This is a genomic window from Georgenia deserti (assembly GCF_042680605.1).
In the GTDB taxonomy this organism is placed as follows: domain Bacteria; phylum Actinomycetota; class Actinomycetes; order Actinomycetales; family Actinomycetaceae; genus Allobogoriella; species Allobogoriella deserti.
In genome coordinates this window covers 111,571-221,498 of record NZ_JBHUEE010000007.1, presented here as the reverse complement: position 1 = coordinate 221,498, position 109,928 = coordinate 111,571, and the positions used below count along the sequence as shown (strand labels likewise).

108 protein-coding genes and 2 pseudogenes (1 of these 110 running past the window's edge) are annotated in these 109,928 nt (G+C 71.2%); 45 read left to right on the top strand and 65 right to left on the bottom strand.

Translation table 11 applies throughout. The annotated features are described in order from the left end of the window. A protein-coding gene (locus ACFSE6_RS14045; protein ID WP_388008299.1) for a UDP-glucuronic acid decarboxylase family protein crosses the window boundary here: on the top strand, nt 1-139 show its 3' portion. The gene continues 848 nt to the left of window position 1, outside the view; 139 of the gene's 987 nt are visible here — the last part of the coding sequence; its start codon lies off the left edge, out of view; its stop codon occupies nt 137-139. 80 nt (nt 140-219) lie between these two features. Then, nucleotides 220-1,341 carry a DUF4185 domain-containing protein gene (locus ACFSE6_RS14040; protein WP_388008296.1) on the top strand — a complete coding sequence of 374 codons (1,122 nt, stop codon included), beginning with the start codon at nt 220-222 and terminating at the stop codon, nt 1,339-1,341. An 11-nt stretch (nt 1,342-1,352) separates the two neighbouring features. Here ACFSE6_RS14040 and ACFSE6_RS14035 read toward each other — a convergent pair whose 3' ends face one another. From ACFSE6_RS14035 to ACFSE6_RS13995, 9 genes are read right to left on the bottom strand one after another with little or no spacing between them, the layout of a single operon-like run. Further along, nucleotides 1,353-2,339 (bottom strand): glycosyltransferase family 9 protein, encoded by a 987-nt coding sequence (locus ACFSE6_RS14035; protein WP_388008293.1) that lies wholly within the window; start codon nt 2,337-2,339, stop codon nt 1,353-1,355. Continuing rightward, nucleotides 2,336-3,052 (bottom strand): SDR family oxidoreductase, encoded by a 717-nt coding sequence (locus tag ACFSE6_RS14030; RefSeq protein ID WP_388008290.1) that lies wholly within the window; start codon nt 3,050-3,052, stop codon nt 2,336-2,338. Before ACFSE6_RS14030 ends, ACFSE6_RS14035 begins: the two co-directional genes overlap by 4 nt. Then, nucleotides 3,049-4,569 (bottom strand): PfkB family carbohydrate kinase, encoded by a 1,521-nt coding sequence (locus ACFSE6_RS14025; RefSeq protein ID WP_388008287.1) that lies wholly within the window; start codon nt 4,567-4,569, stop codon nt 3,049-3,051. The genes ACFSE6_RS14030 and ACFSE6_RS14025 overlap by 4 nt, the downstream gene beginning before the upstream one ends. Then, complete coding sequence (locus ACFSE6_RS14020; RefSeq protein WP_388008284.1) at nt 4,566-5,279, bottom strand: D-sedoheptulose-7-phosphate isomerase; 714 nt, start codon at nt 5,277-5,279, stop codon at nt 4,566-4,568. The genes ACFSE6_RS14025 and ACFSE6_RS14020 overlap by 4 nt, the downstream gene beginning before the upstream one ends. After that, the gene (locus ACFSE6_RS14015) at nt 5,276-6,502 is read right to left on the bottom strand and encodes a glycosyltransferase (protein WP_388008281.1); all 1,227 of its coding nucleotides are present in this window, start codon (nt 6,500-6,502) and stop codon (nt 5,276-5,278) included. The genes ACFSE6_RS14020 and ACFSE6_RS14015 overlap by 4 nt, the downstream gene beginning before the upstream one ends. Continuing rightward, the gene (locus tag ACFSE6_RS14010; protein WP_465254160.1) at nt 6,499-7,455 is read right to left on the bottom strand and encodes a glycosyltransferase; all 957 of its coding nucleotides are present in this window, start codon (nt 7,453-7,455) and stop codon (nt 6,499-6,501) included. Before ACFSE6_RS14010 ends, ACFSE6_RS14015 begins: the two co-directional genes overlap by 4 nt. A gap of 5 nt (nt 7,456-7,460) precedes the next feature. Further along, entirely contained in the window at nt 7,461-8,483 is a 1,023-nt protein-coding gene (locus tag ACFSE6_RS14005) for a glycosyltransferase family 9 protein (RefSeq protein WP_388008275.1), read from the bottom strand. After that, nucleotides 8,480-10,051, bottom strand: a complete 1,572-nt coding sequence (locus ACFSE6_RS14000; protein ID WP_388008272.1) for an HAD-IIIA family hydrolase — start codon at nt 10,049-10,051, stop codon at nt 8,480-8,482. The genes ACFSE6_RS14005 and ACFSE6_RS14000 overlap by 4 nt, the downstream gene beginning before the upstream one ends. After that, complete coding sequence (locus ACFSE6_RS13995) at nt 10,048-11,724, bottom strand: carbamoyltransferase family protein (protein ID WP_388008269.1); 1,677 nt, start codon at nt 11,722-11,724, stop codon at nt 10,048-10,050. Before ACFSE6_RS13995 ends, ACFSE6_RS14000 begins: the two co-directional genes overlap by 4 nt. Before the next feature lie 235 nt (nt 11,725-11,959). Here ACFSE6_RS13995 and ACFSE6_RS13990 point away from each other — a divergent pair, with 235 nt between their 5' ends. Next, nucleotides 11,960-13,519 (top strand): alpha-amylase family glycosyl hydrolase, encoded by a 1,560-nt coding sequence (locus ACFSE6_RS13990; protein ID WP_388008266.1) that lies wholly within the window; start codon nt 11,960-11,962, stop codon nt 13,517-13,519. Nucleotides 13,520-13,812: 293 nt separating this feature from the next. On the opposite strand, the gene ACFSE6_RS13985 is transcribed toward ACFSE6_RS13990, so the two are convergent. Beyond that, nucleotides 13,813-14,463, bottom strand: a complete 651-nt coding sequence (locus ACFSE6_RS13985; protein WP_388008263.1) for an NAD(P)-dependent oxidoreductase — start codon at nt 14,461-14,463, stop codon at nt 13,813-13,815. Next, nucleotides 14,460-15,554, bottom strand: a complete 1,095-nt coding sequence (locus tag ACFSE6_RS13980) for an EamA family transporter (RefSeq protein WP_388008260.1) — start codon at nt 15,552-15,554, stop codon at nt 14,460-14,462. Before ACFSE6_RS13980 ends, ACFSE6_RS13985 begins: the two co-directional genes overlap by 4 nt. A gap of 80 nt (nt 15,555-15,634) precedes the next feature. Between ACFSE6_RS13980 and ACFSE6_RS13975 the strand changes: the two genes are divergently transcribed. Both ACFSE6_RS13975 and ACFSE6_RS13970 read left to right on the top strand, forming a co-directional pair. Beyond that, nucleotides 15,635-16,519 carry a LysR family transcriptional regulator gene (locus ACFSE6_RS13975; RefSeq protein ID WP_388008257.1) on the top strand — a complete coding sequence of 295 codons (885 nt, stop codon included), beginning with the start codon at nt 15,635-15,637 and terminating at the stop codon, nt 16,517-16,519. A gap of 141 nt (nt 16,520-16,660) precedes the next feature. Next, nucleotides 16,661-17,737, top strand: coding sequence for a LacI family DNA-binding transcriptional regulator (locus ACFSE6_RS13970; RefSeq protein ID WP_388008254.1), 1,077 nt, complete (start codon nt 16,661-16,663; stop codon nt 17,735-17,737). Between the two features lie 24 nt (nt 17,738-17,761). On the opposite strand, the gene ACFSE6_RS13965 is transcribed toward ACFSE6_RS13970, so the two are convergent. The 5 genes from ACFSE6_RS13965 to ACFSE6_RS13945 all read right to left on the bottom strand — a co-directional run bounded on the left by ACFSE6_RS13965 (nt 17,762) and on the right by ACFSE6_RS13945 (nt 25,235). Beyond that, complete coding sequence (locus ACFSE6_RS13965) at nt 17,762-20,860, bottom strand: glycoside hydrolase family 38 N-terminal domain-containing protein (RefSeq protein ID WP_388008251.1); 3,099 nt, start codon at nt 20,858-20,860, stop codon at nt 17,762-17,764. A 71-nt stretch (nt 20,861-20,931) separates the two neighbouring features. Next, a complete protein-coding gene (locus ACFSE6_RS13960; protein WP_388008248.1) occupies nt 20,932-21,738 on the bottom strand; it encodes a carbohydrate ABC transporter permease in 807 nt (268 codons plus the stop codon). A 14-nt stretch (nt 21,739-21,752) separates the two neighbouring features. Next, nucleotides 21,753-22,667, bottom strand: coding sequence for a carbohydrate ABC transporter permease (locus tag ACFSE6_RS13955; RefSeq protein WP_388008245.1), 915 nt, complete (start codon nt 22,665-22,667; stop codon nt 21,753-21,755). Further along, nucleotides 22,664-23,965 carry an ABC transporter substrate-binding protein gene (locus ACFSE6_RS13950; RefSeq protein WP_388008242.1) on the bottom strand — a complete coding sequence of 434 codons (1,302 nt, stop codon included), beginning with the start codon at nt 23,963-23,965 and terminating at the stop codon, nt 22,664-22,666. Before ACFSE6_RS13950 ends, ACFSE6_RS13955 begins: the two co-directional genes overlap by 4 nt. A gap of 301 nt (nt 23,966-24,266) precedes the next feature. Further along, entirely contained in the window at nt 24,267-25,235 is a 969-nt protein-coding gene (locus tag ACFSE6_RS13945) for an ROK family protein (RefSeq protein ID WP_388008239.1), read from the bottom strand. A gap of 206 nt (nt 25,236-25,441) precedes the next feature. Between ACFSE6_RS13945 and ACFSE6_RS13940 the strand changes: the two genes are divergently transcribed. The 4 genes from ACFSE6_RS13940 (at nt 25,442) to ACFSE6_RS13925 (ending at nt 30,254) form a co-directional block, all read left to right on the top strand. After that, complete coding sequence (locus ACFSE6_RS13940) at nt 25,442-27,214, top strand: class I mannose-6-phosphate isomerase (protein ID WP_388008236.1); 1,773 nt, start codon at nt 25,442-25,444, stop codon at nt 27,212-27,214. After that, on the top strand, nt 27,214-28,455 hold the full coding sequence (gene manA / locus ACFSE6_RS13935) for a mannose-6-phosphate isomerase, class I (RefSeq protein WP_388008233.1): 1,242 nt from the start codon (nt 27,214-27,216) through the stop codon (nt 28,453-28,455). Before ACFSE6_RS13940 ends, manA begins: the two co-directional genes overlap by 1 nt. Before the next feature lie 199 nt (nt 28,456-28,654). Beyond that, nucleotides 28,655-29,020 carry an STAS domain-containing protein gene (locus ACFSE6_RS13930; RefSeq protein WP_388008230.1) on the top strand — a complete coding sequence of 122 codons (366 nt, stop codon included), beginning with the start codon at nt 28,655-28,657 and terminating at the stop codon, nt 29,018-29,020. A gap of 28 nt (nt 29,021-29,048) precedes the next feature. Continuing rightward, complete coding sequence (locus ACFSE6_RS13925) at nt 29,049-30,254, top strand: PQQ-dependent sugar dehydrogenase (RefSeq protein WP_388008227.1); 1,206 nt, start codon at nt 29,049-29,051, stop codon at nt 30,252-30,254. A 58-nt stretch (nt 30,255-30,312) separates the two neighbouring features. Here the strand turns inward: ACFSE6_RS13925 and ACFSE6_RS13920 are convergent, their stop codons facing one another. Continuing rightward, nucleotides 30,313-31,344: a YihY/virulence factor BrkB family protein gene (locus ACFSE6_RS13920; protein ID WP_388008224.1), complete on the bottom strand. Its 1,032-nt coding sequence runs from the start codon at nt 31,342-31,344 to the stop codon at nt 30,313-30,315. 109 nt (nt 31,345-31,453) lie between these two features. On the opposite strand from ACFSE6_RS13920, the gene ACFSE6_RS13915 reads away from it, so the two are divergent. Next, on the top strand, nt 31,454-32,398 hold the full coding sequence (locus ACFSE6_RS13915) for a hypothetical protein (protein ID WP_388008221.1): 945 nt from the start codon (nt 31,454-31,456) through the stop codon (nt 32,396-32,398). A gap of 6 nt (nt 32,399-32,404) precedes the next feature. On the opposite strand, the gene ACFSE6_RS13910 is transcribed toward ACFSE6_RS13915, so the two are convergent. Together ACFSE6_RS13910 and ACFSE6_RS13905 are read right to left on the bottom strand one after the other, a co-directional pair. Continuing rightward, complete coding sequence (locus tag ACFSE6_RS13910; protein WP_388008218.1) at nt 32,405-32,758, bottom strand: nuclear transport factor 2 family protein; 354 nt, start codon at nt 32,756-32,758, stop codon at nt 32,405-32,407. Then, on the bottom strand, nt 32,755-34,770 hold the full coding sequence (locus ACFSE6_RS13905) for a thioredoxin domain-containing protein (RefSeq protein ID WP_388008215.1): 2,016 nt from the start codon (nt 34,768-34,770) through the stop codon (nt 32,755-32,757). Before ACFSE6_RS13905 ends, ACFSE6_RS13910 begins: the two co-directional genes overlap by 4 nt. A 206-nt stretch (nt 34,771-34,976) precedes the next feature. On the opposite strand from ACFSE6_RS13905, the gene ACFSE6_RS13900 reads away from it, so the two are divergent. Together ACFSE6_RS13900 and ACFSE6_RS13895 are read left to right on the top strand one after the other, a co-directional pair. Next, entirely contained in the window at nt 34,977-35,216 is a 240-nt protein-coding gene (locus tag ACFSE6_RS13900) for a hypothetical protein (RefSeq protein WP_388008212.1), read from the top strand. Next, nucleotides 35,213-35,617 carry a type II toxin-antitoxin system VapC family toxin gene (locus ACFSE6_RS13895; RefSeq protein WP_388008209.1) on the top strand — a complete coding sequence of 135 codons (405 nt, stop codon included), beginning with the start codon at nt 35,213-35,215 and terminating at the stop codon, nt 35,615-35,617. The genes ACFSE6_RS13900 and ACFSE6_RS13895 overlap by 4 nt, the downstream gene beginning before the upstream one ends. 494 nt (nt 35,618-36,111) lie before the next feature. Here ACFSE6_RS13895 and ACFSE6_RS13890 read toward each other — a convergent pair whose 3' ends face one another. The 4 genes from ACFSE6_RS13890 to ACFSE6_RS13875 all read right to left on the bottom strand — a co-directional run bounded on the left by ACFSE6_RS13890 (nt 36,112) and on the right by ACFSE6_RS13875 (nt 40,610). Next, nucleotides 36,112-37,161: a zinc-dependent alcohol dehydrogenase family protein gene (locus ACFSE6_RS13890; protein ID WP_388008206.1), complete on the bottom strand. Its 1,050-nt coding sequence runs from the start codon at nt 37,159-37,161 to the stop codon at nt 36,112-36,114. 148 nt (nt 37,162-37,309) lie between these two features. Beyond that, nucleotides 37,310-38,398: a citrate synthase 2 gene (locus tag ACFSE6_RS13885; RefSeq protein WP_388008203.1), complete on the bottom strand. Its 1,089-nt coding sequence runs from the start codon at nt 38,396-38,398 to the stop codon at nt 37,310-37,312. A 101-nt stretch (nt 38,399-38,499) separates the two neighbouring features. After that, the gene (locus ACFSE6_RS13880) at nt 38,500-39,705 is read right to left on the bottom strand and encodes a citrate/2-methylcitrate synthase (protein WP_388008200.1); all 1,206 of its coding nucleotides are present in this window, start codon (nt 39,703-39,705) and stop codon (nt 38,500-38,502) included. Between the two features lie 65 nt (nt 39,706-39,770). Beyond that, nucleotides 39,771-40,610: a class I SAM-dependent methyltransferase gene (locus ACFSE6_RS13875; protein WP_388008197.1), complete on the bottom strand. Its 840-nt coding sequence runs from the start codon at nt 40,608-40,610 to the stop codon at nt 39,771-39,773. Nucleotides 40,611-40,760: 150 nt separating this feature from the next. Here ACFSE6_RS13875 and ACFSE6_RS13870 point away from each other — a divergent pair, with 150 nt between their 5' ends. From ACFSE6_RS13870 to ACFSE6_RS13845, 6 genes are all read left to right on the top strand, one after another. Next, nucleotides 40,761-41,567, top strand: coding sequence for a DUF4129 domain-containing protein (locus ACFSE6_RS13870; protein ID WP_388008194.1), 807 nt, complete (start codon nt 40,761-40,763; stop codon nt 41,565-41,567). Then, nucleotides 41,564-42,064 (top strand): hypothetical protein, encoded by a 501-nt coding sequence (locus ACFSE6_RS13865; protein WP_388008191.1) that lies wholly within the window; start codon nt 41,564-41,566, stop codon nt 42,062-42,064. The genes ACFSE6_RS13870 and ACFSE6_RS13865 overlap by 4 nt, the downstream gene beginning before the upstream one ends. Beyond that, complete coding sequence (locus ACFSE6_RS13860) at nt 42,061-43,080, top strand: AAA family ATPase (protein WP_388008188.1); 1,020 nt, start codon at nt 42,061-42,063, stop codon at nt 43,078-43,080. The genes ACFSE6_RS13865 and ACFSE6_RS13860 overlap by 4 nt, the downstream gene beginning before the upstream one ends. Next, a complete protein-coding gene (locus ACFSE6_RS13855; RefSeq protein ID WP_388008186.1) occupies nt 43,077-44,423 on the top strand; it encodes a DUF58 domain-containing protein in 1,347 nt (448 codons plus the stop codon). The genes ACFSE6_RS13860 and ACFSE6_RS13855 overlap by 4 nt, the downstream gene beginning before the upstream one ends. Continuing rightward, complete coding sequence (locus ACFSE6_RS13850; RefSeq protein WP_388008183.1) at nt 44,420-44,968, top strand: hypothetical protein; 549 nt, start codon at nt 44,420-44,422, stop codon at nt 44,966-44,968. Before ACFSE6_RS13855 ends, ACFSE6_RS13850 begins: the two co-directional genes overlap by 4 nt. A 67-nt stretch (nt 44,969-45,035) precedes the next feature. Next, complete coding sequence (locus ACFSE6_RS13845; RefSeq protein WP_388008180.1) at nt 45,036-45,542, top strand: hypothetical protein; 507 nt, start codon at nt 45,036-45,038, stop codon at nt 45,540-45,542. A 43-nt stretch (nt 45,543-45,585) separates the two neighbouring features. Here ACFSE6_RS13845 and ACFSE6_RS13840 read toward each other — a convergent pair whose 3' ends face one another. Then, the gene (locus tag ACFSE6_RS13840; RefSeq protein WP_388008177.1) at nt 45,586-45,915 is read right to left on the bottom strand and encodes a nuclear transport factor 2-like protein; all 330 of its coding nucleotides are present in this window, start codon (nt 45,913-45,915) and stop codon (nt 45,586-45,588) included. 242 nt (nt 45,916-46,157) lie between these two features. Here ACFSE6_RS13840 and ACFSE6_RS13835 point away from each other — a divergent pair, with 242 nt between their 5' ends. Further along, nucleotides 46,158-46,517, top strand: coding sequence for a hypothetical protein (locus tag ACFSE6_RS13835; RefSeq protein ID WP_388008174.1), 360 nt, complete (start codon nt 46,158-46,160; stop codon nt 46,515-46,517). Nucleotides 46,518-46,607: 90 nt separating this feature from the next. Here ACFSE6_RS13835 and ACFSE6_RS13830 read toward each other — a convergent pair whose 3' ends face one another. Beyond that, a complete protein-coding gene (locus ACFSE6_RS13830) occupies nt 46,608-47,549 on the bottom strand; it encodes a DUF368 domain-containing protein (protein WP_388008171.1) in 942 nt (313 codons plus the stop codon). Between the two features lie 243 nt (nt 47,550-47,792). On the opposite strand from ACFSE6_RS13830, the gene ACFSE6_RS13825 reads away from it, so the two are divergent. Continuing rightward, complete coding sequence (locus tag ACFSE6_RS13825; protein ID WP_388008168.1) at nt 47,793-49,475, top strand: ABC-F family ATP-binding cassette domain-containing protein; 1,683 nt, start codon at nt 47,793-47,795, stop codon at nt 49,473-49,475. Here the strand turns inward: ACFSE6_RS13825 and ACFSE6_RS13820 are convergent. Next, a complete protein-coding gene (locus ACFSE6_RS13820) occupies nt 49,472-50,242 on the bottom strand; it encodes a DUF1353 domain-containing protein (RefSeq protein ID WP_388008165.1) in 771 nt (256 codons plus the stop codon). The genes ACFSE6_RS13825 and ACFSE6_RS13820 overlap by 4 nt on opposite strands. 69 nt (nt 50,243-50,311) lie before the next feature. On the opposite strand from ACFSE6_RS13820, the gene ACFSE6_RS13815 reads away from it, so the two are divergent. Continuing rightward, nucleotides 50,312-50,752, top strand: coding sequence for an SAM-dependent methyltransferase (locus ACFSE6_RS13815; protein WP_388008162.1), 441 nt, complete (start codon nt 50,312-50,314; stop codon nt 50,750-50,752). A gap of 44 nt (nt 50,753-50,796) precedes the next feature. On the opposite strand, the gene ACFSE6_RS13810 is transcribed toward ACFSE6_RS13815, so the two are convergent. Together ACFSE6_RS13810 and ACFSE6_RS13805 are read right to left on the bottom strand one after the other, a co-directional pair. Then, nucleotides 50,797-50,982: a hypothetical protein gene (locus ACFSE6_RS13810; RefSeq protein WP_388008159.1), complete on the bottom strand. Its 186-nt coding sequence runs from the start codon at nt 50,980-50,982 to the stop codon at nt 50,797-50,799. 247 nt (nt 50,983-51,229) lie between these two features. Continuing rightward, the gene (locus tag ACFSE6_RS13805; RefSeq protein WP_388008156.1) at nt 51,230-52,060 is read right to left on the bottom strand and encodes an aldo/keto reductase; all 831 of its coding nucleotides are present in this window, start codon (nt 52,058-52,060) and stop codon (nt 51,230-51,232) included. Between the two features lie 129 nt (nt 52,061-52,189). Here ACFSE6_RS13805 and ku point away from each other — a divergent pair, with 129 nt between their 5' ends. Next, nucleotides 52,190-53,182, top strand: a complete 993-nt coding sequence (gene ku / locus ACFSE6_RS13800) for a non-homologous end joining protein Ku (protein WP_388008153.1) — start codon at nt 52,190-52,192, stop codon at nt 53,180-53,182. Next, nucleotides 53,179-53,367 carry a hypothetical protein gene (locus tag ACFSE6_RS13795; protein ID WP_388008150.1) on the top strand — a complete coding sequence of 63 codons (189 nt, stop codon included), beginning with the start codon at nt 53,179-53,181 and terminating at the stop codon, nt 53,365-53,367. Before ku ends, ACFSE6_RS13795 begins: the two co-directional genes overlap by 4 nt. 49 nt (nt 53,368-53,416) lie before the next feature. Here ACFSE6_RS13795 and ACFSE6_RS13790 read toward each other — a convergent pair whose 3' ends face one another. Continuing rightward, the gene (locus ACFSE6_RS13790) at nt 53,417-54,286 is read right to left on the bottom strand and encodes a potassium channel family protein (RefSeq protein WP_388008147.1); all 870 of its coding nucleotides are present in this window, start codon (nt 54,284-54,286) and stop codon (nt 53,417-53,419) included. Between the two features lie 97 nt (nt 54,287-54,383). Here ACFSE6_RS13790 and ACFSE6_RS13785 point away from each other — a divergent pair, with 97 nt between their 5' ends. Further along, nucleotides 54,384-54,953, top strand: coding sequence for a DUF1697 domain-containing protein (locus ACFSE6_RS13785; protein ID WP_388008144.1), 570 nt, complete (start codon nt 54,384-54,386; stop codon nt 54,951-54,953). Between the two features lie 81 nt (nt 54,954-55,034). Here the strand turns inward: ACFSE6_RS13785 and ACFSE6_RS13780 are convergent, their stop codons facing one another. Continuing rightward, nucleotides 55,035-55,859, bottom strand: a complete 825-nt coding sequence (locus ACFSE6_RS13780) for an aldo/keto reductase (RefSeq protein ID WP_388008141.1) — start codon at nt 55,857-55,859, stop codon at nt 55,035-55,037. A gap of 282 nt (nt 55,860-56,141) precedes the next feature. On the opposite strand from ACFSE6_RS13780, the gene ACFSE6_RS13775 reads away from it, so the two are divergent. Together ACFSE6_RS13775 and ACFSE6_RS13770 are read left to right on the top strand one after the other, a co-directional pair. Further along, nucleotides 56,142-56,531 carry a YciI family protein gene (locus ACFSE6_RS13775; protein ID WP_388008138.1) on the top strand — a complete coding sequence of 130 codons (390 nt, stop codon included), beginning with the start codon at nt 56,142-56,144 and terminating at the stop codon, nt 56,529-56,531. A 5-nt stretch (nt 56,532-56,536) separates the two neighbouring features. Next, entirely contained in the window at nt 56,537-57,823 is a 1,287-nt protein-coding gene (locus tag ACFSE6_RS13770; protein WP_388008135.1) for an RNA polymerase sigma factor, read from the top strand. A gap of 18 nt (nt 57,824-57,841) precedes the next feature. Here the strand turns inward: ACFSE6_RS13770 and ACFSE6_RS13765 are convergent. The 7 genes and pseudogenes from ACFSE6_RS13765 to ACFSE6_RS13735 all read right to left on the bottom strand — a co-directional run. Next, nucleotides 57,842-57,958, bottom strand: a pseudogene (locus ACFSE6_RS13765) (RidA family protein); the annotation flags it as partial. Next, nucleotides 57,959-59,242, bottom strand: coding sequence for an acyltransferase family protein (locus ACFSE6_RS13760; protein ID WP_388008132.1), 1,284 nt, complete (start codon nt 59,240-59,242; stop codon nt 57,959-57,961). 182 nt (nt 59,243-59,424) lie between these two features. Then, complete coding sequence (locus tag ACFSE6_RS13755) at nt 59,425-60,126, bottom strand: response regulator (RefSeq protein WP_388008129.1); 702 nt, start codon at nt 60,124-60,126, stop codon at nt 59,425-59,427. Beyond that, on the bottom strand, nt 60,123-61,553 hold the full coding sequence (locus ACFSE6_RS13750) for a sensor histidine kinase (protein ID WP_388008126.1): 1,431 nt from the start codon (nt 61,551-61,553) through the stop codon (nt 60,123-60,125). Before ACFSE6_RS13750 ends, ACFSE6_RS13755 begins: the two co-directional genes overlap by 4 nt. 245 nt (nt 61,554-61,798) lie before the next feature. Then, nucleotides 61,799-63,466 carry an ABC transporter permease gene (locus tag ACFSE6_RS13745; RefSeq protein WP_388008123.1) on the bottom strand — a complete coding sequence of 556 codons (1,668 nt, stop codon included), beginning with the start codon at nt 63,464-63,466 and terminating at the stop codon, nt 61,799-61,801. Continuing rightward, complete coding sequence (locus tag ACFSE6_RS13740; RefSeq protein ID WP_388008120.1) at nt 63,463-64,404, bottom strand: ABC transporter ATP-binding protein; 942 nt, start codon at nt 64,402-64,404, stop codon at nt 63,463-63,465. The genes ACFSE6_RS13745 and ACFSE6_RS13740 overlap by 4 nt, the downstream gene beginning before the upstream one ends. Before the next feature lie 101 nt (nt 64,405-64,505). After that, a complete protein-coding gene (locus ACFSE6_RS13735; protein ID WP_388008117.1) occupies nt 64,506-65,171 on the bottom strand; it encodes a TetR/AcrR family transcriptional regulator in 666 nt (221 codons plus the stop codon). A 129-nt stretch (nt 65,172-65,300) separates the two neighbouring features. On the opposite strand from ACFSE6_RS13735, the gene ACFSE6_RS13730 reads away from it, so the two are divergent. Both ACFSE6_RS13730 and ACFSE6_RS13725 read left to right on the top strand, forming a co-directional pair. Next, complete coding sequence (locus ACFSE6_RS13730) at nt 65,301-66,065, top strand: YqjF family protein (RefSeq protein ID WP_388008114.1); 765 nt, start codon at nt 65,301-65,303, stop codon at nt 66,063-66,065. Then, on the top strand, nt 66,058-67,296 hold the full coding sequence (locus ACFSE6_RS13725) for an aminotransferase class I/II-fold pyridoxal phosphate-dependent enzyme (RefSeq protein WP_388008111.1): 1,239 nt from the start codon (nt 66,058-66,060) through the stop codon (nt 67,294-67,296). The genes ACFSE6_RS13730 and ACFSE6_RS13725 overlap by 8 nt, the downstream gene beginning before the upstream one ends. 3 nt (nt 67,297-67,299) lie before the next feature. Here the strand turns inward: ACFSE6_RS13725 and ACFSE6_RS13720 are convergent, their stop codons facing one another. Both ACFSE6_RS13720 and ACFSE6_RS13715 read right to left on the bottom strand, forming a co-directional pair. Continuing rightward, nucleotides 67,300-68,295 carry an ABC transporter ATP-binding protein gene (locus ACFSE6_RS13720; protein WP_388008108.1) on the bottom strand — a complete coding sequence of 332 codons (996 nt, stop codon included), beginning with the start codon at nt 68,293-68,295 and terminating at the stop codon, nt 67,300-67,302. A 142-nt stretch (nt 68,296-68,437) separates the two neighbouring features. Continuing rightward, on the bottom strand, nt 68,438-68,803 hold the full coding sequence (locus ACFSE6_RS13715) for a hypothetical protein (RefSeq protein WP_388008105.1): 366 nt from the start codon (nt 68,801-68,803) through the stop codon (nt 68,438-68,440). Between ACFSE6_RS13715 and ACFSE6_RS13710 the strand changes: the two genes are divergently transcribed. The 4 genes from ACFSE6_RS13710 (at nt 68,798) to ACFSE6_RS13695 (ending at nt 71,975) form a co-directional block, all read left to right on the top strand. Beyond that, on the top strand, nt 68,798-69,499 hold the full coding sequence (locus ACFSE6_RS13710; RefSeq protein WP_388008102.1) for a helix-turn-helix transcriptional regulator: 702 nt from the start codon (nt 68,798-68,800) through the stop codon (nt 69,497-69,499). The two genes, ACFSE6_RS13715 and ACFSE6_RS13710, sit on opposite strands and share 6 nt — an antisense overlap. 48 nt (nt 69,500-69,547) lie before the next feature. Next, nucleotides 69,548-70,195, top strand: a complete 648-nt coding sequence (locus ACFSE6_RS13705; protein WP_388008099.1) for an ABC transporter permease — start codon at nt 69,548-69,550, stop codon at nt 70,193-70,195. Beyond that, nucleotides 70,192-70,878, top strand: coding sequence for an ABC transporter permease (locus ACFSE6_RS13700; protein ID WP_388008096.1), 687 nt, complete (start codon nt 70,192-70,194; stop codon nt 70,876-70,878). Before ACFSE6_RS13705 ends, ACFSE6_RS13700 begins: the two co-directional genes overlap by 4 nt. Before the next feature lie 92 nt (nt 70,879-70,970). Continuing rightward, on the top strand, nt 70,971-71,975 hold the full coding sequence (locus ACFSE6_RS13695; RefSeq protein ID WP_388008093.1) for a glycine betaine ABC transporter substrate-binding protein: 1,005 nt from the start codon (nt 70,971-70,973) through the stop codon (nt 71,973-71,975). 24 nt (nt 71,976-71,999) lie between these two features. Here the strand turns inward: ACFSE6_RS13695 and ACFSE6_RS13690 are convergent, their stop codons facing one another. Further along, nucleotides 72,000-72,764 (bottom strand): TetR/AcrR family transcriptional regulator C-terminal domain-containing protein, encoded by a 765-nt coding sequence (locus ACFSE6_RS13690; protein WP_388008090.1) that lies wholly within the window; start codon nt 72,762-72,764, stop codon nt 72,000-72,002. An 88-nt stretch (nt 72,765-72,852) separates the two neighbouring features. Here ACFSE6_RS13690 and ACFSE6_RS13685 point away from each other — a divergent pair, with 88 nt between their 5' ends. Further along, on the top strand, nt 72,853-73,230 hold the full coding sequence (locus tag ACFSE6_RS13685) for a VOC family protein (protein WP_388008087.1): 378 nt from the start codon (nt 72,853-72,855) through the stop codon (nt 73,228-73,230). A gap of 160 nt (nt 73,231-73,390) precedes the next feature. Here ACFSE6_RS13685 and ACFSE6_RS13680 read toward each other — a convergent pair whose 3' ends face one another. After that, entirely contained in the window at nt 73,391-74,188 is a 798-nt protein-coding gene (locus tag ACFSE6_RS13680) for an ABC transporter permease (protein ID WP_388008084.1), read from the bottom strand. Beyond that, nucleotides 74,185-75,225: an ABC transporter ATP-binding protein gene (locus ACFSE6_RS13675; RefSeq protein ID WP_388008081.1), complete on the bottom strand. Its 1,041-nt coding sequence runs from the start codon at nt 75,223-75,225 to the stop codon at nt 74,185-74,187. Before ACFSE6_RS13675 ends, ACFSE6_RS13680 begins: the two co-directional genes overlap by 4 nt. Before the next feature lie 64 nt (nt 75,226-75,289). Between ACFSE6_RS13675 and ACFSE6_RS13670 the strand changes: the two genes are divergently transcribed. Beyond that, complete coding sequence (locus ACFSE6_RS13670) at nt 75,290-76,303, top strand: helix-turn-helix transcriptional regulator (protein ID WP_388008078.1); 1,014 nt, start codon at nt 75,290-75,292, stop codon at nt 76,301-76,303. On the opposite strand, the gene ACFSE6_RS13665 is transcribed toward ACFSE6_RS13670, so the two are convergent. The 3 genes from ACFSE6_RS13665 to ACFSE6_RS13655 all read right to left on the bottom strand — a co-directional run bounded on the left by ACFSE6_RS13665 (nt 76,258) and on the right by ACFSE6_RS13655 (nt 77,898). Continuing rightward, a complete protein-coding gene (locus ACFSE6_RS13665; protein ID WP_388008075.1) occupies nt 76,258-76,902 on the bottom strand; it encodes a protein-L-isoaspartate O-methyltransferase family protein in 645 nt (214 codons plus the stop codon). The genes ACFSE6_RS13670 and ACFSE6_RS13665 overlap by 46 nt on opposite strands. 70 nt (nt 76,903-76,972) lie before the next feature. After that, nucleotides 76,973-77,755: a hypothetical protein gene (locus ACFSE6_RS13660; RefSeq protein WP_388008072.1), complete on the bottom strand. Its 783-nt coding sequence runs from the start codon at nt 77,753-77,755 to the stop codon at nt 76,973-76,975. Next, entirely contained in the window at nt 77,752-77,898 is a 147-nt protein-coding gene (locus tag ACFSE6_RS13655; RefSeq protein ID WP_388008069.1) for a ribbon-helix-helix protein, CopG family, read from the bottom strand. Before ACFSE6_RS13655 ends, ACFSE6_RS13660 begins: the two co-directional genes overlap by 4 nt. Nucleotides 77,899-77,991: 93 nt before the next feature. Between ACFSE6_RS13655 and ACFSE6_RS13650 the strand changes: the two genes are divergently transcribed. The 3 genes from ACFSE6_RS13650 to ACFSE6_RS13640 all read left to right on the top strand — a co-directional run bounded on the left by ACFSE6_RS13650 (nt 77,992) and on the right by ACFSE6_RS13640 (nt 80,059). Continuing rightward, nucleotides 77,992-78,771 carry a 2,3-bisphosphoglycerate-dependent phosphoglycerate mutase gene (locus tag ACFSE6_RS13650; RefSeq protein ID WP_388008066.1) on the top strand — a complete coding sequence of 260 codons (780 nt, stop codon included), beginning with the start codon at nt 77,992-77,994 and terminating at the stop codon, nt 78,769-78,771. A gap of 49 nt (nt 78,772-78,820) precedes the next feature. Continuing rightward, the gene (locus ACFSE6_RS13645; RefSeq protein WP_388008063.1) at nt 78,821-79,327 is read left to right on the top strand and encodes a gluconokinase; all 507 of its coding nucleotides are present in this window, start codon (nt 78,821-78,823) and stop codon (nt 79,325-79,327) included. 63 nt (nt 79,328-79,390) lie between these two features. Beyond that, nucleotides 79,391-80,059 carry a histidine phosphatase family protein gene (locus ACFSE6_RS13640; RefSeq protein ID WP_388008060.1) on the top strand — a complete coding sequence of 223 codons (669 nt, stop codon included), beginning with the start codon at nt 79,391-79,393 and terminating at the stop codon, nt 80,057-80,059. 33 nt (nt 80,060-80,092) lie between these two features. Here ACFSE6_RS13640 and ACFSE6_RS13635 read toward each other — a convergent pair whose 3' ends face one another. Beyond that, the gene (locus ACFSE6_RS13635) at nt 80,093-81,034 is read right to left on the bottom strand and encodes a phosphoglycerate dehydrogenase (protein WP_388008057.1); all 942 of its coding nucleotides are present in this window, start codon (nt 81,032-81,034) and stop codon (nt 80,093-80,095) included. Nucleotides 81,035-81,220: 186 nt separating this feature from the next. On the opposite strand from ACFSE6_RS13635, the gene ACFSE6_RS13630 reads away from it, so the two are divergent. Continuing rightward, complete coding sequence (locus ACFSE6_RS13630) at nt 81,221-81,706, top strand: hypothetical protein (RefSeq protein ID WP_388008054.1); 486 nt, start codon at nt 81,221-81,223, stop codon at nt 81,704-81,706. Between the two features lie 12 nt (nt 81,707-81,718). Further along, the gene (locus ACFSE6_RS13625; protein WP_388008051.1) at nt 81,719-82,159 is read left to right on the top strand and encodes a DUF421 domain-containing protein; all 441 of its coding nucleotides are present in this window, start codon (nt 81,719-81,721) and stop codon (nt 82,157-82,159) included. Between the two features lie 21 nt (nt 82,160-82,180). Here the strand turns inward: ACFSE6_RS13625 and ACFSE6_RS13620 are convergent, their stop codons facing one another. The 4 genes from ACFSE6_RS13620 to ACFSE6_RS13605 all read right to left on the bottom strand — a co-directional run bounded on the left by ACFSE6_RS13620 (nt 82,181) and on the right by ACFSE6_RS13605 (nt 87,854). Beyond that, nucleotides 82,181-82,837 carry a copper resistance CopC family protein gene (locus ACFSE6_RS13620; RefSeq protein WP_388008048.1) on the bottom strand — a complete coding sequence of 219 codons (657 nt, stop codon included), beginning with the start codon at nt 82,835-82,837 and terminating at the stop codon, nt 82,181-82,183. A 137-nt stretch (nt 82,838-82,974) separates the two neighbouring features. Further along, nucleotides 82,975-84,417, bottom strand: a complete 1,443-nt coding sequence (locus tag ACFSE6_RS13615) for a DUF2079 domain-containing protein (protein WP_388008045.1) — start codon at nt 84,415-84,417, stop codon at nt 82,975-82,977. A 46-nt stretch (nt 84,418-84,463) separates the two neighbouring features. After that, nucleotides 84,464-87,166 carry a lysylphosphatidylglycerol synthase domain-containing protein gene (locus ACFSE6_RS13610; protein ID WP_388008042.1) on the bottom strand — a complete coding sequence of 901 codons (2,703 nt, stop codon included), beginning with the start codon at nt 87,164-87,166 and terminating at the stop codon, nt 84,464-84,466. Between the two features lie 52 nt (nt 87,167-87,218). Then, on the bottom strand, nt 87,219-87,854 hold the full coding sequence (locus ACFSE6_RS13605) for a CGNR zinc finger domain-containing protein (RefSeq protein WP_388008039.1): 636 nt from the start codon (nt 87,852-87,854) through the stop codon (nt 87,219-87,221). Nucleotides 87,855-88,092: 238 nt separating this feature from the next. On the opposite strand from ACFSE6_RS13605, the gene ACFSE6_RS13600 reads away from it, so the two are divergent. Next, entirely contained in the window at nt 88,093-89,013 is a 921-nt protein-coding gene (locus ACFSE6_RS13600; protein ID WP_388008036.1) for an EamA family transporter, read from the top strand. After that, a complete protein-coding gene (locus ACFSE6_RS13595; protein ID WP_388008033.1) occupies nt 89,006-89,866 on the top strand; it encodes an alpha/beta fold hydrolase in 861 nt (286 codons plus the stop codon). The genes ACFSE6_RS13600 and ACFSE6_RS13595 overlap by 8 nt, the downstream gene beginning before the upstream one ends. On the opposite strand, the gene ACFSE6_RS13590 is transcribed toward ACFSE6_RS13595, so the two are convergent. Then, nucleotides 89,818-90,270: a hypothetical protein gene (locus tag ACFSE6_RS13590; protein ID WP_388008030.1), complete on the bottom strand. Its 453-nt coding sequence runs from the start codon at nt 90,268-90,270 to the stop codon at nt 89,818-89,820. The genes ACFSE6_RS13595 and ACFSE6_RS13590 overlap by 49 nt on opposite strands. Nucleotides 90,271-90,305: 35 nt before the next feature. Between ACFSE6_RS13590 and ACFSE6_RS13585 the strand changes: the two genes are divergently transcribed. Together ACFSE6_RS13585 and ACFSE6_RS13580 are read left to right on the top strand one after the other, a co-directional pair. Continuing rightward, nucleotides 90,306-91,241, top strand: a complete 936-nt coding sequence (locus tag ACFSE6_RS13585; protein ID WP_388008027.1) for an NAD-dependent epimerase/dehydratase family protein — start codon at nt 90,306-90,308, stop codon at nt 91,239-91,241. Further along, nucleotides 91,234-92,166 (top strand): alpha/beta fold hydrolase, encoded by a 933-nt coding sequence (locus ACFSE6_RS13580; protein ID WP_388008024.1) that lies wholly within the window; start codon nt 91,234-91,236, stop codon nt 92,164-92,166. The genes ACFSE6_RS13585 and ACFSE6_RS13580 overlap by 8 nt, the downstream gene beginning before the upstream one ends. 97 nt (nt 92,167-92,263) lie before the next feature. On the opposite strand, the gene ACFSE6_RS13575 is transcribed toward ACFSE6_RS13580, so the two are convergent. The 3 genes from ACFSE6_RS13575 to ACFSE6_RS13565 all read right to left on the bottom strand — a co-directional run bounded on the left by ACFSE6_RS13575 (nt 92,264) and on the right by ACFSE6_RS13565 (nt 95,786). Next, a complete protein-coding gene (locus tag ACFSE6_RS13575; protein ID WP_388008021.1) occupies nt 92,264-93,049 on the bottom strand; it encodes a CPBP family intramembrane glutamic endopeptidase in 786 nt (261 codons plus the stop codon). Nucleotides 93,050-93,117: 68 nt separating this feature from the next. Then, nucleotides 93,118-94,041, bottom strand: coding sequence for a phosphoadenylyl-sulfate reductase (locus ACFSE6_RS13570; protein ID WP_465254158.1), 924 nt, complete (start codon nt 94,039-94,041; stop codon nt 93,118-93,120). Continuing rightward, complete coding sequence (locus ACFSE6_RS13565; RefSeq protein WP_388008018.1) at nt 94,038-95,786, bottom strand: nitrite/sulfite reductase; 1,749 nt, start codon at nt 95,784-95,786, stop codon at nt 94,038-94,040. The genes ACFSE6_RS13570 and ACFSE6_RS13565 overlap by 4 nt, the downstream gene beginning before the upstream one ends. A gap of 400 nt (nt 95,787-96,186) precedes the next feature. On the opposite strand from ACFSE6_RS13565, the pseudogene ACFSE6_RS13560 reads away from it, so the two are divergent. Beyond that, nucleotides 96,187-96,651 (top strand): annotated as a pseudogene (locus ACFSE6_RS13560) (HAD family hydrolase); the annotation flags it as partial. A gap of 166 nt (nt 96,652-96,817) precedes the next feature. Here ACFSE6_RS13560 and ACFSE6_RS13555 read toward each other — a convergent pair. From ACFSE6_RS13555 to ACFSE6_RS13515, 9 genes are all read right to left on the bottom strand, one after another. Continuing rightward, on the bottom strand, nt 96,818-98,128 hold the full coding sequence (locus ACFSE6_RS13555) for an alkaline phosphatase family protein (protein ID WP_388008015.1): 1,311 nt from the start codon (nt 98,126-98,128) through the stop codon (nt 96,818-96,820). Nucleotides 98,129-98,163: 35 nt separating this feature from the next. Then, nucleotides 98,164-98,880, bottom strand: a complete 717-nt coding sequence (locus tag ACFSE6_RS13550) for a glycerophosphodiester phosphodiesterase (protein WP_388008012.1) — start codon at nt 98,878-98,880, stop codon at nt 98,164-98,166. Beyond that, nucleotides 98,880-100,259: an extracellular solute-binding protein gene (locus ACFSE6_RS13545; RefSeq protein ID WP_388008009.1), complete on the bottom strand. Its 1,380-nt coding sequence runs from the start codon at nt 100,257-100,259 to the stop codon at nt 98,880-98,882. Before ACFSE6_RS13545 ends, ACFSE6_RS13550 begins: the two co-directional genes overlap by 1 nt. Nucleotides 100,260-100,338: 79 nt before the next feature. Continuing rightward, entirely contained in the window at nt 100,339-101,289 is a 951-nt protein-coding gene (locus tag ACFSE6_RS13540; RefSeq protein WP_388008006.1) for a carbohydrate ABC transporter permease, read from the bottom strand. Continuing rightward, entirely contained in the window at nt 101,286-102,257 is a 972-nt protein-coding gene (locus tag ACFSE6_RS13535) for a carbohydrate ABC transporter permease (RefSeq protein WP_388008003.1), read from the bottom strand. The genes ACFSE6_RS13540 and ACFSE6_RS13535 overlap by 4 nt, the downstream gene beginning before the upstream one ends. Nucleotides 102,258-102,461: 204 nt before the next feature. Then, a complete protein-coding gene (locus ACFSE6_RS13530) occupies nt 102,462-104,813 on the bottom strand; it encodes a heavy metal translocating P-type ATPase (RefSeq protein WP_388008000.1) in 2,352 nt (783 codons plus the stop codon). Nucleotides 104,814-104,878: 65 nt separating this feature from the next. Then, nucleotides 104,879-105,118 carry a heavy-metal-associated domain-containing protein gene (locus tag ACFSE6_RS13525; RefSeq protein WP_388007997.1) on the bottom strand — a complete coding sequence of 80 codons (240 nt, stop codon included), beginning with the start codon at nt 105,116-105,118 and terminating at the stop codon, nt 104,879-104,881. Between the two features lie 72 nt (nt 105,119-105,190). Then, nucleotides 105,191-105,472, bottom strand: coding sequence for a metal-sensitive transcriptional regulator (locus ACFSE6_RS13520; protein WP_388007994.1), 282 nt, complete (start codon nt 105,470-105,472; stop codon nt 105,191-105,193). 197 nt (nt 105,473-105,669) lie between these two features. Next, nucleotides 105,670-107,163, bottom strand: a complete 1,494-nt coding sequence (locus ACFSE6_RS13515; protein ID WP_388007991.1) for a hypothetical protein — start codon at nt 107,161-107,163, stop codon at nt 105,670-105,672. 153 nt (nt 107,164-107,316) lie between these two features. Here ACFSE6_RS13515 and ACFSE6_RS13510 point away from each other — a divergent pair, with 153 nt between their 5' ends. Then, nucleotides 107,317-108,240: a Ppx/GppA phosphatase family protein gene (locus ACFSE6_RS13510; RefSeq protein WP_388007988.1), complete on the top strand. Its 924-nt coding sequence runs from the start codon at nt 107,317-107,319 to the stop codon at nt 108,238-108,240. Between the two features lie 58 nt (nt 108,241-108,298). On the opposite strand, the gene ACFSE6_RS13505 is transcribed toward ACFSE6_RS13510, so the two are convergent. Together ACFSE6_RS13505 and ACFSE6_RS13500 are read right to left on the bottom strand one after the other, a co-directional pair. Then, nucleotides 108,299-108,946 carry a dihydrofolate reductase family protein gene (locus ACFSE6_RS13505; RefSeq protein WP_388007985.1) on the bottom strand — a complete coding sequence of 216 codons (648 nt, stop codon included), beginning with the start codon at nt 108,944-108,946 and terminating at the stop codon, nt 108,299-108,301. 156 nt (nt 108,947-109,102) lie between these two features. Then, a complete protein-coding gene (locus tag ACFSE6_RS13500) occupies nt 109,103-109,879 on the bottom strand; it encodes a Nif3-like dinuclear metal center hexameric protein (protein WP_388007982.1) in 777 nt (258 codons plus the stop codon). Nucleotides 109,880-109,928 lie beyond the last annotated feature (49 nt).

The following is a 109,928-nucleotide window of genomic DNA, read 5'->3' as shown; positions in this document are numbered from 1 at the left end:
GGTCCGTCGGCCGGACACCACCTTGGCTCGCGAGGTCCTCGGTTGGCATCCGGCGGTGCCGTGGCAGGACGGCCTGGCCCGGACCGTCGCCTGGTTCGAGGAGACGCTGCGCACGGCGGCCAGCCCGGCGCCCGCCTGAGCGCTCGCCGGACGGAACCCCTCGTCACGAGCGTGACAGTCTGCTAAACAGCACCTGTTATCGATTTCTGAGGGGGCGACATGAGCGACGACGCCGAACCGATCACCAGCGCTTCTTCTCTCGGCGGCCGCAGACCGCTCTCCCGGCGCGCCGTGCTGGGCGGCCTCGGCGTCATCGCCGCCGCGGGGGCCACGACGGCGTACGGCCCGGTCGAGGCGGCATCGGCGGCCCCGACGGTCACGAAGATCAAGAACCTCCTCGGAACCCAGACACCCGTGCAGTTCGGCATCGGCGCGACCGACCTCGGGGTGCCGGCACGGTGCCCGGACGGTCGGACGCTCTACGTCTTCGGCGACACCTGGGCTGACCACGTCGGTGGTAGCAACTGGCGCTCGCCGGTCGCGCTCTGGTCATCCACGACCGACCTCGCCGCCGGCGTGACCTTCGACGCCGCGGTGGGCGGCGAGGTCGCCCAGCAGCTGTGGTACTACCCGCACGACGAGTACTTCACGACGGTCATCCCGTCCGACGTCGTCACGATCGACGGCACCATGTACCTCCACGCCATCGTCAACGGACCCGAGTTCGGCATGGTGCGCTGGACGGAGGTGTGGCGCTCGGACGACTCGGGCGCCAGCTGGCAGCACACGGGCCTGAATCTCCCGGCCGACAAGGACGGTGGCCATTTCCAATGCCTCACCTGGGGCCGGGGCGACGACGGCTACGTCTACGCGTTCGGGACCGGCTTCCAACGCGACAAGGGCATCGTGCTGAACCGGATCCGGGAGACCGAGCTCGGCAACGCCGCCGCCTACGAGCCCTGGGTCTGGGACGGTACCCGCTGGCGTTGGGGCGCGCCGGACGAGCGTGCCGGCGTCATCCTCGATGGCGCCTGGGGCGAGATGTGCCTGCGCCCGGTCGATGGCGCGTGGCTGTTCACCGGCTTTAACGCGCGGGACTACCGCGTCGACGCGAAAATCCTCGCCACACCGACAGACAACCTGTACACGGCGCCGACCACGACCCTGATCCACGGCACACAGTGGGGCCAGGAGGACGACACACACGTCGCCCAGCTTTACGGCCCGTATATCATCCCCGGCTCCACCCTGTCGGACCTGCATCTGACCCTCAGCCAGTGGAACACCACGACGAACGAGGTGTACCACTCGATGCAGTTCCGGGTGCAGGGTCTTGCCTGACGGATCGAGGCTCAGCGCTCGGCCGGAGGTGAGGCCAGCTCAGCCGTCGCCGCGAGCACCTCGTCGACCGTGATCGCCGCCAGCGCCGGGTCGAGCTCCTCGGCGTGCGGGTCACCCGGGCCCTCACCGTGCCAGAGCACGGTGTGGCGGTCGTGGTCGATCGCGGGACCCCACCACTGCGGCGGCGTCGGCCCGAACAGCAGCACCGACGGCGTGCCGTAGGCGGTCGCGAGGTGCGCGACGCCGGTATCCCCGCACAGCACCAGTCGCGCCTTGGCGACCAGGGCAGCCAGGCCGGGGACGTCGAGCTCTCCGGCCAGCGAGCGCGCGCGGGGACAGGCGTCGGCGACCGCTTCACACAGGTCAGCCTCGGCGGCGGATCCGGTGACCACGACAGGCAGGCCGTCGCCGGTCAGTGCCCGGGCGACGGCACGCCACCGGTCCACCGGCCACCGGCGTGCTCCGGAGGCGGCGCCGGGATGAATGACGACGTCGTCGCCGCGTGGACCCGGCGGCTCGAGCCGCAGGTCCTGCGGTGAGCAGTGCCCGCCGACGGATCGCACCAGGCGGCACCACCGGTCGACCTCGTGCTCGTCCTGGCGCCACGGCGGTCCTTCGTGCCCGGCCCCGGCGCACCCGAAGGCCACGAGCCGTGCCGGGCGCGTGGCGTCGAGGAGCCGGTGGCTCTGCGGTCCGCGGCCGTGCAGGTTCACGGCCACATGCCCGCCGTCGCTCATGCCGCCCCCCGCCGGCGGCTCCAGACCGTGAACGGGCAGCACCGTGTCGACGACGCCAAGCTCGCGCAGCCAGTCGCCCGTCGCCCGCGGCGCGGCCAGGACCAGTCTCCCGTCGGGGAAGGCACGCCGGAGTCCGCGGAGCGCGGCGACGCCGGCCAGTGCGTCGCCGAGCCCGAGCGCCCGGAACGCCAGCACGTCGCCGGGACCGAGGAGCGGCGTGCCGGCAGCCCCTGTCGCGCCCGGCAGCACCGCAGGGTTCACGGCCAGGAGGGCTCGCCGGAGGCCATCACCAGCATCTCGCGGATCTCGCACCCGACCGGCTGGCGTAGCGCGGTGAGCACCGTTGCCGCGGTGTTGGCCGGGTCGTTCAGCTCCTGATCCGGCGCGGGCTTGAATCGCTCCTCGCGGTCGTCGAAGAACGCCGTGTCCATACCACCCGGCAGCAGGCAGGTCACCCCCACCCGGCCCGCGTACTCCACGGCGAGGGACTGGGTGAACCCCCGGATGCCGAACTTCGACGCCGCGTACGCCGTGGCCGCGTCCGCCCCCTTCAGGGCCAGCGTGGACGCGACGGTGACCACCGAGCCGTTGACCTTCTCGAGGTGGGGCAGGCACGCCCGTACCACCGCGACCGTGCCGAAGAGGTTCACCCGGACCACGCGTTCCCACGCCTCGTGCTCCACGGAGAGCAGTTCGCCGACCGCATCCGTTCCGGCGGCCGTCACCACCGCCGACGGCGGACCCACGCGGCCGGCCAGCTCTTCGACCGCCTCGAGAGCCGCCGCGCTGTCCGCGAGGTCCACGCGCACGTGCGCGGCGTCGGCCTGCGGGGCGGCGCGGTCCAGGACGGCGGGGGTACCGCCTGCCTCCTGCACGGCCTCGACCACTGCGGCACCGAGGCCGCTGGCGCCACCGGTGACGAACACCGTGCCGATCTCGCGTGGGGTGCGGGACTGCGGTGCGGATGCGCTCATGCCGTGCTCCTTCCGTCGCTGTGCACCCGGGCCAGGCCCGAGCGTTCGATGATCGAGGTCGTCGAGCGGCCGTCCACGTACGGCAGCACCACCACCCGCCCGCCGTGGTGGCGCACCACCTCGGACTCCGGCAACGGCGCGGTGCCGTAGTCACCGCCCTTGGCCCACACGTCCGGCTGGAGGCGGTCCAACATGGCGCGCGGATCGTCCTCGTCGAAGACGACGACGGCGTCCACGCAGTCCAGTGCGGCCAGCACCCGCGCGCGGTCCGCGGCGGGCACCACTGGACGCCCCGGCCCCTTGAGGCGCGTGACGGAGGCGTCCGAGTTCATCAGCACCACCAGGTGGTCACCGAGCCGGCGCGCGGCCTCGAGGGTGGCCACGTGGCCGGCGTGCACGAGGTCGAAGCAGCCACCGGTGGCCACCAGGGTGCCGCCGTCGGCGCGCAGACGTGCGGCCAGCCGCGTCAGGGCCTCGGGTTCGGCCGGCACGCCGTTGCCGATCACGGCCCGCGGGTCGCGTTCCGCGCTCGTCTCGCTCCCGTCGCGTGGCCCGCTGCCGGTGCGCACGGCGCTTGCGACATCTCCGACGTCGTCCGCATCGGTCGAGCGAGCACATCGACGGGCACGGAACCCGTCCGCGCCACCGGAGGCCACCCACGCGGACGCGTGCGCGACACCGCGCTCGACGGCGTCGGTCACTGTCGACCCACCGGCCAGGGCGACGGCGCAGCTCGCCGCCAGCGCATCACCGGCTCCGCACGGGTCGCCGCCGGCCTCGATAGCCGGGAAGAACACCGGCTCCTGACCGCTGCGTCCCAGATACGCCCCGTCGGACCCGGCGGTCACGCACACCGACTCGGCCTGCCAGCGCGTGACGAGATCGGCGGCGAGCACGTCCGGGGTCGCGGCGTCGTCGGGCGCGGTACTGCGGGCCTCGGCGACGTTCGGGGTCACCAGGCTCGCCGCGGGCACCGGCGCCCCGCCACGCGGGTGCGGGTCCCACAAGAGCCGCGAGCGCATCGCCGTTGCGGCGAGCAGCCGTCGCAACTCCTCGTCCCGCGTGACACCGGCACCGTAGTCGGAGACGAGGACGAGGTCGGCGGCGTCGAGCACCAGACGCACCTCGGACGGGTCGACCTGGCCCGGGCCGGCGGGTCCGCCGTCGTCCACCCGCACCAGGGACTGCCCGCCCGAACGGACCCGGGTCTTCGTCCGTGTCGGGCCCGTGTGCGGCAGACGCACCACGGTCATCGCCTCGCCCAGCCGTGCGGCCAGTCGGTCTCCTGCCTCGTCCGCGGCGATCGGCGCGACCAGGCTCACCCGTGCTCCGCGCTCGACGCACAGCAGCGCGGCGAGCCCTGCGCCGCCGGGAGACTCCCGCACGTCGGCGACGTCGACCACCGGCACCGGACCGTCCGGGCTCAGCCTGGTGGCGGACCCTTCGACGTCGCGGTCGAGGACGACGTCCCCGATGACGACGACGTGCGGACGGCGGGAGATCTGATCGCCGGTCATGTCGCGGTCCTTCCGTTCACCTGGGCCGGCCCGTTCACCTGGGCCGGCCCGTTCACCTGGGCCGGCCCGTTCACCTGGGCCGGCACCGCCGACGCGGCGGCCGCCGCCGGCCGCGGGCGCCGGGACACCAGGCCGTCCAGCTCGCCGAGCTCGGCGTCCACCGCGGCACACAGCGCGTGAACGACCACGAGGTGCATCTCCTGGATCGCCGCCGTCGAGGACGCGGCCACGCACAAGGTGTCGTGGCTGCGGGCCTGCAGCGGGTTGGGCCCCGGCCCGGTCATCGCCCACACGTGCAGACCGAGCTCGCGGCCTCGGTCGGCGGCGGCGAGCACGTTGGCGGACGCGCCGGAGGTGGACAGCAGGATGAGGACGTCGTCGCGGCGCCCGTGGGCCTCGACCTGTCGCGCGAACGCCTCATCGGGCCCGTAGTCGTTGACGATCGCCGTCAGCGCCGATGTCTCGGCGGAGAGGCAGATCGCGGAGTACGGCCGTCGTTCGGTGAGGAACCGGCCGACGAGTTCTCCGGTGAGGTGCTGGGCCTCCGCGGCGCTGCCGCCGTTGCCGGCCACGAGCAGCCTGCCGCCCGCGACGAGACGTTCGGCCAGCAACCGCGCCCAGCGCGAGACGGTGCCGGCGTCGGTGCACAGTCCCTCGAGCGCGCCGGTCAGCTCACGAGCGTGGTCCTCGAGCCACAGGGTGGTCGTCATGCCAGTGCCTCCTCGAGCGCGGTGCGGGTGACCTGGCGATAGGCCGCCAGCGTGCCGTCGGTGACGGCGTCCCAGGCGAAGCGCCGCAGCACACGGCGCCGTGCGTGCGCCCCCATCGCCCGCCGGCGGCCGGCATCGGCGAGCAACGGCGCGAGCGCGGCCGCAAGGGCGGCCGGGTCGCGCGGCGGGACGAGCCGGCCGGTGACGCCGTCGTCGACGCTGTCCAGCAGGCCGCCGACGGCGGAGCCGACCAGCGGCCGGCCGCAGGCGGCCGCCTCCAGCGGCACGATCCCGAACGGCTCGTACCACGGCGTGGTGACGACGACGTCGCTGCCTCGGATCAGCGCCGGCATGTCGGCGCGGTCCACCGCGCCGAGAAAGCGCACGCGGTCGATCACCCCCGCCCGCGCGGCCGCCTCGCGCAGCCGCCGGATCTCCGGGTCCTTCTCGAGCTGGGCCGCCGGCGGGCCGCCACCGATCACCAGTTCGGTGCCGGGCAGATCGGCGAGCGCGGCGACGACGGTGTCGATGCCCTTGCGGGGCACGAGGCGGCTGACGCTGAGCAGCCGGTGCGGTTGCGTGCGCGGGCCGGCCGGATCGTGCTCACCGGCCGCGGGGGCGTCGGTGAAGGTCTCGGCGTCGACGCCGCACGGCACGATGCGGGTGTGCTGCGTCGGGACGCCCATGGCCGCGAGCTCGTCGACCTCGTCGCGGCAGGTGGAGACGATGAGGTCCATGGTGCGACCGATCCGCCGCTCGGCCCGGACCCGCCCGGGTGGTGAGGTGTCGGCAGCACCCTGGTGGCGCCGTTTGACCGTGCCGAGCGCGTGGTAGGTGTGCACGGTGGGGACGGCGACGTGCCGGACCGCCTCGAGAGTAGCGAGGCCGGACATCCAGAAGTGGGAGTGGACCACATCCGGCGGACGGTTTCTCGTCCATTCGCCCGCCAGCCACCGCCCGAACTCCGGCATGTACGGCGGAAGGTCGTCCTTGGCGAGTGGCTGTCCCGGCCCGGCGGGGACGTGCACCACCGTGAAGCCGGCGTCGGTACGCACTCGCTCGTCCTGCCCCGTCTCGTCCCGTCGGGTGTAGACGACGACGTCGTGCCCGCGGCCGGCCAGCCGGGTCGCGAGCTCCGCGACGTAAACGTTCTGACCGCCCGCGTCGACCCCACCGAGTGCGGCCAGCGGGCTGGCGTGCTCGGAGACCATGGCGATCTTCATCGGACAACCTCCTCGAGCTGCTGGTGCCACTCGGTGACGAATCGGTCCAGGCCGTACCGGTTCAGGGCGTGGCGCCGGGCGGCGGCGCCGCGTTCGCGGGCCTCGTCGGGGTCGGACAACCACCGCTGTGCGGCCTCGGCCAGGACGTCCGGGTCCGAGCTGACCACTCCGGCCTCAGCCGGGACGGCTTCCGGCGCGGCCGTGGTCGCGAGCGCCAGCACCGGCATACCGAGGGTCATCGCCTCGATGAGAGAGAGTCCGAGCGAGGTCCAGCGGTAGGGGTGGAGGTAGGCGCGGTGTCGCGCCAGCGCCGTGTGCATGGCGTCCTGGTCGAGGTTGTGCAGGTGACCGTGCAGGCCGGGGTTCTCGCGGGCCAGCGGGTCGACGCCGATGCCGAAGACCGACATCGGCAGCCGGCGGGACAGAGTCAGGAGGATGTCCGTGCCGGCGACACGGTGACGTCGTACCGGCTCGTTGACCACGGCGCCGATCCGGTCCAGCTCTCCGGTGTACCGCGCGCCCGGGTCGAGCACCCCGTGCTCGATGACCCGCACCGGAGCTCCTCCGTTGTCCCATGCGAGGGCGTTGAACGCGGTGACGTGGACCAGCGGGATGTCCTCCCGGTCGGCGAGCGGATGCCGCGTCTCGACGGCCGGTCCGCGCGGGGTGTTGTGCTCGACGTAGACCGCCGGCACGTCCGTCCCCGCGCGCAGGCCGGTCCACCGCTCCAGCAGCTCGAGCTCGTCGGGCCGCTGCAGGAGGACGACGTCGATCGGCTCCTGCGCCAGTTCCTCCGGCGTGACCTCGCGAGCCCGTGAGGGCCAGTCCCACGTCTGCGCGCGTCCGCGCCCCTCCGGACCGCGGCCGGGTACCACGGGCAGCAGGTACTCCTCGCCACCGTGGACGAACGCGGTGAGCCACGAGCCGTGGACGTGCCAGACGAGCACCCGCAGCGCCCTCACGCGGCCGCCCTCCCCGTGGTCAGGCCCGCCACCGCCGCCACGACGGCGGCGGCGTCCACCTCGGACACGCAGGGGTGACCGGGGACGGGGCACTCCCGGGCGCGGGTGTTCGCGCACGCCGCCCGCTGGTCGCCGAGCACGACGACGTCCCGTCCGTACGGCGCCCAGCGCTCGGCAGGCACGACAGGGGAGAACAAGGACACCACCGGGGTGTCCACCGCGGTGGCCAGGTGGGCAGGGCCAGTGTTGCCGACGACGACGCAGTGGGCGTGGGCGAGCACCGTGGCGAGCTCGGCGAAGCTCGTGCGTCCACCGAGGTCCAGGGCGCCGCGGGCCGCGGCGGGTGCCGTCAGTCGTGCGTCGCCCGGTCCGCCGGTGACGACGACCCGCCAGCCGGTCGCCCGCAGCGCCTCGACGATGCTGCCGGCGTGCTCGGCCGTCAGGGCCCGGGCCGGCACCGAGGCACCGGGATGGACCACGACGTACGGTTCGTCGTCGTCCAGCAGATGCCCGACGTCGGGCAGCGGGCCCTGGACGGCCGGGCGACCGTCGTCGCCGGCCGGCAGCCGGCCACCCGCGGCGTAGGCCAGGTCCAGCGCCGCCTCCACCTCGTGCAGGCCGTCCGGACGCCGATGGCGCACGGACAGCAGCGAGCCGGGGTAGTCCTCGCTGGTCGCGGCGACGAACCCGATCCCGGCCAGTCGCGCCAACAACGCCATGGGCAACGGGGACTGGTGGTACGAGGTGAAGACGACGCAGCGGTCGTACCCGCGGCAGGCCAGCTTGGCGACGAGCTCGCGGGTGGCTGCGGCGTCCACCGGCGGCGGATCGAAACCGCTCCACGGCGCCGGGTAGACCAGCCTCTCGCAGATCTCCGGCAGGAGTTCGGCGGCGGCGAGCCCGGACGGCGCGACGAGGACGTCCAGGATGTCGGTGGTGGCTGCCAATGCCCGCAACGCGGGGCCCGTGAGCAGGACGTCGCCTTCGTTGTCGAGGCGGACGGCGAGCGTGCGGCTCATGAGGGGACCACCACCTCGGGGGCGGGCGCGGGCCGCCCGGTGGCGGTCTCCGTGCGGCGGTCGCCGCGCAGTAACAACTCGACGGCGGCCTCGACGTCCGCGGCCACGGCGGCGGTCGTAGCCGCGTCGTCGACCTCTTCCGGACGGGTCTGCGGCGTCGGCACGAGGACGGCACGGGCGCCGGCCGCGTGGGCTGCGGCGACGTCGGCGCCGATGTCCCCGATCACCGCGCACTGGGCGGGAGAGATCCCGAGGGCGGCGGCCGCGCCGAGGATCATCCCGGGCGCGGGTTTGCGGCACGTGCAGCCGGCGTCCGGCCGGTGCGGACAGATCTGCCAGATCTCGACCGGGCCGATCACCTCCTCGATCCGGGCGTTCACCGCACCGGCCTGGTCGGCGGTGAGCAGCCCGCGGCCGATCCCGGACTGGTTGGTCACCACGCCGACGGCGATGCCCGCCTCTCGCAGCCGGCCGACCGCCGCCGCGGCGCCGTCGACGGGCCGGACCAGGGCCGGGTCGCCGTTGTAGGGCTCGTCGTGAACGAGGGTGCCGTCACGGTCGAAGAGGACCGCGCGCAGCGGTGGTGGCCAGGTGGGCACGTCCCGGTTCCGGACCAGGCCGCGGGCGCGGTGGACGACGGCGGCGAACGGGATCGCGGCCGAGGTGACGGCCATGCGCACCCCCTCGGCCGTCCACCCGTCTTCGCCCGGGCGGGGGCCGGGCCGGACCCGCCGGATGGTGAAGTCGGCGGTCAGGCCGGCCCAGCAGGCCGCGAGGGCCGTCGCCGTCCGTCGATGACCGGTCAGGCCGGCGAGGGCGGCCCCGCAGGCGGCGGCGACCGTCGCGGCGTGCCACCGGAAGCGGCCCTGGCCGGTCTCGGCACGCTCGCGCCAGGCGGGACCGTGCAGGGACCGCATGAGGGCGTCGTCGGCGGCGCCGGCCTGCACGCGGAGGCTGACGCGCCAGTCGGCCGGCCGGACCGGGTGGACGATGTGCCGCCCGCCCCGGACCAGGCGCCAACCGGCGTCGCGGATCCGGAGGGCGAGGTCGGCGTCCTCGCGGTAGGCCCGGGGGAACCGCTCGTCGAAGCCGGCGACCTCCTCGAGCGCCCGGCGGCGGTAGACCATGTCCGCCGTCGCCCAGACGGCCCCCTCGAGGCCGGCGGTGTTGCGTTCCCAGTCGGTCGGGCGGCGGCTGGCCGGCAGCGGAACGGTGATCCGGCCCTGCACGCCCGCGACGTCGTCGGCCACCTGGTCGAGGTCCTGCGCCAGTGCCGCGGACCAGTCCCGGGGCACCTCGATGTCGTCGTCGAGGAAGGCGATCCACGGCGTGGTCGTCGAGCGCCAGCCGGCGTTGCGCGCCGCCGCCGGGCCGCGGCCGCCGGACCGGACCACGCGGACCGGCACGGAGCCGGCCGTAGCGGCCAGCGGGGTGGTCTGGCGCAGCGGTCGGTCGTCGGCCACGACGACCTCCACAGGCGGGAGCTCCTGTTCGGACAGTCCGCGTAGCAGCGTCTCCAAGCTGGGCCGGCCGACCGACGGGACGACGACGGCGTACTCGGGCGTCATCGGGCGGCCCCGGCGGTCGCGACCTCCCGGACGACGGGCGCGAACATCTCCGCGCGCCGGACCAGGTGCGGACCGACCACCAGCGCGTCGACCGGCGCGGAGCCGAACAGCTCGAGGGCGTCGCGGGGGTCGTCGACCATGGGACGGCCCGCCGTGTTGAGCGAGGTGTTGATGACCACGGGCAGGCCGGTGCGAGCGGCGAAGGCCTCGAGCATCGCGCCGAGCCGAGGCTGGGTGGCGGGATCGACCGTCTGGATGCGTGCGGTTCCGTCGACGTGCACCGTGGCCGGAATCCGGTCCCGCCAGGCGGGTGCGACCTCGTGCACGAACAACATGTACGGGCTCGGGATCGGTCCGCCGGAGAAGATCTCGGCCGCCCGATCGGCCAGCACCATCGGCGCGACCGGCCGGAACTGCTCGCGTCCCTTGACGTCGTTGAGTCGCTCGAGGTTCTCCGCATGTCCCGGATGGGCGAGCAGCGAACGCTGCCCGAGAGCGCGCGGCCCGAACTCGCTGCGCCCGTCGAACCAGCCGACGACGCCATCGTGCGCCAGGATCTCGGCCACCTCCTCGGCGAGGTCGTCGGGGGTGGTGAACGGCACGGCGGCGCCCCGGAGCCGCGCGGCGAGCTCGTCGTCGGACCAGCCGCGGCCCAGCGCCGCACCGGACATCGGCTGCGGTTCGCGGCCGCCGTCGGCGGCGACCTGCAGAGCGGCCCCAAGCGAGGTCCCGGCGTCGCCGGCCGCCGGTTGGACCCAGACCTCCTCGAACGGCGTCTCCCGCCAGATCCGCGAGTTCGCGACGCAGTTCAGGGCCGTGCCACCCGCCATCGTCAGCACTCGTTCGCCGCTCTGCTCGTGCAGCCAACGGGCCAGGTCCACGAGGACCTCCTCGAGCCGGGCCTGGACGGAGCACGCGAGGTCGGCGTGGAGGCTGTCCCAGTCGGAGCCGGTCCGTGGCGGTGCCCACCGGGCCCAGTCCGGGACCGGGGCGACGAACCCGCCGTCGTCGGTGGCGTGGACCAGCTCCCGCAGCTCGTCCAGGTACCGCGGACGGCCATAGGAGGCTAGGGCCATCACCTTGTACTCGTCGGAGGAGCGCAGGAACCCGAGATGCTCGGTGAGCGACTCGTACAGCAGGCCGAGCGAGTGCGGCAGCTCCTGCCCGGCGAAGACCTCCAATCGGCCGTGGTCGTACCGGCCGGCGAGGTGTGAGCTGCGCTCGCCGCGACCGTCGAGGACCAGGGTCGCGCTCGAGGAGTACGGGGACGCCAGGGCGCCGGAGGCGGCGTGAGCGACGTGGTGCGGGACGAACCGGACCTGTTCAGGGTCCAGGCCGGGCACGGCGGAGGCGATGAAGTGCGGGGCGCGCTCGGCGTAGGTCCGGCGCAGCTGATCCCAGGGGTCGTTCATGCCCATCTCCTCGGCGGGCCGGGCCAGGCCGGGGTCGAAGGAGTAGGCGACGGCGTCGAGGTCCTGCGGGCGCAGGCCGGCCTGCTGCAGGCACCACCGCATGGCCTGCTCGGGCTGCTCCCACGCGGCGAAGGGCACCGGCCGCTTGCCGTGCTTGCGGCGCGAGAACCGCTCCTCCTCCGCCGCGGCCACGGTCTCGCCGTCGACGACGAGCGCCGCTGACGGATCGTGGAACAGTGCGTTGACTCCGAGTACCCGCATGATGTCTCCGCTCTGTGGTCGGTCGACACGTCGGCTCCGCGCCAGGAGGGGTGGTCGGGGCGGCCTGGGGACCACTGTGTGCCCGAGCAGCGCTTCTCGCACGTCGAAGTGGTTCACCGTTCCGTGGGCGGTCCGCGCGAGCTCGTTCCACGGGCCGTGACGCGGGTCGTGGCGCCGGCAGGGCGCAGCCCCGCTCGGGATGCCGATCGCCGGGAGCCATGGTGCGCTGGGCCCGATGAGCGCCACCGAGCCCACTGCCGAGGCCCGTCCCGACAGGGGAGATGCGCCCTGGTACGCCGACGCCGTGATCTACCAGGTCGACCCGAACCGGTTCGCCGCCTCGGACGGCGGCGAGCAGGGTGACCTGCGAGGGCTGGCCGATCGGCTGGAGCACATCCGCGACCTCGGGGCCACCTGCCTGTGGATCCTGCCGTTCTACGGCACGCCGTACCACGACGGCGGGTACGACGTGAGCGACCACCGGACCGTCGATCCGCGGTTCGGCAGCATCGAGGACCTCACCACGCTGGTCCGCCGGGCCGGTGACCTCGGCCTCCGGGTGATGGTCGAGCTGGTCGTCCAGCACACCTCCGACCAGCACCGGTGGTTCCAGGAGGCACGCCGGGACCGCGGCTCGGACTACCGCGGCTACTACGTGTGGGCCGATGAGCCCGAGGAGACCGACGTCGAGCCGATCTTCCCGGGGGTCGAGGACAGCGTGTGGGCGTGGGACGAGGTCGCCGGGCAGTACTACCGGCACGCGTTCTACGCGCACGAGCCGGACCTCGACCTGAGTCAGGACGTGGTCCGGCAGGAGATCGCCGAGGTCGCCGACCTCTGGCTCGGGCACGGGGTGGACGGCTTCCGGATCGACGCGGTGCCTATGATCATCGAACGCACGGCGACGGACGATCCCTCGGACGAGGGGCTGTGGTGGCTGGAGGAGCTCCGCGAGCACGTGGAGTCCCGCGACCACGACGTCTTCCTCATGGGCGAGGTGGACGAGCAGCCGGAGAAGTATGCGGGCTACTTCGGCGGCAACCGACGCCTGAACGTCATCCTCAACTTCTGGATCAACAACCACCTCTTCCTTGCCCTGGCCCGCCGGGACGCGACACCGCTGGTCGAGGCACTGCACGCGCTCCCGGAGCCGCCACCGGGAGCCCGGTACGCGAACTGGTTGCGCAACCACGACGAGCTCGACCTCGAACGGCTCAGCGACGAGCAGCGTGAGGAGGTCTTCGCCGCGTTCGCCCCCGAGCCGGAGATGCAGATCTACGGTCGCGGCATTCGCCGCCGCCTGACGCCGATGCTGGATGGGGACCCACGCTGGGTCGCGCTCGCGCACGCCGTCATGCTCAGCCTTCCCGGGATCCCCGTCCTGCGATACGGGGACGAGGTGGGGCTCGGCGACGATCTGCGGCTGCCGGAACGGACGGCGGTGCGCACGCCGATGCCGTGGCGTGAGGTCACGGAGCAGGAATCCGATCCGGACTCGCTCCTGCACCGGATCCGCGAGATGGTCCGCACACGCCGCACCCTGCCGGAGACGGCCGGACCCACCTGCCGCCCCCTCGATTCGGGCGCGCCGTCCGTGCTCGCGCTCCGGCACGACGGCCCCTCCGGCTCGGTGCTCATGCTGGCGAACCTCTCCGCCGTGACGGTCGTGGCGCGACCGTCGGAGCTGCCGGAGGAGTACGAGGAGGTCCTCGTCGACGACGTCAGCAGCCGGACACCCGGGCGCGACGGCGTGGCGCTGGCCGGGTTCGGGTACCGCTGGTTGCGGTGGACGTGAGAGGCCGGCCCGGCCAGCCGCCTCGCGGCAGGTGGCCGCTCGTAGCGGCGAGGGGTGAGGCCCGGGGGCATGGAACCGGGCCGGCCAGTGAGCACAACAGACGACGCCGGGGCACCATTCCGTGCGTGGCCGGAACTCTGTCGTGGCGTCGGTCACAGCCGAGCCCCACCGAGCCCCCAGCGAGCCACCCCCGCCGAGAGCGGAAACCTGTGCCTTGAGCGGATGTTTGAACGTCCGCTATCGACTCAGGTTTCCGCTCTCGGCGCGCGGCCGCGGGCGGGCTACCCGCACCCTCAGACGACTGCCACCGTGAACCACCGGGGCGCGCCGGGGGACTCGAGCTCGTCGACGACTGCGACGGCGAGATCCTGCGCGCTGATCCGCGAGTTGCCCGAGGCGTCGGTGAGCAGCACGCCGTCGGTGCCGGTGCGGTAACGGCCCGACCGGGCACCGGGTGCGAGGACCGCCGGCGGGCTGAGGTAGGTCCAGTCGCCGCCGGGGTGGCTCCGGCACTCCTGCAGCTGCGCGGCGCTCGCGGCGGCGAGTGCACGCCACGGTGGCGCGACATGGTCGGGATCGTCGACCACTGTCCGGCCCGGATGTCGCGGACTGCGCAGCGGTCCGGCACCACCGACGACGAGGAGCCGTACGCCCGCATCATGCGCGGCCGTCAGGGCGGACCGGGTCAGCTCGGGCAGCAGAGCGACCTCGTGTCCCGGTTCCGGGCGGACGGCGAGGACGGCCGCGTCCGAACCATCCATCGCCGACTGCATGGCGGTCGTGTCGGCGACGTCGGCGGTGAGGACGGTGACCTTGTAGGGCGACCGGCCGGCCTCAGGACGTGCAGTCCGGGAGACGGCGACCACGTGGTGTCCGCGTGCTGCCGCCTCACTGGTGACACGGCGGCCGACCATGCCGGTGGCTCCGATGACGGTGATCCTCACGAGTCGCCTCCCCGTGCTCGGTCGGTGGGTCGCCCCGTGACGTGGTCGGCGTCCGTCGCAGCCGGCCCAGCACCGCCGAGAGCGGAAACCTGCGCTTCGAGCGGATGTTTGAGCATCCGCTGTTGACTCGGGTTTCCGCTCTCGGTGCGCGGTGGAGTGCGGAGCTGGCGCCCGGTGAACTGTCCGGCGAGCAGGGCGAGCAGGGCCAGGGCGAAGCCCGCGGCCTGGGCGGGAGAGAAACGTTCGCCGACGGCGAGAACGCCGACCGCGGCAGCGACCAGCGGGGAGAGCAGCACGAGCAGGGCGGTGGCCGTGACCGGTAGCCGGCTCAGCCCGCGGTACCAGAGGGTGTACGCGAGCAGCCCTCCGATGAGACCCAGCCACAGGTAGCCGCCCACGGCGCCGGCGTCGACGGTCGCGGGCGCTCCTTCGACGACCAAAGCGAGCGGGGCCAACGCCAGACCGCCGAACGTCAGGAGCCATCCGGTGAAGGTCATCGAGCTGACTCCCGGCGGCCGCCCCCAGCGTTTGATGAGGACGAGACCGAGCCCCATCGACGCCGTCGCGGCGAGACCGGCGACCACGCCGGCGGCGTCCAGGGCGGCGGCGGGAGTCAGCACCACCAGCCCCACCCCGAGCAGGCCGGCGGCTCCCCATCCGAGGCGCCACCACGACGGCGACTCGCGCAGTACCGCGATCGCCAGCACCCCGACCGCGAGCGGCTGGACCGCGCCGAGTGTCGCCGCGACGCCGCCGGGCAGTCGCTCGGCGGCCAGGAAGAGCAACGGGAAGAAGGCACCGATGTTGAGGACGCCGAGCACCGCGGCCTTCCACCACCAGGACCCGGACGGGAGGCACCGGGTCAGGGCGAGGGCAAGGAGGCCGACCGGAAGGGAGCGCATCAGCCCCGCGAACATCGGATGGTCGGGTGGCAGGAACTCGGTGGTCACGGCATAGGTGGTGCCCCAGGAGGCCGGGGCCAGGGCCGTCGCCGCCAGGACGGCCACGCGACCGTCAAGCCGGCCGCGCGCGGCGGTCGCCGGCGGTGCCGGAGGTGGCGTCACGCGTTCGGATTCGGCGGTGCGGGCCATGCCGACCAGGCTCCGCCTGCCCGATCGATCTGTCCAAGACATGGTTGTCATCGCAACGATCGCAGCGCACGATTGAACGTATGGAGTTGCACCAGTGCCGGTACGTCCTCGCCGTCGCCGAGACCGGCGGGTTCACCCGAGCCGCGGAACGGTGCTTCGTCGCGCAGTCGGCGCTGAGTCACCAGATCGCGAAGCTCGAACGCGAGCTGGGCGTGACCTTGTTCGCGCGCAGCAGCAGGCGGGTCGAGCTCACACAGGCCGGCGCGGCCTTCCTCCCGTGGGCTCGCGAGTGCCTCGCGGCCGCGGAGCGCGCCGTCAGCGAGGCGGCCGACGCGGCCGGCGAGGTACGCGGCCGGCTCACGGTCGGCGTCATCCCGACAGTTGCCGCCGTCGACATTCCGGAGCTGTTGCAACGCTTCCGCGACCGGTACCCGGCCGTGCGGGTGGCTCTCACGATGGGGGCGAGCCAGGAGATGACCGAGCGTGTGGCCGGCGGTCGCCTGGATGCGGCGTTCCTCGGCCTGCCGGAGGTCGATGAACCGGTGGGCGTCGGGGCGCGCGAGCTCGCCCGCGACGACCTGGTCGCCGTGCTGTCCCCGGGGCATCGGCTGGGGACTGCCGACCATCTGTCCCTGGCGCAGATCGCGGACGAGGTGTTCGTCGATTTCCCGGCGGGTTCGCCGGGCAGGAGCCAGAGCGATCTGGCGTTCGCGGCCGCCGGGCTGGCACGGGACGTGGCCTTCGAGGTGTCCACCGCCGATCTCTTCACCGGACTGATCCGGCAGGGCCTCGCCGTCGGTCTGCTGCCGGCATCATTCATCGGCCCGCGTGGGGAGGGTCTGCTGACCGTCCCGGTCGATGACGGTCCGCGCCGGGTCGAGTACCTGGTGTGGAGCGACTTCAACCCCTCACCGGCGCTGCGGGCCTTCCTCGGTGAGGTGGATCGGCTCTCCCCGGTGTCGTGACCGGCCGGCCCCCGCCGAGAGCGGAAACCTGTGCCAATAGCGGATGTTTGAACGTCCGCTATTGACCAGGTTTCCGCTCTCGGTGCGGCGGCGGGCGGACGACTGCGGCTTCTCGGCGCCGCGGTCCAATATGTTGGGAGCATGGCCGGCCCGGAGGAGAAGCACGAGAACGCGAGCCCGCGGTCGCTGCCGACGATCAGCGACGTCGCACGGCACGCCGGTGTCAGCCCGATGACCGTCTCGCGCGTCCTCTCGGGTGGCCACCACGTCAGCGCCGCGATGCAGCGCAAGGTCGAGAACTCCGTCCGGGCGCTCGGCTACCGCCGCAACGAGAGCGCGCGCAGCCTGCGCCCCGGCCACCGCAGCGGCCTGGTCGGCGTGGTCGTGACCAACCTGACCAACCCCTACTACGCGGAGGTGCTCGACGGGATCGGAGAGATCCTCGGCGAGGAGAACCGGCGGGTCGTCTTCGGCACCTCGCACGAGGACTTCGAGGAGGAGGCACGCCTGGTCGCCGACTTCGTCGGCCGGCAGGCGGAGGGCCTGATCGTGGTGCCCTCGGGCGGATCGGCCGAGCATCTGCTGCCCGAGCAGCGGCACGGCGTACCGCTGGTGTTCGCCTCCCGCCGCCAGGAGGGCGTTGACGTCGACGCGGTGCTGGTCGACGACGTCCGCGGCGCCGAGGAGGTGACCCGCTTGCTGCTCGACGAGGGGCACCGGCGCATCGCCTTCATGGGCAACGCCCTGTCCGTCTTCACCGGGCAGCGCCGATACGAGGGATTCGAACGGGCCCACCTCGCCAAGGGCGTGCCGGTGCTGCCGGACCTGGTCCGGCGCGGCCAGCAGGACGTGCACGCGGCCGGCCTCACCGCGCACGAGCTGCTCGCCCTGCCCGAACCGCCGACGGCGATCTTCAGCGCCAACAACCGCAACATGATCGGCGTCATCAAGGCGCTGTACGACGTCGGCCGCGAACGCGGGGTGGACATGTTCGCTCGTGTCCGGCTGGCCGGGTTCGACACGTTCGACCTCGAGGAGCTCGTGCCCGGCGATCTCTCGATCGTCACGCATGACGCGCGCGAGCTCGGTCGGACGGCTGCCGAGCTGCTGCTCTCCCGGCTCCAAGGCAAGCGCGTGGACCGGCCGTCACGGACCATCGAGCTCCCATCGTCGATCCGCACCCGCCGCCGGGGTGAGGCGCCGCTGGCCCAAGCCTGAAGGGGGGCCTGCGGCGCCTCCACGTCATGCTGCGTCGACGACAACGCCCACGGCACCCAATGCCGGCACAGGGACGTCGATCGCAGTATCTGACACGACGAGAGGCTCGAGCCGGTCACCGAGGAACGTGGCAAGTGTGGCGTGACTGACGGCGACGCCCGGACGCAGTCGCGCCCGGATGGACTCTTCAGCGAACGATTGCAACTTGATGAGGTGACTGCCGGGCCCCACCGCTTCGACAGCCACGAGGCGCACTCGATCGTCCTCCACAGTCAGCAGCGACCACTCCGAATCCGGCCGCACAGTCTCGCGTCCACCGGTCGCGAGCACCCCGATGACCGGGTGGCTGAGTTCGGCCGCGGTCCGGATGGCCAGGCCCGGGCTTGAGATCCGCTCGCCTGCACGTCGCACGCCGATGGCATAGCGAAAGGATGTCTCGAAGGCCTGTTGCACGGGAAAGTTCGTGTCCCAGACATTGTTGTGGACCCAGGAGTAGACGGTGCCCGGTTGACGGGGGGACATGCTCTCTGGGAATGGTGCATAAGGCAACGCCACCACCTCAGGATGGACGAGCGGGGCGTCGGCGGTGGCCCACGCTATCGCCAGATCGTCTTCCTCGAACGTCACCCACTCACGGACGGCACGCATGTGCCGTGGTGCGCCGGGTACCTCGGGCAGATCCGGACCGGTCAGACCCCCGGTGATCTCGAACCGGGTACGTGGTTGCGCCATGGCGAACGGGAAGGCGAAGAAGGCGCTCTCCTTGGTCATCGTCGCCGGTTTGGAGATCCGATTCTCGATCTCGAGCACTCCCGAGTGGCGCGATAGACACAGCCGCACACGGACCCAGTCCGCTCCGTCGGCTGCGAACTCGTAGGTGAGCTCCTCGCTGAGCGGGTTGCTCGAACGATCCACGAGCACGGCGGGCTTACCCAGCGAACGGCTGCCGAGTAGCTCGAGTTCCGCCGAGACGGTCATCTTGTTGGATTGATGGTTGTATCCGCCGGCGGTGGTGTACGTGTCGTAGATGTACCCGTTCATGCCGACGACGGCGTCAGGATCGACCAATTCCCGGCCGGTGGCTTTGTCGAGAATGGAAGCGATACAGCTGGTGTGCAGATCCACCTCGACCCGAAGGTGCTCGTTCTCGAGCACCGTTACGCCCGTCGCATCGACGGCGGGCGTGGGCACGTCACTCGCAGGTCCGCGGGCCACCGTGAGCTGCACCGAGCCGGCCGCGGGGATGTGACGGACGTATACCCGCAGAAAGCGCCCGCCCGTGCGCCGGTTCGGGTTCGTCTGAGGGATCTCGATGCTTGGCAAAACCTCCCCGTTGCGCGCATCCCGCACGACGAGCGGCTCGTTGAGGGGAGCCCGGCTCTCCCGTACGAAGAGGCTGACCACGCTAGATCGGCTGAAACCTGTGGTGTTGACGGCGAGGTAGGTGATGTCGGCGTCCGGTGCCTCCTGGACCCCAGCACCGAGGTGGACCACGGCGTCGTCGAGAAACCTCTCGGCCGTGTCACGAGCCTCAAGCGCGCGTGCGTACTTCCAGTGCCACTGCTCCTCGCCTGAAGACTCGCCGTCGTCATTGATGGCCCACGGGTTCGACGCGCCCCAGGTGTGCTCGTTGAACAGCGATATCGCCGCGTAGGTCCGACGCGAACGCTCGCGCTCACCGGGGACCTCGTGGGCACCGAGAACACTCCCCAGGGCGCTAACTGTCTCCGAGTCGGTGACCCGCGCCTGGGCCTGACGGACCATGGCTTGTGGTCGGGCCGCGCTGCCGACGCCTTCGACCCACCAGTCGCCCCAGTCACCGGTGACCGTAGGGATCGCGTTGCCCACACGTTGTTCCGCGTCGGCGAAGAAGTCGGCGTTCGTGGACAGCCGGAGTTTGGGGAACTCCCAGGTTTCGTTCCACCGTTCGACGATGTCCGAGTGGATGAGGCTGGGGGGTGCGTTGTCGCTGTACCGACCCGCCACTCGGAGATGAAGCACATCCCACGGGTAGGGTTCGCGGTCGGTCACGGCGGGCCCGTGCCAACCGAATGCGCCCGGCGCATAGGGGTGGGAATGCGTTGCCAGGGAGGTCAGGTAGGCGGGGAAGAGCTCGTCAACCACGGCGTACGAGGTCGAGAAACCGACGGACGCGCCCTCCATGTAGGCGAGTCCGTGCGGCGTGTCGGTCATCCAGACGAGCACACTTTCGCCGGAGGGGGCACGCCAGCGGAAAAGGCGCGGCAAGTGTTGGCCGCCGATCATGTGCGGCACGGACCGGCCCGCCCAGTTGTGCGCGACGGATAGGTACCTCACGCCCTGCTGCGCCAGTGCGGTCGGCAGGCCTACCGGCTGGCCCGGTACATCGGTTTGCATGGCCACGGGCATCTCGACGCCGGACCGTTGGCGGACTTCACGCGAGAGCTGGAGCAGTTCGTGCAACTCGTCCGTGGAGCAGGTGTCGATGTGGAGGTTGTACGGCAGCGCAGTGAGCTCGATCTGACCTGCTCGCACTCGGTCGAAGAACTCTTCCACCTGCGCGCGGGGGCGTGAGGCGATCCACTGGCCGACCGGGTGAAGCGCCTCGACCGCCCAACGGAACCGCGCCGCCTCGGACCGTCCGTCAGTCGCGCGTGCGTAATCGAGGCATGAGTCGAGGAAAGCCAGCTGCTCACGGAGCACTCTGCCCTGAGGATCGGTGTATCCGATGTCGTAATGGGAGTGCTGGACCAGGTGGATGGACCACTGCCGCACCGGCAGTTGCTCGAAGATGAGCGACCTCTGCGTGCTCAGCCAGGGCAGTTCCACGGTGATCGACGCAGGAGTGTCGACGGCTGGGAGTAGCATGCGAACACTGCCGGACGGTCCCGGCATGGTCTGCACGTGGTTGGCCGAGCCGCCGGACGCGCGCACGAGGATCTCCTCGGCTCGGACGGGGCCATCCACGACCAGGCGGACCGCCTGCAGCAGTCGTCCGTCATCGCTGCGGCGCAGCAATGGTTCCGGAACGATCTGGACGCCGCATCCCCCGATCACGGATTCGGCAGCGATGGCGCGGTGGACCAGTTCGGAACGAGCTCGCTCGAGCGACCAACGGTGGTCCTTGACCAGTGCGGTTGTCATATGGATACCCATCTCATTGCGGTCGAGGTCTTGGGAATGTGGGAACGTCGGGAACGGATGCTGCCCGCGGTTCAAGGCGCCAGGCGCAGGGCGTTGACGAAGAAGCGCTGGAAGGACAGGAAGAGCGCGACCGTCGGGACGGAGGCCACGATCCCCGCAGCGAGGATGACGGGCGGGCCGAGCCCGGAGTACTGACCGTTGAGCTCGGCGAGGGCGGCCATGACGGGCCGGACGTTGGGACTCGTGGAGAGGGTGATGCCGAAGAGGAGGTCGTTCCAGGTGGCGAGGAACTGGAAGAGGAACGCGGCCACGAGGGCGCCGCGGGCCACCGGAAGGTGGATGCGGACGAACATGGTCAGCCAGCCGGCGCCGTCGAGCTGCGCCGCTTCCATCAACTCGCGCGGCGCCGTCGTCATGTAGTTGCGGATGACGAAGAACGCGAACGGCACGGCGATGGCGGCGTAGATGAGCACCATGCCGTACTGCGTGTCGTAGAGCGACGTGGCGGCGTAGCCGTTGAACAGCGGCGAGAGGAAGACCTGCAGCGGCAGGATCGTGCCGGTGTAGATCGCCCAGAACCAGAGTGCCGACCGCCGGACCGGCATCACCACGACCGCGAAGGACGCCAGGGCCGCGACCAGGACCGCGATGAGCGCGGCCCCGGTGGAGTACAGGAAGCTGTTCCACATCGCCTGGCCGATCGCGGCGGTGCGGAACGCGACGGCGATGTTGTCGACGAACGCGAAGGAGGTGAACCACCAGCGCGGCCCGGAGTACTCGGCGGGGGCGGTGAAGGCGTTGACCACCACCAGGTAGGAGGGGATCAGCCACAGGACCGCCACCGCGGCCAGGATCACGTTGCGCAGGCGCCGTGCCATGGTCAGGTCCTCTCTCAGCTCTGCGGCCGCGTCTGCCGGCGCAGGTAGATCCACGACGCCGCGAGCACGATCACGGTCAGGACGACGGCGACCGCCGCGCCGTAGCCGTACCGGCTGAGCGTGAAGGTCTGCCGGTACATCGCCAGCGCAAGGGTCTCCGAGGCGGTGCCGGGCCCGCCCTTGGTCAGCAGCCAGACGATGTCGAACGTCTTCAGGCTGCCCACCAGGGTGATGCCGATGACGACGATGCTGATCGGGCGCAGCTGCGGCAGCACGATGCTGCGCAGGAGTCGGAAGCCGCCGGCACCGTCGAGCCGGCCTGCCTCGATGGTCTCGGTGGGGATCGCCTGCAGGCCGACGAGAAAGAGGATCATGTTGGCCCCGGTCGCCTGCCACGTGGTGGCGATGATCATCGCGATGGTGTTCATCGGCCACTCGAGCAGCCACGGTTGCTCGAGGCCCGAGAGTCCCAGCAGGGAGAGCATGGCGTTGACCGCGCCGTCGGTCTGGAGCATGAAGTTCCACAGGATCGCGGTGACCGATCCGGACAGCGCGTAGGGGAGGATCACCGAGAACCGCGCGAACCTCCCCCATCCGCAACTGCTCGTCGCCACGGCGATGAGCAGGCCGATCAGGACGGGCAGCAGCAGCGCTCCGATGGTCCACATGCCCGTGTTGAGCAGGGCACGCAGGAACGTCTCGTCCCGGAACAGCACCGAGTAGTTGGTCAGGCCCACCCAGCTGCGGCTCAAGCCGTCGTCGCTGAAGAAGCTCCGGTAGACCGTCAATGCGAACGGCAGGACGAGCAGAATGCCGACGAGGGCGACGGCTGGGAGCAGGAACAGCGCGAGGTAGCCGCGCGTCCGCCCTGTCCGTTGCGGAGCTGCACCCCGCTGGATCGGGACGCGGATACGTTCCGTGGTCGTCATAGCGACCACGCCTCCCATTCCGCTTCCGCACGTTCTTGCATCCGCTGCAGGGTGGAGCGCGCCATCGCGGCAGTCGGCTCAGCCATGAAGGCGCCGAGCTCTTGAACGTTGCCTTCCACCAGGACCGGAGGTGAGGCCTCCCAGTAGCGTGTGGCCAGGACGGGGTCGAGGCGTGCGACCTCGGCGGCGAGGTCCTGAACGGGGCGCACGGGGGGCAGCGCGTCGTCGTTCGCCGAGAGGTCGTTGAGAAAGCCCACCCAGGCTTCCTGCACTCCGGTCTCAAGCCACCTTCCCGCCACACCCAACGCAGCGTCGAGCTTGTGAGCGTTGGCAGCGACTGCCAGAGCTCCGCTCTCTGTCACGACCGCCGGAGGTGCAGAGTCGACTACCGGGGGGACCACGAAGAGCCCAAATGTCTCGTCATCGTGTCCGGCTTGAACAAAGGCATTCGCGTTCCAGGTGCCGTACAGGTTCATGCCGATGGTGCCCTCAGCGAAGCTGCCCGGTAGCCCTCCCATGGCCAAATCAGGCGACGAGAAGAGGCCGCGCTCGTACATGTCGACCCAGATGCTCATGGCTTGCTGAGCCGTGTCGTCTGTGTACGAGGCTCGGCCTTCAGTCAGAGCGACGTAGAAGTCCGGATCGAGTCCATTGAGGAGTTGCTGGAACCAGATCAGGGACTCCCAGGTGCTTACCCCAATGCTCGCCAACGGTGTGACGCCGTCGTCGCGCAGTTCCTCGGCGATGGCGATGAATTCGTCCCATGTCTGCGGGACATCGAGGCCGAGCCGATCGAAGGCCGGCTTGCTGTAGAACATGGCGTAGTACGACTGGTACAAGGGGACCGCGTACGGTGTGCCGTCGTAACTGAAGCTCTCACGCGTCGCCGGGTCGACCCACCCCTCGGCCTCTGCGCTGTCCCACGCGGTGGACAAGTCCGCGAATATCTCGCTTCTGGCGACGTCGCGCAGCCGGTAGCCGTTCCACCATTTGACGAGGTCGGTTGTTGAATCAGTCCGGGCGGACATGCGCACCACCTGCTGGTAGCTGCTGACATCCGGTATGGCGCGGACCGCGAGACCGTGGCCGACGCTGTCCCGCAGAACATCGCCAGCGCTGACGAAACCTGGCGCCCAGGTCGGGTTGTCGTTGCTGAGGGTGACGTCGGGGCCCGGGGCGGCGCGGGTAAGCGTGCCGCGCGCGCAGGAGCCGAGCAGGGCGGCGCCGCCGGCAAGGCCCGCCCAGCGCAGCGCGGTGCGGCGGTCGATCATCGTCGCGGCGCGCCTCGTTGCCGGCATCCTGGACCTCCATCGGTGTGCTCGCCGTCGGCGTCGGTCAGCGGAAAGAACTCGCCCACGTTAACGTTACCAGCCAGGATCCCGCAACCATGGGCCGGTGTCTCCCGCAGAATCACCATGATACGCCTGGTCAGGGCAACAGTCTGTGGTCGCTTTGTGCGCCGATCGGGCGCTGTTTGCTGATATCGCTATCAGGTCGTGTCCCCATGCGCCGAGAGCGGACGATCGAGTCATGAGCGGATGTCTGAACGTCCGCTGAAGGCTCGATCGTCCGCTCTCGGCAGGGAGGCCGTACCGCCCGTTACGCGGGTGCGCGGCCCGCGAGGCGGTCGGCCGCCGCGGGGTCGGCGCCGAGCACCGCGCCGAGGAGTGCAGCCTGCTCGCCCTTGAGGAGCCGCGGCGCGACGGTCGGCGGATCGGCCAGAAGTGCGGCGAGTGCGGCTCGGAACGGGGGGAAGAGGAGATCCGCGGAGGCGACCATGGAGCCGCCGACCACGAGCCGCTCGGCGCCGAACGCCTCACACCACGGCGCGAAGGCGCGCGCCAGGACGCGCATGCCGGCCTCGAGGACGCCCAGCGCCTCCGGCTCGCCCGAGCGCGCACGCTCGGCGATCTCGGCCACGTCCGCCGTGTGGCCCGTGCGGTCGAGGTAGGCGGCGCGCAGTGCGCGTCGGGACACGCGTTCCTCCAGTGGGACGCCGTCGATGCGCACGGTGTGGATGTCCCCGTCCCGCGGCACGGCGTCTCCCGTGCTGACGCAGTGCCCGCGATCGACGAATGCCGATCCGATACCGGTGCCGAGCGTGATGGCGATGCACCGGCCCGACCGTTGTCCGGCGCCGGCCGCCCACTCGCCGAGGCCGAACGCGTCCGCGTCGTTGATGAAGTGCACGAAGCCAGGCTCGCGGCCGCATCGCTGTGCAAGGCCGGCACGGACGTCCACGCCGTACAGAGCGCCGAACTTCGCCACTCCGGTGAAGTCGCCGATGCCGCGGCGGTAGTCGAACGGTCCGGGGATCGCCATGGCGACCGGCGCGGTGAGTGCGCCGTGGACCCGGATGGCGTCGGCCATGGCGTCGAGGAGCTCGTCCGCGGGCGCCTCCGCGTCCAGCGGGAGGCGGCGTTCGTCGGTGATCTCCAGGTCGGGGCGGACGGTCGCGGACGTCACGTGCGTGCCGCCGATGTCCACCGCGACCCAGCTCGCGGTGGCGGGAGCGCGGTCATCGAGTGCGGGGTCCGTACGGCGGTCGTCCCGGGTATGTGATCGCATGTCGTCCATCATGGCTTTCCAGCGGCTCGGCACGTCCGCGCGTTCCGGGTGGACGCGGCGGGGTGGTCATGGCTTACGCTGGTAACGATACCGGCCCGTACTGCTCGATCTGCGATCCCTCTGACGGGCCACCGCCGTACGTCCATCGCTACTCGCCGCCGTACTGAACGGCGACCCGTTTGGTAGCGTTACCGGTCAGGAGTGACATGCAGGTCCCTGAGAGCGCGATCCCGGGCGCCTACGACAAGTTCCCGACGATCCGGGTACCCGGTGAGCACCGCGCCTGGCAGCGCGGTGAGGTCTGGTCGGCGCTGGCGGACCACGCCGACGGCGGGACCGTCGTCATCGACTGCTACCCCGGGACCGACGTCGGCGGGGTCGTCGACGCGGTGCGGAAGGCGCTGCCCGACGCCGACGTCATCGATATCGAGACTGAAGCGGCGCTGCCTCCGGACCGGATCGACGCCCTCATCCGGCGCGACCTGACCGACGATAGCGTCTTCGGCCTCATGTCCCACCACCACCTCGCCGAGTTCTACGACGAGGCACGCCTGGACGCCGTCGCGGACCGGGTGACGTCGCGTCCGGGGCAGAGCGTCCTGGTGGGGTGGGGTGCGGCCCTCGTCCCGGTCGAGTCGACCACCGTGGTGCTCGCCGACCTGCCGCGGTGGGAGATCCAGCAGCGCCAGCGTGCCGGCGCGCCGAACTGGCGGGCTGATAACGCCTCCGCGGCGCCGCTCACCAAGTTCAAGCGCGGCTACTTCGTCGAGTGGCGCACCGCGGACGAGCACAAGCGCGCGCTCATCGGCCGGGTCGACTTCCTCCTCGACACCACGCGCTCGGTCGGCGAAGCCACGCTGATCACCGGCGCGGCCTTCCGAGCCGGCCTGGACGCCGCGGTGCGGCGCCCGTTCCGAGTGGTGCCGTTCTTCGACCCCGGTGTCTGGGGCGGGCAGTGGATGAAGCAGGTGTGCGGGCTCGACCCCGACCGCGAGAACTACGCCTGGTGCTTCGACTGCGTGCCCGAGGAGAACAGCCTCCTGCTCGAGGTCGGGGAGCAGGTCGTCGAGATCCCGGCCCTCGACGTCGTCCTGGCCCGTCCGGCGGAACTGCTCGGACCGCGGACGTTCGCGCGCTTCGGTGCGGAGTTCCCGATCCGGTTCGACTTCCTCGACACCATGGGCGGCGGCAACCTCTCGCTGCAGGTGCACCCGCTGACCGACTACATCCAACGCACCTTCGGGATGCACTACACCCAGGACGAGAGCTACTACCTGCTCGACGCGGGCGAGGACGCCGTCGTCTATCTCGGCGTGCAGACCGGGGCGGACCGCGAGGAGATGGCTCGCGAACTGCGGAGCGCGGAGCGCGGGGAGAGCCAGTTCCCGGCCGAACGCTACATCAACCGGTTCCCGGCGAAGCGGCACGATCACTTCCAGATCCCCGCCGGCACCGTGCACTGTTCGGGGGCGAACTCGATGGTCCTCGAGATCTCCGCGACGCCGTACATCTTCACCTTCAAGATGTGGGACTGGGGCCGGGTGGGCCTGGACGGGATCCCGCGCCCGATCCACCTCGACCACGCGCTGGCCAACATCCAGTGGGAGCGGGACACGGAGTGGACCACGCAGCAGCTCGTGGACCGGGTCACCCCGCTCGCCACCGGGGACGGGTGGCGCGAGGAGCGCACCGGCCTCCACGAGCTCGAGTTCATCGAGGTCCGCCGGCACTGGTTCACCGGCGCCGTCGACCACGACACCCGCGGTACCGTCAACGTGCTGAACCTTGTCGAAGGACCGGAGGCGGTCGTGGAGAGTCCCGACGGAGCATTCGAACCGTTCGTGGTGCATTACGCCGAGACGTTCATCGTGCCGGCCGACGTCGGCCGGTACCGCATCCGGCCGCACGGGGCCGGCGTCGGTCGCGAGTGTGCCACCGTCAAGGCCTTCGTCCGCGGCACGACGGACGGCGACGTCTGATGCTCCTGCCGATCACCAACGAACCACGCGACTACGCCTGGGGCTCACACGAGGCCATCGCCGAGTTCACCGGGCGGCCACCGTCCGGCGGGCCCGAGGCGGAACTCTGGCTCGGCAGCCACCAGCTCAGCCCCAGCCGCATCCTCACCCCGGAGGCGGCCGGAGGCCACGAGCGGCTCGACGAGTGGATCGCGGCCGATCCGGAGGGCGCACTCGGCGCCTCACGCGGCGGTGACGAGTTCCCCGTCCTCATGAAGGTCCTCGCCGCAGCGCAGGCGTTGTCGATCCAGGTGCACCCCGACGCCGAACAGGCGCAGCGCGGGTTCGCGGACGAGAACGCACGCGGCGTCGCCCTCACCGACCCGGAGCGCACCTACAAGGACCCGTACCCGAAGCCCGAACTGGCCCTCGCCCTCGGCGGGCCGTTCGACGCGCTCGTCGGCTTCCGGCCGCTCGATGCGACGAAGACCCTGGTCGCCGAGCTGGCCGAGGCCGCCGCGTCCGCCGAGGACCGCCGGCCGCTCGACGACCTCGCCGCGAAGCTCGACGGCGAACCCGAGGAGACGCTACGTCGCCTCGTCGCGTGGTTCCTCGACGGCAGCGCGAGCGCCGAATCGCTGTGCCGAGCGGTCGTCGCGGCGGCGGAGCGCTACCCGGGCGGACGGTTCGAGGCCGAGGCCCGGACCCTCGCCGAGCTCGGGGCGAGCCGCCCCGGCGATCCCGGAATCCTCGTGGCGTCACTGATGAACCGCGTCCACCTCGAGGAGGGGGAGGCGGTCTACGTCCAGCCCCGGGAGATCCACGCCTACCTGGGAGGTCTCGCCATCGAGGTGATGCGCGCCTCGGACAACGTGATCCGCGCGGGACTGACCGGCAAACACATCGACGTCGCCGCGCTGCAGCGCATCACCGACTTCCGCGAGCGCCGCGAGGTGGTGGCCCGGCCCACGGAGGTTGCGCCCGGCGTCGCGCATCTCGGCCCGGGCCCGGAGTTCGCCCTCACCCGCCTGACGTCGATGCCCGCTTCGGGCGGCAGCGCCGGCGAACGGCCGCGCGTCCGCCTGTCCGGACCCGCGGTGGCCGTCGCCACGGCCGGATCGCCCCACGTGCACGGCGGGCGGAACGAGACGCGCCTGGAGCGTGGCCAGGCCGTGTACGTCACGCCGGACGAGGAAGAGCTGACGCTCACCGGCCAAGGGCAACTCGTGCTCGCGACGCCCGGCGGCACCCGGTACGAGTGAGCCTCGGCGACCACTGTCCTGAGGCGGCATTACTGCTGAGTCACCTTCTGGTCAGAGATTGTTCAAATTCGCACCTCATCGGTAGCCCATCGCGTGACGGAGCATTCCCATTCCCGCTCCGGTGTGGCAAGCTCGAGCCACGAGCTGCTCGGTAGGGGAGGGCGCGGGCCGTCCTCCGGTGAGGGGGCGCAGAATGCCGGTGACCCACCTCCCACAGCACGGGCTGCAGCCGGGAGACAGCGCTGCGGCCACGAGGGACGCCGTCGCTGTGCTGCTCTCGAACGCGCGGACACGCCTGGTCGTCTCCGGTCGCATCGACCGTGACATGGACTCGGAGCTGGCCGTGGCCGTTCAGGAATGCGTCGCGGCAGGGGCGCCGGTGGACGTCGACGCCCGGACGGTCCGCCTCATGGATTCCGCCGGCGTGGTGCGTCTGCGCCGCCTCGCCGGCGTGCTGCCCACCCGGGTGATCCAGCCGCCAGACACCATGCGGTTCGTGCTGTCCGTCACTGGGCTCGACCACCAGCTCGAGATCCTCGACCAGTGCCCGCCATTCCCCGAATGATCACGCCGTTCCCGGAATGACGACGTCGATGTCAGGATCGGGCCGAGGCCGGGCAGCGGCACTGGTGGTCGCCGGCGCGACCGTCGCGGCGTGCACCTCCGGGCCGGAGGACGCCTCGACGCCGGCCAGCACCGACGCGGTCCCGTCTGCGACCGCCGAGCCCGGTGGCGCAGACGGCTCTGATGACGACGGCGCTGACGACCCTGATGACGACCGCACCCAAGACGGCGCGGACGGGCCCGAGGTCGCCGAACCGGGAGTTCTGGCCACCGGCCTCCGCTCGCCCTGGGGCCTGACCTTCCTTCCCGACGGCGACGCCCTCGTCACCGAGCGCGACACCGCCCGCATCCTGCGGATCAGCCCCGACGGCGAGGTCACCGAGGCCGCCGTCGTGCCCGGGGTCGCGCATGGCGGGGAGGGCGGCCTGCTCGGTATCGCCGCCGACCCGGAGGACCCCGCGAACGTCTACGTCTACGCCACCACGGACGAGGACAACCGCGTGATCCGGCTGCGATTCGACGACGGCGAGCTCGACAGCGGGCACCTCCGCGTCCAGGAGGTCGTCCTCGAGGGGATCCCGCACCATCCGCAGCGCCACAACGGCGGCCGGCTGGCGTTCGGCCCGGATGGCTTCCTCTACGTCGCTTCCGGGGACGCGGACGACAGGTCCGCCGCGCAGGACCTCGACTCGCTGGCCGGCAAGATCCTGCGGGTCGACCGCGACGGTGACCCGGCCGCCGGCAACCCCACCTCGGACTCGCCTGTGTGGTCGCTCGGGCACCGCAACGTCCAGGGACTCGGATGGATCCCGTCCGGCGAGGACGCCGGGACCATGGTCGCCAGCGAGTTCGGCCAGGACACGTGGGACGAGCTCAACCGCATCGAGCCGGGTGAGAACTACGGCTGGCCACAGGTCGAGGGCGACGGCGGCGGCGCCGAGTACACCGACCCGCTGCTGACCTGGCGACCAGCCGACGCCTCACCCAGCGGGATCGCGGTGACCGAGGAGGAGGTCTACGTCGCGGCGCTGCGTGGCGAGTCGCTGTGGCGGGTGCCGCTGGACGGCGCCGACGTCGGTGAGCCCGAGCGATTGCTGGCCGGCGAGTACGGCCGGCTTCGTGCGGCGGAGGTGGACAGTGCGGGTCAGCTGTGGCTGCTGACGTCGAACACCTCGCGCGGTGCCCCGGCGCCCGAGGACGATCGGATCGTCGTCGTCGATCCCGACGACCTGTGACCACGCCCGAGGGATGACTCGAGGTCGGGTCCCCAGGAGCTGTGCTCCCTCGGGTCGTTCAGACCTCGTCGGGGTCCTGGGTCCGCCCGCGCGAGACGCGCAAAGCCCGCCCGCGTTCGACGTCGGCCCGGGCCTTCTCGGCCTTCTTCTCGCTGGCCTTGGTGTCCCGAGCGGGTAGCTGGATGGTCTCCTCGGCGGGGATGCCGGCCTGCAGCTCGCGGGACCGCTCCAGCTCGGCGTCGAACTCCGCGCCGAACAGCAGGGCGAGGTTCATCACCCACAGCCACAGCAGCGCCACGATGACGCCGCCCAGGGCGCCGTACGTCTCGTTGTAGCTCCCGAAGTTGGCGACGTAGAAACCCAGAGCCAGCGAGGCGAGGAGCGCCACGACGATGGCGATGATGGCGCCGGGCGAGATCCACCGGAATTTCGGCTGCCGTACGTTCGGGGTCGCCCAGTACAGCAGGGCGATCGCGGCGATGACGGCGATGAGGAGCACCGGCCACTTGGCGATGTTCCAGATCGTCACCGCGACGCCGCTGAGGCCGATGAGGGATCCGACCTGCTCGGCGATGGGTCCGGAGATCACGAGGATGACGGCGCCGAGGGCGACGAGCACCAGCATGACCAGGGTCAGCAGGTACATCGCCGGGCGCAGTTTCCACAGCGGGCGTCCCTCCTCGATCTCGTACACCCGGTTCATCGCCCGGGAGAAGGCCGTGACGTAGTTCGACGCTGTCCACAGCGCCACGAGCAGACCGACGACGAGTCCGATGCCCGGGGCGGGCGCCGTCGTGAGGTTCTCGATGACCGGGCCGAGCGTGTTCATGGCCGTTCCCGGAACGAGGTCCTCGGCCATCGACGTCAGTGTGTTCGTGGTCTGCCCCTGGCCGACGAGGCTGAGCAGCGAGACGAGGGCGATGAGGGCGGGAAAGATGGACAGCACCGCGTAGTAGGTCAGGGCGGCGGCGAGGTCGGTGCAGTCGTCGGCGCCGAACTCGCGCAGCGCCTTGCGGGCGGTGTAGCCCCACGACGCCGCGCGCAGATCGGGCGGCGACTCGGCCTTGTCTTCGCTCAGATGGCGGTTCATCGCACACCTCCTCCGGTGTCGACTGTGCGGTGCGTCGGCGATACCGGCAACCGGAGGGGTGCGTCGGCGTAACCGGCGCCGGGAGGGCGCGATGCGTCATCATGTCTTGATGAGGCGGCCACCGAAGGTTTCGATGTTCCCCGTCCTCGTGGCCGGGGCCGTGCTCGTGGCCGGATGCGGCGGCGATGCCGGTGACACGGGTGGTGGTGCCGGCCCGGGCGGTGACACGGGCGGCAGCGGCGAGGTCCCGTCGGCGGCGCCGACCCCACATCCCGACGCCGCAGTGACCACGCGGAGCCCGGCGACGGTGCTCGACGACGGCGACGGCGCCGAACTGTGTCTGGGCGCGATCGCCGAGTCCTACCCGCCGCAGTGCGGTGGGCCGCGACTGGCCGATTGGGACTGGGCGGCTCACGAGGGCGAGTACGAGGAAGCCGCAGGCGTGCGGTGGGGTGAGTTCGTCGTCGTCGGCACCTACGACGGCGAGGAGTTCACCGTCGAGGAGGTGACACCCGCGAGCGAGTGGGACGGCGAACCACCCGAGAACGGCACCGACCTGTCGACCCCGTGCGCCGAGCCGGACGGCGGGTGGCAGGTGCGTGATCCCGCGCTGACGACCGACGAGACGCTCCAGGAGGTGCTCGCCGTCGCGGCGGACCTGGACGGGTACGCCGGATCGTGGCTCGACCAGTCCATCAACCCCGCCCACGGCAGCGACGACCCCGACGAGGTCGAGGCTGCCATGAACGACCCGCGGCAGCTGGTGGTCAACGTCCTCGTCACGGGGGAGACCGGCGCGGCCGAGGAGCAGCTGCGCGAGGTCTGGGGCGGGGCGCTGTGCGTCTTAGCGGCGGAGCACAGCCACGCCGACCTCGAGGCGGCGCAGCAGCAACTGTCCGAGATCGAGGGGTACCAGAGCGCCGGGATCTCGGTGGCCGAGAACCACGTCGGCCTGTCGGTCATCTACGACGACGGCACGCTCCAGCAACAGCTCGACGACGCGCTGGGGGAGGGTGTGGTCGAGGTCAGCTCGGCGCTCGTGCCGGCGCCGTAGCCGGCCTCAGTCCGAGCCGTCGACGACGTAGTAGATCGTCTGCGCCACGATGAGACCGTCGCGGACCACGAAGGAGTCCACGCCGTCGCGGACGCGGACCTCGCCCTCCACGCCGTTCCACCGGAGCATGCCCATCTCGCCCTCGACGAGCAGTTCCTCGTACTCGAACGCGCCGTGACCGACATAGGAGGAGAGCACCTGCGCCCGATGCCGGACGCCGTCGAGCCCGCGGTCACTGCCCTCACCCCAGGAGAGCAGCACGACGTCGGGGTGGTAGTTCTCGGCGAGGTCACCCTCGAGGTCGCCGGACTCGCGATGGGCGAGGTGCGACTCGAGGACCTCGCGGGTACTCCGGCTCATCGCGGACCTCCTGCGGTCAGGGCGCGTTCGAGTTCCTGCCGGGTGGTGACCGGCCGGTCGCAGACGAACCCTCGACAGACGTACGCGGCAGGGCCACCGTCGACCAGCGGCCGATCGCCCAGCAGGGGCACGCCGTCGGCGTCCGGTTCGCCGGCGACGGAGACCAGGCCGGGGGAGTCCGACCGCCGCACGGTCCGGATCAGCTCCCCGCCGTCATCCCCGACGACGGCGACCTGCAGCGGTCCGGCTGCCACCGCCTCGGCGACGGCGAGTGTCCATCCCGCGAACCGCGGCGCCTGGCGGGCGATGGCTCCCGCCGCCGCGACGGCGCGCTCGGCCGCCTCGCGGTGTCGGGTCGAGCCGGTCAGCGCTGCGTAGGTCAGCAGGGCTTCGGCGAGGGCGGACTGTCCGGACGGTTCGACGTTGTCGCTGGGATCCTTCGGCCGGGTGATGAGCTGACCGGCGCTGACCTGGTCGTCGGCGACGTCGAAGAACCCGCCCGACCCGTCGGTGAAGCGGTCGAGCGCCACCTCCAGGAGACCGCCGGCCGCCTCGAGCCACCGCGGCTCCGCTGTGGCCTGGTGCAGCGTGAGCAGTCCCTCGGCCAGGTTGCCGTAGTCGGCGGCGACGCCCGCCGCCGTGCCGACGGCCGCGTTCCGGGAGGTGCGACGGAGGCAGCCCTCGACGAGGTGCGTCGCGAGCAGGAAGTCGGCGCAGGCCCGGGCTGCCTCGAGGTACCGCGGCTCCTCCAGCAGTGCACCGGCCTCGGCGAGGGCGCCGATCGTCAGGCCGTTCCACGCGGTGACCACCTTGTCGTCACGGGCAGGCTGTGGTCGCTCGGCCCGTGCCGAGAGCAGCCGCTGCCGCGCCTCGGTCCACCACTGCGGGTCCGGGTCGGAGCGCAGCTGCAGCGTGGAGGTGCCGCGCTCGAACGTGCCCGAGTCGGTGACGGACAGGACTTCGGCCGCCCTAGCGCCGTCGTCCTCCCCGAGCACCTCGGTCAGCTGGCCGGGCGTCCAGGCGTAGGTCAGGCCCTCGACGCCGTCGGCGTCGGCGTCCAGCGCCGAGGCGAACCCGCCCTCCGGCGTGCGCATGTCGGCGAGCAGGAAGTCCGCCGTCTCGCGGGCCACCCGCTCGGCCAGGGCGGAACCGGTCGCTCGGTGCAGGTGCAGGTACACCCGCAGCAGCTGGGCGTTGTCGTAGAGCATCTTCTCGAAGTGCGGCACCACCCATTCGGCGTCCACCGAGTAGCGCGCGAACCCGCCGGCGAGCTGGTCGTACATGCCGCCGCGGGCCATCGCCTCGCAGGTCTGTTGGGCCATGGCGAGGGCGTCGTCGGGCTTGTCGGCGTCGGGCTTGTCGGCGCCACGGGTCCGGGCGTGGTGGCGTAGCAGGAACTCGAGGACCATGTTCGGCGGGAACTTCGGGGCCGTGCCGAACCCGCCGTTGACGGCGTCGAACTGACTGCGCAGCGTGGTGACGGCGTCGGTCAGGGCGGCGTCGTCGAGGGCGTTCACGGGCGTGGAGGCCGAGGCGCGGGAGATCACGTCGGTGATCTGGGAGCCGGAGCGCAGCACCTCCTCGCGACGCTCGGTCCAGGCCTCGCCGACGGCGGTCAGCAGTTGGAGGAACTGCGGCCGCGGGTAGTACGTGCCGCAGAAGAACGGGTCGCCGTCCGGGGTGAGGAAGCACGTCATCGGCCAGCCGCCCTGCCCGGTCAGGGCGGTGGTGGCGTTCATGTAGATCGCGTCGACGTCGGGACGCTCCTCGCGATCCACCTTGACCGGCACGAAGCCGGTGTTCATCACCTCCGCGACCCGATCGTCCTCGAAGGACTCGTGCGCCATGACGTGGCACCAGTGGCACGCCGCGTACCCGACGGACAGCAGGACCGGGACGTCTCGCCGTCGGGCTTCGGCGAACGCTTCCTCGCCCCACTCCTGCCAGTGGACCGGGTTCCCGGCGTGCTGGAGCAGGTAGGGGCTCGTTGCCGAAGCGAGGCGGTTGGCCATTGCTGTCACTCCTGACGAGGCACGTGTCTCATCGTCTCCGTGTGAGGCACGAGAGGGAGGCACGACACCGGCGTACGACGGTTCTTCCAGCGTAGGAGGTCTCGTGGCGCCTGCATTCTCAGCCGAAGCTGCACGGCTATGGCGGGTCCGGCGGACGAGGCGATGGAGCATTGAGTATGCATGCACGACCAACGTATTCTGAGTGGATGGCCTATCTGCAGATCCGAGACGTCCCCGACGACGTCCGTGACGTCCTGGCCGAACGCGCCCGCGAGCGAGGACAGTCGCTGACGATGTTCCTGCGCGACGTCGTCATGCGGGAGGCGTCATTTGCTGCCAACCGCGTGCTCCTCGATCAGGTGGCTGCCTCCCGTCGAGCCACCGGCGTGACGACGGCCGACGTGCTCAGCTCCCTCGACTCCGCACGCGAGCGCGCCGACGCATGATCGCTCCGGACGCGTCAGTCACCGTCCTGGCGCTGCACGGAGATCCGGAAGCCGACCCCCGGGTCATGCGAGCCGTCCGGGTGCTGCGGGATGATCCGGCCTGGATCGCGCCCGAGCATTGGCGGACCGAGGTGCTCTCCGCGACCCGCGGCCTGTTCCTCGGAGGCAAGATCGGGTTGGACGAAGCCGAGGTTGCGGTCCAGTGGCTTCGCGACATCACGACGGCTGATGTGCCGACCGGCCCTCACCTGCAGCGAATGTGGCAGCTCCGGTCGAACCTCTCCGCGTACGACGCCGGGTACGTCGCCGTCGCCGAGGCGCACGACGTCACCCTCGTGACCGCGGACGTCCGCGTTCAGCGCGCGGGTGTCGCGCGCTGCCCGGTCCGTGTCATCGGCTGAACAGGATCGCGTCGAAAGCGACACCGGAGCGGGGCTCGTCGCGCACCAGGCGGAAGAAGTCGTCGTGGACGAGCCGGCGGTCGACGGACCCCTGCGCCGGGAGGGGGCCGGTCGGTGGTGGCGTCCCGTCGGGGAGGCGGCCGCCATCTTCGTCGGCTCGCAGCTGCTCGGCGGCGCCGTCGCCTGGATGAGCCGTACATCTGGCGCGACGACGCCGGTACGGGGTGGGTCGTGCATTACCCGAATACGCCACGCAGGCGCTCACCATGTACCTCGTGATCGCGCTGGCCGCGGCGTGGTTCGGTGCACGCCTTCGGCAGCTCGCCGGTCGTCTCGACCTCGTCGACGGCGGACGGCCGGCTGACCTGAGCAGGGCGTCCACGGCGTCGACCGGCACATCGAGGCACCGCTCGAGCTCCCACCAGATGCGGGCCACGTCCTTCCTCCCGGCGCTCTCGTCCAATTAGACCAGGAGGCCCGGGTCCGAGTGCCGATCACGGCCGGTGCGGATCGATCATCGTCATCCCCGCCACTCTCGCCCGGCCGAACGCGGGCAGAGCCGCGGCCGCCTCCTCGAGGCCGATCACCTTCTCGATGAGGTCCTGCGGCCGCAGCGAGCCGGATTCGATGAGCGCCAGCATCCCCGGATAGTCGGCCGCCGCCATGCCGTGGCTGCCCAGCACATCGAGCTCCCAACCGATCACTCGGGACATCGGGATCCGGGGATGCCCGCCGTCGTCGGGCGGGAGCAGGCCGATCTGGACGTGGCGGCCCCGGCGCCGCAGGCTGAGAACGGCGTCGGCGCAGGCCGCCTCAGCCCCAATGGCGTCCACCGAGACATGGGCGCCCTCGCCGGTGATCGCCCGGACCGCCTCCGGCACATCCGTGCCCTCTCCGGCGCGGACCGTGTGCTCGGCACCGAGCCGCGCCGCGGCCTCGAGCGCCTCGGCGTTGCGGTCCACGGCGATCACGTGCGCGCCGCGTGCGGCCGCGATCATCACCGCGCTGAGGCCCACGCCCCCGGCGCCGATGACGAGCACCCACTCGCCCGGCGACACCCCGGCCCGCGCGAGGACACCGCGGTACGCGGTCGCGAATCGGCAGCCCAGCGCCGCGGCCGCCTCGAACGAGACGCCGTCCGGGATGGCCACGAGGTTGGTGTCGGCGGCGTACAGGGCGACCTGCTCGGCGAACGAGCCCCAGTATGTGAACCCGGGCTGTTCCTGGTTCGGGCACACCTGCGCCTCGCCCCGGTGGCACCACTGGCATGCGCCGCACCCGCACACGAACGGGACGGTGACCCGGTCGCCCACCCGCCACCGCCGGACACCTGTGCCGACCGCGGCGACCACGCCCGCCAGCTCGTGCCCGGGGACGTGCGGGGGCCGGACGTCGTCGTCGTGGCCGGCCCAGCCGTGCCAGTCGCTCCGGCACAGACCCGTCGCCCGGACCTCGACGACCACTCCGCCGTCCGGTGCCGTCGGGCCAGCGATCTCGCGGACGCGGGGCGTGCCGCCGAACTCGTCGTAGACCACAGCGCGCATGTGGCCATCCTGCCGCGCCGGCGGCGGAGAACGGATGCCTGCGAGGCGCTGGCCATGGTCCCGGCCGTGCTCACGGAAGGGGCTCGCGGGCTGCTCAAGGTAGCGTAGGAGTCCTGCTCAAGGTAGCGCAGCAGCCATGCCCACGGTCTCATAGACCAAGCGACGCCGCCGACACCTTCTGCTCACCGACGTAGACCGCAGAGGGCCGGATGATCTTGCCGAGCGCGTGCTGCTCGAGCACGTGCGCGCTCCACCCGGCCGTGCGGGCACAGGCGAACAGCGGGGTGAACAACGACGGCGGGATGCGCGCGAAGTCCAGGAGCACGGCCGCCCAGAACTCGACGTTCGTCGCCAGCACCCGGTCCGGCTTGCGCTCGCGCAACTCGGCCAGCGCGGCCTCCTCCAGGGCGGCTGCGGCCTCGAACCGGTCGGCGCCGAGCCGCCGTGCCGCCTCCCGCAGGATGCGCGCCCGGGGGTCCTCCGCCCGATAGACGGCGTGCCCGAAGCCCATCAGCCGCTGCCCCGAGTCCAATACCGAGCGCACGTGGCCGCGGGCATCCCCGGTGCGCTCGACCTCCTCGACCATCGCCAGCGCCCGCGACGGCGCACCACCGTGCAGCGGGCCGGACAGCGCCCCGACGGCGGCCGAGAGACACGCCGCCGCGTCCGCACCCGTGGAGGCCACCACCCTCGCCGTGAACGTGGAGGCGTTGACCCCGTGCTCGGCCGCGGTGATCCAGTACGCGTCGACCGCCTCGACATGCCGCGGATCCGGCTCGCCCTGCCACGCGATCATGAACCGCTCGGCCGGCGTCGCTCCCGCCTGGACCTGCCACTCGGGGACGGCCGGCTGGACCCCGCGCGCCGACTGCGCCGCGAGGGACAGCGCCGCGGCAGACGTGCGCGCGAGATCGGCTCGGGCCTGTGCCGCGTCGGCGTCGACCAGGGGCCGCAGCCCCAGCCGCGGTCCGGCCGCCGCGAGTCCTGCCTGGACGTCCGCCCGGGACTCACCGGAGCCGATCGGCAGTCCGAGCGGATCCGCTGCCGGAAGGCCGCGGCTCGGGTCACCGTCGACCAGCAGGCCCCATACACGGCCGAAGTCCGCCCGGCCCACCAGCTCCTCGACGTCGACGCCGCGGTACCGCAGCGATCCGCCGTCCTTGTCGGGTTCGGCGATCGCCGTCTCGAAGGCGACGACGCCCGCCAGCCCGGGCCGGATCTGACTGTTCTCGCTCATACCGGCAATCGTCCGCCACGGTGGCGGGCCTGACCAGGTTGATCGGATCAACGTGCCGCCTCGACGCATCGGGTGGCCGGTCAGGACGGTAGCGGCCGCGGTCAGGATCCGACGGCGCGGGGCCGGAACCGTGGTCCGTGCGGGTACTCCTCGGCGATGTGTGCGGCGAACCCGACGGTGCGGGCGATCATGAAGATCGCCTGGCCGGCTCCGTCGGGCAGGTCGCATGCCACCGCCAGGGCGGCGAGGGCGAGGTCGACGTTCGGTAACCGTCCGTGGCGCCGGGCCACCTGCACGCTCAGGGTGTCGACGGCCTCGGCCACGTCCGGGCTCACGGCGGCCACCCGGTTTAGCACGATCTCGGCGCGCGGATCGGTGGTCTCGTAGACCACGTGGCCGAATCCGGCGTTCGGAGCCTGAGGGGCCTCGCCGCGGTCCAACCAGGTCCGCAGCATCGCCGTCGCGTCCCGGCTCGCGGCCCCGTGGCGCGGCCCGCGGAGGGCGGCCAGGCCCGCGAGGATGCACGACCACGGGTCGGCGTGCGTGCTGGCCGCCACCCGGGCCGCGAGTGTCGACGCCGCGAGCTCGTGGTCCATGAGAACCACCAACGCCGTCTCGAGTGCCGCGAGCTCCTCGGTGCCGGCCGCCCGACCGGTCAGGCCGTGCCACAGCATCGGCGCCACGGCAGTGTCCGTGGCCGCGGCGGCGTGCCCTGCCGCGTCGTCCGGCGCGGCGCCGCCTTGCCGCACCGGACGGGCGGACGCGTCCGGTGCGGACGTCCCAGCCGTCCGCGCGCCCACGCGGATCGCCTGCTGCGCTGCCGCGACGACGTGCGGGAGCGAGAGATCCGTCCGCTGCGGGTCCATCGGTGCGGCGAGCGTGACCGCGAGCTGGATCCGGTCCGGCGGGAACGTCACCGATCCCGGCACACCCCGGTCCACGGCCGCTGACATCGGGTCGGCAAGCGGAGGCCACGGGTCAGCCGGCACGTCCCACACGATGCAGGCGGCCTCCTCGAACGGTTGCGCCGCGAGTGTGGCGACGTCCTGTCCGCGGAAGGCCAGCCTGCCGGACGGCGCCAGGGTGGTCACGTCGGACTCGATGAGCGTGGTGAGAGCGCCGGCACGTGGGCGCGCGTGCTGGCTGGCGAGTCCGAGCACCTCGTCCCGGTCGAACAGCGAGATCCGCTGGCCGTCGACGACTCGGGTGGTCCGGCGCAGCACGCCTCGGGAGACGTAGGCGTAGACCGTCGACTGCCGCACACCGAGCGCCTGGGCAGCCTGCGCCGTCGTGAAATGCCCGCTCACTCTGTCATCGTGGCAGCAGCTCGGCCTGTCCGGCCCAGCCGGACAGCCGCCCTGCCGGATCGAATCTATCGAACAGCGTGAAGCAGTCGCACCAACCGCATGGGCGAGAGGTGTTCCTGACGATCGAAGAACCCCTCCGGGGTCGCAGCCGCCTCGTCGACGTCGAGCTCGACGCGCCATCCGTGTCCGACGAACCAGCCGGCGACGGTCCCAGGAGCGGTCGAACACTGCCACGGTTCGCCCGCGTGTCCGGCCATCGCCGCCACCGCCTGCGCGTAGGCGCGGCCGGCCTCGTCACGGTGTTCGGGGCTCAGGTGGTAATCGACGACGACCCTCGATCCAGCAGGTAGGGCGGCCAGCTCGCCGATGAAGTCGCGACACCGCTCAGGGGTGAGGTACATGCTCACGCCCAGCCACAGGGCGAGGACTGGGCGCCTGAGGTCCATGCCGGCCGCCTCGAGATCCTCGAGATCGAGACCGGCCGCAAGGTCGGCCGGCACGCACCGAGCCCTGTCGTTCAGCCCGGCCTCGTGGAAGAGTCGAGATCGCCAGCTGAGCACGTCCGGGCGGTCGGCGGCCCATACCGACACCGGAGGGGCAGCCGGCCGTCGATTGGCGACGGTGTCCAGCCCCGCGCCGAGAAGGAGGACCTGGTCCGCCTGGGTTTCGGACACCACGGCCTCCGCGAAGCGTGCTCTGGTGCAACTCGCGAGCCGAGCGGCGGCGAGGACCGGTGACCCGGGTTGAGACAGCTGATAGTCGAGGGGCGACGGACTCGCGGTTCGGCACAACCGCTGCGCAACCTCGTCGCTGAGGAGGTGGGGCCGGTTGTCGACCAGCGGATGCGCAGCTCGGGCTGCGGCGGCGAACAGGGCGGTCTGGCTAGAGTGTTTTTCTGCGTCCACCTCAACTCATTACATGATCCACCGTCGCGGTTCCACGAGGCGCGCCGACGCTGCTGCACATGCCCGCGGAATCTGGCTCGATCGAGTCGGCGACCTCGCGGTGCGCGCCTCTCGTTCGGGCCGGGGCGCGGTGCGCCGTATCGTGACGCCATGCGGCAATGGCGTGGTGCGATCGGTGCAGCCCTCGCCACCGCCGCGCTCGTCCTGCTCGCCTGGGCCGCCGCCGGACCGGTGGTCGTCCTGGATCCGGAGCTCGAGCGCGGCGGCGCCCGCCGCGAGGGCCCGGTCGAGCTGCCCTCCGGCGACCAGACGCCGATGCCGGCGCTGGACCCGCTCGCCGGGCCGGGCGCCGACGCCCGTGTGCGCTGGGACATCGTTGCGGACGTGGTCGGGGTCCTGCTCCTCGTGCTGCTCGCGGCCGCCCTGTGGCGCGTGTGGCGCTGGTGGCGCGGCCGTCGGACGGACCGGAGCCTCCCGGACGATGAGGACGTCGACGCGGAGCTGTTGCTGCGTGCCACCGGATCTCAGGCTCGGCGTCGTGCCACGGAGGGCGACCCGCGCAACGCCATCGTCGCCTGTTGGGTGGCTCTCGAGGATGCCGCGGAGCGAGCCGGACTCGCGCGCGACCCAGCCGAGACCGCCGGCGAGTTCACCGCGCGCGTCCTGGCCACCTGGGAGGTCGCACCGGCCACCGTGAGCAACCTCGCCGACCTGTACCGCACCGCCCGGTTCTCCCGCCGGCCGATCACCGAGACGGATCGCGCCGCCGCCCTGGACCTGCTCGGGCGCATCCACCAAGCCATTCTCATCCACTCCAGGGAGGACTCGACGGCAGGTGAAGACCCGATGACGAGCGACGGCCCGGCGCCGGACGCCGACGTCACCGCCCCGGCCGCCGGTTCGGGTCCGGTCGACGACGACCGGCCGCACCACGGCGCAGCCGGAGGGTCGCGATGAGCCGGTGGCTGCGCAGACTGGCCGCGGTATTCGGCATCGCCCTGCTCGCCGTGCTGATCCTGTGGCAGAACGGCCTCCTTCCCGCGCCCTGGCCGGCGGGTGTCCTGACCGCCGTTCTGATCGCCGTGGTCCTCGGCGCCATCGGCTGGACCCTCACCGCGGTGCTCGACGATCTCGCGCCGGCGGCCTGGTTCGGGGCCGACGACGCCGGACCACCGATCGCCCGCGCCGGGCTCGATCACCGGCTCGGCCGCATCCGCCACCTGCTGCGTGACGCCGTCGAGCGCGACGACCGCCCGGACGCCGCCCACGAGCTGCTGCACGGCCTCACCCGCGAGCGGCTGACCGCCCGGGGCTTCGACCCGGACGCCGATCCGGCCACCGCCGATGCACTCCCGCCGCCATTGCGGCGCTACCTCGCCGGCGATCCCAGCGCCACGCGACCGGTCGATCGGCGCCACCTGTCCGACGTCGTCTCCCGAATCGAGGAGCTGTGACCACCACACCCCACCCGGACCACACCCTCCCGATCGAGGAGGTGACCGAGCGTGCCGGCGCCGTCCTGGACCGTGTGGAACGCGCCGTCGTCGGCAAACGGGAGCCGCTGACGCTGCTGCTCGCCGCGGTCCTCGCCGGCGGGCACGTCCTCCTCGAGGATCTGCCTGGGCTCGGCAAGACCCTGGCGGCTCGCTCCTTCGCCCAGACCCTCGGTCTGGACTTCGCCCGTGCCCAGTTCACTCCGGACCTGCTGCCCGCCGACCTGACCGGCGCCTTCGTCTACGACCAGCGCAGCGGCAGTTTCGAGTTCCGAAACGGGCCGCTGTTCACCGGACTGCTGCTCGCGGACGAGATCAACCGCACGCCACCGAAGACCCAGTCCGCGTTGCTCGAGGCCATGCAGGAGCATCAGGTCACCGTCGAGGGGCAGACGTTCGGCCTGCCGCAGCCGTTCCATGTGCTCGCCACGGCCAACCCTGTCGAGTACGAGGGCACCTACCCACTGCCGGAGGCTCAGCTCGACCGGTTCCTGCTGCGGCTGTCCTTCGGCTACCCCTCCGAGGACGACGAGGTCGACGTGCTCCGCCGTCGCCTGGCCCGCCGCCAGGAGGACATCCACCTCGAGGCCGTCACCGATGCCGCGGGGTTGCAGGCCATGCAACGTGCCGTCGAGGCCGTGCCCGTCGAGGACGAGATCGCGCGGTATTGCGTCGCGCTCGCCGCCGCCACCCGCGCGCACCAGGCCGTGCAGGTCGGCGCCTCGCCGCGTGGGTCGCTCGCCCTGGTCCTCGTCGCCCGCGCCCGAGCCGTCATCGAGGGCCGCTCCTTCCTCGCTCCCGAGGACGTCAAGGCGGTTGCGCACGCGGTCCTCGACCACCGCATCGTCATCGCGCCGGAGCTGTGGATGTCGGATGTGACCGGCGCGGCCGTCGTCGACACGGTCCTCGGTCAGGTTCCCGTGCCCGCGGCCCGGGAAGTCGCCACGGCGGAGACGACGGCGGCCCGACCCCGGTGACCACGACCGCGCCGGGTTCCTCCCGCACCACCGGCTCCCCGCCGCAGAGCCGGTGGCGGATGACGCACGCCCACCTGCGCGCGGTGCTCGTCAGTACTGCGGGGGTGCTCCTTGCGCTGCTGGCTCGCCGGCCGGACCTGGTGGTGCTCGTCGCACCGCTCGCGGCGATCGCCGGGTGGTCGATCCTCGACACACCGCGCGGGAGCCCGGCGGCGTCGAGCCGGCTGACCCGCCGCGTGGTCACGGAGGGGGACCGCGCGGCCGTCGTCGTGGACATGACGCCGACGGACGGCGCCGAACTGGTCAGTACCTCCCTCGCCGCCACGCCGTGGATGAATCGGCGTCCCCGGCACGGAGCGCGGGTGCAGCTGCTGGAGACCGGGGACGGCACGAGTGAGGAGGTCCGCCTCGTCACCGGCGCGGACCCCCGGCGGTGGGGGACGCACGAGATCGGCCCGATGCTCGTCGGGACGACGACGGCCTGGGGGGCCTTCCGCTGGGGCCCGGTGACCTTGCCGGCGCGGACGGTGCGCGTGCTGCCCGCACCGGTGGCCTTCGACGCCTCCGCACCGGCACCGCGGCCGCGGGGCCTGGTGGGCCAACACCGTTCCGCACGACCCGGGGAGGGGACCGAGTTCGCGACCATCCGACCGTTCCAGTGGGGCGACCGTCTCAAACGGATCCACTGGGCACGGTCGCTGCGGTCCCGTGAGCTGCACGTGACGTCCTCCTACGCCGACCAGGACACGCACGTGGCGCTGCTCGTCGACGCTCACATCGAGCTCGGCCGCTCCGAGGGGATCGACGGCGCGGCAAGCTCACTGGACCGGTCCGTGCGCGCCGCGGCCGCTCTGGCCGAGCACTTCGTGCGGCAGGGCGACCGCGTCAGTCTGCAGGTCTTCTCCGGACGCACGCCGCTGCGCCTGCCGCCCGGAACCGGCCAGCGGCACGGACGGCGCGTCCGGGACGTCCTCAGCCGGGTGAGCCCGGGCCAGCAGCGCGATGACGCCCTGCGGCGGTTCCGCTCCGGACTGGGCAGCGGGTCACTCGTGGTCATGGTCTCGGCGCTCGTCTCGCCGACCGCGCTCGCCCGCGTGGCCGCGCTGGCCCGAAGCGGACTGACCGTGGTGGTGGTCGACGCCCTCGGCGAGGACACCGCACCCCCGCCGGACTGGGAGCCACTCGACGCCCTGGCGTGGCGCATCCGCATGCTCGAACGCGACCGCGAGACCCGGCGCATCCAGCACAGTGGCGTGCCCGTGGTGCCGTGGGCCGGTCCGGGCAGCCTCGACCTCGTGCTGCGGCGGCTCGCGCACCGCGGACGGGCGGGAGCGTCCCGGTGAGGCCCTGGGACGAACTGCGGGACGCCTCGCGCGAGCAGCTCGCGGTGCGCGCGGCGATCGTGGTCGCCACCGTGGTGTTCGTGCTCGCGGCGACGGCGGCCGCCGGGACGTGGGTATGGGACCCGTGGCTGATGCTCGTGCCGGTCGTGCTGGCGATCGCGGTGGCCGTGGTCCCGCACGGAGCGCTGCCCGCGTTGCTGCTGCTCTATCTCGTCTGGCAGTGGGTGGGAGCCGCGCAGTCCAGCGGTACGTGGGCGCTGCTCGGCGCGGCCTGCATGCTGACCGTGCACCTCGCGGCGGCGCTCGCGGCGAGCGTTCCCCCGCCGGCACGCCTGCCGGCCGGGCTGTGGCGGCGCTACCTGCCGCGCCTGGCGGCGGTGTACGGGGCTGCCGTGCTCGTGTGGGGCCTCGTCGCGCTCGTCACAGCAGCGGGGTCCGGCGGCGTGACCGCGATGCTGATCGGCCTCACCGCCGTCCTCGCTGCGGTGCTCTGGCACTACCGGTGGTCCGAACGGGTCGGCGCCGACCGTACGGAGGGCCGATGACACTCGATCCGGTGATCCGGGACGATCTCCATGATTCTGCGGCTCCGGCCGTGGAAGCATGCTCGCCATGACGACCGAGGACGAGCCGGGCCGCAGCCCGTACGGTCCGCCGGCCGCCTCCGTGCCACCTGGCAGCTTCGGCACCGGGGCGCAACAGGCGCCGGGTGGGCCGGGCGGTGCCTTGCCGCCGACGCCGTACGCTCCGAACCCGAACGGCCCGGTCTATGGCGGCTTCCCGGCCCAGGCCAAGAACACCCCGGCGACCGTCTCCCTGATCGCGGGAGCCGTGACGGTCCTGGTCGGAGCTTTTCAGCAGGCCACCGGGGTCATGCTCCCGAGCCTCATGGCCCGCAACGGGTGGTCGACGGCCCAGGCAAGCCAGTTCTTCGCGTTGCCGTTCGCCGTCGTGAACATCGTGCTCGCGCTTGTGGCCATCGGGTTCGGGATCGCCGGACTTCGGCAGGGGCCGCGCGGCCGGGCGGCCGCCGGCGCCGGCATCGCGCTCGGCGTCAGTGTGCTCGTCTCGCTCGTCGTCGCCTTCGTCGTCATTCCGTTGGTCGCGCGGTCGTTGTGACCGGACGGACTAGACCGTCTGGTGCCGACGCCACCCGTGACGGTCAGCCCTCGCGGATGGTCATCCTCGCTATCCGGTCGCCGGCAACCTCGAAGGTGAAGCGCGAGCGTCCGTTGGCATGCGTGGAGCGCCAGTCGCCGACCACGGTGACTTCCGCTCCGGTGACCTCGACCTCCTCGACGGTCAGCGTGCCGTTCGCGCCGATGAACTCCTCGTCGCTCCAACCCTTGATCTGCTCGCGGCCGGTGAAGACACGACCCCAGTCGTCGACCGCACCGCCCTCGGTGAACGCGTCGAGGAAGGTGGCCTCCTCGTGGCGGTTGACGGCGTCGAGGAACGAACGGACGGGCTCGGGAACGGTCTGGTCTGGCATGGGCGTTCTCCCTGCTCTGTGGTCCGGGTCTTCTCTGGTCTGCGCCGCGTGTGTGCATAGCCGCGGGCTACGACCATCGTCCGCCATCCACGGACATACCGGAAGCAGGCCTGCAGGCCTTGACGTCGACGGGCGGCCGCGGCATTGCGGATCCGCGGCCAAAGTCGTTCGGGTCGTCCGCGCTCAGCGTGGTGAGGTGCTCGGCGCGGGCCGAGTGAGAGGGCCGCTTCTAGACTGGAGGCATGCCGATCGTCGACGTCACGTGCTCGGACCGCGTGTCTTCCGAGACGAAACGAGCGCTCGGCGACCGCCTGCCGGAGCTGGTGTCCGAGGCGGTCGAATGCGAAGCAGAGCCTTACGACGGTCAGCTCAAGCCCGGGGACGTCACGCTTCGGTTCCATGACTTCGGCCGGTGGGACAGGACGGGAGTCGACGTACTGATCGAGGTGAAGTCGAAGTGGTTCGACGACCGTGCCCGCAACCGCCAGGACCGCGCCGACACCATCCTGCACGGGCTCACCGACCTGGCGGCCGACGAGATCTTCGTCGGCGTTTACCTCACGATGCCCGTAGCCGCCTGGGCGCAGAGCGACGAGACCTGAAGCCCCCAGTAGCCGTTCGGCGATCAAACCCTCGCCGTGCGCCGGCTCTTGTGGTCACGACCGGCTGAGCCCAGCGGTGTCTGTGAGGCGCTATGACCGCTTCGCCATCCGGTTCTCCACCGTGATGAGAATGAGGACGACGGCGGCCCCCAGCACAGCGAACAGCACCGGGCCCGCGATCGGCTCGTAGGGGGCGATGAGTGCGCCCGGGCCGCTCTCCGACTCGGGCGCCGACTGCCACGGCCACAGAGCCCGGAGTGAGCCGAGCATCAGGCCGGCCATCGCCAGCAGCGTGACCCGGCGGCGGGTGCGCAGCAGATAGCGCAGCACCTGCACGATGGAGACCAAGCCGATAAGTGCGCCGGCGGCGAAGACGGCGAGGTAGCCCAGATCGCGTTGGTCGACCGCCTGCAGGGTCGGCGAGTACAGGCCGATCGCCAGCAGGAAGAAGGAGCCGGAGACGCCCGGCACCACCAGCGCGCAGATCGCGACCATGGCCGCCAGGAACACCGCCGGCGTGGCCGGCGCGGACTCCGAGCCGCCGGCGGCCATGCCGACCAGCATGAAGGCGACGACGGCGGCCACGACGACGGCGAGAACGTCCCGCACCGTGGTCGCGGCGGTACGGTCCTCACGCGGCAGGAGTCGGATCGGCACGACGAGGCTCGCCGCGACCAGGCCGAAGAACAGGCCGCGGGCCAGTTCGGTGTGCTCGGCCACCAGATGCTCGGCGGTACCCGCCACGGTGAGCACCGCCGTCGCCATCCCGATCAGGACGGGAACGACGAGCCACCAGTCGGTGCGCGCGAGCTCTGCCCGGAAGCCAGCGGCACGGTCCGGCCCGGTGACCAGGCGGCGGACCGCGCCGAGCACGTGTCCGGCGGAGTTGATGAGCTGTTCGTAGACGCCGGTGATCAGCGCGATGGTGCCGCCCGAGATGCCCGGCAGCAGTTCGGCGAGCCCGATGAGGAAGCCCCGCACGAGGTGGAGCGGCAGGGCGCCCGTGCGGGCGCGCGAAGGAGTGCTCGTCATGGCCCCAAGCCTGCCCCAGCCCGTCCACGACTGGCATCAGCCCCGCGGGTGACGGTGGCATCCGCCCCGTGCCGTAGGCGCCCGTTCGTTATCCTGGTGGGATGCCGACCGGTTCTCTGAAGCTGCGCGCCGCCGCCTGACGGCGGCGGCCAACCCTTCTCGTTCTCCGCTGCCGTCCACGGCCCTGCCGGGCGGCACGTGACGCGTGCCTCCCGGCTCGTCAGACGACCGCGGAGACTATTCGTGCACACGCATTCGGAGACCACCCACACCCACACCTCCACCATCGACAGCGGCGTCCCAGCGCGCGCTGACGCCCAGTTGGCAGCCGTCGACGTGACCGTCCGGCGCGGCGGCCGGCTCGTTCTGGACCACGTGGACCTCACCGTGACCCCCGGTGCCCGGATCGCCGTCGTCGGGGAGAACGGGCGCGGCAAGACCACACTCCTGGAAACACTGTCGGGCCGACTGGACCCGGACCACGGCGCGATCCGGCGGGTCGGCACGCTGGGCATCGCTGAACAAGAACTCGAGACACCACCCGGCATGACTGTCGGAGACCTCCTCGACCAGGCTGTCGCCGGACCCCGGGCGGCCCTCGACCGCCTCGACCGGGGGACCGCCGCGCTCGCCGCCGGTGAGCCGGGCGCCGAACAGGCGTACACCACCGCACTTGAGGCCTGCGAAGCCTTCGACGCGTGGGACGCGGACCGCCGCCTCGACATCGCCCTGCAGGCGCTCGACGCGTGCACCGACCGGGGGCGCGGCCTGGAGACACTCTCCGTGGGCCAGCGGTATCGCGTCCGGCTGGCGTGCCTGCTCGGTGCGGATGTCGATCTGCTCCTGCTCGACGAGCCGACCAATCATCTCGACGACGGCGCGTTGACGTTCCTCACCCGTCGGTTGCGTGAGCATCGCGGCGGCGTCGTCCTGGTCAGCCATGACCGCGCCCTGCTCACTGACGTCGCCGATCAGGTTCTCGATCTCGACCCCAGCGAGGACGGCCGACCGCGGGTGTACGGCGGCGGCTACGCCGGATGGCGCGCAGGACGGGAACGCGAACGCGCACGCTGGGAGCAGGAGTATGAGGCGCAGCAGGGCGAGCGGCGGCGACTGGAGGAGGCGCTGCAGGAGGCGCAGGCTCGCCTCAGCACGGGCTGGCGTCCTGACAAGGGCACGCACAAGCACCAGCGTCAGTCCCGTGCTCCGGGCGTGGTTCAGGCGGTCAACCGGAGGCGGGACGAGCTCGAAGCCCACCGCATCACGGTTCCGGAACCGCCGTTGCGGCTCCGGATCCCACCTCTGGGCCGACGGCGGGGCGCGATGCTCGTGCAGGCCCATGACGTCGCTGTGGAGGACCGACTGCCGGGTCCGATCTCGGTTTCGCTCAGGGCAGGTGGTCGGCTACTCGTGACGGGGCCGAACGGTGCCGGTAAGTCGACCTTGCTCGCTGTCCTCGCCGGCCGGCTCGCGCCCAGCACCGGGACGGTTCACCGCTCCGAGGGAGTGCGCCTCGGCCTGGTCGCCCAGGAGACTCCCCGCCTGGGTGACACGCCGACGGCGGCGCGAGCCTTCGCCGACCACGTCAACCGGCTCGTTGCCCACGGCCGGCTCACCGAGGACGAGGCCGTGTCACTGGCGAGCATGGGGTTGCTCGACCGCCAAGCGGGCAACACCCCGGTCGGACGACTGTCCATGGGCCAGCTCAGGCGGCTCGAGCTCGCGTTACGACTGGCCGAGCGTCCTGACGTGCTGATCCTGGACGAACCGACGAACCACTTGTCGATCACCCTCGTCGACGAGCTCGTGTCCGCGCTCGAGACGACCGGCGCGGCAGTCGTCGTCGCGTCTCACGACCGGCAGCTCCTCCGCGACCTCGCCCACTGGGACCGGTGCCGCGTCGGGGCGCGTCGGTCGACGTGCTAGCGGGTCTGGTGGCCGGCGCGGCCGCGGTCTCGTGTGCGCAGGCCGCGCTGGTCCCGCGGGCCGCTGACGACGCGTTCCAGCGCGAAGTACAGGCCGGAGAGCACCGCGAGCACCACGGTCACATGCAGCAGGAACGCCAGCGAGACACCCAGGATCACCGCGGCGCGCCACAGCCGGCCCCAGGTCACCGACAGCACGGCCGGGACGACCGCCGCACCGACGGCGCCGGCGGCGATCTCGGCACCGAGGGAGCCCTCGAGCATCCACGGCAGGACGTTCCAGACGTCGGCCACGTCGAGGGTCGCCAGCGAACCGAGCACCACGACGGCGGCCAGGAACCCGACGAGCGCCAGGCGCGTCGCCAGGCGACCGGAGCGCCACATCGTCGCCGTGCAGACGGCGGCCCACATCAACCATGCGCGGACCCGGCCGGTGCCGAGCCCGATCATCGCCTCCCGGAACAGCCGGTCGGCCTCGACGCGGTCGATCCTCGGACCGAGGTGCTCGTTGTCGACCAGGGCGTCGTGGAGGACCGCCGCGGGCAGGAAGTCGCCGCTCTTGGGCACCAGCCACGTGAACACCCACGGCACCGACGCGAGATCGGTGGCGAACCGGTCGAGGTCCGCCGGAACGACGAACGGCTCCTCGTGCCGCGGTGCGCGGTACCCGAACTGTCGCAGCACAGTGAAGTCGAGTCCGTCGATGCTGCGCAGCTCCAGCCGCAGCGGTCCGCCGTCCGTCACGTCGAAGAAGTGCCCACCCGCCACACGGCACAGCCAATCGTGTTCAGCACCGTTCCGGCCACCACGCCGCCGGCGTGTGCTTGACTCGCCGTCATGACCCTGTCGCCGCGGCTTGCCGCGGTCGTCGACGCGCTCCCCCTTGCCGCCGGCATGCGGGTGCTCGAGATCGGCGGGGCTCCAGGTGCTGCGGCGCGCGAGGTCGCCCGACGCCTCGGCGAGGGCCACGTCCTGGTCATCGACCGCTCCGCCAGGGGAGTGTCGCTCACGGAACGGTATGCGCGAGCCGAGATCGAGTCCGGGAGGCTCAGTGTGCGCCACTGTGCCGTCGAGGAGTTCGTCCTCGCACCCGGGGAGCAGCCGTTCGACCTGGCCTTCGCCGTTCGTGTCGGTGCGCTCGATGGCCGCCACCCGCGTGCCGGCGAGACGGCACGCCGCCGGATCGCGGCTGCCCTGACGCCGTCGGGCCGATTGTTCGTCGACGGGGGCGACCCGGTGCGCGAGGTCGACCTCACGGCAGATCGCCCGGCCGGCTGACGCCGTGAGCGGCGGGGCCGGCGTGGCGTCGGGCGACGGGACGGTCAGCGCTTCTTGCGGCGCGACGGACCGAACGCCTTGGCCAGCGCGACGCTCACCCCGGCCGCCAGCGGGACTCCGAGCAGCAGGTTGTCCATCGCGGTGCCGGCGGCGACCCCCACCGCCACGCCGACAGCGATCCCTACGCCCCAGGCCGCTCGCGGCTCCATCGGCAGATCTTCTTCCTTCATACCGACGACGGTATTGACCGCCTCCGGCCGTGCCATCGGCCGAAAGGACGAACCTCACCGAGCGGGGTCCCCCTGCGGGTGGACACCGGGTGGTGGTCCCAGGGCGGCACCGGCGGACGTACGGCACTCCTGAGCCACTGGCGCGCGGCCCCGCCGAATATGCTCGAGCCCCGCCGACCTGGCGGCCGGCGGGGCTCGTGGTGCAATGCCAGGGCGCTTCCGCGGAAGCGCCCGTGGAGTCAGGGCGTCAGAACGTGGCGGTGTCCGGGTCGGCGCCGACGCGGGTGCCGTCGTCAAGACCGTCGATGGCGCTCATCTCGGCGTCGGTCAGCTCGAAGCCGAAGACGTCGAAGTTCTGCTGCGCCCGCTCCCGGCTGTTCGTCTTGGGGAAGACGATGATGCCGTGCTGCAGGTGCCAGCGAATGACCACCTGGGCCGGCGTGACGCCGTGCGCCTCGGCCGCAGAGGTGATCTCCGGCAGCTCGAACAGCGGGTACTTGCCCTGGCCGAGCGGACCCCAGGCCTCGATGGCAATGCCCTTGTCCTTGCCGTAGGACCGCAGCTGGGTCTGGGCGAACTTCGGGTGCAGCTCGATCTGGTCGATCGCCGGAACGGTGTCCGAGGCCTCGATGACCTCGTCCAGGTGGTGCTGGTGGAAGTTCGAGACGCCGATGGAACGGGCCTTGCCGGCGGCCTTGATCTGTTCCATCGCCTTCCACGACTCGACGTACTTCCCGCGGGTGGGGCTCGGCCAGTGGATGAGGTAAAGGTCCACGTAGTCCAGTCCGAGGCGCTCGAGCGAGCGGTCGATCGCGGCGTGGGCCGACTCGGTGCCCTGGTCCTCGTTCCACAGCTTGGTGGTCACGAACAGCTCGTCGCGGGGGATGCCGGAGGCGGCGATGGCGCGGCCGACGCCCTCCTCGTTCTTGTAGATCGCCGCGGTGTCGATATGGCGGTATCCGACCTCGAGGGCGTCGGTCACCACCCGCTCGGCCTCGTCGGGCTCGACGAGGAAGACGCCGAAGCCGAGCTGCGGGATCTGGTTGCCGTCGTTGAGAGAGATCGTGGGAACGGTCATGGGCACCATGCTGGCACGGTTTGTTGCGCCGTCGTAGTAATTGCCCGGAGCGTGGACGGAGCACGCGTCCGGCCTGCCCACGTGCATCACGGCGTCGTCCGCGGCACGCTGACCCCCAGGAGGTGGCAGATGGCACGGGCGATCTGGAGTGGAGCGCTGGCCTTCGGGCTCGTCAACGTCCCCGTCGGGATGTACTCGGCGACCGAGGACCGGACGATCCACTTCCGTCAGTTCGAGAAGGGCACGTCCTCCCGGATTCGGTACCGGCGGATCAACGAGGACACCGGCAAGGAGGTCGACTACTCGGACATCGTCAAGGGCTACGAGCTCGGCACGGGCGACTACGTGATCCTCGAGCCCGAGGAACTCGACGAGATCGCCCCCGGTAAGTCCCGCACCATCGACATCACGGACTTCGTCGACGCCGCCCAGATCGACCCGATCTACTACCGGAAGACCTATTACCTGGCGCCGCAGTCCAAGGGCGACGACCGCGCATACAACCTGCTGGCCCAGGCGATGGAACGGTCCGGCAGGATCGCCATCGCGAACTTCGTCATGCGCTCCAAGCAGTACCTCGCCGCCATCCGCTCCGAGGACGGCATGCTCGTGCTGGAGACGATGTACTTCGCCGACGAGGTGCGCAACGCGCAGGACGAGATCGCGCGGATGCCCTCGGAGAAGGACAAGCCCGCCAAGCGCGACCTCGACATGGCCGTCACCCTCATCGACTCCCTCACCACGGACTGGGATCCGGCCAACTACCAGGACACCTACCGCGAGAAGGTGCTCGACCTCGTCGAGGCCAAGCGGTCCGGCGAGGACATCGTCACGCCCGAGGAGGGCGAGGGCGAGGAGGACAAGGTCGTCGACCTCATGGACGCGCTGCGGCGCTCCGTCGAGGCCTCCCGGCAGCATCGGGCGGGCAACCGCGAGCAGGCCGGCGGACTGCAGCGCACCGCGCCCGACCACGACGCGGACGAGCTGTCCGCGAAGTCCAAGAAGGAACTCACCGATCTCGCGCGTGACCTCGACGTCTCCGGCCGCTCGAGCATGTCCAAGGACGAGCTCGTCGCGGCGATCGAGGGCGCCCGGGGTACCCGGCGGAAGAAGGCTTCATGACGACGGCGCAGCAGGCCGAGCAGCACACCGACACGTGCCGCGACGCCCACCTCGTGCACTGCCACGGCACCTGGGTCTGGCACGCCGACGGCACCTGGGAATGCACCGACCTCGACTGCGTCACGCCCGACGAGGGGCACCGGCACGTCGTCGTGTGCACCGAGGTCGGACTCGGCTGTCACTGACGCGGCGGGCCACTGATCGGCCGCGGTGGCCCCGCTTCTGGGCGTGGGGTCAGCGCTGGTCCTCCCGGAAGGCCGCCAGGACGCCGTCGACATCCGAGCCGGTGCGCAGGTACTGCTCGTCGAGAACTCGCGCGAGTTCCCTGATGGCGGAGGTCAGTGACGCGCCGGCCTGCCGCGCGTCCACGGAGCCGCACATCTGTGCCGCACGGCCCAGACGGCGGGCGTAACCGACCGTCGCGCCGAGCGAGGTCTCCGGGCTGGGGTCGCCGAAGTAGTACGTCTCGGCGTACTGCGCGTAGTCCAGGTGGGTGGCACAGATGGCGTCGGTGACGCCGTCGAGCAGGGACGCGGCCGTGGTCGGGTGCATCCGGTCGAGGTTGTCGGCGGTGTCGGTGCGCTGCAACGTCGCCAGCCGCAAGGCCAGGGACCGCCGCCGGGTCAGCGCCGGATAGACCTGGAGGACCCAGGAGACGGCGGCGGTCAGCAGCCCGAAGCCGAGGAGGCTCTCCAGCGGCATGACCAGCCGCAGCACCGGCGAGACCGGAACGATGTCGCCGTAGCCCAGTGTGGCGACCGTGACCGCGGAGAGATAGACCGCGTCGAGGAAAGTCGGGTCCAGGACGGGGCTGCCGGGCCCGTAGGAGAAGCTCTCCGGCAGACGCGGCCAGTACACGAGGGCCCAGCCGAGCAGGACCATGCCTGCCCACGTCACGATGACCATGACCATGCCGGCCGGCCCGCTCAGCCGGCGTCCGCGGACACCGAGTCGCCGGCACACCCGCCACACCAGGCTCAGCACACCGCCGCTCAGCCGTCCCTGGCCGCTCGGATGCCACATGGTGTGGAAGACGTCCCAGACGGCCACCACGACCATGACGATCCCGGCAGCGGTCGCGACCCACGCCGCTGCGGTGCTCACGACGCCCTGCCTCGGCGCACGTCACTGCTGCCCATGGCCGCCATCGTCGCGGGTCAGGCCCGGGCCCGCACGACGACGGCGACGCTACAGTGCCGTCATGACGGCGTACTGCGCGCTGCTGCGCGGCATCGGGCCTGGCAACCCGAACATGCGCAACGACCGATTGCGGGGCGTCTTCGAACGCCTCGGCCTGACCGACGTCGCCTCGGTGATCTCCAGCGGCAACATCGTCTTCACCTCCGAGGACTCGGACGTCGCCGTGCTCGAGGACCGCATCCAGGCCGGGTTGCGCGAGGATCTGGACATCCCCGGCGGAACCATCGTGCGTCGCGGCGAGGACTTACGCGCCCTGGTGGATCGAGCCCCGTTCGGCGACCTCGACCACACGAAGGCCACGTACCTGACGACGACGTTCCTCAAGCGACCGCTCGACCCGGCGGCGGACCCCCTGCCCGACCCGGGGGATCCGGCCACGCGGTTGCTCGGGTACGACCCGCACGCCCGCGCCGTGCACGCCGTGCTCGACACGACGGCGGCGAAGACCCCGGACTACATGTCGTGGTTGGAACGACAGATCGGCAAGGACCTCACCACCCGCACGTGGCTGACGGTCACGCGCATCGCGAGAAAGCTGCCCGCACCCGAGTCGTCGGGTGCGGGCAGCTGATCTCGCAGTCGCGGTTGCTATCGGTCGCGTGCCGGTCAGCAGGCCGGTCGACGGCGGCCGACTGGTGCCGTCGTGGCGGCCTCAGAACGTGTCCGGGTCGGGGCCGCCGCGGGTGCCGTCGTCGAGACCGTCGATGGCGGCCATCTCCGCGTCGGTGAGCTCGAAGCCGAAGACGTCGAAGTTCGTCTTCGCACGCTCGGCGCTGTTCGTCTTCGGGAAGACGATGAGCCCGTGCTGCAGGTGCCAGCGGATGACCACCTGGGCCGGCGTGACGCCGTGGGCCTCGGCCGCGGAGGTGATCTCCGGCAGGTCCAGGAGCGGGTACTTGCCCTGACCGAGCGGACCCCAGGACTCGATCGCGATGCCGTGCCGGCGGGCGAAGTCGCGGTTCTCCTGCTGGATCAGCCGCGGGTGCAGCTCGATCTGGTTGATCGAGGGCACGGTCTCGGAGTGCCGGAACAGCTCCTCGAGGTGGTGCGGCTGGAAGTTCGAGACGCCGATCGACTTGGCGCGGCCCGAGGCCTTGATCTCTTCGAACACCTGCCACGTCTCGACGAACGTGCCCTGGCCGGGCTTGGGCCAGTGGATGAGGTACAGGTCCACGTAGTCCAGGCCGAGCTTGTCGAGTGAGCGCTCGAACGCGGCGGGAGCCTTGTCCTTGCCCTGGTCGTCATTCCACAGCTTGGTGGTGATCCAGATGTCCTCGCGCGGGATGCCCGACTTGGCCACCGCGCGGCCGACGCCGTCCTCGTTCTCGTAGAGCTTGGCGGTGTCGATGTGGCGGTAGCCGATCTCGAGCGCGTCGCTGACGATGCGCTCGGCCTGGTCCGGCTCGACGAGGTAGACGCCGAAGCCGAGCTGGGGGATCTGGTTGCCATCGTTGAGGGTGATCGTGGGAACGGTCATGGGGCCATGCTGTCACGGCTGTGCGGCTCGCAGCTCGACGTATCTGTTCAGCGTCCCGCTGGGTACGGTTCGAGTCCGCGGTAGAACTCGGTGATCTGCGGCGTGAGCACCGGGAACGAGGTTGCAGAATCCGTCGAAAAATCGACCGATCGGGCAACCTCGTTCCCGTCGCGGCGAAACGCGCCACTCAACCTGCGCCATGATGTCGAGGTGCGCCGGATGGCTCCGACGTCACGGGTGAGAGGGCTGGCGAGGGGCCGGCCCGCGACGACGGGAGCGACCGTGAAGTACGTGATCCTCATCCACTCCAACCCGCAGCCGTGGGGTCATCCGACCGGTGACTACGTGACCGAGAACCAGGCGTTGCCCGAGGCCGAGCGCGAGCAGCTGCACGCGGAGTTCGAGGCCGTCATGGCCGAGATGTCCGAGCGCGGTGAGCTGCTCGCCGGCGAGGCGCTCGGGGACCCGGCGGCCGCCAGGCTCGTGCGCTGGGACGGTGGCGCCGTCGTCACGGACGGACCGTACTCCGAGGCCAAGGAGCACCTCGCCGGGTTCTTCCTCATCGACGTCGAGAGCCAGGAGCGGGCCGAGCAGCTCGTCGCGAAGTTCGCCGGACCGGGCGAGACGGTCGAGCTGCGCCCCGCCATGTGGCCCGGCGGCGAGGACCAGTAACCGCCGTGTCCGAGCGGCTCGAGGACGTGTGGCGCCGCGAGGTGCCGCACGTCCTCGGTGCGCTGGTGCGCCGCTACGGGCACTTCGACGACGCCGAGGACGCCATCCAGGAGGCCCTGCTGGCGGCGGCTCGCCAGTGGCCGGCCGACGGCGTCCCGGACGAGCCACGAGCGTGGCTCGTCCGCGTCGCGGCACGACGGCTCATCGACCAGCTGCGCAGCGAGCGTGCCCGCGCCGCACGCGAGGAGGCCGACGGTGTGCGCCGCCCCGCGGACGCCGAACGCGTGGACGGACCGGCCGACGCTCGCCCCGCCGGCACGACCGGTGACGACGACACCCTCCGGCTGCTCATTCTGTGCTGCCACCCGGCACTGACGCCGTCGTCCCAGGTCGCCCTCACCCTGCGGGCGGTCGCCGGGTTGACGACGGCGCAGGTCGCGGCGGCCTTCCTGGTTCCCGAGACGACGATGGCCCAGCGGATCTCGCGCGCCAAGCAGACCCTGCGCCGCCACGGTGCCCGCTTCGAGCTGCCGACGCGCGAGACCTCGCTCGAACGGGTCGCCGCCGTCGCCCACGTGCTGTACTCCGCCTTCACCGAGGGGCACACGCGCACGGATGGCGCGGAGCTCGTCGACGTCTCGCTCACTGCCGAGGCAATCCGCCTCACGCGTGACCTGCACGCCCTGATGCCCGAGGACGACGAGGTCACCGGAGCGCTGGCACTCATGCTCCTGACCGACGCCCGGCGCACCGCACGCGTGGATCCGTCGGGTGACCTCGTCCCGCTCGAGCAACAGGACCGCGCGCTCTGGGACCGTGCGGCGATCGCCGAAGGCGTCGCACTGATCGAACGTGTCCTGCCGTCCGGTCCCGTCGGCCCCTTCCAGCTCCAGGCCGCCATCGCCGCCGTCCACGACGAGGCCGAGGTGTGGGCGGAGACGGACTGGATGCAGATCAGCGTCCTGTACCGGATGCTCGAGCAGGTCGCGCCCTCGCCGTCGGTGCGGTTGAACCGGGCGGTCGCCGTCGGGATGGCTCACCGGCCACAGGACGGGCTCGAACTGGTCGAGGAGCTGCTGGCCACACCGGCGATGCGGCGCCATCACCGCGCGCACGCCGTCCGAGCCCACCTGCTCGAACGCGTCGGCCGGGCGGACGAGGCGTCGCGCGAGTACGCCGAGGCGGCGCGGCTGACCACCTCGATCCCGGAGCAGCGCTACCTCAACCGCCGGGCGAACGCCGCGTCCCGGACTGTGGAGGGCCCCAGACCCGACCCGGCGGAGGAGTCCTGACGTCTCACCGCTCCACGGTCACGGCGACCCGTCGTCCACGGCCGCAACCGCCTCGATCTCGACGAGCTGGTCGTGGTACCCGAGCACGGCGACGCCGAGCAACGTGCTCGGCGGGCGGTGTGGCGCGAACCTGTCTCAGCCGCCTCCAGGAAGCGCGTCATCGGCTGCCACGCTAGCCCGATCGGACTGGCTGGGTCGCCCCATTTCCCGTTGACCAGGGCGGGGCGCAGACGTCCGCTCGAACGGCCCGAACAGACGGACGAGGACCACCAGGACGACGGCGAAGGCACCGAACCAGAACGGCCGGGTCGCCCACCAGGTGGCCGTCCACGGCTCGGGCAGCGTGAGCGCGAGATCGAGGAGCGCGACGCCGACGACGGCGAACATCGCCGTCAGGTGCCAGAGGTAGATCGTCATCGACCGGGCGGTCACGCCGCGCAGTGCGGTGCGCGGGCCGCGACGGGCCGCCCATCGCACGATCGCCGCCCGTGCCAGCAGCACGCCGCAGACCTGCACGAACGCCTGCGCTACGATCGGCGCCGTCGGCGGACCGAGGTTCGAGATCTCCTCGCCCGGCATCCCGATCATGCTCAGCGGGTACGGCCCCAGGACGGTCAGCGCGATCATGCCCGCGAGCCCGACGGTCAGACCCGCACCGAGCCAGGTGCGCACCTCCCGGGGCGCTCGCCGGCCGGTGCTCCGGTCGGTCGCGTAGGCGACGCCGGCCAGGAACGGCACGTGCCACACCAGCATCAGGTTGAGCCAGGCGACCGACTCGAGACCTGCGCCGAACCGCAGGGCGTCCACGAGCAGTGGCGCGGCGACCGCCGTCACCATCACCCACCAGCGCCACCGCAGCCAGGCGCGCCGCAGCAGTGGCACGAGCGCCAGCAATGCAGCCCACACCGCGAGGAACCACAGCGGCTGCGGAACCATCCGGACGATCCGCCAGACCGCACCGTCGGGCACCCCGAGCGCGAGCAGCATCGGCACGGTGAGCAGCCAGCCGGCGGCGAAGACCGCCACCGGCACGCCGACGGCGCAGATCCGTCGCGTCAGGACGCTCGCCCACCGGCGGCGTGGGGCCCGGGACCGGTCGTAGCCCGCGGCCGCGCCCGCGGCGAAGAAGAGCACCGCCAGGGGTTGCAGCACCCACGTGATCGCCCACGCCCAGTCGTGCGCGAGCGCGTTGCCGATGTGCAGGTTCGTGCCGTCCCACGTGGCCTCGGGCATCAGCCAGTGCACGCCGACGACGCACAGGGTGGCCAGCGCCCGGATCGAATCGACGAACCGGTCCCGGCGCGGGCCCGGGCCCGTACTGCCGGGTGGCGCGGACGCGGGGGCCGAGAGCGTCTGCGGTGCGGGGGCAGGCGGGGCGGCGGCGTAGGTGCGGGACCCGGCCTCGAGGCGGAGGACCATGCTCAGCAGTCTTCTGACCTGCGGCGACGCCCGGTATGGGGCGTTCCCCCAAGCCGTCCCTCGTCATCCCCCGAGCGCTCCGGGGGGCATCCCCGAGGCCGCCCTGAGCGCGCCGAGATCGCCGACAGGGCCGCCGGGAACGATCAGAACGACGATCTCGGCGTTCAGAGTGGGTGGGCGCGTCAGCTCGTGGCGCCGAGGTAGCGCAGCACCGCCATCACCCGCCGGTGGGCGGCACTGTCCGGCGGCAGGTCGAGCTTGGTGAAGATGGCGGCGACGTTCTTCTCCACGGCGCCGTAAGAGAGGTATAGCTGCTCGGCGATGGCGCCGTTCGAACGCCCCTGGGCCATGAGCTCGAGCACCTCGCGTTCGCGGTCGGTGAGGCGGCCCAGCCCGTCGTCGGCCTGTGAGGCGCCGAGGAGCTGGGAGACCACCTCGGGATCGAGCACCGTCTGCCCGGCCGCCACTCGTCCGAGAGCGTCCATGAAATCCCGCACCTCGGCCACCCGGTCCTTGAGGAGGTACCCCACCCCTTGTGCGCCACCGGCCAGCAGCCGGGAGGCGTAGCGCGTCTCGACGTACTGCGAGAACAGCAGCACGCCGAGGTCCGGGTGCCGGCCTCGAAGCTGCAGTGCGGCGCGGAGCCCTTCATCGGTGTGCGAGGGGGGCATCCGGATGTCTGCCACGACGACGTCTGGCAGGTCGCCCTCCGCCGCGAGACGGGCGACCGCGACCACCAGCGCCTCACCGTCCCCGACGGCGGCGACCACCTCGTGGCCCCGGCGCCCGAGCAGCGCCACAAGGCCGTCCCGCAGCACTGCGGAGTCCTCGGCGACGGCGACCCGGAGTGCCGTCGGTGGTCGTTCGGCAGGGAGGTCGGTCACGATCCGACGCTACCGGGCAGAAGCACCGTCACCACGGTCGGGCCTCCGGCGGGACTGTCGATCGTCAGGCTGCCGTCGAGGGACCGGACTCGCTCGGCGAGGCCACCCAGACCCGATCGATCGCCGGCCGGGGTGGGCCGGCTGATCGCCGCGCCGCCCCGGCCGTCGTCACGGACGCGGAGCCGGATGTCGCCGTCCCGGCGCTCGACCAGCACGTACACGCCCGAGGCGCCGGCATGTTTGGCCGCGTTGGTGACGAGCTCGGCCACGCAGAAGTACGCGATGGACTCGACCTCGGGCCGGATCGCGCCACGCGCGCCGACGCCTGGGTCGACGTCCACGGTCACCGGGAGCGGCGCGCGTGCGGCGAGTGTCTCGAGCGCCACCGCCAGGCCGTCGTCCAGGACCGGAGGGTGGATACCGCGGGCCAGCTCCCGCAGCTCGCCGAGTGCATCGGTGGTTGACGCGTGCGCCGTCCCGATGAGGTCACGGATCTCGTCCGGGTCGCCGCCGGAGTCGAGCTGGTCCTTGGCCTCACCGAGCTGCATGGCCACAGCGACCAGGCGAGCCTGGGTGCCGTCGTGCAGGTCGCGCTCGATCCGGCGTAGCCGGGCGTCCGCGTCCTGGACCGTTCCGGCGCGCGAGCGCTCAAGCTCGGCCACCCGGAGGCTGGCGCGCGTGGGGCCGAGCAGTGACCGGCTCAGCAGGAGCGCGACCTGGGTGAACAGCCAGTTCACCCACGGCCAGAGGAAGAACAGCAGAACACCGAGTGCGGTGACGAGGAGGTGGCGTGGCGGTGTGTCGACGTACCAGTCCGGGCCCATCTGGATCGCCCGGTGCACCGTCCCGTCGGCGGCCTCCTGCTCCGGGAGGAAACGGCCCCAGTACCACTGGGTGATCAGGCCGACTGCACTGGCGAGGACCGTCGTGCTGGCCACGAAGCCGGCGATCGACAGCGGGAACATCACCACCATGAACAGCAGTGCGCGCCAGCCGTGGGCGTCTCCCAGCAGTGACCCCATCCGCCGGAAGAATCCGCGCACCCGGCGCCGGTCCGGAGGTGCGGGGATCTCGGTGATCAGCATGGCCGCGGCCATGCCCCGGTAGGCGCTCGCCCATCCGCGCGCCCCGACCACGAGGATGCCGCCGACGAACAGACCGACGAGCGTGACGGCGAGGCCGGCCGTCAGCACCACGGTGAGGATGGCGTACGCCAGCGCGAAGGGCGCCATGAGCAGGGCCACCCACAGGTAGCCGTACCGCAACCACGTGCGGCGGTCGAACGGCGCCGTCACGAACCCCGGACGCCTCGGCCCGCCACGCCAGGTCGTATCTTGCTGGCTCTCGTCGGGCATCGTTCGGGGGCCGGGACTGCCGCCGGCTGCCGGGCCCGGATCGCCGGTCGTCGCCGTCGTCACACTGGTCATGATCTCAGCCTCCCCGCGGGAGGGCGCCCGGACCAGGGTGCTGGCCCGGCAGCTCGCCGGGGGACAACCCCCGTTCACGACCTCCGTTCACGCCGAGATCGCCGGAACCGGCGCCCGGGCGAGGACACGACGATCTGGGCTTGGGAGGGTCGGACTGGGCGGGACGGGAGAGTGGGCCGCCCGGCCGGGTCGGGAGAGTGGGCCGCCCGGCCGGTTCGGTGCGAACCCGGCCGGGCGGAGTGGGGCTACGCCGTGACGAGATCCCGGCGTCGGAACCCGGCGGTGCCGACGGCCGTCAGCGCCACAGCGATGGCCGTCAGGACGACGACGGCGCTCCAGGAGATGTCCTCCAGCGGGTGCTGGCCGGTGTGCTGGAAGACCGACAGGTCCATCGCGGCGTCCGGCATGTCCAGCGGGCCGCCGAAGAAGGACATGAACGCGCCGTAACCGAAGACCAGCCATGCCAGCCCGAGCAGCCGTGGGGCGAGCCCGTACAGTGCCAGCGCCACGCCGGTCACCGCCCAGACGGCCGGCGTGTGGATCACGTGGCCGAGCAGGGTCGGGCCGAAGAGGTCGCCGTTGCCGGTGGCGATCGACGCGCCTGCGGCGTCGCCCAGTCCCGCGACGAACAGCAGCCACACCGCGCCGAGGGTGGTCACGGTGGTCCATGAGAGCAACCACGTGGGTCGCCCGACGGCGGTGGCCAGCACCGGCTCGGTGTGCAGCGCGTACTCCTCGCCGCGCAGGGCTTGGATCGACAGGATGGCGAAGACGGCGATGACGATCGCGTACATCAGACCCATGAGCCCGAGGTACCCGTTGAGGATGTTCTCCTCCCCGCCCATCATCTCGAGCATGATCTCGGGGGCGTCGGTGAAACCCTCGACCATGATCTGCCCGAAGGCGCCATAGGTGGCGCCGGTGACGGCCATGACGATGGTCCAGCCGATGAGCGAGCCCCGTTGCAGGCGCAGCGCGACGGCCGGCGGGCTGCTGAGCCAGCCGGCGGCCCGTGGTGATCCGGCCCGCGCGGCGACGAGGCCGGCACCGAGGTCCCGGCGAGACTCCAGCCAGAACGCGACCGCGGCCAGGACGGCGGCGAACGCCAGCGAGATGAGCAGCGGCCACCACCGGTCCAACACGAACGCGCCGACCTGCTGCGACCAGCCGATGGGCGAGAGCCACGAGAGCCAGGTGGCCGGGCCGTCCTGGGCGCGGGACATGTCGCCGAGCCCGCGGAGCACGTAGGCAACACCGAGGACGGCGCCGGCCATGCCGGAGGCCGCTCGGGAGTAGGCGGACAGCTGGGTGGTCACCGCGGCCACGCCCGAGAACGCGATGCCGCTGGCGGCCACCGCCGCCGCGAACAGGAAGGCCGAGCTCATCGGCTGCGGTTCCATGGCCGAGTACGACAGGGCAAGCCCCATGAGCAGACCTGTGACCAGGCTGAGGCCGACGGCCATGATCAGGGCGGCCGTCAGCGGGGCGTGGCGCCCCACCACGTTCGCCCGGACGAGCTCGGCGCGCCCGGTCTGCTCCTCGACCCGGGTGTGCCGCGAGATGGTGAGGATGCCCATGAGTGCCGCGGCGAGGATGAGGTACAGGCCGTACAGGTCGACCATGAACCGGGGCAGCGTGATCTCCTCGAAACCGTAGCCCGGTCCACCGAGGAGGGACATCAACGGAGAGTTGCCCATCCCGGCCATGAAGTCCTCGAGGGTCCGCTGGGTCCACACCTCGGGCAGCAGGTTGCCGAAGTAGGCCATCATCGCCGTCATCCCCAGCGCCCAGGCGGGGAACCGGATACGGTCGCGGCGCAGCATGAAGCGCAGCAGCCTGCCGGTCCCCGTCAGGGACGACCCGCCGCGCGTGACGTGGGTGCCGGTCGTCGGCCTCGTGGTGGTGGCGCTCATGCGGTGCTCCCGGAAAGCTCGTCGCCGTAATGCCGCAGGAGGAGCTGCTCGAGCGTCGGCGGCGTCGCGGTGATGGAGCGGATGCCCCGTGCGGCCAGTGCGCGCATGACGGGGTCGAGTTCGGCGCCGTCCACGTCGAGGTGGATCCGCTCGCCCTCCTGGGTGAGGTTGTGCACGCCGGTCATGTCGGCGAGCCCGTCGACTGCCTGGTCGGTCTCGGCCGTGACGGTGGTGCGGGTCAGGTGCCGCAGTTCGGTCAGCGATCCGGACTCGACGATGGCGCCCTGCCGGATGATCGAGATCCGGTCCGCCAGGACCTCGACCTGGGCCAGGATGTGGCTGGAGAGCAGCACAGTGCGGCCGGCCTCCTTGGCCTCGCGGATGCACGCCTGGAAGACGGCCTCCATGAGTGGGTCCAGGCCGGCGGTGGGCTCGTCCAGCAGGAGCAGTTCGGCGTCGGAGGCGAGCGCGGAGATGAGAGCGACCTTCTGCCGGTTGCCCTTGGAGTACGTCCGCCCCTTCTTGCTCGGGTCGAGGTCGAACCGTTCGCACAGCTCGTCCCGCTTGCGGCTGTCGATGCCGCCGCGCAGGCGTGCGAACACGTCGATCGCCTCGCCGCCGGTGAGGTTCGGCCACAGCTCGACGTCGCCGGGCACGTAGGCGAGGCGCCGGTGCAGCGCGACGGCGTCGCTCCAGGGATCGCCGCCGAGCATGCGGACCCGGCCGCTGTCGGACCGGAGGATCCCGAGGAGGATGCGGATCGTGGTGGACTTTCCGGCCCCGTTCGGGCCGAGGAAGCCGTGCACCTCGCCCGGCTCGACCTGCAGGGTCAGTCCGTTGAGCGCCTTGACGGCCCCGTAGCGCTTGGTGACGTCCGCGATGTCGATCACGGGTGTTGTGGTGCGGGTACGCGTGCCCGCAGAAGTCGTGGTGGTCATGTCCTACCTTCCGGCGTAGGAGGTTCTGTGGAGAGTTGACGGGCCGCAGACGGTTGCGGCTGCGCCGGCGGGACGTGGCGTGACATGCAGTCACGGCACCGTCAGGCCGAGCGCTCCTCGGACTGGGGCGGGTCACCGATGTAGAGCAGATATTCGTCGAGCATGGCGCGATCGGTGAGGAAGCCCTCGGTGAAGATCTCGAGGGCCGGCAGCGCCATCCCATGCATGGTGCGGCGCCAGAAGTCCCGGTCGAGTTCCGGGAGGTCGCGATCTTCGCGCATGACCGCCATGAGCATTCCGCCGACGGAAGCGCCGACGAGGTATCGAACCCGGGCCTCTTCGTCGCGACTGGGCACGAGCTTTCCGCGTTCGACGGCCTCGCGGACGTAGTCCACGGCGTCGGTGACCATGTGCTCGATGAGGTGGCGGGCGACCTCGCCCCCGGCCATGTAACTGCGCATCACGTACAGGAAGATGGGCTGGTAATCGTCCAGCAGCGCCATCTGCGACATGAACGCTGCGCCGAGATCGTCGGCGTTCATGGATGTGCGCTTGTTGTCGCGGATGAATCCGAGCACGTACTCGTCGCAGGCCTCGTGCAGCTGTTCCTTGGAGCCGTAGTGCTTGATGATCGCGGCTGCGCTCACGCCAGCGTCGGCGGCGATGGCGCGCAGGCTCGCGTCGAAGCCGTCGCGGCCGAAGCGCTGGATCGCCGCGTCGAGGATCCGGGCCCTGGTCGAGCGTCCGGCGGCACCTGGTGAACGCATGTTTACCAGGGTAAACGCGCGTTCACGCCCGGGCAAGCGTCATCGCTGCCGAGTGCGTGCGCCACCGGGAGAGGTGTGCCACGGTGGGCTCGACGTTGGCAGCCGGCAGGCGGGACCGCTGGAGGGCGCATGGTCGGTCGGGAAGCGGACAGGCCGGCGCGCGCTGCGGTGAGTCACCAGCACTGGGAGCACGTGGTGTTCCTACACTGGCCGATCCCGGCCCGCGATCTTGTGCCGTTGCTGCCGCCGGGTCTTTGCCCGCACACCGCGGACGGAACCGCGTGGCTGACCGTGACGCCTTTACGGATGCACGCACGGCCGGCGTTCCTTCCGCGGTTGCCGTACGTCTCGCACTTCGACGAGGTCAACGTCCGCACGTACGTCATCGGACCGGACGGTCGGGATGGGGTGTGGTTCTTCTCGCTCGAGTGCCCGCGGTCGCCGGTCGTCGTCGCGCTGCGCGCCGTGGGGTTGCGCTACGTCTGGTCCCGGACGGCGGTGCGGGTCCGCGCCGAGTACCTGGCGGTAACCTCCGAACGGCGCGATGGGCGCGGCCGGATGCAGGCGAGCATCCGGGTCCGTGAGCGGGAGGACCTGGACCCGCTCGCCACCTTTCTCACCGGTCGTTGGTCCGCCTACGTCCGGCGGTTCGGCCATCTCCTGCGCATCGACATCGAGCATCCTCCGTGGCCGTTGTACCGGGCCGACGCCCGTGCCGACGTCGCGGACCTGCTGCGGGCGGACGGACTCCCCTCCGTGCAGGACCGGCCACTCGCGCACTACTCGCCCGGTGTCCGGGCCCGGATCGGATGGCCCCGGCCGGTGGGCGGACCTGGCGAGGGCGGCTCGTCCGAATGGCCCGCGACGGCGAGGCACAATGGCCCGCATGCCTGAACCTCGTTGGCGCGATGTCGCGCGCGCGGCCGGACTGCTCAGACCCGACGGCGCCGTCGCCTCGACCATCTTCGCCGAGATGACGGCGCTGGCCACACGCACCGGTGCCGCTAACCTCGGTCAGGGATTCCCCGACGTCGACGGGCCCGAGCACATCAGGGAGGCGGCCGCCGCCTACCTGCGGGAGGGACCGAACCAGTACGCGCCCGGCCCCGGCGTTCCGGAGCTTCGCAGTGCCGTGGCCGCTCACCAGCGCCGGCACTACGGCCTCGAGGTCGACCCGGAGCGCGAGGTGCTGGTCACCGTCGGCGCGACCGAGGCGATCGCCTCGGCGATCCTCGCCCTGGTGGCTCCCGGTGATGAGGTGCTGACCCTCGAGCCGTTCTACGACTCCTACGCCGCCACGATCGCCTTGACCGGCGCGACGCACCGCACCCTGCCGTTGCGGCCCGCCACCGAGGGGTTCCGGCTCGATCCGGAGGACGTGGCGGCGGCCTTCACCGACCGCACCCGCGTCCTGCTGCTCAACTCGCCGCACAACCCGACCGGAACGGTCCTCGGCCGCGAGCAACTCGCCCTGCTCGCGGAGCAGGCGGTGGCGCACGACGTCGTGGTCGTCACCGACGAGGTGTACGAGCACCTCACCTACGGGCCAGACGGGCGTGAGCACGAGAACCTGCACGTGCCGATCGCCACCCTGCCCGGCATGGCCGAGCGGACGGTGACCATCTCGTCCTCGGGCAAGACGCTCAGCTTCACCGGGTGGAAGGTCGGCTGGCTGCACGGCCCCGCCGAGCTGGTCACCGCGATCCGCACGGTCAAGCAGTTCCTCACCTACGTCGGCCCGGGCGCGCTGCAGCGCGCGATCGCCGGGGCGCTGGAGGACACCGACGGCCGGACCGGTGCCTACGTCGCCGACCTGCGGGCCTCACTGCGCCGACGGCGTGACGTCCTCGCCGAGGTGCTGCGCGACGTCGGATTCGCGCCGCTGACCCCGGCGGGCACCTACTTCCTCGTGGCGGACGCGGCACCGCTCGGCTGGGACGACGCCGTCGAGCTCTGCCGTCAGATGCCGGAGCGGGCCGGAGTCGTGGCCATCCCCATCACCGCGTTCTGCACGCCCGGATCCGCCACGGCCGGGTCCCTGCGCTCGTGGGTACGGTTCACGTTCGTGAAGTCGATGCCCGTGCTGGAACAGGCGGCGGCCGGGCTGCCGCGGCTACGCCGCTGACGGTTACGCGCCGTTGGCGGTGACGGCGCGGCGCAACGCGGTGTGCAGACCGGCCGGCGTCAACCTCCCGACGGCGGTTCCCGCCTCGTCGGTGACCGTCACCGAGCCGTCCGGGGCTGCGGCCAGCACTCCCAGTGCTGTCTCCAACGTGGCGCCGAGGGTGACCGACGGGTGGGGGTCGCCGGGACCGGCTGCGCCGTCGAGATCCTGCGCTTCCAGCTCTGTGACGGCGAGGAGCTTGACCGCTCGGGCCTCCCCGATGAAGCCGTCGACGAACGACGTCGCCGGCCGGGCTAGCAGGTGGGCCGGGGTCGCGAGCTGTTCGAGCTTCCCGCCCTGGGAGAAGACCGCGACCCGGTCGCCGAGGAGGACCGCCTCGTCGATGTCGTGCGTGACCATGAGGACGGTGGTGCCGAGATCGTCGTGGATCCGGCGGAACTCGGTCTGCAGGGCTCGGCGTCCCTCCGGATCGACGGCGCCGAAGGGTTCGTCCATCAACATCACGGACGGGTTCGTCGCCAGCGCCCGGGCGACGCCGACCCGTTGGCGCTGACCGCCCGAGAGCTCGTGCGGGTAGCGCGGGCCGTGCACGTCCGGCTCGAGTCGGACCAGGGTCAGCAGCTCAGCCACCCGTTCGCGGGTGCGATGCCGGTCCCAGCCGAGCAGTCCCGGCACCGTCGCGATGTTCTGGGCGACGGTCCGGTGGGGGAACAGGCCCACGTCCTGGATGACGTAGCCGATGCCGCGGCGCAGCTGGACGGCGTCGAGATCGGCGATGTCCTCGCCGTCGACGAGGATCCGCCCGCTGGTCGGTTCGACCAGGCGGTTGACCATCCGCAGCAGCGTGGACTTGCCCGACCCCGACGGCCCCACCAACGTCAGGAGCTCGTGCTGGGCGACGTCGAGGTCCAGGTTCCCGACCGCCACGGTGCCGTCCGGGTACTCCTTGCCCACGCCGTCGAACCGGATGTGGGCACGGCTGGGCGTCTCGCCGGTCATTGTGCTGACGCTACCGGCCGAGTGGCGCCGGTCCAGCGACGCGCCATTGACGCAACCGATCGGTTGCCCATACGTTGCGACGACCTCGGGGCGCAGCCCGGGCCGACCGGCTGATCCCCGGACCCGGCTGCCGAGCCGCGCGTCAGCCGCCCAGCCCGGCGTAGAGCGCCCATCCGACGTAGGCGACGTTGGCGAGGACCCGCAGCAGCACCCCGGGGAGTGAGTCGAACCACCGGCTCGCCGTCCGAACGTGGCGCAGGTCGTCGGCATGGACGCCGACATAGCCGGCGAACAGGACCGCCGTCAGCACTCCCGCCGTCACCCGGGTCGCGTCGAAGAACAAGCCGATGCCGAGGAGCAACTCGACCAGGCCCGACAGGTACACGGTGGCGCGAGGCGCAGGCCACCACTGCGGCACGAGCGTCTGGATCCGCGCGGGCGCCGCGACGTGCAGAATGCTGGCCAGGATGAGGAAGCCGCCGAGGGTGACGGAGGCGATCAGATGCATGCCCGCAGACTGTCTCGTCGTCGGGAGCCGGGTCTTGAACGCGATGAGCGTCGATCGCTGACCCGTGTCGGCGGGATCACTGTCTTCAGCGAGCCGACGGCCCGCGCCGTCGGCGTGCACGCGATGCCGGCATGGAAGCTGATGCTCGGACGCGACGCCCCGCTGCAGGTCATGGTCGAGCACGGCACCGAGGAAGGATGGGCGCTCCTGGTCCCGCCGGGCCTGGCCAACAGCGCCGTCGCTCGCGGCGCCTACACCGCGGCGCTCATCGACCCCGGGTACGCCAGGGGCGAGAGCACGGACGGGGTCGTCGATCTCGGCAGGCGCCGGGCACGGCACCTGGTCGAGGAGCTCGACGCCGGCCACGGGAGCGGCCTGCTGACCGGGACGAACGACGTCCTGACCGAGGACGAGAGCTTTCTGGGCGTCGTGCTGCGGGAAACCACGTCGGCGACGACGATCGAGAGACTGTCCTCGCGACTCGGCGTGAGCCGGCAGCACGCCCGGCGGCTCATCCGCATCCACACCGGCTGCACGTTCGGTGAGATCGTCCGGTGGCGCCGCCTGTGCGACGCCGTCCTGCTGCTGCCGCGGGCTCCGATCGCGGTGGCGGCTTCGCAGACGGGGTTCGCCGATCAGGCCCACCTCACGCGGACCAGCTCGGCGATGGTCGGGCGCACCCCGGGCACGCTGTGAACCGGGACGCCTGAGAACAGGGCGCGTCGAGGCGGTAGCGTCGCCGCCGTGAGCGACAACCCGTGGTTCTCGTGGCACTACCTCGAGAACAACTGGCGCGGACTCGCCGACCTGGCCGCCCAGCATGTGAGCCTGACGGTGCAGGCGGTGCTCATCGCACTGGTCATGGCAGTGCCACTGGCACTCCTCGCGCGCGGCAGTCAGGCGATCTCCGGCGCAGTCCTGGGGACCTCCGCCGTGCTGTACACCGTCCCCTCGATCGGACTGTTCGGGTTGCTCGCCCCGTTCACCGGGATCGGGCGCACCACCGTCCTCATCGGGCTCGTCGCGTACGCGATGCTCGTCCTCGTGCGTAACACGCTGGTGGGGCTGCGCGGGGTGCCGCCAGACGTCGTCGACGCCGCTCGCGGGATGGGGTACTCACCCGCCCGCCGCTTCCTCGCGGTTGAGCTGCCCCTCGCGCTCCCGGCGATCCTCACCGGCGTCCGGCTCGCCACGGTCACCACGATCGCGCTGGTGACCGTCGGCGTCGTCGTCGGCTACGGCGGCCTCGGCCAGGCGATGTTCCGCGGCTTCAGCTCCTCCTACCGCGCGGAGATCGTCGCCGCCACGCTGCTCACCGTGGCCATCGCGCTCGTCGCGGATCTTCTGCTGCTGACAGTCGGTCGCCTGCTGATCCGGTGGCGGCGCCCATGAACGGCAACGCGTTCGCGGAGGCCTTCCGTTACCTCAACGACCCGCTGAGCTGGACGGGAACGCGGGGCATCCTCGCCCTGCTCGGTGATCACCTGTGGATGACATTCCTCGCCGTCGTCCTGGCCGCGGTCGTCGCGCTTCCGCTGGGACTCTGGCTGGGGCGCAGTGGCCGGGGCGGCTCCGTGGTCGTGGCGACGGCGAACCTCACCCGCGCCGTGCCCACTCTGGCGCTGCTGTACATCTTCACGGCGGGTCTCGGCCTCGGGCAGGCGCCCACGATCTTCGCCGTCGCGATCTTCGGGGTTCCGCCGATCCTGTCCAACACCTGGACGGGCCTGAGGGAGATCGACCCGGCCGCGCGCGACGCCGGCATCGGCATGGGCATGTCCCGCGCCCGGCTGCTCCGAGAGGTGGAGCTGCCGCTCGCGATGCCGCTCATCGGTGCCGGGTTGCGCACCGCCGCGGTCCAGATCGTCGCGACCATCTCGCTCGCCTCGCTCGTCGGCGGAGGTGGGCTCGGCCTCATCGTCTCCAACGGCATCTTCACCCAGCGGTGGGGTCAGGCGTTCGCCGGCGCGCTGCTGGTCGTGGTGCTCGCGCTGGGTCTGGAGGCAGTGCTCGCGGGCCTGCAACGGTTGCTGACACCGAAGGTGGTGCGCACCGTCGCGCCGGGTGCCAGGTAGAGGCGAAGACCCGACGGCGGCAAACACCTGTGTCCATGTCGGTGGAGCGCGCTACGGTCCACGGGACCGGCCACCATCGGGAGGGGAACCCCATGCGCCGAACCGTGACCGCCCTCGTCGGAGGTCTCACCGTCCTCGCCCTCGCCGCGTGCGGCGAACCCGGCTCTGCCGGTGGCGGTGGCGGTGACGAGACCGGAGGCGGAGGAGCCGAGAACGCCGGCGGCGAGGCGTGCGAGCCGATCGCCGGCGAGCAGATCGTCGTGCTCGAGGACGACGAGAACCTGCAGAGCGTCGAGAACATCATCCCGGCGATCAACGCCGACGCCGCCGAGGAGCCGCTGATCGCCGCACTCGATGCGGTCTCGGCCGAGCTGGACACCAACACGCTGATCGAGCTCAACCAGGCCGTCGACGTCGAGCGGAACGCCTCCGGCCAGGCGGCGAGTCAGTTCTACGAGGACGCGGGCATCGAGGTCGGTGACACCTCTGGCTCGGGAAGCGTGGTCATCGGTGCCGCAAACTTCTCCGAGTCGGCCACCCTCGCCGAGCTGTACGCCCTGGCCCTCACGGACGCCGGATATGACCCCGAGGTGCGCACCATCGGCAACCGGGAGACCTACGAGCCCGCCCTCGAGACCGGCGAGATCGAGGTCGTGCCGGAGTACGTCGGAACCCTGGCCGAGTTCCTCAACGTCAAGGTCAATGGCGACGGTGCGGACCCCGTGGCGAGCCCGGATCTCGAGGAGAGCACCGACCACCTGCGCGACCTCGGTGCGGAGGTCGGCCTCGAGTTCGGTCAGCCGGCCGAGGCCGCGAACCAGAACGCATACGCCGTCACGCAGGAGTTCGCGGACGAGCACGGCGTCTCCACGCTGTCCGAACTCGCGGACACGTGCGGGGAGCTGAGCCTCGGCGGTCCGCCGGAGTGCCCCGACCGGGCGTTCTGCCAACCGGGCCTGGAGGAGACGTACGGGCTGACGTTCTCCGAGTTCGTCTCGTTGGACGCCGGTGGCCCGCTGACCAAGGACGCGCTGACCTCCGGTCAGATCGCGCTCGGAATGGTCTTCACGACGGACGCCGCGTTGGCGACCGAGTGAGGGATCGGACCGGCCCGACGACCGTTAGCGTTCGATGAGCGGTGCGAGGCCATCGAGTACGCGGTCCAGACCGAACGCGAACGCTCGGTCGGCCTCCCAGGCGCTGCCCTGGGTCTCGCCGGCCGCCGCGCCCACCCGTGTCGCAAGCGGGTAGCGGAGGGGATCAAGCACCTGGCTCAGTAGTGGGCCCGCCTCGGCCCACCACTGCTCCTCGCTAACGCCGGTCTCGCGCCGGGTGGCATCGGCGGCCGATGCGGAACGTGCCCACCCCTGCACGAACGCCAGTACCCAGTCGAGCGCGGCGTCCAACGTGACGTCGTCGAGTCCCAGGCCGTCGAGGGCGGCCAGCTCGTGCTCGTACTTCGCCGTCGCGCCCGGGCCGAGCGTCGGGCGCGTGGTCGCCACCGCGGCTGCCCACGGGTGCCGCTCGAACAGGGACCGGTTCTCGGTGGCCACGGCTCGGACGCGCTCGCGCCACGGCCGGCCCGAGGTGGTCTCGCGGGGCATCGCCGCGTAGACGTGGTCAAGCATGAGGTCGAGGAGCTCGGCACGGCCAGGCACGTACGTGTACAAGGTCATGGGGGCCGTCCCTGCCGTCGAGGCGACTTTTCGCATCGTCACGGCTTCGAGTCCTTCGGCGTCGGCGAGAGCGACCGCGTGCTCGACCAGCGTGTCGACGTCGAGGCGTTGCCGGGGGCCGCGCCGGGGCGGCTCGTCCGGGACGGTATGACGCCAGAGCAGGGCCACAGTGCGGGCCGGGTCTCCGCTGCCTGAGCGCGAGGTGGACATGGGAGTACTCTGACACATCGTACCTTGTACGGTGTACCTTGTACGACGTACGTTGTACGGACCGTATGCCGCCGAGCGAAGGAGACACATGCAGATCAGTTCGTCCGCCATCAGCCTCAACGTTGCCGACCCCGCCGCGTCCGCCCGCTTCCTCATCGACCACTTCGGATTCGCCGAGGTGATGGCGGCCGACGGTTTCCACTCGTTGAGTCGCCCGGATGTCGGGATGAACGTCGTCTACCTCCGGGTCGGTCTGTCCACGCTTCCGGACGACCAGCGTGAGGTGCACGCCCAGGGGCAGATCCTGGCGTTCGTCGTCGACGATCTCGAGGGCGAGCTCGCCCGTCTCGAGCAGGAGGGGGTGACGATCACCATGCCGCTCACGCCGGAGGACTGGGGTGAGCGCGCGTTCCAGGTCCGGGACCCCAACGGGGTCATCGTCCAGCTGGTCGACTGGAACGGCTGACGCCCGACCCGCGCCGAGAGCAGCCGACCGTGCCGAGGGTGGATGCTCGAACGTCCGCCCTCGGCGCGGAAGGCCGCTCTCGGCGTTGGGTTCAGGCCCGCCGGTCGGCACAAGATTGACCGGTCGGCACAAGACTGACGACTCGGGCCCCAGGGGTGGGTCAGATGCTGCGGCGCATCGTGCGGATGCCGACGGTGATGCCGGCGGCGCCGACGATCACCGCTGCCAGGCCGCCCTGCCAGACGTCCGGCGAGGTGAAGACGCCGTTGAACAGGTCACGCTCGGCGTCGACCATGTAGGTCAGCGGGTTCACCATCGCGAGAACCTGCATCCAGCGCGGCCCGGACTCCAGCGGCAGCAGCATCCCGGACAGCAGCATCAGCGGGAACAGAAGTGTCTGCTGCACCGTCCAGAACAGCCAGTCCCGGTCACGCGAGACGATGCCCAGGGCGTAGCTGAACGCGCCGAGCCCCATGCCGAAGACGGCGATGAGGACGAGGCCGACCAGCATGCCGGGCAGAGACGGGCGGAAGCCGAACGCCGCGGCGATGGCGACGAGCACCACCGACTGGAGCACCAGCGGCACCATCTCCTTGAAGGCGCGGCCGAGCAGCAGAGCCGCCCGGGAGACCGGGGCCACCAGCATGCGCTCGTGCGCGCCCATGATGATCTCGTAGAGCAGGTTCGAGCCGGTCATCGCGGTTCCGAACAGCGCGGTCATGACGACGATGCCGGGCACGAACCACTGGAACGCCTCGGCGATCGGCTGGCCCGTCATACCGCCGAGCAACGGGCCGAAGAAGGCCAGGAACATCAGCGGCTGGATCAGCGAGAAGACGAGGCTGAAGGGGTCACGGAGAGTCGGCTTCAGCTCGCGGGCGAAGACGTTGAGCGTATCGATCAGGACGCCGGACGGGCGAGCCTGCGGCACGGATGTGGGATCGGTGGTCGTGGTCATCGTGCGGCTCCGGTGCTGGCGGTCTCGGGGGCTGGATTCTGTGCGGCCTCGTTCTCCTCGCGCAGGCTGCGCCCGGTGAGGGTGAGGAAGACGTCGTCGAGGGTCGGCTGGTCGAGGTCGGCGGTCACGACCGTGGCGCCCGCGGCGTCGAGCTCGCGGATGAGCCTGGGTAGGACGTGCTCGCCGGCGTTCGCCGCGACCACCAGCCGGGTCTGCGCACCCTCCGCCGAGACCTGGGGGTCCGGGGTCGTCGCGCCGGACTCGGCGGCGGCTCGCCGGACGATCGTGGCGGCGGGCTCGGCGCCGCCGTCGACCGTGACGCTGATCCGGTCGCCGGCCAGGGTGGCCTTGAGGTGCGCGGCCGTGTCGTCCGCGATGACCCTGCCCTGGTCGACGACCATGACCCGCTCAGCGAACTGGTCGGCCTCGTCGAGGTAGTGGGTGGTCAGGAACAACGTCATCTCGTGCCGGTCACGCATGCGGAGGATGTGCTCCCACAGGTTCGCGCGGGACTGTGGGTCCAGACCGGTGGACGGCTCGTCGAGAAACAGCAGGCGAGGGTGGGGCATGAGACCGAGCGCGATGTCCGCCCGGCGCCGCTGACCACCCGAGAGCGTGATCGTCTTACGGCTCGCCACCTCTCCGAGGTCCAGCGCCTCGATCAGTTCGTCGGTCCGCCGTCGCGCCTCAGCGCAGTCGAGCCCATACATGGCGCCCTGACTGAGCAACTCGTCACGGACCCGCTGGTACTGGGCGGCCCCGTTCTTCTGCCCGATGTAGCCGATACGCGCCCGCACGGCGGCCTGCTCGGTGGTGATGTCGTGACCGCAGACCGTGGCGGTGCCGGCCGTGGGGTCGAGGAGGGTGGTGAGCATGCGGAGCGAGGTGGACTTGCCCGCTCCGTTGGGACCGAGGAACGCGGTCAGCGTGCCGGGTTCGACGTCCATCGTGAGGTCAGCGACGGCGACGACTTCCGTGCCGCCCTGCCCGGGGAAGACCTTGCGGAGGCCGCGGGCGGAAATGATCGGTGTCTCCATAGGCATCAGGATCGCGCCCTATGCGGACAGATCCTGACCGCGGTCGGGCGTAGATTTTCCCGACATGGCTGACCCGACCGCTCGAGCCCTCCGGCTGCTCTCCCTGCTCCAAACGCACCGCTTCTGGTCCGGGCCGGAGCTGGCCGGCCGCCTCGGGGTCTCGGAACGGACGTTGCGGCGTGACGTCGAACGGATCCGAGAACTGGGCTATCGCGTGGCGGCCAGTCCGGGCGCCGCCCGGGGCTACCAGCTCGAGTCCGGCTCGACCCTGCCTCCGCTGCTGCTCGACGACGACGAGGCCGTCGCGATCGGCGTCGGCCTGCGTACCGCCGCGGTGCTGGGAATCGACGACGGCGAGCAGACCTCGCTCTCGGCGTTGGCGAAACTGGAACAGGTGCTGCCCCGCAACCTCCGGCGCCGGGTCCGCGCCCTCCAGGAGCACACGATCCCGGCCGCGCGCGCCGGAGCCAGGGTGGCGGCGGACGTCCTCGCCGAGATCGCCCTGGCCTGCCGCGACCATGAACGATTGCGGTTCCGGTATACGGCCGGGTCCGGCGCGGAGACCTCCCGACATGTCGAGCCACATTCGCTCGTCCCGCGTGAGCGCCGCTGGTACCTCATCGGCTGGGATCTGACACGGGCGGACTGGCGCACCTTCCGTGTCGACCGGTTGTCGACGCTCCAGCGCACCGGAGTCCGGGTCGCTCCGCGTGAGCTCCCCGCTGCGGACGCCGCCGAGTTCGTCCTCGCGGCGCACGGGGGGCGGGGCCGTTCGGAGCATCACGCCGTCGTGCGGATGCGGACAGACATGGCGTCGGTCCGTGGATACTTCGGCATCTGGGCGCAGCACGCCACCGACGGGCCGGACGGCACGGTGGACTGGCCCGTCACCGGGGCGACCATCCAGGAGATGCTCATGGCCTTGCTCTGGATCCCGGACGAGATCGAGTGGGAACTGCTCGCCGACGACCCCGAGGTGTATGCGGCGCTGCGGCGCTTCGGTGACCGGGCGCGCGCCGCGACCGGCGGTGATCAGTCCGCCGCGCGCAGCGGTACGAAGCTGAACGATCCGAAGTAGCGGGTCTGCACGTCCTCACCGATACGGTCCACGACGGCCATCCGGCCGCGAACAGGGACGACCATGCGGCCGCCGTCGGCCAGCTGCTCGAGGAGGCCCGTCGGCAGCTCGCGGGCGTCCGCGGAGACGAGGATCCGGTCGAAGGGGCCCTTCTCCGGCATGCCGACCCTGCCGGGTACGGCCTGCTCGATGCGGGCCGGCACGCCTTCGACGCCGCCCCACGCCGCGAGATTCTCGCGGCCAATCTCGACCAGCTCCGGTTCGATCTCGACGCCGATCACCGAACCGCCCGGTGCGACCAGGCGGGCCAGGAGCGCGGTGGTCCAGCCCGAGCCCGAGCCGACGTCGAGCACCCGGTCTCCCGGGCTCGGCTGCAGGAGCTGGAGCATCGCCTCGACCGTGCTCGGCTGCGAACAGGTTGCGCCGTAGCCGATCTGCAGAGGCATGTCGGCGTGAGCGAAGCGAGCCTGATCGGCGGGTAGGAAGATCCGACGGTCGACCACGGCCATCGTCTCGCGCACGCGCCGCACCGTCCGGCGTGGCCGGTCGAAGCGGGCCGGCGCCGGGCGCAGTCGGTGCGCGCTCCGCTCGGAGCTCATGACGATCATCCTGTCGTGGGTCGGTCGAGCTCGCCTCTACCGCCAGCATGGACCACGACGGCGATGACGGCTACCGGGACGGCGGTGCGGCGCCGGTGGCGACGTGAAAGCCGTAGAGATCCCGCTGTGTCTCGTTGACCCACACCCGCGTGCCGTCCGGGGCGGTGATCCGCAACGTGCGGGCGTAGGCCTCGTCGATGAGGTCGACCGGATGGCCGGCCGCCTCGACGCGGGTCTGCAGTGCCTCGACGTCGCCCGTCTCGAGGCTGATCTCGACGCTGATCTCGCCGTCGTCGACCGTGCGGTCCTCGGCGGCGTCGCTGTCCGCGCGGTGGAAGGCAAGCACGCCGTGGCCCACCAGATCGGCCCACCCGTTGGTGTCACTGGTGATCCGGCGAGTCAGACCCAGATGCGTGGCGGCCTCCGCGCCGTCGATGACGGAACGGGTGTAGACGAGCGGCAGGACTGCGAGCCCCTCCGGTCGGACCGGATTCGTGCCACCGGCCCCGTTGGCGCGGTCGATCACGACACGGCCCTGCGGCAGGTCGGCCACCAGGACGTCGCCGCGATCGAACGTCGCCCGGCGGATGTCGGTCCCGGTCCCCGCGACCGCAGTGCGGTACGCCTTGAGGTCGGGGACCTCCCAGGCCAGTTTTGCCTTACCCACGAGAGGGCTTTCGGGCTCGGCATGGTGCAGGGCGAGCCGCCCGGAGTCCGCGGCGAGTACCACCCAGCCGTCCGCCTCGACACCGGTGCTGATGAAGCCGAGGTCCGCATAGAACGCCTGCCATGCGGCCACGTCGGTGACGAACCTGATCGGTCGCAGTATCGGCGTCGGAATCGTTGTGGTCATCGCTGTTCCACCTCCGTCAGGTAGTCGGACAGCACCCGCTCGACGAACGCGGACAACGAGACGCCTTCGTCGATGCACCGGTGCTTGACGGCGCGTACCAGCTCGGGCGGGAGGTACACGTTGAACTGCGTCTTCTCGGGCATGGGTCCACCCTACGAGCATGACAGTGTGCTAGCAAGCGAGTATGCGTGCGCTCAGGTGGGGACTGGCTCCCGTCGTCATGCGAGAGTGGCCACGTGCGATCGGACGTCACCAGCACTCGCCTCGGCTCGTTGGTTCTGCTGCGGCACGGTGAGTCCGTCGGGAACGCCCGCGAACTGTTCACGGGAGTGCTCGACGTCGATCTGACGCCGGCAGGGGAGCAGGCGAGTCGTGACGCGGGCGCCCGCCTGGCCGCGGCGGGGTTCGTGCCCGACGTGGTCGTGACCTCCGAGCTCGCGCGTGGCTGGCGCACGGCTGAACTCGTCGTCGAGGCGCTGGGAGTGACGTGCCCCCTCCTGCGGCGATGGCGACTCAACGAACGCAGCTACGGCGCGCTGTCCGGTCACCGCAAGGCGGACGTACGTGCCGCGTACGGCACCGAACAGTTCCTGTACTGGCGACGTTCCCTCGAGGGGCGTCCGCCGCCACTCGACCGGGAGACCCTCGAACTGTGGGGCAGGCTGAGCCCGTTCGACCGGTTGCCCCCGGAGGCGCTCGTGGGCACCGAGTCCCTGCTCGACGTCGTCGCGCGGCTACGTCCTTGGGTCGCGGAGGTGACGGAGGACGTTCGCGCAGGTCGCGATGTGCTGGTCGTCGCGCACGGCAACTCGCTCCGTGCCCTGTGCGCCGTGCTGGACGATCTCAGTGGTGAGGAGCTGCGCCGGTTGAACATCCCGAACGCCCGCCCGTTGCGCTACGACGTCACCCCCGGTGGCGACGGCCTGCTGCGGTCCCGGATCCGAGGTGGTCGTTACCTCGACCCGGACATCGCGCGCGTGGAAGCGGCGATCATCGCTCGCCAGGGCGGGACGTGAGGCCCGGCCGCTAGGCTCGCGGGGACGCGGACACCGAGTGGGAGAGTTGATGGAGCAGAGGCACATCGTCGTGATGGGGGTCTCCGGAGGCGGCAAGACGACATTGGCGACCGCGCTCGCCGACCGTCTCGGCTACGTGTTCGCCGAAGGGGACGACTTCCACAGCGAGGCGAACCGGGACAAGATGCGCGCCGGCACCCCGCTGAACGACGACGACCGCGCACCGTGGCTCGTAACCATCCGGGACTGGATGACCGAGCAGGCCCGGGCAGGCACCTCGACGGTCGTCACCTGCTCCGCCCTCAGGCGGGCGTACCGCGACGTGCTGCGTGAGGCGGTCGGCCAGACGGTGTTCGTCCACGTGGCCCCGCCGGTCGAGGAGACGGCTACCCGCATCGGCCAGCGCCGGGATCACTACATGCCCGCCAGTCTGCTGGAGAGCCAGATCCAGACACTCGAGGAGCTCGGCGAGGACGAACCCGGCTTCGCGGTGCGGTCGGCCGGCTCGCCCGACGAGGTCCTCACCGAGGTGCTGAGCCGGCTCGAGTCCTCGTGATGTTCACCTGACGTCCAACACCGTGGCGGGCGACATCCGTGGTGATCAGGAGAGGATGGGTGTATGCGACTGATTCTGGTGCGGCACGGACAGACCAGCTCGAATGTCGAGGGCCTGCTCGACACGAGGGAACCCGGAGCCGATCTGACCGACCTCGGTCGCGAGCAGGCGGCTGCGCTGCCCGACGTGCTCGGCGCCGAGCCGATCGATCTCATCGTCACCTCTACCCTCGTCCGCACGCAGCAGACCGCTGCGCCGCTGGCTGACGCCCTGGGGCTCGAGCCGTGGATCCGTGACGGCGTCCGCGAGATCTCGGCCGGCGACTACGAGATGCGAGGCGACCCCGAGGCCGTCCGCGGATACCTCGAGCCGATCTTCAGCTGGCGGGAGGACGACCTCACCGGTCGCGTCCTGGGCGGCGAGAATGGTGCCGAGTTCTACGAGCGGTTCGACGGGGTCGTCGACGAGATCCTCGCGACCGGGGTCCGTACCGCCGTGATCGTCAGTCACGGTGCCGCGATCCGGTCGTGGGTCCCGGCACGTGCCGACAACGTCAGCGGCGAGTTCGCCGCGCGCACGCCCGTGAGCAACACCGGCGTCGTCGTCCTGGAGGGCGACCGGAGGACCGGCTGGACGGTGCTGACGTGGGAGGACCAGGCACTCGGCGGACCCGAGGTCGACACCTCGCTCGCCGACGGCCCGGCCGGCGACCCGGTCGACGTCGACGCCTGAGAGGTTTCTCGGCTCGGCGTCCGGCCGCCCGCCTCAGCGTTCGACGACGTTGCGCATCTCGCGGCCCTCGAGGAACGCGGCGAGATTCTCGGCGATCAGGTCGTCGGCGCCGACGGGGCGGCCGCCCGCGGCGTGCGGGCTGATGATGAGGTTCGGCGCGTCCCACAACGGCGACTGCTGCGGCAGCGGTTCGACAGCGGTGACGTCCACCGCCGCGCCGGCGATGGAGGCTGACTCCAGTGCGGCGAGCAGCGCGTCCTCGTCCACGGTCGTCCCGCGGCCGACGTTGACGACGTAGGCGTGATTCGGCAGCAGGTCGAGCCGATCGCTGCCGAGCGCCTTGGTGGTCGCCGGCGTCGCCGGCAGGATCATGATGAGGACGTCGGTCTGCGGCAACGCGGACTCGATGTCCTCCTCGGCGATCACGTCGAACCCGGCGCGGGTCCCCGCCGACCGTGCGACGCCGCGCACCGTCGCACCGAGCCCGGACAGCAGCGGCGCCAGCGCCTGACCGATGTTGCCGAAACCCCACACCAGGACCTGTGCGCCGATCAGCGAGGTGACTGCCCCCTCCGGCCGCAGCGGCTGCGGCCCGCCCAGGTCGCGGTCCCACCGGCGCTCCTTCTGGGCTGCGGCCATCTGCGGCAGCCGCCGCACCTGCGCGAGCGTCAAGGCCAAGGCGTGCTCGGTGACGGTGGCGTCGTGCAACCCGGCACCGGAGGTGATGACCACGTCCTCGGCGAAGCCCGCGGAGACGATGGCATCGGTGCCGGCCGCGAGCGACTGAACCCATCGCAGGTTCGGCATCCGGCCCGCCACGGCCTCAAGCGTCGACGGCGCATTCGCCCACGCGACCAGGACCTCGGCATCGAGATGCTCATCCGGGACGGGGCGGGTGACGTCGTAGGACACGGTCGTCACGCCGTCGGGCACGGTCGGATTCAGGGGCACGTTGTCGGGAAGCAGCACCTTCACACCGCAGACTGTGTCACAACCCGCCCGCCGGCGACCCGGTGTGCCACTCCTCGAACGTCTCGCCGCGCGGCCGACGCCACCGGCGAGTAGCGTCCGCCGCCGTGAGCCCGTCGTGCGGTCGCGGCCTGGGCCAGGCCTGCGAGTCGCCGCGTCGCTCCAGTCAGGACGTCGAGCCCGGAGGTGTGCATGAGCCTGGACATCGAACAGCACGAGGCGTTCCAACGCCGGGAGTGGGCCGCGGAACGGGTCGGGACCGGACTTCTCGTCCTGTTCGTCGTCGCCGGGCTGCTCGGCCTGATCGCCGTCGGGCCGTTGAGTTGGACCACACGCTCCAGCGGGTCCGGAACCGTCGGCGTCGAGTTCGACCGCATTGCCTTCCACGAGTCCGAGGATGACCTCACCCTCGTCCTCGGGCCGGGCGCCGCCGTCGACGGCACGGTCACCGTGCGGATCGCCGGGACTTGGCCCGGCGCCGTCGAGGTCCAGGGCATCTCCCCGGAGCCCTCCGAACAACGCGCCGTTCCCGGCGGGATGGTCTGGGTCATCCCGGTGCCCGACCGGGGCGAGACGGAGGTGACCGTGGCGTTCCGACCGCAGGAGTACGGCTCTCAGGACGCCCGGATCGAGGTCCGCGACGAGTCCGTCTCGTTCTCACAGTTCGTGCTGCCCTGAGGAGGTCCCCCGATGGATGCCGTGCTTCGCGCTGTCGCGATCTACCTGGTCCTGATGCTCATCTTCCGCCTCACGGGCAAACGCACGATCGCGCAGCTGACACCGTTCGACTTCGTCGTCATCCTCATCGTCGGTGAGGCGACGCAGCAGGCGCTGCTCGGGGAGAACTTCTCCGTCACCTACGCCGCCCTGGTCATCGCGACTCTCGTGCTGCTCGAACGACTCGCAGACCTGCTCTCCTACCGCTTCCCCTTGCTCAAACGCATGACCGAGAGCGTCCCCGTGGTCCTCGTCGAGGACGGCAGACCGCTGCCCGAGGTGATGAAGCGCGAGCAGATCACCACCGAGGACGTCATGAGCTCCGCCCGTCTCAACCAGGGGCTGGAGCGGATGGACCAGATCCGGTGGGCGGTGCTCGAGACCTCGGGCGGGATCAGCATCGTCCCGCGGTGACCGTGACGGTGACGGTGCCGGTCAGCGACGGCGGGTCAGCCGCACGATCGTGGCGACGATCCCCGCCAGGATCGCGACGGCGAGGACGACGGCGACCCAGGTCGGCATGTTCAGGGGCGACCCGGACTGCTCGTCGTCCTGCTGCTCGCCCCCGGTGCTGCCGTCGGCCGGGGCGTTCGCCTCGTCCGGGGACTGCGTCGACTCCGGCATCGCGTCGTCGGCGCCGGCTCCGTCTGCACCGGCGGTGCCGTTCCCCTCGTCCTCCGGTTCGGCGGCGCCGCCGCTCGCGACGGTGAACCCGTAGTCGCCCTCGATGCGGTGCCCGTCCGAGGACACGACCGACCACGTGACCGTGTACTCGCCGTCCTCCAGCGGGTCGAGGGCCAGGATCGCCCGCTGCCCGTTGAGCTCGGGCTGTCCCTCGGCCACGGTGGTCCCCGCGGAATCCGTGACCGCGATGGCCCGGTCGCCGTCGAGCAGCTCGTTGCTGAAGGTGAGCTCGATCTGCGACGGCGACTCATCGAGCGTCTCGCCGTCGGCGGGCGCTGACTCGATCAGCGTGTCGTGCGCGGCCGCCGGCGGCGCAAGACCGGCGACGACGAGGAGCGACGCCACCCCGAGCACCAGGGTCGACGCCACGACGTGCAGGAACGAGGGTCGGACACGCGCAGTAAGCACGCTGTCACGGTACGACGTCCACGGCGTCAGGCGTGAGTGCCACCGACCGCAGCCGGTTGTGAGGCAGGCCACTGTGCCCGGCGGGCGAATACGGCACCGTCCCTGGTGGTACGCCAATGTCGCCGGTTCTCCGAGCCTCACCGAACCCGCGCGGCGACCTGGTACCCGGCCTCGTCCAGCACCAGTTCGTAGTCCTGACCGGGATGCCGTTCCTCGGCCAGGTCGGCGGCATCGGCGACGTCGTCGGTCCACGTGCGGCGGGTCGCGTCCAGGACCAGGCGGTCGGGCGGCGGATTGCCCTCGTTGCCGACCCAGTACACCTGACTGCGCGGGACGAGGTACGCCATGAGATAGATGTCGGCCTCCACCGTGCGACCGGCCACGATGTCGATCATCTCGTCGACGACGTCGGCGCGGGGCGAGCCCGCGTACGTCGCGGGCTCCACGAGACGGTTCATCGGTCCCGTCACGGTCATGATCGCCGTCGTGAGCACTGCGGCGGCCGTGCCGGCACTCGCCCATCGCCGCGCCGGCACGAGTCTCCTGCCCAGGTGCCCCGTGCCGGTCCGGCCGGAGACGGCGTCGAGCAGCGCGGCGACAGCCACAGGCATCAGAACCGCGGAGTAGTGCCAGGTCCACCCCCAGTAGTACTCGACGTTGCCGAGGAACCGCCACGCCAGCGTCGGCACCCACAGCCAGATCAGCGGCGAACGCACCCCGATGATGCCGGCCGCCCCGACGAGAAGCAGCAACGTCACGTACTTCTCGGCCGGCACGAACGCCGCGGCCACCGTCGCGAGCACCCCACCGGCACTGTCGCCGGGACCGTCCGCCGCCTCCTCGCCCGCCGCGAGCCGGCCGTAATAGTCCCAGGTGCCGTCCGGGTGCAGGAGCGGGAGGACGACGCCGATCGCGAGCACCGTCCACCCCACACCCCACGCCACCGTGAGGCGCCCGATTCGCCGCTGCCCGGCGCGCCACCACAGCACCAGACCCAGAGCGGCCACCGTCAGCCCGAGATCCTCCTTGACGAACACCAGCGGCGCCGCCCACAGCACGCATGTCCACCACCGCCGGCGCAGGTACGCCGCCAGGGACGCGGCGAGCAGCGGGACGGCGAAGGCGACCTCGTGGAACTGCGCGGCGACCGCACCCTGCAACCCCCACGACAGTGCGTACGCGACCCCCACCAGGGTGCCCCGGACCGGCCCGAGGAGCTCGCGAGCGACCGTGGTCACCGGAACCGCCGAGACCGCGAACAGCACGGCCTGTGCGATCAACAGGCTCGCCCCGGACGGATGGATCCAGTAGACGGGAGCGAGCAGGACGAGCAGCGGATGGAAGTGGTCACCGAGCAGGTTGAAGCCCTCGCCCTTGATGGTCACGACCGGCGCCTCGAACCCCGCGTAGGCCCGCGCGAGCTGGGTGAAGATCCCCAGGTCCCACGACGGCGACTCCAGCAACCGCCACTGCGTGACGGCGAACGTCACGTAGCCGACGGCGCAGCACGCCGCCACCAGCCAGCTCGCCCAGCGGTCTGCGGTCCGTGCCGTCCCGCGTGCGGTCCGGACGGCGGTCACAGCCGGGAGACGTCGACGGGCGCCGGCCGGCAGGGCGCCGGCGACGTCACAGGAGCTCCTTCCGCTGCAGGTAGCGCAACGCACCCCAGCCGAGCGGAACCCTGCCCCAGAACGTCAGCACGCGGAAGAGGATGGCCACCGAGACCGCCGTGCCGGCAGGGATGCCGGCGAGCGTCAGGCCCGTGGTCAGTGCCGCCTCCACCGGGCCGATACCGCCGGGGGAGGGGACGGCGGCACCGATGGAGTTCGCAGCCAGGAACGTGATCGCCAGGTTCGTCAGCGGCAGGCTGTGGCCGAACGCGGCGAGTGAGGCGCCGAACGCGGCGACGAAACCGGCGGTCATCACCAGGTTGCCGGTGATGCCCAGCAGCAGCCGGCTGGGGTTCGAGACCACCCACACCAGGCGGGGCCAGACCTGCCGCAGCGTCGGCTCCACCCGGCTCCACGTCCACGTGCGCAGTTTCGGGATCAGCAGCACCAGGCCGATCGCCAGGACGACCAGGCCGACGGCGAGCAGGACGGCCCCCGACGGGGCACTGAGGGTTCCGGCCGAGCCGGTCACCAGCGCCACGGCGATCAGCAGGAGCACCGTGGTGATGAACTGGGAGACCTGCATCAGGCCCACCGACGCCACCGCCAGCGGCATCGCGATCCGCTGCTTGTTGAGGAAGCGCAGGTTGAGGGCCGCGGGACCGATGCCGGCCGGCGCGACGAGTGAGACCACCGAGGCGGCCACCTGCACCAGGAGCGTGCGCCACAGTCCGAGTCGCTCGGGCGAGAACGCCTCCAGGGACATGGCCGAGCCCAGGTAGGTCAGCAGTCCGAACGCGAACGCCACCACGATCCACACCGGGTTGGCGCTGGTGACGGCCTCGGCCACCTCCTCGAAGTTCATCCAGGACAGCAGCGCCCAGACCGCGACCACGGCGACGGTCACGGTGATGACGGTCCGCGGGGAGAAGCGGCCGATCTGGAGCGGCGCGACGTCTGCCGTCGGGATCAGGGAGACGAGCTCGCCGCGCAGGGTGGCGAGGGTCTCCCGGCGGGCCGCGGCCCGTGTCGAGGACGGCATCGCGACCGGCTGGAGCAACGGCGCGATCGAGGCCAGCTGGTCGCGGGTGAGCATCCGGGCCGCCGAGGAGAGGGCGCGCTCGGTGCCGACCAGCGTGGCGAGCATCGCCAGCAGCTGCGCCAGGTCGATGCGGCGTGAGAGCTCGGTCGAGATGATCTCGCCGTTCTCCCAGTCCACCAGCCACACGTCGCGGGCGGCGTCGACGAGTACGGCCTCCGCGGTGATGTCGTGATGGGCGAGGCCCTTGGCGTGGGCGGCCTGAACCTGCGACCACAGCGCGTCGAGGAGATCGTCGTCGAGCTCGTCCGGGCGCAGCTCCGAGAGCCGGCGCGCCTGAGCGATGTGCTCGGTGACGATGATGACGCTGTCCCGGGACTCGGTGATCCCGACCAGCTCGGGGGTGCGCACGCCGGCGTCGCGTGTGGCCAGGGACATGAGTGCGGCGCGGTTGGCCGCCTCCCGCAGCGACGTCGCAGGCCGGCGGTCGAGCCCGCGCAGCCGGATGCTGTCCCACACCGACGAGATCACGCCGACCACGTGCCGGTCGCCGTCGAGCACGGTGACGTCGAGCCGGCGGCCTTCGGCGTCCCAGATCGCGTACAGCCGGTGCGCGCTCTCCACATCGAGGGTTCGGCTGGCGGAGGACGAGGCCCGCTGCAGGACCGCTGCGGTGTCCGTGGTCGGATCGGGCTCGATCGTGTCCTGCTCGCCCGAGGCCGCGGCCGGGTCCGGCAGCGGCGGCTGCTGCTCCTGCGCCGTCGTGCCTGCCTGTCCGTTGTTTTCGGCGGTGTCCTCCACCGGCGGCGGGGTCTGGGACGGCTCCCGCAGGCGTTCGGTGTAGCCGATCGGGCTCGAACTGGTGACCGTCCACGCCTGCGCGGTGGTACCGGCGAGCACCGGGTCCATCCGCACCACGGTCACCGGGTCGATGCCCGCGCGGCGCAGCCCGCGAACGAGGTAGGCACCGGTGGCGCGTTCGTGCAGCACCCCGGAGGCGTACCGCATGGCCAACCCCGCGGCGCGGCCGAGCAGCACGGCGACGAGGGCCCCCGGCAACGTCTGGTCGCCCTGGACGACCGAGAGGCCCAGCACCACCCACAGCAGGTTCCAGGTCCAGCGCAGCATGCGGCTGTGGGACCGGTCGCCCACTGCGGTGAGCAGGCCGCTGAGACCGGCGATGTAGACGTTGAGCGCGATGACCGTGGCGCCGGCGGTGGTGATCGTCAGGCCACGGGTGATCTCGGTCGGCGCCACGTGGTGCAGCAGCCACAGGGCGCCGTCGGCCAGCAGGATGGCGACGATGCCGGTGGCCAGGGCCTCGAGCGCCGAGCGCCAGGAGCGGCGCACGATCCGGTCGACGAGCACGATCAGCGGCACGATGAACGAGACGAAGCCTTCGAGCACCGTCACCGGGATGAGCAGCACCTGCCGCAGGACGTCGGCCACCACGGACTGCACGTCCGTGGTCACGCCCTGGGTGGTGGCGTGGGCGTATACGGCGAGGAGAAGGACGACGGCGATGCCGAGCAGGCACCCGAGCAGTGCGAGGAGGTCGCTCGGCCGCCGCACCCTCGTCTCGGGTGCGTCCACCAGGAGCACCTTGCGTCGCGGCGGAGCCTCCTCCACCGGGACGGGTGCCGGCGCCGGGGCGCCGCCGTCGCCCGGATGCAGGCTCATGGGCGGGAGTCTACGTGCCAGGCGACCTCGCAGGCCGGAGGGTGGATCAGAGTCACGTCGGCCGCTGTCGAGCGTCGCCGCGAGAGCGATGCCTGTAATGACGACGCTGCCGGACCCGGTTCCCGCAATCTCCCGGGTCGCACCACCGGCGTGACTGGTTGCGTGTGGTGTCGAGGAACAGCCAGCGACACTCGGTGCACGCTCGGATCCGGTCGATCGCGGTCTCGCTCGTGAGCAGGTCCGTGGCGTCGATGGCCAGTACCCCCAGAAGTGACGGCGAGGGGTCGTACCAGCGGGCAGCGACGGGCCCGGCGTCCGGAGTGCCTTGGCCATCGCTTCCACTCGACGACGGGTACACGAGCTGTCGATTCGCGAACGCGGCGGCAGCCGTTGCGCCGATGTCGGCAAGGTCGTCCGGATCCGGTGACTCGCCGTCGACGACGGCGAGGAATGTTCGGGCGACGACTTCCCGGAACCTGCGCAGGCGTCGGATGTCGGTCCTCTCTGGCGGGGGCAACCCAGCCGCGGAGGCCCATCGACAGGCGTTTCCCGACGGTTCTAGCCAGTCGTGTTCGCGTGCGGTGCCGCGAAAGCTCACCAGATTGGCCAGATCCAGGGCGGGAGTTCCGCCGATCAGCTTGTACGTCCCCGGATATGAGCGGGGATCCAGGTCAACACTCGAAGCCACTTGGACAATCTAACTCCTCATAATGCTATTGACCCGTTAGACAGGCGTGTGGTTGCCTCGCTGCAACGCGAGTCGGACGTCGTACGTGAGGTGGCATGGCCATGAGGGCGGCCAGGGGGGGCGAGAGTTTGGAGCACGAAGACCGCCGGACGGTGGCGATGGCTGCTCTCAGGTCACGGGTTGTCCTGCGCGGTCCGAAGACATCGCACCTGCGCGCCGATCTGGGGGGTGCTTGAGCATGATGCGCTCGACCGCCGCAGAGGCGCCGGAACGTCATGAACGTCGGCGTATCCGCCCGGAGCTGTTCTTCGTCGGCTCAGCCATCTTCCACTACCTCGGCCCGTCTTTCGCAGTCTTGCTGTTCGCGCGCATCGAGCCGCTCGGCGTCGCCTGGCTCCGCATCCTTGTCGCGGCGACCGTGTTCGCTATCTGGCGCCGACCCTGGCGGCGCTGGCGCTCCGCGCGCCGAGACGAACGGGCAACGATCCTCGCCTGGGGTGTGCTGCTCGCCGGAATGAACTCCGTCTTCTACCTGGCGATCGATCGCCTTCCTTTGGGGACGGTCGCCGCGATCGAGTTCGTCGGACCGATCGCCATCGCTGCATTTGCTGTTCGTACGCTGCGAAACGCCGTGGCGATCGGGCTGACGCTCGCCGGACTGGCCTTGCTCAGTGACGTGAGCCTTGCCGGTTCTCCGCTCGGGTTCCTTTTCGCGCTCGCCAACATGGTGTTGTTCGCGGGCTACGTGATCATCGGCCACCGGGTATCCCGGCACACCGGTCTCACCGGCGTCGACGGACTCGCGCTCGCCATGATCGTCGCTGGTGTCGCTTCCGCACCGATCGGCATGGTGGCCGGCCTCCCTGCCCTGACCGACCCGGTCGCACTCGGTGCAGCCATCGGCGTCGGCGTGACGTCGTCGGTCATCCCGTACGTATTCGATCAGCTCGCCATGCGCCGTTTGGCACGTGAGACCTACGCGTTGATGACCGCTCTCCTGCCGGCGACCGCAACGGTCATCGGGTTACTCATTCTCGCTCAGAGGCCGCAGCTCGCGGAGTTACTGGGGATCGGTCTGGTCGTCATTGCCATCGTCGTACATCGCCCGGTGTCAGCGGAGAAGACGTACGAGGAGCGTGAGAAGGTCTCCGATGGCTGAAGCCCAGCTGAACCGGACCCGCCTCGCATACGACGTGGTCGGAGACGGACCGACCATCGTGTTCGTCGCTGGACTCGGGATGGACCGGACGACGTGGCGGCGGCAGGTCGACTTCTTCAGAATCACCCATCGAGTGGTGACGTTCGACGTTCGAGGCGCCGGTGGGTCTGGACCGTTGCACGCAAGGTCGGGAGTCCTGGCCACGCAGGCGGCTGACCTGAAGGCACTGCTCGAGCACCTCGGTATCGCGCGTGCGGTGCTCTGTGGGGTGAGCTTCGGGGGGATTCTGGCTCAGGAGTTCGCCATCCGTTACCCCGACCGGATCGCCGGGTTGGTGCTGTGCGACACCTTTTGCGATATGAAACTCGCTTCGCGCTTGTCCAGGACCGCGCTTGTCCTGGCGGCCCAGCTCGCTGTGCCGATGCTGCTCGTGCCGTCGCTGTCCTTGCCTGCCGTCCGCCGAATGTACGCCCGATGGCCGCACGCCCGGAACACCATCGTCAAGGGGTATCGCAACATGCGCCGCGTGGAGACAGTTCGGATGCGGCTCGCCATCAATCGCGTACAGAACCACGCGCGGCTTCAGGAGGTGGCCTGTCCCGTGCTGGGGCTGGTCGGAGACGAGTCGCCGCAGCTTGTCGAACTGATGCACCGCGTGGTGGATTCGCTCGGTACGGCAGAACTCCGCGTGCTCAAGAACTCCTTCGATCCCAGCAACCTCACTCAGCCGGACACTTTCAACTCCGCCGTCCACGACTTTCTGATCGACGTCGGTTGGATCGCTCAGACGCCCGGGCTGCGCGGTCACGCGACCGGTCCACGAACGACACCCGGCAGGATGGACTCGACATGACGGTGAACGACCAGCGCAATGATGAACGTGGCCTGGCCAGAACAGGCGCGGGTCGGGCGGGCCATCGAATCGTCGTCGTCGGCGTGCTGGTCGGCGCCGCATCGATGATCGGCGTCGGGGCCTGGTGCCGTTTCGACCCTGTCGGTTTTGCCGCCTGGGCGAACTGGCCCGTCCACGAGCACTTCCTCCATGACGCCGTGGTGTTCCAGATCGCGATCGGAATGATGATGATCGCCGCCCTCGTCTGGCGTGACGTCGTTGCGGTCGCGCTCGCCGGGTTCGTCTTCACCAACGTCGCCCACGCGTACAACCACTATCAAGATCGTGCCGCTGGTGGACACGCGAGTGATCCCGTGTACCTCCTCGGCTTCGCGGTGCTCGGAGGTGGCGCGCTCCTTGTTCATGTCCGCCGACGCCCCGCGGCACGGGACGGAGGTCGATGATGAAGGTGATGGTCGCCGGTGCGACCGGTGCCGTCGGGCAGCGCGTCGTGTCACGGCTTGTCGCGGCCGGCCACGATGTCCTTGCGCTGGCCCGGAGGCCGACCGGCGCCGATCGGGTCCGAGCCAGAGGCGCAGTCCCCGTTGCCGCCGACATCATGGATGGCGACGGTCTGATCCGCGCACTCAATGGTCGCGAGCTCGACGGCATCGTCCACCAGGCCACAGCCATATCGGGGATGCCCCGACGGCACAGTGACCTCGACGCCACGGACGCTCTCCGAGACGAGGGCACCCGTAACCTCCTGCGCGCCGGACAGGCACTCGGTGTGCGGCGGTTCGTGACACAGTCCTTCTTCCTGGGGTACGGCTGGCAGGACCACGGGTACGAACCACTGACCGAGGACAAGCCGTTCGGCGTCGAGGTCGGTGGGAAGTTCGACGCTCACCTGCGGTCGTTGCGGTCCAATGAGGATCAGGTGCTCGCCTCCGAGGGAGGTGTTGCGTTGCGGTACGGGCTGTTCTACGGGCCGGACGCGATGACCCGGACGTTGCTCCGCCTGTGCCGACGTCGGGTGATGCCTGCTCCGCGGCCGGCCGGAACCCTCCATCCGATCCATGTCGATGACGCCGCCGACGCAGCGGTCGCTGCTTTGGAGCGTGGACGCGCCGGGCAGGCGTACAACGTCGTCGATGACCAGCCGGTGGGAATGGATGAGTATCTCGACGCGATGGCCTCCGCGGCCGGCGCTCGCCGACCGCTGCGCGTCCCAGCTTCGTTGTTGCGACCCTGGCCGTACCTCCACGCACTGCTGACGGCTGTCCACATCCGACTCAGCAATGACAAGGCCAAGTATGAGCTCGGATGGCGCCCGCGCTTTCCCAGCTGCCGCGAGGGCCTGACCGCCCTCGCCGGCGAGGCCTTCGATGACTGACGGGTACGGGACGCATCGCCGTTCAGGTGCGCCGACCTCGTTCGACCGTGCCTTCGTGTCCGGCCGGGTAGGCATGGCTGAAGGGAGCGTCGCCTACCGCTCCGGCGGTCGCGACGGCCCGGCGGTCATCCTGTTGCACGGGGCCAGTCTCGACAACGGATCGATCACATGGCGCCATGTTGCCGAGGACCTCGTCACCGACCATCGTGTGTTCGCACCCGATCTGCCCAAGCACGGTGAGAGCTGGCCTTGGCACGGACGAGCAGATCAAGAGGCCCTCGAGCGCGTGCTGCTCGAGATGATGGATCACTTGGAGCTGTCGGCTGCCACCCTTGTGGGGTTGTCGCTCGGCGCTGCGGTCAGCCTCGGTGTCGCGCGACGGGCGCCTGATCGTGTGGAGCGAATGGTGCTCGCCTCGGCCGGCGGGATTCAAGACCGGGTCACCGCCCACGAGTTGGCTTACCTCTCCCCGCGGACGCCTGTCTCCTGGGCTCTCACCCGGGCGCAGTCGGCGCGGTCGTTGGAGCGTTTCGCCCGCAGGAGGCTGCCGTTTGCCGATGATGTCACCGAGGCCGAGATCGATCGGCTCGCGGCCGCGTACGTCGCCGAGTACACCGCGAAGCGACGGCATGGGGGCCACGTCTTCAGTGACTGGAACCGGTTCGAGATCGGCCCGCGCCGAATGCGAACAAATCACCTGCCCCACCTGTCCGAGGTGTCCTGCCCGACGCTGTTGGTGCATGGCGAGGAAGACACCTCAGTTCCTGTGCGGCTGGCGCGGGAAGCCGCCGAGCGCATGCCACAGGGGCGGCTCGAGGTCGTCGCCGGCGCAGGACACTTCGTCGCCCAGGATCACCCCCGTGAGGTCGTCCGCCTCGTCCGCACCTTCATGGATGAGATGAGCCCGGACGGACCCACACCGTGACGGACGCCGGAGCGAGGCTGCGGTGGTAGCTGACTGGCAGCCGGGTATGCGCTCGTGTGCGACACGATGGGTTGAGGCCGCGCCGTGCCCACGCCCACTAGCCAGAGCCCAGCCCGAGGGTGGCGAGAAGCTCGTCGGGCAGGTAGGCGTAGCCGACGAAGGCGACGATGTCGATGAGCGCGTGCGCGACCACGAGCGGCATGGTGCGACGTCGTCGGCGGTAGTACTCGGCGAAGATGACGCCCATGACGACGTTGCCCACGAAGGGCCCGAAGCCCTGGTAGAGGTGGTACGCGCCGCGCATGAGCGCACTGGCCGCGATCACCACCACGGGCCGCCAGCCGAGTTGCTCGAGCCGTTCGACCAGGTACCCGGCGACGACGACCTCCTCGAGCAGCGCGTTCTGCAGTGCCGACAGGAGCAGGACCGGCACCGTCCACCAGGCGGAGTTCAACGCGGACGCCTGGACCTCGACGGTGATGCCGAGCGCGCGGCCGGCGAGGTAGAGCGCCAGGCCCGGAACCCCGATGAGCGCGGCGAGTCCGACGCCGGCGGCGAGCGTGCGGCCGGGTGGTCGGAACGTCAGCCCGATCCGATCGGTGGCGCGGCGTCCGTGCTCGGTGAGCAGATAGAGGGCCAGCGCCACCGGGATCAGGGCGAAGCCGATGGACAGCAGCTGGTACGCCAGGTCCAGGTAGGGGCGGTCCGATCGTGAGGGGTTGAGCGCGGTGGCCTGCTCACCCAGCGGCACGTCGGCCGTCAGCCGCGCGATGATGTTGACGACGGCGTAGACGGCGGACTGACCGAGGCTCAGTCCCAGCACGATGAGGATCTCGGCGCGGATACGGCGGGCCGGGCGCCCGGGTCCCGCGGCCACGCTCATGCGGGCCATTGTGCACCGGGCCGGCTGGGCAGGAGCTGAGGGGTGGGAGACCCGCAGTGGGGTTGCCCTCACCCGTGCAGGCCGCACTCGGACTTCTCCAGGCCGGCCCACCGGCCGGCCCGCGGGTCCTCACCCGGCGCGACGGCGCGGGTGCAGGGCGCGCACCCGATGGACGGGTAGCCCTCGGCGAGCAGCGGGTTCGCTGGGAGCCGGTGGCGCAGCGCGAAGGAGACGAGGTCGTCGTCCGACCACCCGGCCAGCGGGTTGATCTTCACCAGGCCGTTGGCGGCGTCCCAGGAGATCAGCGGCGCCTCGCGGCGTCCGGCCGAGTCCGCCCGGCGCAGGCCGGTTGCCCACGCCTCGTAGCCGGCCAGCGCGCGGCGCATCGGCTCGACCTTGCGCATCCGGCAGCATGCCTCTGGGTCACGGGCGAACAGGTCCTTCCCGTACGCCGCGTCCTGCTCTGCCACCGAGAGCTCCGGGCGCACGTCCACCACCGTCACGTCCAACTCGTGCGCGACCAGGTCCCGGGTGCCGAGCGTCTCGGCGAAGTGGTAACCGGTCTCGCCGAAGAGCACGTCGACCCACGGCAACTCCTGGGAGACCAGGAACGGCACCACCGCGTCCTTCATCGAGGACGCCACGGCGAGGGAGTCGCCGAACTCGGCGGCCGCCCAGGCGACGACCTCCTCCGCGCCTGCCTCGTCGGCGGCATCCACGCCGGACCCGGCCAGCTCGGCCTGCCCACGCCGCACCACCTCCTGCAGCTCCTCGTCCGAACGCCGCCGGCGCGGCCGGGCCGCTAGCCGCTCCTGCCGGTCGGCGCGCGCCCGCTCGCGCTCGGCCAGCCGCGCTCGTGACGCCGCGGCGTTCGAGCGCAGGGACGAGCCGTCCGGGCCGTCCGGTGACGGGCCGTCCGGGGTGGCGGCACTGCGCAGCGTGGTGGCCGAGATCGGCGGCCCGACGCCGAGCCCGACCGACACCTTGCTCACCGTAGGGCGTCCTCGTCGGCCCGGTGCGCCCACTGCGCGAACGTCTCCGCCCCCTCGCGGTCGTCGGCGTAGCGCCGCACCAGACGTTCGACGTAGTCAGGCAGGTCGGCCGCCGTCACCTTCAGGCCCCGCACGGTCCGGCCCAGGCCGCCTTCCTCCCGGTCCGGCGCGGCCAGCCCGCCGCCCAGGTGCACCTGGAAGCCCGGCACCTGCTCGCCGTCGTCGTTCATCACGATCTGGCCCTTCAGGCCGATGTCCGCGGTCTGGATCCGCGCGCAGGAGTTCGGGCAGCCGTTGACGTGCAAGGTGATCGGCGGCAACCCGGCCTGGTCGGCCAGCCGCCGCTCGAGCTCGGCAATCGCTTCGGCGGCCGTCACCTTCGTCTCGACGATCGCCAGCTTGCAGAACTCGATGCCGGTGCACGCGATGGTGCTACGCCGGAACACGCTCGGCCGGGCCTGCAGGCCGAGCTCGTCCAGCCCCGCGATCAGCGAGTCGACCCGGTCACCGGCCACGTCCAGCACCAGCAGCTTCTGGAACGGCGTCAACCGCACCCGGCGGGACCCGTGCTCCTCGGCAAGCTCGGCGACCCGCCGCAGAATCTCGCCGGAGACCCGGCCGACCGTCGGCGCGACGCCGACGTAGAACCGGCCGTCCTTCTGCTCGTGCACGCCGACGTGGTCGCCCGGCTCGGAGGGGACCGGCGCCGGCGGGCCGTCCGGGAGGGGGTACTCGAGGTACTCGGACTCGAGCACGTCGCGGAACTTCTCGGCGCCCCAGTCCGCGAGCAGGTACTTCAGCCGCGCCTTGTTCCGCAGCCGCCGGTAACCGTAGTCACGGAAGATCTGCACGACGCCGTGCCACACCTCCGGAGCCTGCTCCGCGGTGACGAACGCCCCGAGCCGCTCACCGAGCCGCGGGTTCGTCGACAGGCCGCCGCCGACCCACAGGTCGTACCCGACGCCCAGCTCGGGGTGCTCGACCCCGACGAAGGCGACGTCGTTGATCTCGTGGACCACGTCCAGACTCGGGTGCCCGGTGGCCGCGGACTTGAACTTGCGCGGCAGGTTCGCCAGCGAGGGGTCGCCGATGTAGCGCCGCTGGATGGTCTCGATGACCGGCGTCGGGTCGATGAGCTCGTCCTTGGCGATGCCGGCGACCGGCGAGCCGAGGATGACGCGGGGGACGTCGCCGCAGGCCTCGGTGGTCTGCAGCCCGACGGCCTCCAGCCGCCGCCAGATCTCCGGGACGTTCTCGACCTCGATCCAGTGGAGCTGGATGTTCTGCCGATCGGTGATGTCGGCGGTCCCTCGGCCGAACTCCTCGCTGATGCCGGCGACCACCCGCAGCTGCTCGGTGCTCAGCGCGCCGCCGTCGATGCGCACGCGGAGCATGAAGTAGCGGTCCTCGAGCTCGTGCGGCTCGAGGGTGGCGGTACGACCACCGTCGATGCCCGGCTTGCGTTGGGTGTACAGGCCCCACCAGCGGAACCGTCCGTGCAGGTCGTCCCCGGGGATGGAGTCGAAGCCCTCGACGGCGTAGGTCTGCTCGATGCGCTCCCGTACCGCGAGCGGGTCGGACTCCTGCTTGAACTCCTCGTTGTGGTTCAGCGGCGCGGTGCCGTCCACCTTCCACTGGCCGTTCGGGCGCTGCGGACGGGAGGGCCGGTCGGAGCGGTCGGGCCGGTCTTCGGTGCGCCCACGGCGGGAGCGGGTAGCGGACGGATCGGTCAGGCGGGTCGTCATGTCAGTCCTCGTGGCCTGGGGTTCGTCAGGCACGCGACCGACGGCTCTTCGGGAGGGGCGGAGACCGACGGCGCGCGCCGGGTCTCAGGGCTGCCGGAAGGCGGCCGGGCTGAGGGGCGCGGTCAGTGACAGCACAGACAGCTGCACATGGGCATGCAGCCGGAGGCGCACATCGACATCTCGTGGCGGGTGCGCACGAGGGCGGGGAGCGCGGCCGTGGTCATGTCGACGACGCTAGACCCGGCGTCGGCGCTCGCCTACCCCCTGTCCACATGTTGGTTGAAGCGACAAGTGAACGGGCCGGTGATGTCCGGAGGCTGAGCCGATCCTGCGGCACGATGGACCGGTGAGCGAGCGAGCTGATAAGCGGGGATCGGGCGTGAGCGCCGTCGTCTTCGATATGGACGGGATCCTCACCGACACCGAGGTGATCTGGGACGACGTCCGCCGTGGTCTCGCCCAAGAGGACGGCGTGGCCTGGCCGGAGGACGCCACCGAGACGATGATGGGCATGTCCACGTCCGAGTGGTCGGCCTACCTGTCCCGGACCGTGGGCCTGCGCGGGAGTCCCGAGGAGGTCGCGGAGCGCGCCATCGAACGGGTGACCCGGAGGCTGGACGAACACCTCCCGCTCATGCCGGGCGCCGTCGAGGCGGTGCGGCGGATGGCCGGCCGCTGGCCGGTCGGACTCGCCTCCTCCGCGCCACGGCGGCTGGTCGACGCGGTGCTCGAGGCTCTCGCGCTGAGCGACCGGTTCGGCGCCACGGTCTCCACCGAGGAGGTCCCCGCCGGCAAACCGGCCCCGGACGGGTACCTGCTGGCGTGTGAGCGGCTCGGGGTGGACGCCGCGCGGTCCGTGGCGGTCGAGGACTCCTCCAACGGGCTGCGGTCGGCGGCCGCAGCCGGCATGGCGGTCATCGCCGTGCCGCACCCGGGCCACCCGCCCGCCGCCGATGCGCTGGCCTCGCCGCGGCGCGACTCGCCAGCCTGGACGAGCTCACCGAGGACCTGGTGGCCGGCCTGCGCTGACGTCAGGCCGGTTCGGTCACCGCGGCGAGCGCGTCCGACATGGCCACGCCCTCGGCGTCGGGCAGGTCGAGCCCCAGGACCTCGGCGAACGTCGGTGCCTCGTCGAGCATACTGCGCCGGCCCAGCTCGAGGCCCGGCAGGAAGGCCGGTCCCGTCGCGATGAAGACGGGCTGCCCGCCGTGCCGGGGCGCATGCCCGTGCGCACCGACCGGCGGCGGGTAGTCGGGCTCACCCTTGACGAGGATCTCCGGCCGGTCCCACAGCATGCCGACCACGACGCCCGGCTCCGACTCGACGACCCATTCGAACGGCCCGTCGAGGCCGTAGTCCCGCCGCGCCTGGTCCGCGGTCCAGACCTTCTCGATCCGGTAGCGCGGGTCTGTCTCGATCTCGGCGAGCAGGGCCTCGACCTCGGTCCGGCGCTCGGCCGTGATGTCCTCGGCGAGGAAGAGCTGTCCGGACAGTCCGGCGCCGAGGCAGAACACGTCGTAGTTCAGGAGCCGGCCCGTCTCGTCCACCCGCAGGAAGCCGCGGTTCTTGAAGACTGTGTTGAGGTTCGTGTGCTGCTCGGTGTCCAGGTGGCCGTGGTCCGAGACGATGACGATGTTCGTCCGCTCCAGATCCCCGGCGGCCTCCAGAGCGTCCAGATAGCTCCCCAGCGTGCGGTCCACTTGGCGCAGCGCCTCGTGCACGTGCGGGCCGTACGCCCCGCCCGCGTGCCGTGCGGTGTCGACCTCGACCAGGTGGACGAACATCATGTCGGGCCGCTCGTGGCGCAGGATCTGCTCCGAGACCGCGTTGACGAAGCCGAAGTACTTCCCCTTCGTGCGCTCCGTGTCCACCAGGTGCAGATTCGGCAGCACGTACCTCTCCAGCGAGGCCGCGTTGGTGGTCCGCCGGTACTGGTCCTCCAGACCGTCGAAGATCTGCGGGTTGGTGATCTCCGGGACGAGCCAGTCCACCGACCGCTCGTTCGCGGTGACCGGCCACTGTACGGCGGCGGTGGTGAGCCCGGCGCGCTTCGCCGCCGAGAAGATCGTCGGGACCCGGAGGAGGCCGGCGTCCCAGAACCACTCGGACTCGTCGCCGCGGCCCGGCTGGAATTGGAGGTTGTTGAAGATCCCCGACGCCGCGGGCGGGCAGCCCGTGGTCTGCGCCGTGTGGTTGGGGTAGGTGACCGAGGGGAAGATGCCCTCGATCTCGGCGATCGAGGCCTGTTCGAGGATTCGTGAGAAGGCCGGGAGCGTCCGGGCGAACGGGATGTCGTCATGATGCATCGCGTCGACCGAGACGACGAGGAGCGGGGAGACCATGTCTGCGTCCTTGTCTCGAGATCGGGATCGGGTCGTCAGCCGGTCGGGTGAGCGGCAGCCTCGAGGACGGACCGGCACCAGCCGGGGTCGTCCGCCGCCAAGAGGTCGGCACCGACGTCGACGGCTGCGCGGACGTCGCTCTCGGTCAGCGCGGTCCAGGCGCACACCCGGACGCCGCGCCGCTGCAGCTCGGCCACCAGGGCGCGGTCCAGGTGCGGGATCTCGACGGAGAACATGTCGGCGCCGAGGTCGTCGACCGTGGCGAGCTTGTCCGCCGTCGGCCGCGAGGTCACGACCCCGAGGGCGAGGCCGGGATCGACCGCCCGCACGGCCTCCAGCGCCTCGAGCCGGAAGCTGATGAACGTGACCCGATCGGCCACCCCGGCGGCGAGCGCGAGCTCGGCCGCCGGCCGGGCGGCAGCCGGTGCCTTGATCTCCAGCTGGATCGGCGTGGTGATCGTCTCGAGCGCGTCGCGCAGCGTCGGGATGCGCTCGCCGTCGGCCAGTTCGGCGTCCTGCAGCTGTGGCCACGTGAGGTCCCGGACCGCGCCGCTGGTGCGTCCGGCGACGGCGGTGCGGTCGAGCGTGGGGTCGTGGATCACGACCACGCGGTCATCCGCCGAGAGGTGGACGTCGAACTCGATGACGTCCGCGCCGTCCGCGACGCCGCGCACGAACGAGCTGATGGTGTTCTCCGGCCGGACCGCGGCAGCGCCACGGTGGCCGACGACGAGTGGATTGGTGGTGGGCATCAGACGCCGTACTCCTCGAGATCGTCGCGGTTGTTCTCGATGACGGACTCGTGCTCACTGCGCAGCGTCTCGAGCACGTCCTCGACGTCGGCATTGTCGCCCGTGAGGGAGGCGAACGCCTGTCCCGTGGCCGTGGTGCCGGACTGGAACCAGTGCACCGTGTCGACGGTCTGGGCATTCTCGAGCTGGTCCACGGCCACGGTGAAGTTCGGGTCCGACGCGTGCAGGTCGCGCACCTCGGGCTCCTCGACCGCCGCCTCGACGATCGGCACGTATCCGGAGTTGATGTGCCACCAGCCCGACATCTCCGGCGTCGCGACGAAGCGCAGGAGTTCCGCCGTCGCATCCTGCCGCTCCTGCGACTCGGTGCGCACGAGCGAGAAGCCCGAGCCGCCGGTCGGCACCCGGGGCGGCTGGTTGACCTCGCCGGGCATGTACGCCGCGCCCAGCTCGAAGTCGACCGCGTCGGTCAGACCGCGCATGGAGGCCGTCGATCCGTGGGTGGCGGCGACGACGCCGGTCTGGAAGTCCGTGTGCGAGGCCTGCGCCATGTACGCGTGCCCGTCCTGGTGCACCCAGTCGCTGGCGAAGGTCATCAGCTCGCGCACCTGCTCCTCGGTGGGCATGACCTCGTATCCGTCGGACCAGCGGCCGTCGAAGGCCCACAGCCACGAGTTGGAGTACCAGATGTCGTTCTCGCTGTAGGCGAAGGTACGCACCGGCTGGCCGGCGTTGGTGACCGAGGCGATCTCGGGGCCGAACTCCCGCAACTGCGACCAGGTGTACTGGGTGTCCACCGGGAGCCCCAGGTCCTGGAACAGCGTCTTGTTGTAATAGAAGAGCGGCGTGGAACGGGCGAACGGCACGACGAACGTCTGGTCACCGGCCACGCCCTCGCCCACGAAGTTCTGGATGTAGATGTCCAGGTTCCACTCGTCGTCGAAGTAGTTGTCGAGCGGGGTGAGCGCGCCGGCGAAGTAGAACTGCAGCCATTGCATCTCCGGGAAGCAGACCATGTCCGGGACGGCGCCGGCCTGGAGAGCGGCGGTGAACTGCGTGTTGAGGTCCTCATAGCCACCGACCGACTCGATGGCGGCGAAGATCTCGTCCTGCGAGTCGTTGAACATCGTGAACATCTCCGAGACGGCGTCGAACAGACCGCCGGTCCACGGTGCCCAGAACAGGACGTTCGTCCGACCCCGGTACTGCGCCGGGATCTCCCCGAGTGCGGCCTGGCTCATCCCGCTGCGTAGGTTGCTGCTCGCGCCGGCTTCACCGCTGCTCGAGGCCGGCGCGGTGCACGCGCCGAGCGCGGCGGCACCGGCGCCCAGGCCCAGGGCCGAGAGCATGCGACGGCGGGTGAGGGATGCGTTGTGCACGGGTGTGCTCCTTCGTCGGGGTGAACGGGTGCAGAACAGGCGGATCGAGCAGTGGGACAGGCGGGGCGGGCCGGTGACTTCACCCCTTCACGGCCCCGGCGGTCAGGCCGCCGATGATGCGTCGCTGGGCGAGGAAGAAGACCACGAGCATGGGGGCAGCGACGATGACGGTGCCGGCCATGACCGGTCCCCACGAGTCGTAGCCCTCCTGGCTGCGCAGGAACATGAGCCCGATCGGCAGGGTGCGCATGTCGGAGGTCGACGTCACGATCAGTGGCCAGACGAAGTCGTTCCACTTCGTGATCATCACGATGAGCGTGGCCGTGAGGATCATCGGCCGGCAGGTGGGGACGACGACGTTGCGCATGCGCCGCAGGTGGCCGGCTCCGTCCATCATGGCGGCGTCGATGAGCTCGAGGGGGACCTGCCGCATCTGCTGGTAGATGAGGAACATCGCGAACGCGCTGGCGATGCCCGGCAGGATCAGCCCCTGGTAGGTGTTCAGCCAACCCAGGTTCGAGACGGTGATGTAGTTGACCAGCAGGGTGATGTGGCCGGGCAGCATGAGCGAGCCGACCATGACGGCGAAGATGATCATCTTGCCGCGGAAGCGGACGAAGGCGAACGCGTAGGCGGACAGGATCGCCACACCGATCTCCAGCGCCGTACCGACGACGGTCGTGATGATCGAGTTGCGCAGGAATGCCCCGAAGGGGGCCGAGGTCCAGGCCTGGGAGAAGTTGCCCCACTCGAGCGAACTCGGCAGCCAGGTGAGCGGGTACGTGTAGATCTCCTGCTCGGGCTTGAGTGCCGAGCTGAACAGCCAGTACAGCGGCACGGCGAAGACCGCGAAGATGACCGCCACGAGCAGGTACAGCGCGACGGTGACCGGCACGGGGCGGCGAGGTCCGCCCGCGCGCCGGCGCCACGCACGCCGTGCCGGTGCGGGCGGCGCGTCCCGGTGCGCCGCCGTCGGACTCCCGGCTGCGCTCCGGGTGCGTTCGTCACGTTCCTTGACCGTGAGCGTCATGAGTAGTGCACCCGCTTACTCGCGTACCGGGTCTGGACGAGGGTCACGAGGAGAAGCAGGACGAACATGACCGTGGCCGTCGTCGCCGAGGCGCCGATGTCGAAGTCGACGAACGCCTGGTCGTAGATCATCCACGGCAGCGTGGTGCTCGACGTGCCGGGCCCACCGTTGGTGAGGGTGGCGATGATGTCGAACGTCTGCGCCGCCGCGATGATGCCGGTGACCGTGAGGAAGAACGTCACCGGGCTGAGCAGCGGCAGGGTGATGTTGCGGAAGAGTGGCCAGCCCCGGGCGCCGTCGAGCGAGGCGGCCTCGTAGACCTCCTGCGGGAGATCCAGGATCGCCGTGTAGTAGATGATCGCGACGAACCCGAGACGCTGCCACGCGTAGGCGATCGTGACGGACCACAGGGAGAAGTCCGACGTCGTGGTCCAGTGCGGCGACTCCATGCCGACCATCGCGAACAGCCACCGGCTCAGCCCGTAGTTCGGGTCGAACATGAACAGCCACAGCACGCCGATGGCGGCGCCCGGGAGCATGTGTGGCGCGAAGGCGATGGTGCGCACGAGCCCGGTGAACTTCAGCCGCTGAGCGAGCAGAGACCCGATGGCCATGCCGCCGATGAGCGTGCCCACCACCGCGACGGCGACGAAGATCGCGGTGTTCGTCAGCGCCTCCATGAGCATGGAGCCGGACCGGAAGAGCTCGGTGTAGTTCTCCAATCCCACGAGCACCGGCGCCGGTTGGACGAAGTCCCAGTCGGTGAAGCTGAGGACCACGTTGTACAGCGTCGGGTAGTACCCGAACACGACGATCGCTGCGAGGTTCGGCAGGATCAGCAGGCAGAAGAGCAGCCCTTCGCGTCGGTTGCGCCGGCGGACCTGCTTGGACTGCCGTCGCCTGCCCGGAGGCCGGCCACTCCCGGGTGGCGCGGCGTCCGGCGTCACGAGCTGACCGAGTGCTGCCACGTCCCTCGCTTTCGAGTCGGGGAGCGCACGCCTCGACGTATCAGGCCGACGGCGGAGGCCGGCGGCACGTCCGTCCGGCCGTCGCGCGCTCCGGGGTGTCACTACTCAACCGAGTCCGGATGACGCGGGACCGACCGGTGCTCGACTCGACGGCGACGGCGACGTGAAGTGCCTGGCAGCTTGGCCGCCAACCGGCAGGGAGTGTCAGCCGGTCCGGCGCAGGCGCAGCGAGTTGGCCACGACGATGACCGAGCTGGCGGCCATCGCGGCGCCGGCGATCATCGGGTTGAGCAACCCGAGCGCCGCCAGCGGGATTGCGGCGACGTTGTAGGCGAAGGCCCAGAACAGGTTCTGCCGGACGATCCGCAGCGTGGCCCGGGAGATTCGCAGGGCGGAGGGAACGGCGCGCGGATCGCCGCGCATCAGGGTGATGTCCCCGGCCTCGATGGCCACGTCTGTCCCGGTCCCCATCGCCAGCCCGAGCCCCTGCCGGCCGGCCTGGGCGAGCGCCGCGGCGTCGTTGACGCCGTCGCCGACCATCCCGACGACGTGACCTGCCGCCTGGAGCCGCGCGACGACGTCGAGCTTGTCCTGGGGCAGGACCTCCGCGAGGACGTGCTCGCGGGCGATCCCGACCCGGTCGGCCACGTGCTCGGCCGCGGCCCGGTTGTCCCCGGTGAGCAGGTGCACGTTCACGTCGAGGCCGCGCAGCTCGGCGACCGCCACGGCGGCGGTCGGCTTGACCTCGTCGCGCAACACCAGGACGCCGTGGGCGCGCCCCTCCCACGCGACGACGACGGCCGTCGCCCCGGTTCCCTCGGCCTCGGCGTGGAGCCGGCCCACCGGGTCCTGCGGTCCCGCTCCGCCGACGCCCTGCGTGGTGAGCCAGCCTGGCCGGCCCACCAGCACCGTGTACTCGGCGCGGCCGAGTTCGACGGTCGCCGTGACGCCCTGCCCAGGGTGATTGACGAACCCGGACGAGCGGGGGAGCTGTCCGGAGCGGGCAGCGGCCGCCTCGGTGATCGCACGAGCCACCGGGTGCTCGCTGCCGGACTCGGCGGCGCCGGCGAGCCGCAGGACCGTGTCCGGGTCGTCGCCGTCGTGCGCAGCGGCCGGGGCGGCGAGGGCCGGGAGGGCGACGTCGGCCAGGCGCATGTGACCGGCGGTGAGGGTGCCGGTCTTGTCCAGCACCATCGTGTCGATCTGCCGGGTCGATTCGAGGATCTCCGGCCCTTTGATGACGATCCCGAGCTGCGCCGCCCGCCCGGTGCCGACGAGCAGGGCGGTCGGTGTCGCCAGGCCGAGCGCGCACGGGCAGGCGATGATGAGTACGGCGACGGCGGCGGTGAACGCGGCCGCCGGCGGATAGCCCAACACGAGCCAGGCGCCCACGGTGGCGGCGGCGAGCAGGAGCACGATCGGCACGAACACCGCGGAGATACGGTCGGCGATGCGCTGGACTGGTGCCTTGCCGGTCTGTGCACGCGTCACCATGCGGGCGATCTGCGCGAGCGTCGTCTGCTCACCGACCCGGGTGGCCCTCACCAGCAGGGACCCGGAGGTGTTGATCGTGGCACCGGTGACCTCGTCGCCGGCGGCGACGTCGACGGGAGCGGGCTCGCCGGTCAGCAGCGACGTGTCGACGGCGGAGGCCCCTTCGACGACGACGCCGTCGGTCGCGATCTTCTCGCCCGGGCGGACGGCGAAGAGGTCGGCGACCTCGAGCGCGGAGACGGGGATCCGCTCCTCCGTGCGATGCCCGCCGGCCATCGTGACGCGGGTGACGTCCTTCGCGCCCAGCTCGAGCAACGAGCGGAGCGCGTCCCCGGCCCGGCGGCGTGAGCGGGACTCGGTGTAGCGGCCGGCGAGCAGGAACGTGGCGACGACGGCGGCGACCTCGAGGTAGAGCTCCGGCGTCGCGGCATGGCCGGAGCGCGCGGGAAGCAGCGTCAGCTCCATGCGCATCCCGATCTCACCCGCGCCCCCGAGGGTGAGTGCCCACCACGACCATCCGGTTGCCGCCGCGATCCCGAGGGAGACGAGGGTGTCCATGGTGGACGCGCCGTGCCGTGCGGCACGTGCTGCGGATCGGTGGAACGGCCAGGCGCCCCAGGTCACGACGGGCAGCGCCAGGGCGGCCACCGCCCACTGCCAACCCGGGAACTGCAGGGCCGGGAGCATGGACAGCAGCACGACCGGCACGGTGAGCACGGCCGAGACGATCAGCCGACGGCGCAGGTCGGCGCCGCGATCGGCCGCTGCGGTGTCCTCAGCGGCGGGGTCCGCGGCGTCGCTCGTGCCGGTGACGCGGGCGACCCGGCCGCTGTAGCCGGCCGCGCTGATCGCGCCCAGGAGGTCGTCGACGTCGACCGGTTGCGAGAGGGTGACGCGGGCGGACTCGGTGGCGAGGTTGACCGTGGCCTCGGCGCCGGGGATCTTGCTGAGCTTCTTCTCCACCCGGGCCACGCACGAGGCGCAGGTCATGCCCTCGACGGCGAGCTCCACCTCACCCGCCACCCCAGGTGCCGAGTCGTCGATCGTGTGCCGAGTCGTCATTCCTGTGCCGAGCCGTCGATTCTGTGCTGAGTCGTCAGTTCTGTGCCGAGTCGTCGATCGTGTGCTCAGTGGCGAACGCCGGCGACGCGGTAACCGGCCTCGTCCACGGCCGCTCGGAGCTCGCCGTCGTCCACCGGGGCGTCGGTAATGACGGTGACGGGGGAGACGCCACCGGCCTCGAGCTGGACCGAGACCGCCGTGACCCCAGATACGGCCTCCAGCTCGCGGGTCACGGCTTCGACGCAGTGACCGCACGTCATCCCCTCGACGTCGACGACGGTGGTCCGGTTCTCCGCGCTGGTCATGTCAGCCTCCTTGTCGTGTCTGGTGGCCGTGGGACGGGACCCACGGCTGCGGGGGTGTCGGGAGCCGGGCGCTCAGGACCGCACCAGCCTGGCGATGGCGTCGGCAGCCTCGCTGACCTTCGCCTGGCCTTCGTCGTCCGAGCGCTTCGCGGCCTCGACGACGCAGCTGCCGAGGTGGTCCTCGACGAGCCCGATGCTCACCGACTGCAGCGCCTTGGTCACCGCGGAAACCTGGGTGAGGATGTCGATGCAGTAGACGTCCTCGTCGACCATGCGGGCGATCCCGCGCACCTGCCCCTCGATCCGGCGCAGGCGCCGGGCGTACTCCTCCTTGCTCTGGCTGTAGCCGTGCATGCGTGCTCCCTACTCGTCGGGCCGGAACGGGGCACGACTATACCCCTACCGGGTACTGGTGTGTACCCGTGCGGCATCGCCTCGGCGCCCCTCCTGGGCTGCGAGACGATTCGGCGCTCGCCGCGGTGGAAAGGTGTCGACGCGGGCGGCGTGATGAGGAAGCGGAGGCCGGTCAACGACGACCGGACGACCGGCGGCTAGCTCTCCGCCGCGTCCCGTCCCTGCCGCAGCCAATCCGGGATGTTGTCCTCGCTGCGCGGGTAGCGGCGCAGCTCCTCGGCGTAGTCCTCCGGCTCCGGGGGCGTGGTCCACTTCTGCTCGTTCGTGCGGTCGATGTTGAGGGTGAGCTTGCCGCTGCGCTCGAGCGTGACGAGGGCGGTGATCCACGCCCCCTTGCCCTCCTCGTAGCTTGCCTTCTTCATCTCGGCCAGCGCGCGACCGACGTCCCTCGGCAGGCCCTTGAGCGGGTGCTGCTTGTCGTCCTCGCCGGTGTAGACCGCGACGATCTCGCCGCGCCGCCCCACCATGCGGGCCAGCACGCGTGCGGACTTCCAGTCCGACGGCGCCACGTTCACCAGACCCTGTGCGACCCGTTGCAGGTGGGCCGCATGCTTGTTCATCGGGTTCGCGTCCGGATCGGCGCCCGCGGGGACGTTGATCCTCGGCGTGCCGACCGTCGCGGCCTGCTGCGTCCCTGTCGGCGCCATGGCCGCCGGCTGCCCCGGCCCTCCTGCGGCGTTCTCCTGGACCTTCTGGAGCTGAGACTCGCGGGCCCACGTCCGTGGCACCCGCTGGGCGTACTGCACGTTCGTCAGTTCGGGGAGCTGGACGGTCTTCTCGTAGACCCCGACATCCAGCTTGTCCATGCCGAGCTGCTCGGCGGTGATGGCGTTGTGCAGGAGCGAGGTGACGTGCGCGACCGTCTCACCCTCGGCGTTCGGCCCCTGATCGACCATGCGGACCGGGATGCCCTGCCAGGTGGCCGTGGCGTGCAGCTCGAAAATCTCGTCGGCGTCCTCGGCCGGGATCTTCTTCGCCCACATCCCCGCCTCGGTCCGGGTGAAGCCCTGCCCCTCCGGCTCGACGTGCGAGACGAGGGTGACGACGCTCGGCTGTCCATCCTCGTCCGTCGCCACGTCCGCGGCGAACGTGCCCGCCTCGGTCTTGGCGACGTGGCCGACCAGCTTCGACGGCGGGACCGCTCGGAAGACGTCCTCCTCGAGGTGGTTCTGCCATCCGAACGCCACCCCGTGATACGTGCCGATGAGCTGCGGCTCGTCCGCGTCCGGGGTGAAACGCCACAGTCGCGCTCCGCTCGGCAGTCGGGTGTGCTCGATCCACGAGAGCGGGACGACGGCGTCGCCGGCCGCGGTGAAGCCGGTCCCGCTGAACGGCGGGTGCTCGACGAAGGTTCCACCGGTGGCCTTCCGGCCCTCCTCGTCCACCCCGCCCGTCGCGGGGAGCACGACGGCGGTGGGTGAGGTGGGAAAGTGCAGGATGTCGATGGGGCCCTCGGGGGAGAAGGGTGTGCCCTCGAAGCCCAGTCCGTGCAGCTCGAACAGCCCGGCGGTGGAGGTCACCTCGGCGGCGTCCGCCGCCGGGACGACGTAACCCGCGACGCGGTCGAGCCCTTGCCCCAGGTACGCGGCGGACATCTGAGGCGTGACAGCCTTCTGCAGGATGGTGCTCATGGCGACGAGTCGAGGTCTCCGGTCGGGTATGCGTCTGCCTCGACTCTATGCCGTGCGGGCCGGGTGCGCCGATCCCCCGAAGGCCGGAGACGGGATGAGGACACCGGCGTGGGTGGCTGCGGGAATCCGGCGTCCGGGTTCTACGGTGCTGCCATGCGACTCGGCGTGCTCGACATCGGCTCGAACACCGTGCACCTGCTCGTCGTCGACGCGGCGCCGGACGCTCGTCCGCTGCCGGCGGTCGACGAACGGTCCGTGGTCCGGCTGATGCGGTACGTCGACTCCGACGGTGCCGTCACTGACCGCGGGGTGGCCGCGCTGACGACGGCGGTGCGCAAGGCGGTCAAGGCCGCCGCCAAGCACGACGTCGACGAGCTCATCGGCCTGGCGACCTCGGCGCTGCGCGAGGCGGTCAACGGCCAGGAGGTGCTCGCACGACTCAGCGAGACGGCCGGCGTTCCCCTCCAGGTGCTCAGCGGACCGGCCGAGGCCGAGCTCACGTTCCTCGCGGCGCGCCGCTGGCACGGCTGGGCCGCCGGTCGGCTACTTGTCCTGGACATCGGCGGCGGATCCTTCGAGGTGGCCCTCGGACTCGACGAGACGCCGGAGTACGCCGTCTCGGTCCCGCTCGGCGCCGGTCGGCTGACCAAGGAGTTCTTCCCGGACGACCCGCCGGCGTCCAAGCAGATCGACGCCCTCAAGGCGCACGTGAAGAAGACGCTCGCCCCGATCGCCAAGGAGTTGTCCGACCTGCCCGAGGCCGACCACGTGGTCGCGACGTCGAAGACGTTCCGATCGCTGGCCCGCCTCGCCGGGCACCAGGTCGCCGTCGTCGGCCCGGAGGAGCGGCGGCGGATGCGCCTCGCCGGTCTGAAGGACTGGACGCCGCGGCTGACGAAGATCCCGGCCGACCAGCGGATGGAGCTGCCCGGCATCACCCCGGAGCGGACTCATCAGATCGTTGCGGGTGCCCTGGTTGCTCAGCGCGCGATGAAGTCGTTCGGCATCGACGAGCTCGAGATCTGCCCGTGGGCACTGCGTGAGGGGGTCATCCTGCGCCGCATGGAACGGCTCTGAGCCGACCGACGACGATTCCGGCCGCGCGCCCACCGGTATCGCCGGGGCCGAATGGTCGTCAGTCGCGCCAGAAGAAGTGATGCGTCACGCCGCTGGGCGCGCTCACCTGTTCGTGCTCGTACCGGTCCGTGAGCTCCTCGGAGCTGTCCCACAGTCGGATGCCCTCGCCGAGCTCGATCGGCACGACGGCGATGTGCATCTCGTCGACCAGGCCGGCGTCGAGGAATTCGCGGATGGTCCTCACTCCGCCGCCGAGTCGCACGTCCTGGCCCTCGGCCGCGGCCTTGGCGCGGTCCGCGGCCTCCTGGGGCGTCGCGTCCAGGAAGTGGAAGGTGGTGTCGCTCAGGCTGAACGACGGCCGGGGGTGGTGCGTGAGCACGAAGACCGGGGTGTGGAACGGTGGCTCGTCACCCCACCAGCCCGTCCAGTCCTCGTTCTCCCAGGGTCCGCGCTGCGGGCCGAACTTGTTGCGGCCCATGATCTCGGCGCCGATGTTCCGGGTGTAGTCGCGGGAGATGTAGTCCTCCATCCCGCGGGTGCCGCCGGGATCGGTGCGATTGAGCCAGTGCGCGGTGGCGCCGAGCCAGAAGAAGAGATCGCCCGGGCTGACGTCGGAGCCGAAGGGTCGGTCCAGGCTCTGCTCGTGGCCTGCGCCGACGCCGTCAGCGGAGACGTTGATGCAGTGCACTCGGATGCGCTGGCTCATGACCGACCTTTCTGCTTGTTAGATGCAATCGGTCGGAGCGTAGCCGGATCCTCCAGATGCCGACAAGCGCCGACGGCGTGGGTCGGTGAGAGGGAGAATCCGGCGGTCAAGAGCGACCGGATCCTCCCTCTCGCTGCTCGGGCCTGGTCAGACGCGTCAGCGCACCGGGGCGTACGGGTCCGGGACGCCGACGAACTCGACCGGGACGTCGATGAACGTGCGCAGCCACCGGGCGCACGCGTCCATCCCGGCGGCCTCGGATGGGGCGTGCCCGACGACGACGAGCCCCTTCCCCAGGCCGAGCAGCGCCGCATCGGTCACGTACTGACCGACCTCCCACTCGTGCCCCTCGCCGATAACCAGCACGTCGGCGTCGGCCAGGGCGCGACGGTGGCGTTCGAAGCCGACGAACCCGGGCTGGACGGCGACCCGGTCGAGTCGCACGGGCAGATCGGGATCGCCGACGACGCGGGCGGCACCCGCCCCGAGCGCGTGGGCGACGTAGCGGGCGAAGGTGGCGAGCGTCAGCGGCGAGGCGCTGGGCGGATCGGCGTGCCCCGCGTCCAGTGCGGCGAGCACGCCGGCCAGGATCCCGTCCGGGTCCCTGTCGTGCCAGGCATCGTGGAAGCGCCAGACGACCAGGCCGTGTTCACGCAGGAAGGCCGTCTTCGCGGCGTGGACGGGGTCGCGCTCGGTGGCGAGCGCCGCGTCGTCGCCGAGGTGGTCGTAGAAGAGCGGCTCGTGCGTGACGACCAGGCCGCAGCCGCGGTCGACGGCGCCGCGCAGCGCGTCCACGGTCGGCATCATCACGGTTGCCACGCCTCTGACGTCCGTCTCCGGGTCGCCGAAGACGAACCCGTCGACGGTACGCCCACGCGGCGGGGCGCCCGTCTCGGCGAGGATGCGGTCGGTGATCTCGCGTGCGGTCGGCATGGAGTGATCCTGCCGCGGTGCCAGGGGTGGTGTCAGTCGAACGTCGCCG

What these genes read in the sequence shown, in the direction of transcription:
- ACFSE6_RS13900 (WP_388008212.1), top strand. Translation starts at nt 34,977, where the DNA reads ATGGCCTATCTGCAGATCCGAGACGTCCCCGACGACGTCCGTGACGTC.
- ACFSE6_RS13805 (WP_388008156.1), bottom strand. Translation starts at nt 52,060, where the DNA reads ATGACCGTTCCCACGATCTCTCTCAACGACGGCAACCAGATCCCGCAG.
- ACFSE6_RS13780 (WP_388008141.1), bottom strand. Translation starts at nt 55,859, where the DNA reads ATGACCGTTCCCACGATCACCCTCAACGATGGCAACCAGATCCCCCAG.
- ACFSE6_RS13895 (WP_388008209.1), top strand. Translation starts at nt 35,213, where the DNA reads ATGATCGCTCCGGACGCGTCAGTCACCGTCCTGGCGCTGCACGGAGAT.
- ACFSE6_RS13565 (WP_388008018.1), bottom strand. Translation starts at nt 95,786, where the DNA reads ATGACGACCCGCCTGACCGATCCGTCCGCTACCCGCTCCCGCCGTGGG.
- ACFSE6_RS13760 (WP_388008132.1), bottom strand. Translation starts at nt 59,242, where the DNA reads ATGGTCCTCCGCCTCGAGGCCGGGTCCCGCACCTACGCCGCCGCCCCG.
- ACFSE6_RS13995 (WP_388008269.1), bottom strand. Translation starts at nt 11,724, where the DNA reads ATGCGGGTACTCGGAGTCAACGCACTGTTCCACGATCCGTCAGCGGCG.
- ACFSE6_RS13555 (WP_388008015.1), bottom strand. Translation starts at nt 98,128, where the DNA reads ATGGTCTCCCCGCTCCTCGTCGTCTCGGTCGACGCGATGCATCATGAC.
- ACFSE6_RS14005 (WP_388008275.1), bottom strand. Translation starts at nt 8,483, where the DNA reads ATGAGCCGCACGCTCGCCGTCCGCCTCGACAACGAAGGCGACGTCCTG.
- ACFSE6_RS13910 (WP_388008218.1), bottom strand. Translation starts at nt 32,758, where the DNA reads ATGAGCCGGAGTACCCGCGAGGTCCTCGAGTCGCACCTCGCCCATCGC.
- ACFSE6_RS13980 (WP_388008260.1), bottom strand. Translation starts at nt 15,554, where the DNA reads ATGGCCCGCACCGCCGAATCCGAACGCGTGACGCCACCTCCGGCACCG.
- ACFSE6_RS14025 (WP_388008287.1), bottom strand. Translation starts at nt 4,569, where the DNA reads ATGACCGGCGATCAGATCTCCCGCCGTCCGCACGTCGTCGTCATCGGG.
- ACFSE6_RS14040 (WP_388008296.1), top strand. Translation starts at nt 220, where the DNA reads ATGAGCGACGACGCCGAACCGATCACCAGCGCTTCTTCTCTCGGCGGC.
- ACFSE6_RS14020 (WP_388008284.1), bottom strand. Translation starts at nt 5,279, where the DNA reads ATGACGACCACCCTGTGGCTCGAGGACCACGCTCGTGAGCTGACCGGC.
- ACFSE6_RS13715 (WP_388008105.1), bottom strand. Translation starts at nt 68,803, where the DNA reads ATGCATCTGATCGCCTCCGTCACCCTCGGCGGCTTCCTCATCCTGGCC.
- ACFSE6_RS13740 (WP_388008120.1), bottom strand. Translation starts at nt 64,404, where the DNA reads ATGACCACCACGACTTCTGCGGGCACGCGTACCCGCACCACAACACCC.
- ACFSE6_RS13945 (WP_388008239.1), bottom strand. Translation starts at nt 25,235, where the DNA reads ATGCGATCACATACCCGGGACGACCGCCGTACGGACCCCGCACTCGAT.
- ACFSE6_RS13595 (WP_388008033.1), top strand. Translation starts at nt 89,006, where the DNA reads ATGGCTGAAGCCCAGCTGAACCGGACCCGCCTCGCATACGACGTGGTC.
- ACFSE6_RS13725 (WP_388008111.1), top strand. Translation starts at nt 66,058, where the DNA reads ATGCCTGAACCTCGTTGGCGCGATGTCGCGCGCGCGGCCGGACTGCTC.
- ACFSE6_RS13840 (WP_388008177.1), bottom strand. Translation starts at nt 45,915, where the DNA reads ATGCCAGACCAGACCGTTCCCGAGCCCGTCCGTTCGTTCCTCGACGCC.
- ACFSE6_RS13585 (WP_388008027.1), top strand. Translation starts at nt 90,306, where the DNA reads ATGATGAAGGTGATGGTCGCCGGTGCGACCGGTGCCGTCGGGCAGCGC.
- ACFSE6_RS13925 (WP_388008227.1), top strand. Translation starts at nt 29,049, where the DNA reads ATGTCAGGATCGGGCCGAGGCCGGGCAGCGGCACTGGTGGTCGCCGGC.
- ACFSE6_RS14000 (WP_388008272.1), bottom strand. Translation starts at nt 10,051, where the DNA reads ATGACGCCCGAGTACGCCGTCGTCGTCCCGTCGGTCGGCCGGCCCAGC.
- ACFSE6_RS13965 (WP_388008251.1), bottom strand. Translation starts at nt 20,860, where the DNA reads ATGACAACCGCACTGGTCAAGGACCACCGTTGGTCGCTCGAGCGAGCT.
- ACFSE6_RS13905 (WP_388008215.1), bottom strand. Translation starts at nt 34,770, where the DNA reads ATGGCCAACCGCCTCGCTTCGGCAACGAGCCCCTACCTGCTCCAGCAC.
- ACFSE6_RS13530 (WP_388008000.1), bottom strand. Translation starts at nt 104,813, where the DNA reads ATGACGACTCGGCACACGATCGACGACTCGGCACCTGGGGTGGCGGGT.
- ACFSE6_RS13670 (WP_388008078.1), top strand. Translation starts at nt 75,290, where the DNA reads ATGGCTGACCCGACCGCTCGAGCCCTCCGGCTGCTCTCCCTGCTCCAA.
- ACFSE6_RS13610 (WP_388008042.1), bottom strand. Translation starts at nt 87,166, where the DNA reads ATGAGCCTGCATCCGGGCGACGGCGGCGCCCCGGCGCCGGCACCCGTC.
- ACFSE6_RS13660 (WP_388008072.1), bottom strand. Translation starts at nt 77,755, where the DNA reads ATGACCACAACGATTCCGACGCCGATACTGCGACCGATCAGGTTCGTC.
- ACFSE6_RS13685 (WP_388008087.1), top strand. Translation starts at nt 72,853, where the DNA reads ATGCAGATCAGTTCGTCCGCCATCAGCCTCAACGTTGCCGACCCCGCC.
- ACFSE6_RS13510 (WP_388007988.1), top strand. Translation starts at nt 107,317, where the DNA reads ATGCGACTCGGCGTGCTCGACATCGGCTCGAACACCGTGCACCTGCTC.
- ACFSE6_RS13835 (WP_388008174.1), top strand. Translation starts at nt 46,158, where the DNA reads ATGCCGATCGTCGACGTCACGTGCTCGGACCGCGTGTCTTCCGAGACG.
- ACFSE6_RS13865 (WP_388008191.1), top strand. Translation starts at nt 41,564, where the DNA reads ATGAGCCGGTGGCTGCGCAGACTGGCCGCGGTATTCGGCATCGCCCTG.
- manA (WP_388008233.1), top strand. Translation starts at nt 27,214, where the DNA reads ATGCTCCTGCCGATCACCAACGAACCACGCGACTACGCCTGGGGCTCA.
- ACFSE6_RS13710 (WP_388008102.1), top strand. Translation starts at nt 68,798, where the DNA reads ATGCATGCCCGCAGACTGTCTCGTCGTCGGGAGCCGGGTCTTGAACGC.
- ACFSE6_RS13810 (WP_388008159.1), bottom strand. Translation starts at nt 50,982, where the DNA reads ATGAAGGAAGAAGATCTGCCGATGGAGCCGCGAGCGGCCTGGGGCGTA.
- ACFSE6_RS13885 (WP_388008203.1), bottom strand. Translation starts at nt 38,398, where the DNA reads ATGAGCGAGAACAGTCAGATCCGGCCCGGGCTGGCGGGCGTCGTCGCC.
- ACFSE6_RS13645 (WP_388008063.1), top strand. Translation starts at nt 78,821, where the DNA reads ATGGAGCAGAGGCACATCGTCGTGATGGGGGTCTCCGGAGGCGGCAAG.
- ACFSE6_RS13500 (WP_388007982.1), bottom strand. Translation starts at nt 109,879, where the DNA reads ATGCCGACCGCACGCGAGATCACCGACCGCATCCTCGCCGAGACGGGC.
- ACFSE6_RS13830 (WP_388008171.1), bottom strand. Translation starts at nt 47,549, where the DNA reads ATGACGAGCACTCCTTCGCGCGCCCGCACGGGCGCCCTGCCGCTCCAC.
- ACFSE6_RS13625 (WP_388008051.1), top strand. Translation starts at nt 81,719, where the DNA reads ATGGATGCCGTGCTTCGCGCTGTCGCGATCTACCTGGTCCTGATGCTC.
- ACFSE6_RS13915 (WP_388008221.1), top strand. Translation starts at nt 31,454, where the DNA reads ATGAGGCGGCCACCGAAGGTTTCGATGTTCCCCGTCCTCGTGGCCGGG.
- ACFSE6_RS13680 (WP_388008084.1), bottom strand. Translation starts at nt 74,188, where the DNA reads ATGACCACGACCACCGATCCCACATCCGTGCCGCAGGCTCGCCCGTCC.
- ACFSE6_RS13870 (WP_388008194.1), top strand. Translation starts at nt 40,761, where the DNA reads ATGCGGCAATGGCGTGGTGCGATCGGTGCAGCCCTCGCCACCGCCGCG.
- ACFSE6_RS13575 (WP_388008021.1), bottom strand. Translation starts at nt 93,049, where the DNA reads ATGAGCGTGGCCGCGGGACCCGGGCGCCCGGCCCGCCGTATCCGCGCC.
- ACFSE6_RS13960 (WP_388008248.1), bottom strand. Translation starts at nt 21,738, where the DNA reads ATGGCACGGCGCCTGCGCAACGTGATCCTGGCCGCGGTGGCGGTCCTG.
- ACFSE6_RS13950 (WP_388008242.1), bottom strand. Translation starts at nt 23,965, where the DNA reads ATGCCGGCAACGAGGCGCGCCGCGACGATGATCGACCGCCGCACCGCG.
- ACFSE6_RS13540 (WP_388008006.1), bottom strand. Translation starts at nt 101,289, where the DNA reads ATGACGCTCACGGTCAAGGAACGTGACGAACGCACCCGGAGCGCAGCC.
- ACFSE6_RS13695 (WP_388008093.1), top strand. Translation starts at nt 70,971, where the DNA reads ATGCGCCGAACCGTGACCGCCCTCGTCGGAGGTCTCACCGTCCTCGCC.
- ACFSE6_RS13640 (WP_388008060.1), top strand. Translation starts at nt 79,391, where the DNA reads ATGCGACTGATTCTGGTGCGGCACGGACAGACCAGCTCGAATGTCGAG.
- ACFSE6_RS13890 (WP_388008206.1), bottom strand. Translation starts at nt 37,161, where the DNA reads ATGCGCGCTGTGGTCTACGACGAGTTCGGCGGCACGCCCCGCGTCCGC.
- ACFSE6_RS13690 (WP_388008090.1), bottom strand. Translation starts at nt 72,764, where the DNA reads ATGTCCACCTCGCGCTCAGGCAGCGGAGACCCGGCCCGCACTGTGGCC.
- ACFSE6_RS13990 (WP_388008266.1), top strand. Translation starts at nt 11,960, where the DNA reads ATGAGCGCCACCGAGCCCACTGCCGAGGCCCGTCCCGACAGGGGAGAT.
- ACFSE6_RS13505 (WP_388007985.1), bottom strand. Translation starts at nt 108,946, where the DNA reads ATGAGCCAGCGCATCCGAGTGCACTGCATCAACGTCTCCGCTGACGGC.
- ACFSE6_RS13550 (WP_388008012.1), bottom strand. Translation starts at nt 98,880, where the DNA reads ATGCCCACCACCAATCCACTCGTCGTCGGCCACCGTGGCGCTGCCGCG.
- ku (WP_388008153.1), top strand. Translation starts at nt 52,190, where the DNA reads ATGGCACGGGCGATCTGGAGTGGAGCGCTGGCCTTCGGGCTCGTCAAC.
- ACFSE6_RS13655 (WP_388008069.1), bottom strand. Translation starts at nt 77,898, where the DNA reads ATGCCCGAGAAGACGCAGTTCAACGTGTACCTCCCGCCCGAGCTGGTA.
- ACFSE6_RS14030 (WP_388008290.1), bottom strand. Translation starts at nt 3,052, where the DNA reads ATGAGCGCATCCGCACCGCAGTCCCGCACCCCACGCGAGATCGGCACG.
- ACFSE6_RS13515 (WP_388007991.1), bottom strand. Translation starts at nt 107,163, where the DNA reads ATGAGCACCATCCTGCAGAAGGCTGTCACGCCTCAGATGTCCGCCGCG.
- ACFSE6_RS13600 (WP_388008036.1), top strand. Translation starts at nt 88,093, where the DNA reads ATGATGCGCTCGACCGCCGCAGAGGCGCCGGAACGTCATGAACGTCGG.
- ACFSE6_RS13795 (WP_388008150.1), top strand. Translation starts at nt 53,179, where the DNA reads ATGACGACGGCGCAGCAGGCCGAGCAGCACACCGACACGTGCCGCGAC.
- ACFSE6_RS14015 (WP_388008281.1), bottom strand. Translation starts at nt 6,502, where the DNA reads ATGAAGATCGCCATGGTCTCCGAGCACGCCAGCCCGCTGGCCGCACTC.
- ACFSE6_RS13845 (WP_388008180.1), top strand. Translation starts at nt 45,036, where the DNA reads ATGACGACCGAGGACGAGCCGGGCCGCAGCCCGTACGGTCCGCCGGCC.
- ACFSE6_RS13630 (WP_388008054.1), top strand. Translation starts at nt 81,221, where the DNA reads ATGAGCCTGGACATCGAACAGCACGAGGCGTTCCAACGCCGGGAGTGG.
- ACFSE6_RS13745 (WP_388008123.1), bottom strand. Translation starts at nt 63,466, where the DNA reads ATGAGCGCCACCACCACGAGGCCGACGACCGGCACCCACGTCACGCGC.
- ACFSE6_RS13580 (WP_388008024.1), top strand. Translation starts at nt 91,234, where the DNA reads ATGACTGACGGGTACGGGACGCATCGCCGTTCAGGTGCGCCGACCTCG.
- ACFSE6_RS13785 (WP_388008144.1), top strand. Translation starts at nt 54,384, where the DNA reads ATGACGGCGTACTGCGCGCTGCTGCGCGGCATCGGGCCTGGCAACCCG.
- ACFSE6_RS13665 (WP_388008075.1), bottom strand. Translation starts at nt 76,902, where the DNA reads ATGAGCTCCGAGCGGAGCGCGCACCGACTGCGCCCGGCGCCGGCCCGC.
- ACFSE6_RS13590 (WP_388008030.1), bottom strand. Translation starts at nt 90,270, where the DNA reads ATGAACAAGGAGCGCGCCACCTCCGAGCACCGCGAAGCCGAGGAGGTA.
- ACFSE6_RS13940 (WP_388008236.1), top strand. Translation starts at nt 25,442, where the DNA reads ATGCAGGTCCCTGAGAGCGCGATCCCGGGCGCCTACGACAAGTTCCCG.
- ACFSE6_RS13730 (WP_388008114.1), top strand. Translation starts at nt 65,301, where the DNA reads ATGGTCGGTCGGGAAGCGGACAGGCCGGCGCGCGCTGCGGTGAGTCAC.
- ACFSE6_RS13750 (WP_388008126.1), bottom strand. Translation starts at nt 61,553, where the DNA reads ATGACCAGTGTGACGACGGCGACGACCGGCGATCCGGGCCCGGCAGCC.
- ACFSE6_RS13700 (WP_388008096.1), top strand. Translation starts at nt 70,192, where the DNA reads ATGAACGGCAACGCGTTCGCGGAGGCCTTCCGTTACCTCAACGACCCG.
- ACFSE6_RS13675 (WP_388008081.1), bottom strand. Translation starts at nt 75,225, where the DNA reads ATGGAGACACCGATCATTTCCGCCCGCGGCCTCCGCAAGGTCTTCCCC.
- ACFSE6_RS13525 (WP_388007997.1), bottom strand. Translation starts at nt 105,118, where the DNA reads ATGACCAGCGCGGAGAACCGGACCACCGTCGTCGACGTCGAGGGGATG.
- ACFSE6_RS13975 (WP_388008257.1), top strand. Translation starts at nt 15,635, where the DNA reads ATGGAGTTGCACCAGTGCCGGTACGTCCTCGCCGTCGCCGAGACCGGC.
- ACFSE6_RS13735 (WP_388008117.1), bottom strand. Translation starts at nt 65,171, where the DNA reads ATGCGTTCACCAGGTGCCGCCGGACGCTCGACCAGGGCCCGGATCCTC.
- ACFSE6_RS13955 (WP_388008245.1), bottom strand. Translation starts at nt 22,667, where the DNA reads ATGACGACCACGGAACGTATCCGCGTCCCGATCCAGCGGGGTGCAGCT.
- ACFSE6_RS13815 (WP_388008162.1), top strand. Translation starts at nt 50,312, where the DNA reads ATGACCCTGTCGCCGCGGCTTGCCGCGGTCGTCGACGCGCTCCCCCTT.
- ACFSE6_RS13970 (WP_388008254.1), top strand. Translation starts at nt 16,661, where the DNA reads ATGGCCGGCCCGGAGGAGAAGCACGAGAACGCGAGCCCGCGGTCGCTG.
- ACFSE6_RS13520 (WP_388007994.1), bottom strand. Translation starts at nt 105,472, where the DNA reads ATGCACGGCTACAGCCAGAGCAAGGAGGAGTACGCCCGGCGCCTGCGC.
- ACFSE6_RS13720 (WP_388008108.1), bottom strand. Translation starts at nt 68,295, where the DNA reads ATGACCGGCGAGACGCCCAGCCGTGCCCACATCCGGTTCGACGGCGTG.
- ACFSE6_RS13920 (WP_388008224.1), bottom strand. Translation starts at nt 31,344, where the DNA reads ATGAACCGCCATCTGAGCGAAGACAAGGCCGAGTCGCCGCCCGATCTG.